The 105368-nt window shown below is 65.9% G+C and carries 118 protein-coding genes and 2 pseudogenes; 36 read left to right on the top strand and 84 right to left on the bottom strand.

The window, feature by feature from the left end:
- From EF834_RS05220 to EF834_RS05205, 4 genes are all read right to left on the bottom strand, one after another.
- Nucleotides 1-1111: YVTN family beta-propeller repeat protein (locus tag EF834_RS05220; RefSeq protein ID WP_127946686.1), on the bottom strand; the 1111-nt coding region annotated here is incomplete at its 3' end.
- Between the two features lie 105 nt (nt 1112-1216).
- Complete coding sequence (locus EF834_RS05215; RefSeq protein WP_127946185.1) at nt 1217-3421, bottom strand: heavy metal translocating P-type ATPase; 2205 nt, start codon at nt 3419-3421, stop codon at nt 1217-1219.
- Nucleotides 3422-3467: 46 nt separating this feature from the next.
- Nucleotides 3468-5024 carry a DNA polymerase Y family protein gene (locus EF834_RS05210; protein ID WP_127946184.1) on the bottom strand — a complete coding sequence of 519 codons (1557 nt, stop codon included), beginning with the start codon at nt 5022-5024 and terminating at the stop codon, nt 3468-3470.
- A complete protein-coding gene (locus tag EF834_RS05205) occupies nt 5021-5845 on the bottom strand; it encodes a hypothetical protein (protein ID WP_235871010.1) in 825 nt (274 codons plus the stop codon). The genes EF834_RS05210 and EF834_RS05205 overlap by 4 nt, the downstream gene beginning before the upstream one ends.
- Nucleotides 5846-6128: 283 nt before the next feature.
- Here EF834_RS05205 and EF834_RS05200 point away from each other — a divergent pair, with 283 nt between their 5' ends.
- On the top strand, nt 6129-7292 hold the full coding sequence (locus EF834_RS05200) for a serine/threonine-protein kinase (protein ID WP_164874088.1): 1164 nt from the start codon (nt 6129-6131) through the stop codon (nt 7290-7292).
- A 95-nt stretch (nt 7293-7387) separates the two neighbouring features.
- Here the strand turns inward: EF834_RS05200 and EF834_RS05195 are convergent, their stop codons facing one another.
- Nucleotides 7388-8062 carry a LuxR C-terminal-related transcriptional regulator gene (locus EF834_RS05195; protein WP_127946182.1) on the bottom strand — a complete coding sequence of 225 codons (675 nt, stop codon included), beginning with the start codon at nt 8060-8062 and terminating at the stop codon, nt 7388-7390.
- Nucleotides 8063-8071: 9 nt separating this feature from the next.
- Nucleotides 8072-9379 (bottom strand): ATP-binding protein, encoded by a 1308-nt coding sequence (locus EF834_RS05190; RefSeq protein ID WP_235871045.1) that lies wholly within the window; start codon nt 9377-9379, stop codon nt 8072-8074.
- 243 nt (nt 9380-9622) lie between these two features.
- Between EF834_RS05190 and EF834_RS05185 the strand changes: the two genes are divergently transcribed.
- The gene (locus tag EF834_RS05185; protein ID WP_127946180.1) at nt 9623-10945 is read left to right on the top strand and encodes a PspC domain-containing protein; all 1323 of its coding nucleotides are present in this window, start codon (nt 9623-9625) and stop codon (nt 10943-10945) included.
- Nucleotides 10938-11189, top strand: a complete 252-nt coding sequence (locus EF834_RS05180; RefSeq protein WP_127946179.1) for a hypothetical protein — start codon at nt 10938-10940, stop codon at nt 11187-11189. The genes EF834_RS05185 and EF834_RS05180 overlap by 8 nt, the downstream gene beginning before the upstream one ends.
- Before the next feature lie 64 nt (nt 11190-11253).
- Here EF834_RS05180 and guaA read toward each other — a convergent pair whose 3' ends face one another.
- The 4 genes and pseudogenes from guaA to guaB form a co-directional block, all read right to left on the bottom strand.
- A complete protein-coding gene (guaA, locus tag EF834_RS05175) occupies nt 11254-12825 on the bottom strand; it encodes a glutamine-hydrolyzing GMP synthase (RefSeq protein WP_127946178.1) in 1572 nt (523 codons plus the stop codon).
- Nucleotides 12826-13038: 213 nt separating this feature from the next.
- Nucleotides 13039-14748: pseudogene (locus EF834_RS05170) on the bottom strand (GMC family oxidoreductase N-terminal domain-containing protein); the annotation flags it as partial.
- A 184-nt stretch (nt 14749-14932) separates the two neighbouring features.
- Entirely contained in the window at nt 14933-16072 is a 1140-nt protein-coding gene (locus tag EF834_RS05165) for a GuaB3 family IMP dehydrogenase-related protein (protein ID WP_127946176.1), read from the bottom strand.
- 66 nt (nt 16073-16138) lie between these two features.
- Nucleotides 16139-17662, bottom strand: a complete 1524-nt coding sequence (gene guaB / locus EF834_RS05160; protein ID WP_127946175.1) for an IMP dehydrogenase — start codon at nt 17660-17662, stop codon at nt 16139-16141.
- 201 nt (nt 17663-17863) lie between these two features.
- Here guaB and EF834_RS05155 point away from each other — a divergent pair, with 201 nt between their 5' ends.
- Complete coding sequence (locus EF834_RS05155; RefSeq protein ID WP_127946174.1) at nt 17864-18268, top strand: DUF5319 domain-containing protein; 405 nt, start codon at nt 17864-17866, stop codon at nt 18266-18268.
- A 103-nt stretch (nt 18269-18371) separates the two neighbouring features.
- Here EF834_RS05155 and EF834_RS05150 read toward each other — a convergent pair whose 3' ends face one another.
- From EF834_RS05150 to EF834_RS05140, 3 genes are all read right to left on the bottom strand, one after another.
- A complete protein-coding gene (locus EF834_RS05150) occupies nt 18372-19370 on the bottom strand; it encodes an anti-sigma-D factor RsdA (RefSeq protein ID WP_127946173.1) in 999 nt (332 codons plus the stop codon).
- Nucleotides 19363-19941: a sigma-70 family RNA polymerase sigma factor gene (locus EF834_RS05145; protein ID WP_127946172.1), complete on the bottom strand. Its 579-nt coding sequence runs from the start codon at nt 19939-19941 to the stop codon at nt 19363-19365. Before EF834_RS05145 ends, EF834_RS05150 begins: the two co-directional genes overlap by 8 nt.
- Nucleotides 19942-20070: 129 nt before the next feature.
- The gene (locus EF834_RS05140; RefSeq protein WP_127946171.1) at nt 20071-20874 is read right to left on the bottom strand and encodes a hypothetical protein; all 804 of its coding nucleotides are present in this window, start codon (nt 20872-20874) and stop codon (nt 20071-20073) included.
- A 480-nt stretch (nt 20875-21354) separates the two neighbouring features.
- Here EF834_RS05140 and EF834_RS05135 point away from each other — a divergent pair, with 480 nt between their 5' ends.
- The 4 genes from EF834_RS05135 (at nt 21355) to EF834_RS05120 (ending at nt 23932) form a co-directional block, all read left to right on the top strand.
- Complete coding sequence (locus EF834_RS05135; RefSeq protein ID WP_127946170.1) at nt 21355-21645, top strand: WhiB family transcriptional regulator; 291 nt, start codon at nt 21355-21357, stop codon at nt 21643-21645.
- Nucleotides 21646-21822: 177 nt separating this feature from the next.
- Nucleotides 21823-22473: a fasciclin domain-containing protein gene (locus EF834_RS05130; RefSeq protein ID WP_127946169.1), complete on the top strand. Its 651-nt coding sequence runs from the start codon at nt 21823-21825 to the stop codon at nt 22471-22473.
- Nucleotides 22474-22602: 129 nt separating this feature from the next.
- Nucleotides 22603-23226 (top strand): sigma-70 family RNA polymerase sigma factor, encoded by a 624-nt coding sequence (locus tag EF834_RS05125; protein WP_408014472.1) that lies wholly within the window; start codon nt 22603-22605, stop codon nt 23224-23226.
- Between the two features lies 1 nt (nt 23227).
- The gene (locus tag EF834_RS05120; RefSeq protein WP_127946167.1) at nt 23228-23932 is read left to right on the top strand and encodes an anti-sigma factor; all 705 of its coding nucleotides are present in this window, start codon (nt 23228-23230) and stop codon (nt 23930-23932) included.
- Between the two features lie 64 nt (nt 23933-23996).
- Here EF834_RS05120 and groL read toward each other — a convergent pair whose 3' ends face one another.
- Together groL and groES are read right to left on the bottom strand one after the other, a co-directional pair.
- The gene (gene groL / locus EF834_RS05115) at nt 23997-25610 is read right to left on the bottom strand and encodes a chaperonin GroEL (RefSeq protein WP_127946166.1); all 1614 of its coding nucleotides are present in this window, start codon (nt 25608-25610) and stop codon (nt 23997-23999) included.
- A 117-nt stretch (nt 25611-25727) separates the two neighbouring features.
- Nucleotides 25728-26030 carry a co-chaperone GroES gene (gene groES, locus EF834_RS05110; RefSeq protein ID WP_127946165.1) on the bottom strand — a complete coding sequence of 101 codons (303 nt, stop codon included), beginning with the start codon at nt 26028-26030 and terminating at the stop codon, nt 25728-25730.
- Between the two features lie 318 nt (nt 26031-26348).
- Between groES and EF834_RS05105 the strand changes: the two genes are divergently transcribed.
- From EF834_RS05105 to EF834_RS05095, 3 genes are all read left to right on the top strand, one after another.
- Nucleotides 26349-26654: a hypothetical protein gene (locus tag EF834_RS05105; protein WP_127946164.1), complete on the top strand. Its 306-nt coding sequence runs from the start codon at nt 26349-26351 to the stop codon at nt 26652-26654.
- A 601-nt stretch (nt 26655-27255) separates the two neighbouring features.
- On the top strand, nt 27256-28248 hold the full coding sequence (locus EF834_RS05100) for an endonuclease/exonuclease/phosphatase family protein (protein ID WP_127946163.1): 993 nt from the start codon (nt 27256-27258) through the stop codon (nt 28246-28248).
- 281 nt (nt 28249-28529) lie between these two features.
- Complete coding sequence (locus EF834_RS05095; protein ID WP_127946162.1) at nt 28530-30263, top strand: TIGR03767 family metallophosphoesterase; 1734 nt, start codon at nt 28530-28532, stop codon at nt 30261-30263.
- 69 nt (nt 30264-30332) lie between these two features.
- On the opposite strand, the gene EF834_RS05090 is transcribed toward EF834_RS05095, so the two are convergent.
- Nucleotides 30333-30884 carry a potassium channel family protein gene (locus tag EF834_RS05090; protein ID WP_127946161.1) on the bottom strand — a complete coding sequence of 184 codons (552 nt, stop codon included), beginning with the start codon at nt 30882-30884 and terminating at the stop codon, nt 30333-30335.
- Nucleotides 30885-31111: 227 nt separating this feature from the next.
- Here EF834_RS05090 and EF834_RS05085 point away from each other — a divergent pair, with 227 nt between their 5' ends.
- The gene (locus tag EF834_RS05085; RefSeq protein WP_127946160.1) at nt 31112-32365 is read left to right on the top strand and encodes an exopolyphosphatase; all 1254 of its coding nucleotides are present in this window, start codon (nt 31112-31114) and stop codon (nt 32363-32365) included.
- Here EF834_RS05085 and tsaD read toward each other — a convergent pair.
- From tsaD to tsaB, 3 genes are read right to left on the bottom strand one after another with little or no spacing between them, the layout of a single operon-like run.
- Entirely contained in the window at nt 32310-33350 is a 1041-nt protein-coding gene (gene tsaD, locus EF834_RS05080; protein ID WP_127946159.1) for a tRNA (adenosine(37)-N6)-threonylcarbamoyltransferase complex transferase subunit TsaD, read from the bottom strand. The two genes, EF834_RS05085 and tsaD, sit on opposite strands and share 56 nt — an antisense overlap.
- A 5-nt stretch (nt 33351-33355) precedes the next feature.
- The gene (gene rimI, locus EF834_RS05075; RefSeq protein ID WP_127946158.1) at nt 33356-33826 is read right to left on the bottom strand and encodes a ribosomal protein S18-alanine N-acetyltransferase; all 471 of its coding nucleotides are present in this window, start codon (nt 33824-33826) and stop codon (nt 33356-33358) included.
- Entirely contained in the window at nt 33823-34479 is a 657-nt protein-coding gene (tsaB, locus tag EF834_RS05070) for a tRNA (adenosine(37)-N6)-threonylcarbamoyltransferase complex dimerization subunit type 1 TsaB (RefSeq protein ID WP_127946157.1), read from the bottom strand. Before tsaB ends, rimI begins: the two co-directional genes overlap by 4 nt.
- Before the next feature lie 166 nt (nt 34480-34645).
- On the opposite strand from tsaB, the gene EF834_RS05065 reads away from it, so the two are divergent.
- Nucleotides 34646-35350: a hypothetical protein gene (locus EF834_RS05065; RefSeq protein ID WP_127946156.1), complete on the top strand. Its 705-nt coding sequence runs from the start codon at nt 34646-34648 to the stop codon at nt 35348-35350.
- 29 nt (nt 35351-35379) lie between these two features.
- Here EF834_RS05065 and tsaE read toward each other — a convergent pair whose 3' ends face one another.
- The 5 genes from tsaE to EF834_RS05040 form a co-directional block, all read right to left on the bottom strand.
- Nucleotides 35380-35889, bottom strand: coding sequence for a tRNA (adenosine(37)-N6)-threonylcarbamoyltransferase complex ATPase subunit type 1 TsaE (gene tsaE, locus EF834_RS05060; RefSeq protein ID WP_127946155.1), 510 nt, complete (start codon nt 35887-35889; stop codon nt 35380-35382).
- Complete coding sequence (locus tag EF834_RS05055; protein ID WP_127946154.1) at nt 35879-36973, bottom strand: alpha/beta fold hydrolase; 1095 nt, start codon at nt 36971-36973, stop codon at nt 35879-35881. The genes tsaE and EF834_RS05055 overlap by 11 nt, the downstream gene beginning before the upstream one ends.
- The gene (alr, locus tag EF834_RS05050; RefSeq protein WP_235871043.1) at nt 36970-38088 is read right to left on the bottom strand and encodes an alanine racemase; all 1119 of its coding nucleotides are present in this window, start codon (nt 38086-38088) and stop codon (nt 36970-36972) included. The genes EF834_RS05055 and alr overlap by 4 nt, the downstream gene beginning before the upstream one ends.
- Before the next feature lie 159 nt (nt 38089-38247).
- Nucleotides 38248-39714 carry an NAD(P)H-hydrate dehydratase gene (locus EF834_RS05045; protein ID WP_127946152.1) on the bottom strand — a complete coding sequence of 489 codons (1467 nt, stop codon included), beginning with the start codon at nt 39712-39714 and terminating at the stop codon, nt 38248-38250.
- A gap of 2 nt (nt 39715-39716) precedes the next feature.
- On the bottom strand, nt 39717-39914 hold the full coding sequence (locus EF834_RS05040; protein WP_127946151.1) for a hypothetical protein: 198 nt from the start codon (nt 39912-39914) through the stop codon (nt 39717-39719).
- Nucleotides 39915-39938: 24 nt separating this feature from the next.
- Here EF834_RS05040 and EF834_RS05035 point away from each other — a divergent pair, with 24 nt between their 5' ends.
- The gene (locus tag EF834_RS05035; RefSeq protein WP_127946150.1) at nt 39939-40298 is read left to right on the top strand and encodes a cupredoxin domain-containing protein; all 360 of its coding nucleotides are present in this window, start codon (nt 39939-39941) and stop codon (nt 40296-40298) included.
- A gap of 35 nt (nt 40299-40333) precedes the next feature.
- Here the strand turns inward: EF834_RS05035 and glmS are convergent, their stop codons facing one another.
- Entirely contained in the window at nt 40334-42199 is a 1866-nt protein-coding gene (gene glmS / locus EF834_RS05030; RefSeq protein WP_127946149.1) for a glutamine--fructose-6-phosphate transaminase (isomerizing), read from the bottom strand.
- Between the two features lie 67 nt (nt 42200-42266).
- On the opposite strand from glmS, the gene EF834_RS05025 reads away from it, so the two are divergent.
- A complete protein-coding gene (locus EF834_RS05025) occupies nt 42267-43142 on the top strand; it encodes a dienelactone hydrolase family protein (RefSeq protein ID WP_127946148.1) in 876 nt (291 codons plus the stop codon).
- Between the two features lie 172 nt (nt 43143-43314).
- On the opposite strand, the gene EF834_RS05020 is transcribed toward EF834_RS05025, so the two are convergent.
- From EF834_RS05020 to EF834_RS04995, 6 genes are all read right to left on the bottom strand, one after another.
- Nucleotides 43315-43626 carry an N-acyl-D-amino-acid deacylase gene (locus EF834_RS05020; protein WP_127946147.1) on the bottom strand — a complete coding sequence of 104 codons (312 nt, stop codon included), beginning with the start codon at nt 43624-43626 and terminating at the stop codon, nt 43315-43317.
- Between the two features lie 78 nt (nt 43627-43704).
- Nucleotides 43705-45066, bottom strand: a complete 1362-nt coding sequence (glmM, locus tag EF834_RS05015; protein ID WP_127946146.1) for a phosphoglucosamine mutase — start codon at nt 45064-45066, stop codon at nt 43705-43707.
- A 155-nt stretch (nt 45067-45221) separates the two neighbouring features.
- Entirely contained in the window at nt 45222-45728 is a 507-nt protein-coding gene (gene rpsI, locus EF834_RS05010) for a 30S ribosomal protein S9 (protein ID WP_127946145.1), read from the bottom strand.
- Entirely contained in the window at nt 45725-46168 is a 444-nt protein-coding gene (gene rplM, locus EF834_RS05005; protein WP_127946144.1) for a 50S ribosomal protein L13, read from the bottom strand. The genes rpsI and rplM overlap by 4 nt, the downstream gene beginning before the upstream one ends.
- 171 nt (nt 46169-46339) lie before the next feature.
- On the bottom strand, nt 46340-47581 hold the full coding sequence (rocD, locus tag EF834_RS05000) for an ornithine--oxo-acid transaminase (RefSeq protein WP_127946143.1): 1242 nt from the start codon (nt 47579-47581) through the stop codon (nt 46340-46342).
- Between the two features lie 1459 nt (nt 47582-49040).
- Nucleotides 49041-49559, bottom strand: coding sequence for a hypothetical protein (locus EF834_RS04995; protein ID WP_127946142.1), 519 nt, complete (start codon nt 49557-49559; stop codon nt 49041-49043).
- A 500-nt stretch (nt 49560-50059) separates the two neighbouring features.
- On the opposite strand from EF834_RS04995, the gene EF834_RS04990 reads away from it, so the two are divergent.
- From EF834_RS04990 to EF834_RS04980, 3 genes are all read left to right on the top strand, one after another.
- Nucleotides 50060-51031, top strand: a complete 972-nt coding sequence (locus EF834_RS04990; RefSeq protein WP_164874073.1) for a helicase associated domain-containing protein — start codon at nt 50060-50062, stop codon at nt 51029-51031.
- A gap of 246 nt (nt 51032-51277) precedes the next feature.
- Nucleotides 51278-51790: a hypothetical protein gene (locus EF834_RS04985; protein WP_127946140.1), complete on the top strand. Its 513-nt coding sequence runs from the start codon at nt 51278-51280 to the stop codon at nt 51788-51790.
- Nucleotides 51726-52028 (top strand): hypothetical protein, encoded by a 303-nt coding sequence (locus EF834_RS04980; protein WP_127946139.1) that lies wholly within the window; start codon nt 51726-51728, stop codon nt 52026-52028. Before EF834_RS04985 ends, EF834_RS04980 begins: the two co-directional genes overlap by 65 nt.
- Before the next feature lie 691 nt (nt 52029-52719).
- On the opposite strand, the gene EF834_RS04975 is transcribed toward EF834_RS04980, so the two are convergent.
- The 10 genes from EF834_RS04975 to EF834_RS04930 form a co-directional block, all read right to left on the bottom strand.
- Nucleotides 52720-52914 (bottom strand): hypothetical protein, encoded by a 195-nt coding sequence (locus tag EF834_RS04975; protein ID WP_127946138.1) that lies wholly within the window; start codon nt 52912-52914, stop codon nt 52720-52722.
- A gap of 67 nt (nt 52915-52981) precedes the next feature.
- Entirely contained in the window at nt 52982-53170 is a 189-nt protein-coding gene (locus EF834_RS04970; RefSeq protein WP_127946137.1) for a hypothetical protein, read from the bottom strand.
- Between the two features lie 10 nt (nt 53171-53180).
- A complete protein-coding gene (locus tag EF834_RS04965) occupies nt 53181-53720 on the bottom strand; it encodes an RNA polymerase sigma factor (protein WP_127946136.1) in 540 nt (179 codons plus the stop codon).
- Between the two features lie 128 nt (nt 53721-53848).
- Nucleotides 53849-54247 carry a hypothetical protein gene (locus EF834_RS04960; RefSeq protein WP_127946135.1) on the bottom strand — a complete coding sequence of 133 codons (399 nt, stop codon included), beginning with the start codon at nt 54245-54247 and terminating at the stop codon, nt 53849-53851.
- 95 nt (nt 54248-54342) lie between these two features.
- Entirely contained in the window at nt 54343-55200 is an 858-nt protein-coding gene (locus EF834_RS04955) for a C39 family peptidase (RefSeq protein WP_127946134.1), read from the bottom strand.
- Nucleotides 55201-55323: 123 nt separating this feature from the next.
- Nucleotides 55324-56547 (bottom strand): hypothetical protein, encoded by a 1224-nt coding sequence (locus EF834_RS18160; protein ID WP_164874072.1) that lies wholly within the window; start codon nt 56545-56547, stop codon nt 55324-55326.
- Between the two features lie 228 nt (nt 56548-56775).
- Nucleotides 56776-58716, bottom strand: a complete 1941-nt coding sequence (locus EF834_RS04945) for an Hsp70 family protein (protein WP_127946133.1) — start codon at nt 58714-58716, stop codon at nt 56776-56778.
- Between the two features lie 165 nt (nt 58717-58881).
- Nucleotides 58882-59178 carry a hypothetical protein gene (locus EF834_RS04940; RefSeq protein WP_127946132.1) on the bottom strand — a complete coding sequence of 99 codons (297 nt, stop codon included), beginning with the start codon at nt 59176-59178 and terminating at the stop codon, nt 58882-58884.
- Nucleotides 59179-59207: 29 nt separating this feature from the next.
- On the bottom strand, nt 59208-60626 hold the full coding sequence (locus EF834_RS04935) for a GTPase (protein WP_127946131.1): 1419 nt from the start codon (nt 60624-60626) through the stop codon (nt 59208-59210).
- Nucleotides 60623-62485: a dynamin family protein gene (locus tag EF834_RS04930; RefSeq protein WP_235871009.1), complete on the bottom strand. Its 1863-nt coding sequence runs from the start codon at nt 62483-62485 to the stop codon at nt 60623-60625. The genes EF834_RS04935 and EF834_RS04930 overlap by 4 nt, the downstream gene beginning before the upstream one ends.
- Before the next feature lie 282 nt (nt 62486-62767).
- Between EF834_RS04930 and EF834_RS04925 the strand changes: the two genes are divergently transcribed.
- Nucleotides 62768-64033, top strand: a complete 1266-nt coding sequence (locus tag EF834_RS04925) for a DUF7373 family lipoprotein (protein ID WP_235871008.1) — start codon at nt 62768-62770, stop codon at nt 64031-64033.
- A gap of 139 nt (nt 64034-64172) precedes the next feature.
- Here EF834_RS04925 and EF834_RS04920 read toward each other — a convergent pair whose 3' ends face one another.
- Nucleotides 64173-64601 carry an abortive infection family protein gene (locus EF834_RS04920; RefSeq protein ID WP_127946129.1) on the bottom strand — a complete coding sequence of 143 codons (429 nt, stop codon included), beginning with the start codon at nt 64599-64601 and terminating at the stop codon, nt 64173-64175.
- 8 nt (nt 64602-64609) lie between these two features.
- On the opposite strand from EF834_RS04920, the gene EF834_RS04915 reads away from it, so the two are divergent.
- Nucleotides 64610-64930: a hypothetical protein gene (locus tag EF834_RS04915; RefSeq protein ID WP_127946128.1), complete on the top strand. Its 321-nt coding sequence runs from the start codon at nt 64610-64612 to the stop codon at nt 64928-64930.
- 35 nt (nt 64931-64965) lie between these two features.
- On the opposite strand, the gene EF834_RS04910 is transcribed toward EF834_RS04915, so the two are convergent.
- Nucleotides 64966-65706, bottom strand: coding sequence for a hypothetical protein (locus tag EF834_RS04910; protein WP_127946127.1), 741 nt, complete (start codon nt 65704-65706; stop codon nt 64966-64968).
- Between the two features lie 742 nt (nt 65707-66448).
- Between EF834_RS04910 and EF834_RS04905 the strand changes: the two genes are divergently transcribed.
- Nucleotides 66449-68065, top strand: a complete 1617-nt coding sequence (locus EF834_RS04905; RefSeq protein ID WP_127946126.1) for a hypothetical protein — start codon at nt 66449-66451, stop codon at nt 68063-68065.
- A gap of 269 nt (nt 68066-68334) precedes the next feature.
- On the top strand, nt 68335-68526 hold the full coding sequence (locus EF834_RS04900) for a transposase (protein WP_328590543.1): 192 nt from the start codon (nt 68335-68337) through the stop codon (nt 68524-68526).
- Here the strand turns inward: EF834_RS04900 and EF834_RS04895 are convergent.
- Nucleotides 68520-68708: a hypothetical protein gene (locus EF834_RS04895; protein ID WP_127946125.1), complete on the bottom strand. Its 189-nt coding sequence runs from the start codon at nt 68706-68708 to the stop codon at nt 68520-68522. The genes EF834_RS04900 and EF834_RS04895 overlap by 7 nt on opposite strands.
- Nucleotides 68709-68921: 213 nt before the next feature.
- Here EF834_RS04895 and EF834_RS04890 point away from each other — a divergent pair, with 213 nt between their 5' ends.
- On the top strand, nt 68922-69191 hold the full coding sequence (locus tag EF834_RS04890; protein WP_127946124.1) for a hypothetical protein: 270 nt from the start codon (nt 68922-68924) through the stop codon (nt 69189-69191).
- A 126-nt stretch (nt 69192-69317) separates the two neighbouring features.
- Here the strand turns inward: EF834_RS04890 and EF834_RS04885 are convergent, their stop codons facing one another.
- Nucleotides 69318-70043, bottom strand: a complete 726-nt coding sequence (locus EF834_RS04885) for a DUF732 domain-containing protein (RefSeq protein WP_164874071.1) — start codon at nt 70041-70043, stop codon at nt 69318-69320.
- Between the two features lie 557 nt (nt 70044-70600).
- Here EF834_RS04885 and EF834_RS04880 point away from each other — a divergent pair.
- The 3 genes from EF834_RS04880 to EF834_RS18455 all read left to right on the top strand — a co-directional run bounded on the left by EF834_RS04880 (nt 70601) and on the right by EF834_RS18455 (nt 72180).
- Nucleotides 70601-71491: a hypothetical protein gene (locus EF834_RS04880; protein WP_127946122.1), complete on the top strand. Its 891-nt coding sequence runs from the start codon at nt 70601-70603 to the stop codon at nt 71489-71491.
- A gap of 153 nt (nt 71492-71644) precedes the next feature.
- Entirely contained in the window at nt 71645-71830 is a 186-nt protein-coding gene (locus EF834_RS04875; protein WP_127946121.1) for an antitoxin VbhA family protein, read from the top strand.
- Complete coding sequence (locus EF834_RS18455; protein ID WP_235871007.1) at nt 71830-72180, top strand: hypothetical protein; 351 nt, start codon at nt 71830-71832, stop codon at nt 72178-72180. Before EF834_RS04875 ends, EF834_RS18455 begins: the two co-directional genes overlap by 1 nt.
- 43 nt (nt 72181-72223) lie before the next feature.
- On the opposite strand, the pseudogene EF834_RS18720 reads toward EF834_RS18455, so the two are convergent.
- Nucleotides 72224-72727: pseudogene (locus tag EF834_RS18720) on the bottom strand (zeta toxin family protein); the annotation flags it as partial.
- A 212-nt stretch (nt 72728-72939) separates the two neighbouring features.
- Nucleotides 72940-73416: a hypothetical protein gene (locus EF834_RS04865; protein ID WP_127946119.1), complete on the bottom strand. Its 477-nt coding sequence runs from the start codon at nt 73414-73416 to the stop codon at nt 72940-72942.
- A gap of 408 nt (nt 73417-73824) precedes the next feature.
- Between EF834_RS04865 and EF834_RS04860 the strand changes: the two genes are divergently transcribed.
- The 3 genes from EF834_RS04860 to EF834_RS04850 all read left to right on the top strand — a co-directional run bounded on the left by EF834_RS04860 (nt 73825) and on the right by EF834_RS04850 (nt 76770).
- The gene (locus tag EF834_RS04860; protein WP_235871006.1) at nt 73825-74829 is read left to right on the top strand and encodes a beta-propeller fold lactonase family protein; all 1005 of its coding nucleotides are present in this window, start codon (nt 73825-73827) and stop codon (nt 74827-74829) included.
- Between the two features lie 166 nt (nt 74830-74995).
- Complete coding sequence (locus EF834_RS04855; protein ID WP_235871005.1) at nt 74996-75787, top strand: hypothetical protein; 792 nt, start codon at nt 74996-74998, stop codon at nt 75785-75787.
- An 86-nt stretch (nt 75788-75873) separates the two neighbouring features.
- Nucleotides 75874-76770: a PH domain-containing protein gene (locus tag EF834_RS04850; RefSeq protein WP_127946117.1), complete on the top strand. Its 897-nt coding sequence runs from the start codon at nt 75874-75876 to the stop codon at nt 76768-76770.
- A gap of 167 nt (nt 76771-76937) precedes the next feature.
- On the opposite strand, the gene EF834_RS18615 is transcribed toward EF834_RS04850, so the two are convergent.
- Nucleotides 76938-77069: a hypothetical protein gene (locus EF834_RS18615; protein ID WP_268960921.1), complete on the bottom strand. Its 132-nt coding sequence runs from the start codon at nt 77067-77069 to the stop codon at nt 76938-76940.
- 401 nt (nt 77070-77470) lie between these two features.
- Between EF834_RS18615 and EF834_RS18715 the strand changes: the two genes are divergently transcribed.
- The gene (locus tag EF834_RS18715) at nt 77471-77947 is read left to right on the top strand and encodes an excalibur calcium-binding domain-containing protein (RefSeq protein ID WP_235871004.1); all 477 of its coding nucleotides are present in this window, start codon (nt 77471-77473) and stop codon (nt 77945-77947) included.
- Nucleotides 77948-78268: 321 nt separating this feature from the next.
- Here EF834_RS18715 and EF834_RS04840 read toward each other — a convergent pair whose 3' ends face one another.
- Entirely contained in the window at nt 78269-78823 is a 555-nt protein-coding gene (locus EF834_RS04840; RefSeq protein ID WP_127946115.1) for an NADPH-dependent FMN reductase, read from the bottom strand.
- A gap of 45 nt (nt 78824-78868) precedes the next feature.
- Nucleotides 78869-79438, bottom strand: coding sequence for a TetR/AcrR family transcriptional regulator (locus tag EF834_RS04835; RefSeq protein WP_127946114.1), 570 nt, complete (start codon nt 79436-79438; stop codon nt 78869-78871).
- Nucleotides 79439-79519: 81 nt separating this feature from the next.
- On the opposite strand from EF834_RS04835, the gene EF834_RS04830 reads away from it, so the two are divergent.
- Nucleotides 79520-80662 (top strand): acyl-CoA dehydrogenase family protein, encoded by a 1143-nt coding sequence (locus tag EF834_RS04830; protein ID WP_127946113.1) that lies wholly within the window; start codon nt 79520-79522, stop codon nt 80660-80662.
- A 25-nt stretch (nt 80663-80687) separates the two neighbouring features.
- On the opposite strand, the gene EF834_RS04825 is transcribed toward EF834_RS04830, so the two are convergent.
- The 9 genes from EF834_RS04825 to infA form a co-directional block, all read right to left on the bottom strand.
- Complete coding sequence (locus EF834_RS04825; RefSeq protein WP_127946112.1) at nt 80688-81128, bottom strand: hypothetical protein; 441 nt, start codon at nt 81126-81128, stop codon at nt 80688-80690.
- A gap of 93 nt (nt 81129-81221) precedes the next feature.
- A complete protein-coding gene (truA, locus tag EF834_RS04820; protein ID WP_127946111.1) occupies nt 81222-82112 on the bottom strand; it encodes a tRNA pseudouridine(38-40) synthase TruA in 891 nt (296 codons plus the stop codon).
- A gap of 5 nt (nt 82113-82117) precedes the next feature.
- The gene (rplQ, locus tag EF834_RS04815; protein WP_127946110.1) at nt 82118-82660 is read right to left on the bottom strand and encodes a 50S ribosomal protein L17; all 543 of its coding nucleotides are present in this window, start codon (nt 82658-82660) and stop codon (nt 82118-82120) included.
- Nucleotides 82661-82715: 55 nt separating this feature from the next.
- Complete coding sequence (locus EF834_RS04810; protein WP_127946109.1) at nt 82716-83780, bottom strand: DNA-directed RNA polymerase subunit alpha; 1065 nt, start codon at nt 83778-83780, stop codon at nt 82716-82718.
- Nucleotides 83781-83897: 117 nt separating this feature from the next.
- Nucleotides 83898-84503 (bottom strand): 30S ribosomal protein S4, encoded by a 606-nt coding sequence (rpsD, locus tag EF834_RS04805; RefSeq protein WP_127946108.1) that lies wholly within the window; start codon nt 84501-84503, stop codon nt 83898-83900.
- A 21-nt stretch (nt 84504-84524) separates the two neighbouring features.
- On the bottom strand, nt 84525-84929 hold the full coding sequence (gene rpsK / locus EF834_RS04800; RefSeq protein ID WP_127946107.1) for a 30S ribosomal protein S11: 405 nt from the start codon (nt 84927-84929) through the stop codon (nt 84525-84527).
- Nucleotides 84929-85297 carry a 30S ribosomal protein S13 gene (gene rpsM / locus EF834_RS04795; RefSeq protein ID WP_127946106.1) on the bottom strand — a complete coding sequence of 123 codons (369 nt, stop codon included), beginning with the start codon at nt 85295-85297 and terminating at the stop codon, nt 84929-84931. The genes rpsK and rpsM overlap by 1 nt, the downstream gene beginning before the upstream one ends.
- Before the next feature lie 218 nt (nt 85298-85515).
- On the bottom strand, nt 85516-85629 hold the full coding sequence (gene rpmJ, locus EF834_RS04790) for a 50S ribosomal protein L36 (protein WP_025347279.1): 114 nt from the start codon (nt 85627-85629) through the stop codon (nt 85516-85518).
- 77 nt (nt 85630-85706) lie between these two features.
- Entirely contained in the window at nt 85707-85928 is a 222-nt protein-coding gene (infA, locus tag EF834_RS04785) for a translation initiation factor IF-1 (protein WP_003418601.1), read from the bottom strand.
- A gap of 333 nt (nt 85929-86261) precedes the next feature.
- On the opposite strand from infA, the gene dtd reads away from it, so the two are divergent.
- The gene (gene dtd / locus EF834_RS04780) at nt 86262-86699 is read left to right on the top strand and encodes a D-aminoacyl-tRNA deacylase (RefSeq protein ID WP_127946105.1); all 438 of its coding nucleotides are present in this window, start codon (nt 86262-86264) and stop codon (nt 86697-86699) included.
- Nucleotides 86700-86728: 29 nt separating this feature from the next.
- Here the strand turns inward: dtd and map are convergent, their stop codons facing one another.
- From map to rpsJ, 24 genes are all read right to left on the bottom strand, one after another.
- Nucleotides 86729-87532 (bottom strand): type I methionyl aminopeptidase, encoded by an 804-nt coding sequence (gene map, locus EF834_RS04775; protein ID WP_127946104.1) that lies wholly within the window; start codon nt 87530-87532, stop codon nt 86729-86731.
- Nucleotides 87532-88077: an adenylate kinase gene (locus EF834_RS04770; protein ID WP_127946103.1), complete on the bottom strand. Its 546-nt coding sequence runs from the start codon at nt 88075-88077 to the stop codon at nt 87532-87534. Before EF834_RS04770 ends, map begins: the two co-directional genes overlap by 1 nt.
- Nucleotides 88074-89396 carry a preprotein translocase subunit SecY gene (gene secY / locus EF834_RS04765; protein ID WP_127946102.1) on the bottom strand — a complete coding sequence of 441 codons (1323 nt, stop codon included), beginning with the start codon at nt 89394-89396 and terminating at the stop codon, nt 88074-88076. Before secY ends, EF834_RS04770 begins: the two co-directional genes overlap by 4 nt.
- 219 nt (nt 89397-89615) lie before the next feature.
- Nucleotides 89616-90056 carry a 50S ribosomal protein L15 gene (gene rplO, locus EF834_RS04760; protein ID WP_127946101.1) on the bottom strand — a complete coding sequence of 147 codons (441 nt, stop codon included), beginning with the start codon at nt 90054-90056 and terminating at the stop codon, nt 89616-89618.
- On the bottom strand, nt 90053-90238 hold the full coding sequence (gene rpmD / locus EF834_RS04755; protein WP_127946100.1) for a 50S ribosomal protein L30: 186 nt from the start codon (nt 90236-90238) through the stop codon (nt 90053-90055). The genes rplO and rpmD overlap by 4 nt, the downstream gene beginning before the upstream one ends.
- Nucleotides 90238-90882 (bottom strand): 30S ribosomal protein S5, encoded by a 645-nt coding sequence (rpsE, locus tag EF834_RS04750; protein WP_127946099.1) that lies wholly within the window; start codon nt 90880-90882, stop codon nt 90238-90240. The genes rpmD and rpsE overlap by 1 nt, the downstream gene beginning before the upstream one ends.
- A 31-nt stretch (nt 90883-90913) precedes the next feature.
- Nucleotides 90914-91321, bottom strand: coding sequence for a 50S ribosomal protein L18 (gene rplR, locus EF834_RS04745; RefSeq protein ID WP_127946098.1), 408 nt, complete (start codon nt 91319-91321; stop codon nt 90914-90916).
- 1 nt (nt 91322) lies between these two features.
- Entirely contained in the window at nt 91323-91862 is a 540-nt protein-coding gene (gene rplF, locus EF834_RS04740; RefSeq protein WP_127946097.1) for a 50S ribosomal protein L6, read from the bottom strand.
- 14 nt (nt 91863-91876) lie between these two features.
- Nucleotides 91877-92275, bottom strand: coding sequence for a 30S ribosomal protein S8 (gene rpsH, locus EF834_RS04735; RefSeq protein ID WP_127946096.1), 399 nt, complete (start codon nt 92273-92275; stop codon nt 91877-91879).
- Between the two features lie 165 nt (nt 92276-92440).
- Entirely contained in the window at nt 92441-92626 is a 186-nt protein-coding gene (locus EF834_RS04730) for a type Z 30S ribosomal protein S14 (protein WP_127946095.1), read from the bottom strand.
- 4 nt (nt 92627-92630) lie between these two features.
- On the bottom strand, nt 92631-93197 hold the full coding sequence (gene rplE, locus EF834_RS04725; RefSeq protein ID WP_127946094.1) for a 50S ribosomal protein L5: 567 nt from the start codon (nt 93195-93197) through the stop codon (nt 92631-92633).
- A gap of 1 nt (nt 93198) precedes the next feature.
- A complete protein-coding gene (gene rplX, locus EF834_RS04720; protein ID WP_127946093.1) occupies nt 93199-93516 on the bottom strand; it encodes a 50S ribosomal protein L24 in 318 nt (105 codons plus the stop codon).
- Nucleotides 93516-93884, bottom strand: coding sequence for a 50S ribosomal protein L14 (rplN, locus tag EF834_RS04715; protein WP_127946092.1), 369 nt, complete (start codon nt 93882-93884; stop codon nt 93516-93518). The genes rplX and rplN overlap by 1 nt, the downstream gene beginning before the upstream one ends.
- A gap of 173 nt (nt 93885-94057) precedes the next feature.
- Nucleotides 94058-94348 (bottom strand): 30S ribosomal protein S17, encoded by a 291-nt coding sequence (gene rpsQ, locus EF834_RS04710; protein ID WP_127946091.1) that lies wholly within the window; start codon nt 94346-94348, stop codon nt 94058-94060.
- A complete protein-coding gene (gene rpmC, locus EF834_RS04705) occupies nt 94345-94581 on the bottom strand; it encodes a 50S ribosomal protein L29 (RefSeq protein ID WP_127946090.1) in 237 nt (78 codons plus the stop codon). The genes rpsQ and rpmC overlap by 4 nt, the downstream gene beginning before the upstream one ends.
- Nucleotides 94581-94997: a 50S ribosomal protein L16 gene (rplP, locus tag EF834_RS04700; protein WP_127946089.1), complete on the bottom strand. Its 417-nt coding sequence runs from the start codon at nt 94995-94997 to the stop codon at nt 94581-94583. Before rplP ends, rpmC begins: the two co-directional genes overlap by 1 nt.
- 3 nt (nt 94998-95000) lie before the next feature.
- The gene (gene rpsC / locus EF834_RS04695) at nt 95001-95798 is read right to left on the bottom strand and encodes a 30S ribosomal protein S3 (protein ID WP_127946088.1); all 798 of its coding nucleotides are present in this window, start codon (nt 95796-95798) and stop codon (nt 95001-95003) included.
- Nucleotides 95798-96202, bottom strand: coding sequence for a 50S ribosomal protein L22 (gene rplV / locus EF834_RS04690; RefSeq protein WP_127946087.1), 405 nt, complete (start codon nt 96200-96202; stop codon nt 95798-95800). The genes rpsC and rplV overlap by 1 nt, the downstream gene beginning before the upstream one ends.
- Entirely contained in the window at nt 96199-96480 is a 282-nt protein-coding gene (gene rpsS, locus EF834_RS04685; protein ID WP_127946086.1) for a 30S ribosomal protein S19, read from the bottom strand. Before rpsS ends, rplV begins: the two co-directional genes overlap by 4 nt.
- 18 nt (nt 96481-96498) lie before the next feature.
- Nucleotides 96499-97332, bottom strand: a complete 834-nt coding sequence (rplB, locus tag EF834_RS04680) for a 50S ribosomal protein L2 (RefSeq protein WP_127946085.1) — start codon at nt 97330-97332, stop codon at nt 96499-96501.
- Nucleotides 97333-97372: 40 nt separating this feature from the next.
- Nucleotides 97373-97678, bottom strand: coding sequence for a 50S ribosomal protein L23 (rplW, locus tag EF834_RS04675; protein WP_127946084.1), 306 nt, complete (start codon nt 97676-97678; stop codon nt 97373-97375).
- Nucleotides 97675-98340 carry a 50S ribosomal protein L4 gene (rplD, locus tag EF834_RS04670; RefSeq protein WP_127946083.1) on the bottom strand — a complete coding sequence of 222 codons (666 nt, stop codon included), beginning with the start codon at nt 98338-98340 and terminating at the stop codon, nt 97675-97677. The genes rplW and rplD overlap by 4 nt, the downstream gene beginning before the upstream one ends.
- A complete protein-coding gene (gene rplC, locus EF834_RS04665; protein WP_127946082.1) occupies nt 98337-98990 on the bottom strand; it encodes a 50S ribosomal protein L3 in 654 nt (217 codons plus the stop codon). The genes rplD and rplC overlap by 4 nt, the downstream gene beginning before the upstream one ends.
- 28 nt (nt 98991-99018) lie before the next feature.
- The gene (gene rpsJ / locus EF834_RS04660) at nt 99019-99324 is read right to left on the bottom strand and encodes a 30S ribosomal protein S10 (RefSeq protein WP_003938093.1); all 306 of its coding nucleotides are present in this window, start codon (nt 99322-99324) and stop codon (nt 99019-99021) included.
- A gap of 719 nt (nt 99325-100043) precedes the next feature.
- Between rpsJ and EF834_RS04655 the strand changes: the two genes are divergently transcribed.
- The 4 genes from EF834_RS04655 to EF834_RS04640 all read left to right on the top strand — a co-directional run bounded on the left by EF834_RS04655 (nt 100044) and on the right by EF834_RS04640 (nt 103652).
- Nucleotides 100044-100745, top strand: a complete 702-nt coding sequence (locus tag EF834_RS04655) for a GntR family transcriptional regulator (RefSeq protein WP_127946081.1) — start codon at nt 100044-100046, stop codon at nt 100743-100745.
- A gap of 191 nt (nt 100746-100936) precedes the next feature.
- Entirely contained in the window at nt 100937-101908 is a 972-nt protein-coding gene (locus tag EF834_RS04650) for an ATP-binding cassette domain-containing protein (RefSeq protein ID WP_127946080.1), read from the top strand.
- Entirely contained in the window at nt 101905-102768 is an 864-nt protein-coding gene (locus EF834_RS04645) for an ABC transporter permease (RefSeq protein ID WP_127946079.1), read from the top strand. The genes EF834_RS04650 and EF834_RS04645 overlap by 4 nt, the downstream gene beginning before the upstream one ends.
- The gene (locus EF834_RS04640; protein WP_127946078.1) at nt 102765-103652 is read left to right on the top strand and encodes an ABC transporter permease; all 888 of its coding nucleotides are present in this window, start codon (nt 102765-102767) and stop codon (nt 103650-103652) included. The genes EF834_RS04645 and EF834_RS04640 overlap by 4 nt, the downstream gene beginning before the upstream one ends.
- Nucleotides 103653-103817: 165 nt before the next feature.
- Here the strand turns inward: EF834_RS04640 and EF834_RS04635 are convergent.
- A partial coding sequence (locus tag EF834_RS04635; RefSeq protein ID WP_164874070.1) for a thioesterase domain-containing protein occupies nt 103818-105368 on the bottom strand: 1551 nt, incomplete at its 5' end.

Below are 105368 nucleotides of genomic sequence, written 5' to 3'. Positions count from 1 at the left end.
CAGCGGTCACCACCACCGTCGGTGCCGGAGTTCCGGACACCGTGAACGTGTGCTCATAGGGCTGATCGACCACCCCACCGGCCGGCGCTCCGGCGAGCGCGGGCGGTGTCGTGCCGATCGCGATCACTGACACCGTGTCGGAGCGCTGGCTGGTGACGTAGGCGTGGGTGCCGTCCGGGGTGATCGCCACCCCGAACGGCGTTGAGCTGACCGGGACGGTGGCGGTGAGGGTGTTGGTGGCGGTGTCGATCACCGACACCGTGTCGGAGGCCTGGTTGGTGACGAATGCGTGGGTGCCGTCCGGGGTGATCGCCACTGTGGTCGGTCCCTCGCCGACCGGGACGGTCGCGGTGACCGCATTGGTGGCGGTATCGATCACCGACACCGACGTGGCATTGAGGTTGGTGACGTATGCGTGGGTGCCGTCCGGGGTTATCGCCACTCCGGATGGATTCAGGCCGACCGGGACGTTGGCGGTGACCGCATTGGTGGAGGTATCGATCACCGACACCGAGTTGCTGTACAGGTTTGTGACGTAGGCGTGGCCGCCGTCCGGGGTTATCGCTGCCCTGTGCGGAGAGTCACCGGTCCAGACGGAGGCGGTGACCGCATTGGTGGCGGTGTCGATCACCGACACTGTTTGACGGCCATAGTTGGTGATGTAACCGTGGGTGCCGTCCGGGGTGATCGCGACCCCGGATGGATTCCCGCGGACCGGGAAGTTGGCGGTCACCGCATTGGTGGCGGTGTCGATGACCGACACCGAGTCACCGAACTGGTTCGTGACATAAGCGCGGGTGCCGTCCGGGGTGATCGCCACAGCTGTCGGACCGTCGCCGACCGGGACGGTGACGGTGACGGTGTCGCTCGTCGTGTCGATCACCGATACCGCGTCGCTATCCCGGTTGGTGACGTAGACGCGGGTGCCGTCCGGGGTGATCGCCACCCCGTTGGGCGCCTCGCCGACCGGGACGGTGGCGGCAACGGTGTCGGCAGCGGCGGCCCCGACGGCAGCAGTGAAAATCGTGGCTAAGGCTAGAACGGTGCCTCCGAGTGCTGCCGACACCCACGACAATCCGTTGTGGGAGCGCGGCCGATCTGTGTTGGCCATGAATTGTGTGTGCCCTTCCGGTCGATCCCGCACCCCTGGGGGCGGTGTGGCCACGGGAGGTGGCCACACCCTAAGAACCTACATACCGGGCGTTCGTCACAATCATCATCGGGCGTAGTCGTGCTCCCGCTCGCGGACCGGGCTGGTCAGTCGCTGAGGCGCGAGATCCAACCGGCGCAGCAACTGTGCGTTAGCGGCGACCACGACCGTCGAAGCTGACATGAGGATCGCGCCCACCTCCATCGGGAGGACGAACCCGACGGAAGCCAGCACACCCGCCGCGAGCGGCACCGAGATCACGTTGTAGCCCGCCGCCCAGACGAGGTTTTGCACCATCTTCCGGTACGTCGCGTGCGACAACTCGATCACCGACACCACCGCGCGTGGATCGTCACCGACGAGGACCACGCCGGCCGAGGCGATCGCCACGTCGGTACCTGCGCCGATCGCGATCCCGACATCGGCCTGGGCGAGGGCGGGCGCGTCGTTGACGCCGTCACCCACCATCGCGACCCGGCGTCCCGCAGCCTGCAGTTCCTTGACCTTCGCACCCTTGTCCTGAGGTAGCACACCGGCGATCACGTCGTCGATGCCGAGATCGTCGCCTACGGCCCGCGCGACGGCATGGGCGTCACCGGTCAGCATCACCACCTGCACGCCGCGGGCGTGCAGCGCCGCGATCGCATCCCGCGATTCGGGGCGGATCTCGTCGGCCAGTGCGAGCGCACCGATTACCTGCCCATCTCGCAGGACGTGCAGAACGGTCGACCCCTGCGCCGCCCACTCCTCCGAAACCGGAAGCGCGGACGCACCGTGACTGTCCAGCATCCCCGGACCACCAACGCTCACCTGTGCGCCGTCGACGATCGCGGTTACGCCGACCCCGTTGCGGGCCTGGAACTCGCTCACCTCCGGGATCCGCAGTTCCCGCTGTTCGGCCGCCGCGACGATCGCGCGCCCGAGTGGGTGTTCACTCGCGCGTTCGACGGCTGCGGCCAGCGCGACAAGGGTGTTCTCGTCCTCCCCGGGCACGGCATGGGCCGCGATGAGCGCCGGTTCGCCCTTGGTGAGGGTTCCGGTCTTGTCGAACAGCACCGTGTCGACGGTGCGCATCGCTTCGAGCGCGCGCCGGTCGGTGATGAGCACACCGGCCCGAGCGGCCCGCTCGGTGGCGATCGACACCACGAGCGGGATCGCCAGCCCGAGCGCGTGGGGGCACGCGATGACCAGGACCGTGATGGTGCGGGTGATCGCGTCGTCCGGGGTCCCGAAGATCGACCACACCACCAAGGTGATCACGGCGGCACCGAGCGCGAACCAGAACAGCAACGCCGCGGCCTTGTCGGCCAGGACCTGGGCGCGAGACGACGAGTTCTGAGCCTCCGCGACGAGCCGCTGAATGCCGGCGAGTGCGGTGTCGTCGCCGACGGCGGTGATCTCGACACGCAGCGCCGAGTCGGTCGAGACCGTTCCCGCCACGACCGAGTCGCCCAGTTCGCGGCGCACCGTGCGCGACTCTCCGGTAATCATCGATTCGTCGAGGTCACCGGCGCCCTCGACGATCCTGCCGTCTGCGGGGATGCGCCCACCCGGGCGAACCATGACGATGTCACCGGTGACCAGTTCCGCGGTCGAGACCGTGGTGATGGTGCCGTCGTCGGCGATGCGCTCGGCCTCGTCGGGCAGCAGGGCTGCGAGCGAGTCCAGCGCGCTCGATGCCTGCCCGAGTGACCTCATCTCGATCCAGTGCCCGAGCAGCATGATCACGACAAGAAGGGCCAACTCCCACCAGAAGTCGAGCTTGTCGCTGAGCACCCCGAGGCTCGATCCCCACGAGGACACGAACGCAACGGTGATCGCCAGTGAGATGAGCAGCATCATGCCCGGTTGCCGCGTCCGGATCTCGCTGACCGCTCCGGTAAGGAATGGACGCCCACCCCACACGAACACGACCGTGCCGAGTAGCGGCGAAATCCACTCCACGGCGGGGTTGTCCGGCAGCGTGTACCCGACGAGATTGGCGAACATCGTGTTCGCTCCGACCACGGGGATCGACAGGACCAGCATGATCCAGAAGAGGCTGCGGAACTGGGCTACGTGGTCGCCGTGCCCCTGGTGCCCGCCGTGTCCCTGGTGGCCAGCGTGTTCCTGATGCCCTGGATGCTCCTGGTGACTGTTGGCGACGTGGTCGCCGTGCCCCGCATGCCCCTGATGGCCGGAATGATCAGAATGGCCGACCGAATGCTCATCGTGGCGATCGAGAGCATCCGTCACGTGGTGATCGTGACCTGCTTCTCCGTGTGGGTTCATGCTTCCCAACATATACCCCCCGGGGGTAATCGCAAAATGTCTGCCGCTACTCGTAGATTCCCTCCACGCCCCACCTTCCTCCCATGCAGATCAGAAGCAATGCCCGCGACTCGGCAAGCAGCACCTGCACTCGCGCGGCATGCCGCGCTGCCGCGGTGTCCCACCACCGTTCGTCCACCGGCCACGGCCCCGCCCAGCCCTGCACGCCCCACACCCGACTCCCCCACCGCAATCTTGCGGGCACCGCAGTGAACTCCCCCCGCTCGGTGACGTCCACCGCGACACCCGTGCCGTCTTCGAGCGACACCACGGGAAGGTTCGGCAGGACGGTCGACGGCGCCGGTTCGGGTAGCCGGCCCGGCCACGGCGCCGCCGGATCTGCGGTCGGAACCAGCTCGTCACCCAACGGCACCAGGGTGATTCGCTCGATCGGCCCCCGCCCCCCGCTGAGCACCCCCACCCGGACCGCATCGCCGCCGAGCAATCCCTGAACACGAGTCAGGGCCCGCCTGGCCCTCTCGTCCTCCTCTCCGACGCCACCCCACAGCCCCAACTGCAGAGCCCCGGCGGCCACCACTTCCACAGGCTCGAGGCGCAGCACGGTGATCCCGGCCGTGGGCTGGGGCTCTCTACGCCCGGTGAGCCAGCCGTCCAACTGCCACCGCACCCGGTCCGCGGTGCCCTCGGGCGTCAGCGGCTCGGCGCACCGCCAGACCCGGGTCAGCTGTTCCCCGTTCCCGGTACTCGACGACACCTGCAGCCGGGTGCACGCCACTCCCGCATCCGACAATTTCGCGTGCAGTTGCTCGGCCGACCCCCGTCCCGCGAAGGCAGCCGCATCGACCCGCTCGATCGGCGGATCGAACTGCTGCTCCACTTCCAGGTCCGGGGGCAACGCCTGGGCCGACGGCGGACGTTCAGGCTCGGCGCGGGCGACCCGGTGCGCGAGGATCGCGTCGGCACCGAACCGCGATGCCACGTCCACCGCCGACAGCGCCGCGAAGTCCCCGATGGTGCGCAGCCCGAGTCGGCGCAGCAGGTCGGCCAGGTCTCCGCGGTCCGGCGCAGCGAGACTGGGCTCGGCAGCGATCTCGGCAATCGGGATCGGCGCAAGGAACCGCGCCCCCTCGCCGGCGGGAACCAGTTCGCCGTGGCGGGCCGCGATCACTGCGGTCGACAGTTCGTCGGCAGCTCCGATCTGACACTCCGCACCGGCGGCGGCCACCACATCGACGAGCCGCTCGGCTGCAGCCTCCTCCGATCCGAAGTACCGGCTCGCACCACGTGCCGCCAGTACCAGGAGCCCGGGACGCAGGATCTCCACACCGGGAACCGCCTCGTCGACGGCGGTGACCACGGACTCGAACAGCCGCGCATCGCGCTCCGGATCGGACTGTGTCACATACAGCTCCGGACATCGCGCCTGCGCCTCCCGGCGCCGCAGCCCACGGCGCACACCCGCGGCCCGCGCCTGCGTCGAGCACGCGACCACGCGGTTGGCGTGCAGCACCGCTACCGGTCGCGTGGCCGGTAAGTCCGCCGCCACGGCTGCGGCCACGGCCGGCCAGTCCGGGCACCACACCGCCAGCACCCGCGCGTTCATCGGGCCACCGCATCCGGGGTCAGTGCGTCCGGGGTCAGCGCGTCCGGGGTCAGCGTGACGACCTCGGGCACCCACTCGACACCACCGTGGGTCGATCGCACATCCAGACACGCAGCCCGCGGCTGGAACGAGCGCCCCTGCGCCCGCACCGCCAACCGGACCGAACACAACCGGCCGCGTCCACCTGCCGCATCGCCGCCCACTCCGTCGTACCCACGCACCTGCGCGTCCAACCGCACCTCGGCTCCACCCCAGTGCCCGCCGGTCACCACCAGCGTCGACTGCTTACTACGAGCCCGCGCGACCACGGCCCGAGCCCGCGACGGCGGCACCGAGATCCCATCCAACCCGAGCACCACGAGATCCATGCCGTCGAGCAGGACCGCCGCGACCTCCACGGGGTCCGATCCCGGGTCCGGGACGAACGCCAGCCTCCGCAACTGAGCGCCCATCTCGGTGGCCGCGAGCACCCCGAGCCTCGGATGCCCGATCACCGCCGCATGCCCGCCCGCTGCCGTCACCGTGGCCAACAACCCCAGCAGCAGCGACGTCGCACCGGAGACGGAGACCACCGATCCCCGAACCAGCCCACCGCTCGGCAGGAGCGCGGCCAACGGATCCGGGACGGGAAGCACCCGCGCGGCGCCGGTCTCGTCCCCCGGTTCACGTCGGACGACCGCCTCACCTCGCCCCGGCACCGCCGCGATCCGTCGGCGCAGGTACTCCAGACGCTGCTGCCGAGTCAGCCCGGACAGATTCAGTCCGGACGGCGGAGATGGTTGAAGGGCCTGCGCTGTGGGCAGCCGGGCTGGGTCGGTCATATCTGCTCCCCGGAACGCACGTGCTGGTTTTCGAGATGTTTGGGTGCGCGGGGAAGACGCGGCACACGGTGTCCGAACGACGTTCTGTGAAGCCTGTTCTGTGAAGCCTACGGAGAAGACCACGGACCATGTTCGAACATACTTTCGAACACATTAAGTTAAGCCTGTCTCGACCAGTACGTCAAGCAAACCTCGCCGATCCACTAATCTCGGACACGTGACTGAGCAGGAGCGCACCCGCCCGGACCGACAAAGCCGAGCGGCCATCGGCCCCGACTACCTGATGGCGGGCCGGTATCGGCTGGCTTCCAAGCTCGGCGGCGGCGGTATGGGCGCTGTATGGCTCGCCCAGGACACGCTCCTCGACCGCAAGGTCGCCGTGAAGCAGGTGACCTCGACTGTCGGCATGGACGACGCCGAGGCCAACGAGCTCCGACAACAGGTCCTGCGCGAAGGACGCAACGCCGCTCAGCTGTCCCACGACCACGCAATTGCGATGTACGACGTCGCCGTCGAGTCGGGTGAGCCCTGGCTCGTGATGGAGTACCTGCCGTCCCGGAGCCTCGCCGAGGCCTTGGGCCAAGTCCACACCCTGGCTCCCATCGAGGTCGCACAGATCGGCGCACAGATCGCAGCCGCCCTCACGGAGGCACACGCGGCCGGAATCCTGCACCGCGACATCAAACCGGGCAACATCCTCGTCGCCGATCGTGGCGATGCCCTCGGCATCGTCAAGATCAGCGACTTCGGCATCGCACGCGCGAAGGGTGACGACGCCGGCAGCAACGCCAGCGTGATCACCGGAACGCCCGCCTACTTCGCACCCGAGGTGGCTCGCGGCAACGACCCCACCGAGGCCAGCGACGTCTTCTCGCTCGGCGCCGCGCTCTACACGGTGGTCGAGGGCCAACCTCCGTTCGGTATCGACAACGACGCCATCGCGCTGCTGCACCGAGTGGCGAAGGCGGAGATCTATCGGCCGAGCCGCAGCGGTGCGCTGACCGACACGCTGCTGCACATGCTCGAACCCGACCCCAAGAGGCGTCCCACGATGGCGCAGGCACGTGACGAACTCGCCGCTGTCGCCCTCGGCTCCGACACCGAAGGAAAGCTTGGCCTCCTTATCGGCGAACCTGTCATGAACGCCGACGGCAACATCCCCAAGTGGGCTTACCGCTCGGCATCGGCAGGAATTCCCCGACGTCGCATCGCCTCCACGACGGCAACGAACCTCCCTGCGGTACAGCCGAAGACGCCGCTGGGTGCGGTCCCCCGTCCAGCTGGCCGGGCGTGGCTGCGCCAGCGCACCGAGGGAGTGGCCCGCCCGCAGGCTCCGACGAATCTACGCGACAGGATCGTCGCGGCGGCACCGCTGGCGATGGCCGTCATGGTCGGCGTCATCGTGCTGGCATTCGTCGCCGTGCTGATCGTCGCGCTGGTTGCCTGAGCGGAGCGAAAAGGACTGCGCCGAGCGGAGCGAGAGGATTGCGCCGAGCGGAGCGAAAAGGACTGCGCCGAGCGAAAGGTCTGCACCTGGCAGAGTTATTCGATGCGCCGTCGATGCGCCCACCGCGTGAGCGCATTCCGGTTGGATTGCTGCGTCTTTCGCAGCACGTTCGACGCATGTGTCTCCACGGTCTTGACCGAGATCACCAATTCCTCGGCGATCTCCCGATAGGTGTAACCCCGGGCGAGCAGTCGCAGTACTTCGCGTTCCCGAGGGGTCAGCGAGTCCAGCTCCGGATCCAGCTGCGGCTCGGGCACGTTCGAGCGCCCGGTGAACGAATCCAGGACGAATCCCGCGAGGCGTGGACTGAACACCGCATCGCCGCCGGCCACCCGGCGCACGCCGTCCGCGAGTTCCGTACCGGAGATCGTCTTCGTCACGTACCCGCGCGCGCCGGCTCGGATGACTGCGATGACGTCCTCGGCAGCGTCGGACACACTCAGCGCCAGACAAACAGGGCCCGAGTCGATTCCGTTGAGCACCGCGACACCACCGCCGTCGGGCATGTGGACGTCGAGCAGCACCACCTGCGGACGCAGCGCATTGATCCCGGCAATGGCTTCGGCTACGCCACCGGCCTCGCCGATGACCTCCATATCGAGCTCCCGGCCGAGTTCGGCCCGCACACCGGCCCGGAACACCGCATGATCGTCCACGAGGAAGACACGGAACTTGTCGGATGTGGGTTGAGCTGAGGCCGTCGAAGTCACGGCCCCACCCTAAGACATCTGTTCGGCCTCGTTCCCGATGTCAGCCTCGCTGCCGATGTCAGCCTCGTTACCGATGTGGTCGTCGCCATCCTCCGACACCGGTCGCGGCATATGGATCCGCACCTCGGTGCCCTTCCCCGGCGTCGACCGGATCTCGACCCGCCCGCCGCGACGTTCGATCCGGGCGCGGATCGACTTGGCCAGGCCCTGCCGATCCTCCGGCACCGATTCGGGGTCGAACCCGACCCCGCGATCCCGCACGAAGGTGCTCACCTGATCGCGTTCGGTCTCCGCGTACAGGTCGATGTTCGAGACACCGGAGTGCTTGGCGGCGTTGACGAGAGATTCACGGGTGGCGCCGAGTAGTGCGGTGAAGCACTCCCGCGAGAGCCCCGAGCCGGCCTTTTCCTCGGTCGCGAGCTCGATGTCCCCGACGGTGACCGGTCGGACCGTGACCCCGTATTGGTCCTCGACCTCACCCGCGATGGTCTGCAGGGCCTCGGACAGACTCGAGTGTGCCGTCTCCCCGCCGCCGAACAGCCAACGCCGTAGTTCGCGCTCCTGCCCGCGTGCCAGGCGAGTCACATCCTGCGGCGAATCCGCTTGTTTCTGGATCAGCGCGAGGGTCTGCAAGACCGAGTCGTGCAGGTGCGACGCGATCTCCTCGCGTTCCTCGTTCCGAATTCGCGCGGCCCGTTCCTCACCGAGAGCCCTCCACAGTCTGAGCCACAGCGGCACCGTGAGCAGCCCGGCACCGACGAGTGTCACGACGACGGCCAACAGGGACGAGCGCAGCGCGTCGATGTCGACCTGCGCGAGGATCACCACACCGAGGCCGGAGACGATCAGGGTGAGGCCGCCGAGGACCCGCGCCCAGGTGAGCACCGTCGGGTGTTGCGGCAGCCCGAGGACCGAGCGGGACCCGTCTGTGTCGAACTCGCGCCATACCAAAGCGGCGCCGACCGCGACGACGACGAACGGCGCGGCAACCGATGCCGCGGTGCCGTCGATCAACCAACCCAGGGCTGAGGCGACCGCGAGACCAAGCACTGCCAGTCCGAAAGCACGACGGCGTTCGGAGGCGCTAGGTCGCTCGGTGTCGCTGCCGACCGGGGTGAAGACCCACAACAACCCGTAGGCCACGATGCCCACGCCCGCCAGTGACGCCAGCAGAGTGAAGGCCACCCGCACCTTGAACACCTCGACACCGAGGTGATCGGCGATGCCGCCGGCGACTCCACCGACGATCCGACCCCCTGCCCGGCGACGGAGCTTCGGGTAGAGGGTCTCGTCCACGGGGGCCGGGGCCGGCGGCATCGCCAGGCCCACGGCCGGGCTCACCGCCTGGTTCGGGTCGACCACAGGTTGCACAGTGTCGATCCTGACACGGCCACGCGCGTTCGACATCAGGGCCGGACCCTGAGATTCGACGCCGCGCCGTTATCCAGGGAAAGAGTTGATCCAGGGAAGGGTCAGGGACTCAGCGAAAGATCAGACTCGGGGAAAGATCAGGGTAGTTCCCGATGGTCCGGGCGGCATCGCGGACGCCAGGATGTACCCATGAGCACCGAAGCGTCTACCGGGAGCTTCTCGGACCAACTCCACGACCTGTGGCGAACCCGTCCGGTACGGCTACCGAAGCAGGGACCCATCGCCGGCGTCGCGGCAGGCATCGGCCACAGGTATCAGGTCGACCCGGTTCTCGTACGGATCGCGTTCGTGATCTCGTCCGTGTTCGGGGGCGCCGGCATCATGCTCTACCTTGCGGGATGGCTGCTGCTCAGCAAGCCCGGCGACCAGGTCTCGCCTGCCGAGTCGCTCCTCGGGCGGGGCCGAACCTCGCAGTCCCGCACCAAGACCGTGGTCCTCGTCGTCGCTCTCGTGATCGCGCTGAGCACCGGCGATCTTGTGTATCAGGGCCCGTTCGGAGTCGGCATGGGCGGTTCGGTCTTCATCAGCTTCGCCCTCATGCTGGGTGGACTGTGGCTGCTCTACCAGCGCCAACCGGTTCCGCCGCCGCTTCCGGCGAGCGTCACGCAGACCATCGCCGGCTACCCGGTGGCACCGCTGCATACCGCCCAGGCCGGCGCGTACCCACCTCCGGCCTACGGTCCTTACACCACACTGCCCGACCACTACGAGCCATCTACTGCCCCTGGCAGCGCGGACAACGCCGGAAGATCGCACCACAACCAGGCCGACCCGGCACCGCCCGCGTGGGACCCACTGGGTGTCGCACCCTTCGCCTGGGATCTGCCTGAACCGGCAGCACCCCCGGAACCTCCTGTCGAACGGCCACGTCACCGCGTCCGGTTCACGTCGGTGATCCTTGGCAATGCGGTGCTCGCGGCGGCAGCGGCGGCGGCCATCTCGGCCGCGGTTGGCTCGGATTACTTGACGCCCGCCCGGATCGGTGCGATCTCCCTGGCCGTGATCGGCGTCGGCCTGGTGCTCGGCGCCTTCCTGCGACGCGGGTACGGGTTGCTCGTGGTCACCTTCCCGCTGCTGGGATTCGTCGTGCTTGCCTCGATCGCGGGACCGGTGAACTGGGACGAGTCGAAGTTCGGCGAACACGTGTGGGCCCCGGCATCGATGTCCGGGCTCGCGGACGTCTACGAGGGCACTGCCGGTGACTTCACGCTCGACCTCAGGCGACTGGATCTCACCGAGAACCGCGAGGTCCGAATCGACGGCAAGTTCGGCAAATACAGTGTGATCGTTCCCGAGAACATGAACGTCCGTTCCGACTGCTCCGTTTCGGTCGGAGAGTCGAATTGCATCGGCGCCGGCCACGTCGACGGCGGCGCTGATGGTACCGACGGGCCCATTCTGACGGTGATGGTCGACAACAAATTTGGGGAAGTGAGCGTCGAACGTGGCTGAATACGTTGATAACTCGGAAAGCGGTGCCTCTGAGACCGCCGATCAGTCCACCCCGAAGACGCGCCGGCGTCCGTCGGTGGGCCTGCTCCTCGCCGGTGTGGCCGCGCTGCTCGTCAGCGTGTGGGCGCTGGTCGGGCCGTTCTCCCTCGAACCGCTCGCGAACGTCGAGTTCCGCTGGCTGTTCGTGGCCTTGGCCGTGGTGATCGGCGCGATTCTGGTGCTGTCCCCCGGACGGCGACGCTGAACTCACGAGCGAGGGCTCCGACCTCGTGTGGCGGTCGAGGCCCTCGTGCGCGGTCAGGCGGGCATCACTCCCACTCGATCGTTCCCGGCGGCTTGCTGGTGACGTCGAGCACGACGCGGTTGACGTCCGCGACCTCGTTGGTGATGCGGGTGGAAATCCGCTCGAGCACGTCGTACGGCAGACGCGTCCAGTCGGCGGTCATAGCGTCCTCGCTGGAGACCGGGCGCAGCACGATCGGGTGACCGTACGTGCGGCCGTCACCCTGTACGCCGACGCTGCGGACGTCAGCTAGCAGCACGACCGGGCACTGCCAGATCTGACTGTCGAGGCGTGCGGCGGTGAGTTCTTCGCGCGCAATCGAATCCGCGTGGCGCAAGACCTCGAGGCGCTCCTGAGTGACCTCACCGATGATGCGAATGCCCAATCCCGGGCCGGGGAACGGCTGCCGCCCGACGATCTCCTCGGGCAGCCCCAGCTCGCGACCGACGGCACGCACCTCGTCCTTGAACAGCAAGCGAAGCGGCTCGACCAGCTTGAACTGAAGATCCTCGGGAAGACCACCCACATTGTGGTGGCTCTTGATGTTCGCGGTACCCGTGCCGCCGCCGGACTCGACGACGTCTGGGTACAGCGTGCCCTGCACGAGGAAATCGATGGTTTCGCCATGCGAGGCGCTCTCCCCGAGCACCTCGGACACCGCACCCTCGAAGCTACGGATGAACTCGCGGCCGATGATCTTGCGCTTGGTCTCCGGGTCGGACACCCCGGCCAGCTCGCGCAGGAACGTCTCGGACGCGTCGACGGTGACCAGACGAGCGCCGGTTGCGGCGACGAAGTCCTTCTCGACCTGCCGGCGCTCGCCGGCACGCATCAGGCCGTGGTCGACGAACACACACGTGAGACGGTCACCGATCGCACGCTGCACGAGCGCCGCGGCGACCGCCGAGTCGACGCCACCGGACAGGCCGCAGATCGCCTTGCCGTCGCCGACCTGCTCACGCACCTGCTCGATGAGCGACTCGGCGATGTTCGCGGCCGTCCACGCACCCGGGATCTCGGCGATCTCGTGCAGGAAGCGGCTGAGCACCTGCTGCCCGTGCGGGGAGTGCATTACCTCGGGGTGGTACTGGACCCCGGCGAGTTTGCGAGCGCGGTCCTCGAATGCGGCGACCGGAGCGCCGGCGCTCGATGCCGTCACAGTGAACCCGTCCGGGGCGACCGTGACACCGTCACCGTGGCTCATCCACACGGGTTGAGTCGTCGGCAAGCCGTCGTGCAGGATGCCGCCCTTGACCGTCATCTCGGTGCGGCCGTACTCACGGGCACCGGTGTGCGCGACGGTACCGCCGAGCGCTCCGGCCATCGCCTGAAAGCCGTAGCAGATTCCGAAGACCGGGATACCAAGGTCGAACAGCGCGGCGTCGAGCTGCGGCGCCTCCTCCTCGTAAACACTGGACGGACCACCGGACAAGACGACCGCGAGCGGCTTCCTCGCCGCGATCTCCTCGACGGTCGTGGTGTGCGGCACCACCTCCGAGTAGACCTTCGCCTCACGGACGCGGCGAGCGATCAGCTGCGCGTACTGGGCACCGAAGTCGACGACGAGAACCGGCCTGTCCTGCTGGGTATCTGACACCCGGACAGTCTAGTATGCGCAGCTCGGACCCCTGTTCCGGGACTAGGCGACGCCGGACCCCGTCTCCGTGTCCTCCGCGGGCTGGTTGACAGAGCTCTCGGAGCCGTTCGCTGCGCCCTTCTCCGAGCCCTTTGCGGAGCGCTTTGTGGGGCCCTTTCCGGAGCTGTTCGCCGAGCCCCTTTCGGAGCCCTTTGCGGAGCCTTTCTCGCGGCCACTGATCACCTCGACGATCGGTAGCGTCAACGCGGCCGGCGCGCCCGCCGGAACCACCGGCTTGTTCGGTGCGACGGCGGCAATCCGCTGGTACTCCGAACCCTGCTCGGGGCGGGCGTCCTGCTCGCCCTTGTTCGGCCACAGCGATGCGGCCCGCTCGGCCTGCGCGCAGATCGTCAGTGACGGGTTGACGCCCAAGTTGGCCGACACCGAGGCTCCGTCGACGACACTGAGCGTGGGGTACCCGTAGACGCGGTGGTAGGGGTCGATCACGCCGTGGTCGGCGTCCGCACCGATCGTGCAGCCACCGAGGAAGTGAGCGGTGAGCGGAATGTTGAACACCTCACCCCACGTGCTGCCCGCGATGCCGTCGATCTTGTCCGCGACGCGACGGGTCGCATCGTTGCCGACCGGAATCCACGTGGGGTTCGGCTCGCCGTGGCCCTGCTTGCTGGTGACCTTGCGACGACCGAGGATGCCACGCTTGGTGTACGTGGTGATCGAGTTGTCGAGATTCTGCATGACAAGCGTGATGATCGTCCGCTCGCTCCAGTTCTTCACCGACAGCATCCGCAGCATCTTGCCGGGATTCGCGGCGATCACCTTCAGCAGCTTCAGCGGACGCGGCGTGGTGCCGCCGCCGTCGGTCATGAGGGTCTGCAGCAGCCCCATCGAGTTGGATCCCTTGCCGTAGCGGACCGGTTCGATGTGGGTGTCGGAAGTCGGATGGAACGACGACGTGATCGCCACACCCTTCGTGAGGTCCACCGACGGATCGACCTTCGGCTTCGCCGCGCCGAGGATCGCCTCGGAGTTGGTGCGAGTGAGTTCACCGAGCCGGTCCGACAACTTGGGCAGAGCACCCGTGTCCTTCATCTTGTGAAGCAGATGCTGGGTACCCCATGTGCCTGCCGCAAGAACGACGTGTTTCGCGGTGTAGATCTTGCGGTTCTTACGAACCTTCGCGCCGGTGCGGCGGGTCACGACGTCCCACGTGCCGTCCGAGGCCCGGTGCAGCGCCTCAACGGTCGTCATCGGCACGATCTCGGCACCGAACTTCTCGGCAAGCCCGAGGTAGTTCTTCATAAGGGTGTTCTTGGCGCCGTGACGACAACCCGTCATGCACTCGCCGCACTCGGTGCAACCGGTCCGAGCAGGACCGACGCCACCGAAGTACGGGTCCTCGACAGTCTTTCCGGGCTCCCCGAAGAACACACCGACGGGGGTCTGGATGAACGTGTCACCGACTCCCATGTCTTCGGCGACAGACTTCATCACGTCGTCTGCCGGGGTCATGTGGGGGTTCTGCACCACACCGAGCATCTTGCGAGCCTGCTCGTAGTGGGGCGTCAGTTCCGCGTCCCAGTCGGTGATGTCGCGCCACTGGGGGTCCTGGAAGAAGGGAGCCGGCGGCTTGTAGAGGGTGTTCGCGTAGTTGAGCGAGCCGCCACCGACGCCAGCACCGGCGAGGATCATCACATCGCGAAGCATGTGGACGCGTTGGATGCCGTAGAAGCCCAGGGCCGGCGCCCACAGGAACCGCTTGAGATCCCAACTGGTCTTGGCAAAGTCCGGGTCCTCGAACCGGCGGCCCGCCTCGAGCACACCGACCTTGTACCCCTTCTCGACCAACCGGAGTGCGGTGACACTGCCACCGAATCCAGAGCCGACAATGAGCACGTCGTAGTCGGTTGCGCGCTGCTTACCCATGGGAAACCTCCACCCAAGAACCGGATTTGCTACTCGCCAGTATGCACCGTCGATCGGCGATCAGAGTACCCTAACTGTAACCGCAAGTCTCACAAACGGCTTGAATCCCTCAAACTGCTCGTAGCCGAACATCACGGCGGCTCAGTCCGACCGAACGGACGTTTTACCAACGGGCACGAGTGGGTCAAGCGCGAACGCTCAGGCCGACCTTCTGGAACTCCTTGAGATCGGAGTAACCCGACTTTGCCATCGAGCGTCGCAAACCGCCTACGAAGTTGAGCGAGCCGTACGGGTCGTCGGACGGCCCGCTGAGCACCTGAGACAGGCTCGGACGCTCACCGTACGAGACTGGCAGCACCGAGCCGCGCGGCATCGACGGGTGCGCGGCGACCGACGGCCAGAACCAGCCTCCACCGGGAGCCTCCTGTGCGACCGCGAGCGGCGCACCGAGCACGGCCGCATCGGCACCGCACGCGATGGACTTCGCGAAATCGCCTGACGTCGTGATGTCACCGTCAGCAATGACGTGCACGTAGCGGCCACCGGTCTCGTCGAGGTAATCACGCCGGGCCGCCGCTGCGTCGGCGATCGCTGTCGCCATCGGAACGCCGATGCCTAGGACCTCACGAGTGGTGGTGGCACCCTCGGTGGAGCCGTAGCCGACGATCACACCGGCCGCGCCGGTCCGCATCAGGTGCAAGGCGGTGCGGTGGTCACTCACGCCGCCCGCGATGACCGGGACGTCGAGCTCGGAGATGAAGGTCTTGAGATTCAGCGGCTCGCTCTTACCCTGCGCAACGTGCTCGGCCGAGATGATCGTGCCGTGGATGACCAGTAGATCTATACCGGCCTTGACCAGCTCCGGAGTGAGTGCACGAGCGTTCTGCGGGCTGACGCGGACAGCGGCCGTGACACCGGCGTCACGAACCTGCGCGACGGCGGCCGCCAACAGATCGGGCTGCAACGGCGCCGCATGCAACTCCTGCAGGCGCGCGACCGCGGCGTCCGGGTCGACCTCCTTCTCAGCCAGCTCCGCCAACTCGGCGAGCTTGTCCTCGACGTCGGCGTGCCGACCCCACAGCCCCTCACCGTTGATCACACCGAGACCGCCGGCCTTGCCCAGCTCGATCGCGAACGACGGTGAAACCAGAGCGTCGGTCGGATGGGCCAGCACCGGGATGTCGAAGCGGTACGCATCGATCTGCCAGGCCGTCGACACCTCTTTCGAGGACCGGGTTCTGCGAGAGGGAACGATGTTGATGTCGTCCAACTCGTAGGTTCGTCGGGCGGTCCGGCCCATACCGATTTCGACGAGGTCGCGCACGCGCGCCCCTTTCTCGATTGTGTTGTGTGCTCTAGCTGTGTCGTGTGCTCTAGCTGTGTCGTGTGCTCAGCGGGCAGCGTAGTTGGGTGCTTCGACCGTCATGGTGATGTCGTGCGGATGGCTCTCCTTGAGGCCGGCCGCAGTGATCCGAACGAACTGGGCATGCTGCAGCTGCTCGATGGAGGCCGAGCCGGTGTAGCCCATGGCCGCGCGCAGGCCGCCGGTGAGCTGGTGGATGACCTGCGACAGCGGACCACGGAACGGGACCCGGCCCTCGATGCCCTCCGGAACGAGCTTGTCTTCGGCGAGGACATCGTCCTGGAAATAGCGGTCCTTGGAGTACGACTTGCCCTGACCGCGGCCCTGCATCGCGCCGAGCGAACCCATGCCGCGGTAGCTCTTGAACTGCTTGCCGTTCACCAGGATCAGCTCGCCCGGAGACTCGGCAGTACCCGCGAGGAGCGAGCCGAGCATCGCGGTAGAGGCACCCGCGGCGAGCGCCTTGGCGACGTCACCGGAGAACTGGAGGCCACCGTCGGCAATGACGGGAACACCGTGGGCGGAGGCGACCGCAGTCGCTTCCAGGATCGCCGTGATCTGCGGGGCCCCGACACCGGCGATGACGCGCGTGGTGCAGATCGAGCCGGGGCCGACACCGACCTTGACGGCATCCGCTCCGGCCTCGATGAGTGCGAGCGCCCCGGAGCGCGTCGCGACGTTGCCGCCGATGAGTTGGACTCGATCACTGACCTCGCCCTTGAGCTTGGTGATCATCTCGAGCACGCCGTTCGAGTGTCCGTGTGCGCTGTCCACGACGAGGACGTCGACGCCGGCGTCGGCCAGCGTCATTGCGCGGGTCCAGGCCTCGTCGCCGACGCCGACGGCGGCGCCGACCAGCAGGCGGCCGTCGCGATCCTTGGTGGCATTCGGGTGCTGCTCGGTCTTGACGAAGTCCTTGACGGTGATGAGACCGGTCAGCTTGCCCTGGCCGTCGACGATCGGCAGTTTCTCGATCTTGTGGCGACGCAGGAGCCCGAGTGCGACCTCTGCGGTGACACCCTCACGGGCGGTGACCAGCGGGGCCTTGGTCATCACCTCGGCGACCTGGCGGTTCTGGTCGACCTCGAATCGCATGTCACGGTTGGTGATGATGCCGACAAGTTGGCCGCCGTCGTCGGTGACGGGCAGGCCCGAAATTCGGAAGCGGGCACACATCGTGTCGACTTCGGCGAGGGTATTCGTCGGCTTGCAGGTGACCGGGTCGGTCACCATGCCGGCTTCGGACCGCTTGACGGTCTCGACCTGTGCCGCTTGCACCTCGACGGCCGAGTTGCGGTGGAGCACACCCATGCCGCCCGCGCGGGCCATGGCGATGGCCATACGTGACTCGGTCACGGTGTCCATCGCGGAACTCACCAACGGAACGTTCAGACGGATCTCGCGGGTCAGCTGACTCGAGGTGTCCACCTGATTGGGGACGACGTCGGAGGCCGCCGGAAGCAGCAGCACGTCGTCGAAGGTGAGACCCAGCATCGCAACCTTGTTCGGGTCGTCTCCCCCGGTGTGCACGTGCCCTCCGGTACTACTCATGCGGCTCGGGCCCTCCATGAAGCGTCAATCGAAAAGAGAAGAAGGAACTGCCAGCAAAATCCCTTGTGTGAGAGTTCTCGCGTACAGACCTTCGGAGACCATGGTATCGGCTCACTCAGGAGCACACACGCGCGCTCTCCCCGCGACTCACCGGGCGCTATCAGCTAGCGCAGACGGGGCTGACCTGCGTACCGTGGTGTCGTGCGCGATCAATTGCCTCCCGGTCTCCCGCCGGACCCCTTCGCCGGCGACCCCGCCGATCCGTCCGCTGCGCTCGACGCAATCGAGCCGGGCCAGCCGCTGGATCCTCATGAGCGCCTTGCCGTGGAGGAGGATCTCGCGGACTTGGCCGTGTACGAGGGCCTACTGAGTCACCGCGGAATCCGCGGTCTGGTCGTGTGCTGTGAGGACTGCCAGCAAGATCACTACCACGACTGGGACATGCTGCGCGCGAATCTGCTCCAGCTACTGGTCGACGGCACGGTCCGCCCCCACGAACCGGCATATGACCCGTCGCCTGACGCCTACGTCACGTGGGACTACTGCCGCGGATACGCGGACGCCTCGGTGAACGACGCAGTGCAACGCGACGGTCTCGAGCGCTGAGGCCAGTCACCGCAGAGCAAACGGCGCTGAACAAGCAGGCGACAGAACAAGCAACGACAACGGCCCGGCAGGATCTCCTGCCGGGCCGTTGTGCAAGTTCCGATCAGCCGGTCGGCGTGGGAGCGTCACCCAGCGAACCGGTGGAAACCCCCGTGTCCGGCGTCTCGTCCGAGGTCCCCGTCGACACTGTCGTCGACATTGCCGTTGACGTCGGCGTGTCCGGGGTCGGAGACGGGGTGCTGGGCACGGCCGTGTCCGATGACGGAGTGGGCGACGGCGTTTGCGTCACCGAGGGCTCGGGTACGCCCGAACTCGGCGTCACCGGCGGTGGCGGGTTCGGCGTGCTCTGCGGACTGCTCGTGCCCGACGGACCGGTCGGTGTCGGGGCCGTGCTCGACGACTGGTCGACCGGCGACGGCGACGGCGACGGGGTCCCGCTGGGCGCCGCCGGCGTGGTCGTGGCCCTCTGCAACTCGGTGAGGAGCCGTTCGCGCCATCCGTTCAGCTCGCTCCGTGTTCCAGCCTCGTGCACCCCGTTCGCCCGTTCCGCGGCCGAGTCGAGCTTGGCCTTGGCGCCATCGGTGTCGCCGGTCTTGATGAGTTGCTCGGCCTCCTCCAGATTGGAGGTGGTGTCGATCTTGGCGACGGTCGATTCGGCCCGTTCGGTGAAGACGACCTGTTTGACACCCCACAACGGATCGCCCGGCTCGGCGTTGTACGAGAAGATCGTCATGCCACCCATGGCGATGGCAACGACCGCCGCCGCTGCCGCTATCGGACGGAGCAGCCGAAGGTGACGGCGGCCCGAGCGGGTACGGGTCGCAAGCGATTCCCGGGCCTCGAGTTCATGGTTGACACGCTCGACGATCTCGTCGAGATCCGGCTCGGCCGGCAGGGGCTGCGCGACGATCTCGGTGCGCCAGTTCGCAAGCAACGCGGCGACCTGGTGCTCCTCGGGACTCTCGGTCGCGGCGGGATTCCCGTTCGCGATCGCGTCGATCAGAGCGTCGTCGTGGCGCACAGCCGACACGTCGACGGGACCGTTGTTCCCGGCGAGATCAGCGTGGGGATCGCCAGGCTCGCCATTGTGTCCCCTAGCCATGTCTCTCACCCGCTCTCGTCACTTCCTTCTTCAACTTGGTGATGGCTCGGTGCTGAGCCACCCTCACCGCACCAGCGGTGCTTCCCACCGCTGCTGCCGTCTCCTCCGCCGACAGCCCGACGACGAGCCGGAGGACGAGGATCTCGCGGTGCTTCTCCGGAAGCTTTTCCAGCAACGCGTTCACCTGTCGGCCCGTCTCCGAACTCAGTGCCCGGGCTTCGGGACCATCCTCGGAGGAAACGACATCTGGTACTTCTGAAACGGGATCGGATTTGTTACGCGCCGAGTTGCGGTGTGCGTCCGCAACCTTGTGCGCGGCGATCCCGTACACGAAAGCCATGAACGGGCGGCCTTGATCCTTGTAGCGCGGAAGCGAGGTCATCACAGCCAGGAGCACCTCCTGTGCCACGTCGTCCGCGGACAAGCTCCCCCGTTCCGAGGCACCTACCCTCGCTCGGCAATACCGCACGACCATAGGTCGAATACTCTGTAGGACCTGGGCCAGAGCATTCCGGTCACCCTGCGCGGCGGCAGGGACGATGGAGTTCAACTCCTCACCCGTGTTAGACATCGTCAGAGCGAATCCTGGCGTTACAGTGGCACGTCCCCCCAACCGGGTGTGCTTCCGCCGCGTGGCGGAACGTCTGTAAGACTAACGACACAATCCGGCGAGACGACGCCCCGTCCGAAAATTCAGCGGTCATGTCGCGAACCTCCCACCCCGACGAGCCAACACGGCTGCACAGTCGTCTCGTACGGCCCGCGCGGCGGCGTTCGGCCGTACACCGTTCAAGAGCATCGCTGCCGCCCACCGCAGCGGCACCAGTCCGTACGTACCGCTGTCGGCGAGCACCTGCTCGGCCGCCTGCAGAGCGCGATCGGATTCCGGCGATCCGGTAGCGGCCGCCGCGAACAGCAGGGCCGACTTGATGCGGTGACGAACCGACGGGGAGTCCGCGGAACGCGCGACGGCGGCCGCCGAGTGTGTCGTCGCGGTCTCGAAGTCACCCGCCGCGAGCGCGATCTCCGCCGTCACCCAGTCCAGGCGCACGTGCTGGCGCCAGAGAGTGTCCGGATCCTCGACCTCGTCCAGATAGTCCCGGCAACGCGCCAGCAATCGCCGCCCCAGGGCGAGTCGACCGCAGCCGAGAGCATCTGCCGCGAGCCCGGTCAGCGCGTCGCATCGTGCCTCGTCGAGCAGGGGCACATCCCGGGGATCACGCGAGCGACTCACCCCGACCAGGGCGAGAGCCTCACCGTCGTACTTGGAGGCACGCGCATGGGATCCCAGTTGCCTGAGAAGCGACGCCCGAGTGCTCGCCGCCAGCGACAAGACCGCCGGCTGAGCCGTCGAGCGCCGCACGATCTCGAGATCGGCGCGAGCCTGGGCGTAGCGGCCCTGCCCGCCGAGCGCCACGCCGCGGAGCCAACGTCCGCAGGCGTCGCCGGGCACCGGCAGCGGGTATCGGCCCGGATCCGGGCCGAACGCAACGTCGCGAAGCATCCGACGAGTATCCCATTACGGACTGCCCGACCCGACCCGATGCCGGATCACACCCAACAAATCGGACACCGCGGCCCCGACCGGCGCTGCCGAACACGCATCCGACCCACGAATGCGCCACCACCCTTCGGCCCACTCTCGAGTTTAAGAATTTGTGCCAGCGGGGTTAACGGGAATAACCAAACCGCACTCTTCGGCAGGCCGGGCGACGAAATCACTCCAGTGGATCGCTCAGCTACTTGCCTGCTCTACCTGCACGGACTCAAGCGATCCGGCGCCTTGGGGTAAATGACATAAATGAACATCCCGTTAACTCTTCGCTCCGAAATTATCGGAATCGCCACTGGCAGAGGGTGTTGACGCGATTTCGTACCGCCCATTACGGTTACGTGTGCGTGGCCATTTTCATTGGTCCCGTCATCCCGGGGGGTGACGGGCTGCTTGCAGCATCATCGCGAGCCTGCTGACAGAGGAGTCCTGATGCCTGTTCCGAATCGTCTTCCCGGCCCGAATGCCGACGTCTGGGACTGGCAGATGCGCGGGCTGTGTCGCGGTATGGATTCCTCGATCTTCTTCCATCCGGACGGCGAACGTGGCCGCGCCCGAGCACAGCGGGAAAGCCGGGCCAAGGAGACGTGCCGGCGCTGCCCCGTTCTCAACCAGTGCCGAAGCCACGCCCTGTCGGTGTGCGAGCCGTACGGGATCTGGGGTGGGTTGTCAGAGTCGGAGCGAGGGACGCTCGCCCGGCAGATCCGCCGCCGAATCGCCTGAATCCCTCCGCCGCCCACCGGTTGTCGTCGCGCGCGGGGCCATCAACCGCCAGGACGCGTTCGGATCGCTTGCGAACTTTTCACACAACGCCACCCATCCGGGCTGCCGCTCGCTCCGAAGTCCCTATCGACAGTTTCAATCGATACTGCTCGGAGCAACTGCCGGGAGGGCAGACCCATGATCACGAAGACCCGCACTTTCGCCGTCGCCGCCACAGCCTCGGCCGCGCTGCTCGTTCTGAGTGCTTGCGCGACCGACGACGACTCGGATGGGACGACGACAGCCCCGAGTCCGACGACGACGATGGAGAGCCCAATGAACGGCACGGCCGCACCGGCCGCGAATCTGGTTGGGCCGGGTTGTGCCGATTACGCCGAGATGGTTCCCGAGGGCCCCGGCTCCGTGGCCGGCATGGCTCAGGATCCCGTCGCGGTCGCAGCCTCGAACAATCCGATGCTTACGACTCTGACTGCCGCTGTTTCCGGGGAGCTCAATCCGGACGTGAATCTGGTCGACACGCTCAACGGAGACCAGTTCACGGTCTTCGCACCGACCGACGAAGCGTTCGCGAAGGTCGATCCCGCGACTATCGAGCAGTTGAAGACCGATGATGCCCTGCTGACCGACATCCTCACGTACCACGTGGTCCCCGGACAGCTTGCACCGGACCAGGTCGACGGGACGCACACCACCGTCGAGGGCTCGGACGTGACGGTCACCGGGTCGGGAGACAACCTGAAGGTGGACGAGGCCGGTGTCGTGTGCGGTGGCGTGCAGACAGCGAACGCCACTGTGTACCTCATCGATTCGGTCCTGATGCCGAGCTAGGATGCCGAGCTGGATTCGAGGCTTGGACCGGTGCACTCGAACGCCGGGGCGACCCGAAGGACGCACCAATCCCGGAAGATCCGGCCCGCGGACGCTACGGTGATCCTCGATGCCTTCGAACGAGGACACGTGAACGCGGCCGGATCCGCCGGCGGCGATGATGCCTGCCCGGCAGACAATCGCCGCCTCGTCGATGTGCGCGCCGACGAGGCGGCGGATCTGAGGATGTTGCTGCAGCGCATCGCTTCCGCCGATACCGAAGCGTTCGCCGACTTCTACGACCGCACCGGTTCCCGCGTCTACGGCTTGATCCTGCGGATCCTTCGCGATCCGGGATACACCGAGGAGACGGCGCAGGAGGTCTACATCCAGGTGTGGAAGTCCGCCGCCACGTTCGATCCGCGACGCGGTTCGCCGCTGTCATGGCTGATGATGCTCGCGCACCGACGGGCCGTGGACCGGGTCCGGTCGGAGCAGTCGCACACCGATCGCGAGTTCGTCTACGAGACCACCAACCGGACCGACGAGTTCGACGAGGTCACGGAAGAAGTCTCGCGGCGGGCGGAGCGCGAGGCCGTTCTCGACTGCATGCAGACGCTGACCGACATCCAGAGGCAGTCGGTGACCCTCGCGTACTACGGCGGTCGCACGTACCGCGAGGTAGCAGCGGAACTCGGAGTCGCAGTACCGACCGTGAAGTCCCGGATCAGGGACGGATTGGTAAGACTCCGAGGATGTCTGGGGGTGAGGTGAGATGGACGACGACCTGATCGAGTGGGCGCACCTCCTGGCCCTCCATGCCCTCGATGACGATGACCGGAGCAAGCTGGAGGCACGCCTCGCCGGTGCCGACGAGACCACCCGAGCCGAGTTCGACACCGCGGTGCGGTTGGCTCACGAGACGATGGCGGCCGCCAGTTCACTCGTCGCTGCCACGCCACCGGCATCGCTGCGCCACGACCTGCTACGTCGGGTGTCCGGCGACGAGGTCTCGAAACGCCGAGCCAACAAACGGCGTTGGCGGATGGCGATTGCCTCGGCGGCGGCTGCCGCAGCGCTGCTTGTGGGGGGCATCGTGATCGGAAGCGAGTTCACGCAGACACCGCCGACGATGCCGGTCGCCGCGCAAATCCTCGATGCCCCCGACATGCAGTCGTCGTCCGCGGAGATCCCGGGCGGTGGCACCGCGACCGCGATGTATTCCAGGGAAGCGAACGCCGCGATGCTCGTGATGAACGGCGTCACTCCGCCCAGGCCGGACACGGTGTATCAAATGTGGCTGGTGCGCGGAGACCAGCAGACCCCGGCGGGAACGATGAGTCCCGGACAGGTCGCGCCCACTACGACCGCAGTGCTCGAGAACATCGACGGTGCGACGCAGCTCGGCTTCACCGTGGAGCCGTCCGGGGGGTCGACGCAGCCGACGGGCGACATGTTCGCGTCTCTTCCCCTCATCTGACCCGAAAGTTGAAGACCCCCGGACGAATTCGTCCGGGGGTCTTTCAACTCAGCTGTTGCCGAGGTCAGTGAGCGTGGCCGTGGCCGGTATCTTCATCTTCCTCGACCGGCTTGTCGACGACGGCGCTCTCGGTGGTGAGCACCATGCGGGCGACGGAGGCTGCATTGACGACCGCGGAGCGGGTCACCTTGACCGGATCGACGACACCGTCGGCGAGGAGGTCGCTGTAGGTGAGGGTCGCGGCGTTGAAACCGTGGCCCTTGGCGGCCTCAGTGACCTTGCTGACCACTACGGAGCCGTCGAGGCCTGCGTTGTTCGCGATCCAGTACAACGGCGACTCGAGCGCGGTGCGCACCACCTCGACACCGGTGGCCTCATCACCCGAGAGCGACGCGGCAAGATCGGTGAGGACCTGACCGGTCTGGACGATGGCCGAGCCACCACCGGGGACGATGCCCTCCTCGACCGCAGCCTTGGCAGCGTTGACCGCGTCCTCGACACGGAACTTGCGTTCCTTGAGGTCGGTCTCGGTGGCGGCGCCGACCTTGATGACCGCCACGCCGCCGGCCAGCTTCGCGAGGCGCTCCTCGAGCTTCTCGCGGTCCCAGTCGGAGTCGGTGGTCTCGATCTCGCGCTTCAGCTGCGCGACGCGGGTGGCGATGTCTGCCTCCGTGCCTGCGCCGTCGACGATCGTGGTCTCGTCCTTGGTGACGACGACACGACGGGCGGTACCCAGCAGTTCCAGGCCGGCTTCCTTGAGCGAGATGCCCATGTCGGCGGTGATGACGGTGCCTGCGGTGACGACGGCCAGGTCCTCGAGGAACGCCTTGCGACGGTCACCGAAGAACGGCGCCTTGACCGCAACGACCTTGAGCGTCTTACGGATCGAGTTCACGACGAGGGTCGACAGAACCTCACCCTCGACGTCCTCAGCAATGATCAGGACCGGCTTGCCTGACTCGGCGATCTTCTCGAGCAGCGGGAGGAATTCGGGCAGCGAGCTGATCTTCTCGCGGTAGAGCAAGATCAGCGCGTCCTCGAGGACGGCCTGCTGCGTGTCCACGTCGGTGATGAAGTACGGCGACAAGAAACCCTTGTCGAACTGGACGCCCTCGGTGATGACGAGCTCGGTGTGCAGAGTCGAGGACTCCTCGACCGTGACCACACCGTCGACGCCGACACGAGTCATTGCCTCGCCGACGAAGTCGCCGATCTCCTCGTCGCGCGACGAGACGGTGGCGACCTGGGCGATCGACTCCCTGCCCTCGACCGGGGTCGCGGCGGCGAGCAGCGCCTCGGACACGGCATCGGCCGCCTTGCCGATCCCGACGCCGAGCGCGATGGGATTCGCCCCTGCCGCAACGTTCTTCATGCCGGCCTTGACCAGCGCCTGAGCGATCACGGTGGCGGTGGTGGTGCCGTCGCCCGCAACATCGTTGGTCTTGGTGGCGACGCTCTTGACGAGCTGCGCTCCGAGATTCTCGAACGGGTCCTCGAGCTCGATCTCGCGGGCGATGCTCACACCGTCGTTGGTGACCGTGGGGCCACCGAAAGCCTTGGCGAGCACGACGTGCCGACCACGTGGGCCGATGGTGACCTTGACGGCGTCAGCGAGCTGGTCGACGCCACGCTCGAGGGCGCGTCGAGCCGTCTCATTGAACTCAATTTGCTTGGACATTGATTCAGCTTCTCCTGGGCTCAGGGTTTTCGTCCCGAAGCGGGTTTCAGGGTTTCGGCCGGAGAACGCACTCCGCCCCGGGTCCGATGCGGAACTCCGGGGCGGGAGGCGTGAGGCTTACTTGGCGACGACAGCCAGCACGTCGCGAGCCGACAGGATCAAGTACTCCTCGCCGGCGTACTTGATCTCGGTTCCGCCGTACTTGCTGTAGATGACGGTGTCGCCTTCCTGGACGTCCAGCGGAATGCGCTTCTCGCCGTCCTCGTCCCAGCGGCCGGGGCCAACGGCGACGACGGTGCCCTCCTGGGGCTTCTCCTTCGCCGTGTCGGGGATGACCAGGCCGGAGGCAGTCGTCGTCTCGGCCTCGTTGGCCTGGACGAGGATCTTGTCCTCGAGCGGCTTGATGTTCACGCTCGCCACGATGGGCCCTCCACTTTCAGGGGTTCGTTGGGTCCGAGGCGGTTCCTCGGACCACGATCAGTTCAGTCACCACGGTGACTCCTCACGAGCCCCGTCGTCGCGGGTGCCGGGGCTCGCTCAGCGTCGACTAGCACTCTATACACGAGAGTGCCAGCACTCAAGGGCGGCGCCGCCCGACCGAGCCCACGGCACTCGGACCGCAGGCAGTGCACTCGGTCTGTTGACATTCCTCCCGAACCAACCGACAGCGCGGTATCCTGCTGCCGCGAAAAGCTGTTCCCTGCAATACAGATGATGGCACTTCAGCACGGGAAGTAGATGATGTTCACCTCCAGCTTGAACCCGAAGCACTACCAGACGTTCCACAACGTATTCATGGGAATGTGCGGTGTAGCCGCTTTTGCCGGTACAGCACTCCTTGTCAGCGCCTTGTTCGGATACGACAAGGGTGTGGATGGGGCTGTTGTCATGTTTGCCGGATCCGTTGGAATTGTAAGCTCCGGAATAATGGAGAAGACTTCGCGTAAGACTCGCGACACAGGCGTGCCAGCCGCCGTTCTGATCGCGAATTTTGTTCTGACGGCAGTGGGTGTATGGCTGTTAACGGGGCTGATCCCGCGGTGAACGACTCGAGCCATATTCGGGATCTGGCTATTCCCTGAACTGTCGCGAGCTAGCTCGCACAAGCATCAGTGCATCTTTGAGTCCTAGGTTTGGGAACTTCTCTCGGACGGCCTTCACGGCCGCTACCTCGCTGTTCGTGGTAGCTACAGCAGTTTCTATCGCGGAAGCGGGTATGGCCGTCCCATCCGGTTGTTCATTTGAATCTCCCCCTCGGCGCGATCGCGAGCGGTCGCTTCGGTAGATTGTTAAGAGGACGATTCCCGAGACAGTAAGTAATCCCGCGGTCCACCAATCATGCTCCGCCAAATCGCCGATGATCACGAATGCGAAGGCCGCGGTCACGAGCGCAACTAGCCAAGATTCAAGCCGATCGGCGGTGGTCTTCCTCATTCTTTCCCCTGCATTGTCGAGTCGGGTCCAATAATCAGGGTCCAATAATCAAAACAGAACCGGCCGGGTAGGGGCGAGGGCAAAGGCTAACAGTTCTCGGTGACTGTGGTGGTTCCCGGGGGGATTTCGGCAGGAAACGCGAGGCCGGGCTCCGAGACCGGGCGGGACGGATAGGCTGCAACGTCTGATCGCCGACGTGTGGGGGGTTCCGATGGCAGGCTCGATCGCGGTTCGCCGGGCAGCGGTAGTCGCCGGTGGTACCGGGATCGCGTCGGGAATGGTCGCGCTCGCCGTGTTCCGTTCGGCCGCCTCGAACAACGTGATCATCGCGGCGGCCTCGTTCGCTCCCCTGCTCTTGGTAGTGACCATAGTCGGTGCATTCGTCACTGCCGCGGCCCGGCAGTGGACACTGCTAGGGATTTCGAGCCTTATCCTCGCGCTGGGCGCGTGGGCATTCGGCCCGTTGTGGGTCGCAGGAGCAGCAGGGGGCGATACCGACCCGCAGGGTCCGTCGATCCGCGTGATGCAGTCGAACATCATGGTGGGATCTGCCGACCCGGTGGCTCTGGTGCAGTCGGTGCGTGATCGGCACGTCGACGTGCTCACCATCCAGGAGTTGACCGAGCCTTCGGTGGACGCACTGCGAGCGGCCGGACTCGAAGACGTTCTGCCGCACACGTTCCTGGAACCTGATGTGACGGGAGCAGGCGGAGCCGGAATCTACAGCAGGTTGCCGCTGGAGAACGGGCGGAGGGTCGACGGGATGGCGCTGACGAATCTGGTCGTAGACGTTGATGCCGGGCTCGAAGAGCCCGTCGTGCTGTACAACGTGCATCCCATGCCCGCATTCATTGCACCGGCGGCCGACTGGACCGCGGACTTCGAGCGATTGCGGGACGAGATGGATTCGACTGCAGTGCACGAGAACGTGATCGTCAGTGGCGACTTCAATGCCACGTACGCGCACCGCAAGTTCCGCGAACTGCGGCGCAGCGGGTACGTCGATGCAGCGGATCAGACGGGCGCCGGCGTCCTGCCCACGTATCCGGCCGACAGGCGCTATCCGGCGGTTGTGGGGATCGACCACGTCCTCACAAAGGGTGCTCGGGCCATCTCACTCGAGCGCGTACACGTCGTCGGTTCCGACCACTACGGGCTGGTCGCGGGTGTGCGCCTCGATTCGGGTGAGAACGGGCGCGGTTAGACCGAGCTGTCCCACCGGGGTGGTAGCGGGGAATTACACGCAGAGAATTCCGGACGCCCAAAAGAAAAGACTGAACGTTCGGACGACAGCACAGCTCTGGGCCAAAAGCGTGAACCGTCCGGTCTGCCCTATTTTTCCTATATGCCAGGCTTCGAGCTATCGACGAGGAATTTCGTAGTGAAACGAGCGCACGAATCGGCCGATGGGGCAGCTTTTGATGAATTTTTCACCTACACTGACCCGCCGTAGGTAAACCTCGGATGAACGGTCGGCATCAAAAGATGAACGATATGAATCGACGCAAGTTTCTCGGCGCTGCTGGAGTCGGAGCACTGGGGGTCGCGGGTCTCCCTCTCCTGGGCAACGGGTCGTGGAATCCGCTCATCGGCCGTGCGCTCGCCGCGCCGCTACCGTCATCGATCGCCGGCACCACACTCGAGTCCGTCGCCGTACCCCTCGGCTCGAGTGGCTACCGTCGACTCACCGCCGGACAAGGCTGGCCGCTCGTGGTCCGAAACGACCTCGCCGACCCCGAAGCGGGCCGTGAGGACCGTCGCACCGCGCTCGCGTCGCTGGTCCAGCTCACCGACGTCCACGTGCTCGACGCCCAGTCGCCAGTTCGGTTCGAATACGTTCACCCGTTCCAACCCTCCGCATACCGGCCGCAGGAGACCATGACCGCGCAGGGCCTGATTTCCCTGGTCAACCGGGTCAACTCCCTTCGGATGGGACCGCACACCCAGCGCGAATTCGATGCGGTCGTCACTACCGGCGACAACACCGACAACAAGGAGTTCATCGAACTCGACTGGTTCCTCGCTGCCCTCAACGGCGGCGATATCACTCCCAACAGCGGCGATCCGGCGCAGTACGAGGGAGTGCAGAACTCCGGCGCCGACCTGTACTGGAATCCTGAGTCGTCGATCCAGGACATCTACAAGCAGGCCGGCTTCCCGGAGATTCCCGGCCTGCTGGGCGCGGCGCTCCAGCCGGTCGTCAGCCCGGGTCTTAACACCAAGTGGTATTGCGTCTTCGGTAACCACGACGACGCCGTCCAGGGGACCCTTCCGAACGGAATTTCGTTCTTCGAGAACATGTACACGGGTAGCAAGAAGTTCGAGGTGCCCGACTCTGCCAACCAGTCGGCACAAATGTCGAGTGCCATGAGCTCCGACCCGACCGATCTGCTCAACTTGCTGTCGGCAATCACCACCCGCCCGCGCACGGTCACTCCCGACGAGCGCCGCACGCCGTTCACCCCCCGCGAGTTCATCGCCGCCCACCTCGATCCCGCCAACACCGGGCCCGGCCCAGTCGGACACGGTTTCGCACCCGACGCGGCCGAGTCCGGGATCGGGTACTACACCTTCGAGATCGCGCCCGGCGTAATCGGAATCAGCATGGACTCGACCAACCGTGCCGGCTTCGTCGACGGCTCTCTCGGCGAAGAACAGTTCGAGTGGATCGAGCAGACGCTGCTCGCGGGCAGCAGCAAGTACTACGAGACCGACGGCTCCCTGGTCACACAGGATCGCACTGACACCTACTTCGTGCTGTTCAGCCATCACACCAGCACGTCGATGGCGAACACTCGCCCCGATCCCGAGCGCCCGCAGGAACCCCGGATCAAGGGCGCTCAGTTGGTGGACCTGCTGCACCGCTTCCCGAATGTCCTCGCGTGGGTCAACGGCCACACTCACGAGAACCGGATCACGCCGCAGGTCGGACAGACGCCGGAGCAGAGCTTCTGGGAGATCAACACGGCTTCGCACATCGACTTCCCACAGCAGGGCCGCATCATCGAGATCGTCGACAACGAGGACGGAACCGTGTCGTTGCTGACGACGCTGTTCGAGGCCGACAGCCCGTACCAAGTCGACTACGACGACTTCAGTCCCACCGGCTTGGCGTCGCTGTACCGGGAGTTCTCGTTCAACGACATCCACGCCGACCCGGCTCTACTCGGCGGGTCACCGGATCACAACGTCGAACTGGTCCTGCGGACAATGCGCTGATCGGCGGCTGATTGGCGCCATTCGGCACCGTGCTGGATGGCGCCATTCAGCACGCGCCGACGGGCGCCGCTAGTCGGACTCGTCGCTCTCGCGGCGTGCCTTGCCCCACTTCGCCGCCTGCATCAGGAGTTTGACTCCCACCGCAAGCATCACGAGGTTTCCGACGATCATCACGGTGACAACGGCGCGGGCAGCCTGGTGGACCGCTGCGATGTCGCCGAACCCGACCGTTGCGAACACGGTCAGGGTGAAGTAGAGCGCGTCGATGCGGGTCAGCGATTCGGTGAACGCCGTTGGGTCCATCTGTGCCAGCAGAAAGATCGTCGTGGCAGAACCCAACAGGTACACCGGAACGGTGACTACCAGGGCCTCTATTGACCTGAGTGCCGGTGTCGGCGAGTGCACGATCCGCCAGACCTGCCAGGTGCACAGCGCGATGACGAAGACCAGTCCACCGCCGAGGAGCAGCACTGCCCCGGCGCTCGACAGCCGACCCATCGGTAACACGAAGTACGCGAGGGTGAGGAGCAGGACGGTGGTGAGCGGGCGTAACACCGCCAGCCACAGCAGGCGCCGCCGCTGGCGGTGGTCCAGATCATGAAGTTGCCGGCCGTCGGACATTTGCCCTCGCTTCCGCAGTGCCGCTGCCGCAAGCAATCGTTAGGCCCGTTCTACCGCGGGTGCCTGCCGTGACCTGCACCGACACACCGTAGCGAGCATCACGAACGGATAGTCTGTAACGTTCATGTAACGATGCCGATACGATGGGTATGGGCAACGCGCGATTCCGTGTGGGACGCGACCGACGAGCGGAAGACATTCCGGGAACCGAGGACGGGAGGTGGACAATGCGCAGTGCAGTCGGGATCTCCGCAGGAGCGGCCGGTGTTTGTGGCGCACTCTTCACCACCGACGACACCGGCAGCGAGTCGGTCGAGTACCGGACGATTCCCGCGGATCTGGGTACCCACACCGATCTCGGAGATCTTGCGCTGTCGGCGATCGGGTTGATGACAACACAGGTCCCCAACCAGCGGATCGAACCCGATGCGATCGCCGTCGCGTACCGCACCGAATACCAGGCTGCTGCGCTCCGGTCCGCCGCCAAGAACCAGAGACGCCCGATACGCCTCGTGCCTGAGATCGTCGCGACGCTCACCTACCTCCAAAGCACCGGACTCGTCGAGCAGTACGGTTCCGTCGTCCTCGCCGATCTCGGGGCATCCGGTCTGACCGTCACCGTCCTCGACCCTGCCAGTAGCACCGTCGAGGTCCGTGACCGAACGTCCGCCGTGAACGGTGGCGTCACAGCCAGTGAGCCCGCCGACTGGATTGGTTCCAGGGTCGCCGACTTCGTCGTCGCCGCGGCCGGGCGCGCCCGGAACAAACCCGAAGCAGTCGTCCTCGTCGGTGGCGGAGGAAATGTCCCCGAGGTGGGTGCTGCGCTCGAGGCCCGGTTCGACGGCGTGACCATCGTCATCGACGAACCCCAGGCCGCGACCGCCAAGGGTGCAGCACTGCTGGCAGGCTCCGACTCACGACAGGAGTTCCCAGTCATCGCCGGGTCCGGTAGACGAGCGTCTGCAGTGGTCCTCGGAGCGTTCGTGGTGGGCAGTCTGCTACTCGGCTACGGCGTCACTCAGGTGATCCCGAACAGCACGAGCGACTACTCACCCGCCGGCAACCTCGTCGAGACGACGAACCCGACCACGGAGCAGCCAGCAGCGGGCCCCGTGGAGGGCACGCCGTCGGCCGGGCCGGCGTCCGCACCGACGCTCCCGGTCCCCGTGATCCAGGTGCCGACATACACGTACCCGACGCAGTCCCCCACGACGACGGAACCGACTCCGACGACGACACCTGAGCCGACTCCACCGACGACACCCGAGCCGGCTCCGCCGACGACAACGACGCTGCCTTGGATTCCGCCTCAGTGGCCGGAACTGCCCGCTTGGCTTCCCAGTCTCGTCCCGGACACGAGACTGGCGAACGACGACCAGCAAGCCCAGCAGACGGAGCTCGCGCCGCCGGCCGTCGGTTCTGCCGTCAGTCTCGAACCTGGCTCACCGAAACCGGAAGTCCCGGATCCGTTGCCGAGGTGAGCCGCGACGGCTGGGCACCACCGGCGATCAGGTGCGCCCCGAGCGCGGCGATCATCACCCCGTTGTCGGTGCACAGCCGTGGGCTCGGCACGCGCAGGGTGAGGCCTGCAGCTCCGCATCGCTCTTCCGCGAGGGAACGGATCCGCGAGTTGGCGGTCGCGCCGCCACCTAGAACGAGGGTGTCGACACCGACGTCCTGAGCCGCACGTACGGCCTTCATCGTCAGCACGTCCGCGACCGACTCCTGAAACCCTGCCGCGATGTCGGCGACCGGAATCTGTTCTCCCGCAGCCTGCTTCGCCTCGACGAAGCGGGCCACCGCGGTCTTGAGACCCGAGAACGAGAAATCGTGGCGGGCATCCCGCGGACCGGTCATACCGCGTGGGAACACGATTGCGTCGCGGTCACCTCGCTGCGCAAGACGATCGAGTGCGGGCCCACCGGGGAACCCGAGATCGAGCAGCCGGGCCACCTTGTCGAACGCTTCGCCGGCAGCGTCGTCCACCGTGGTGCCCAACTCCACGATCGGCCTGCGACCCAACTCCTCGACGTGAAGCAGGTGTGTATGTCCACCTGAGACGAGCAGGGCAACGCACGGCGGCATCGGGCCGTGCTCGATGGTGTCCACAGCAACGTGGCCGCCGAGGTGGTTGATCGCGTAAAAGGGCACGCCCCAGGCGGCCGCGTACGCCTTGGCTGCAGCAACCCCGACGAGCAGGGCTCCGGCGAGGCCGGGGCCGATGGTCACTGCGACGGCGTCGGGCTTTTCGATTCCCGCGGCCGCGAGCGCCCGCGTCATCGTCGGGACCATGGCCTCGAGATGCGCCCGCGACGCGATCTCCGGCACGACGCCGCCGTAGCGCGCGTGCTGGTCGACGCTGGAGGCCACCTCGTCGGCGAGCAACTCGCACCGACCGTCACCGAGCCACCGGACGAGTCCGACACCGGTCTCGTCGCACGAGCTCTCGATACCCATCACGATCATGGCCGTCACTCCTTGCCCTGAGGGGGACGGCGCATCGTGAAGGCGTCCGCGCCGCTCGGCTGGTAGTACCGATTCCTGGTGCCTACGATTTCGAAACCCTCGCCCTTGTACAGCGCGATCGCAGGCTCGTTGTCGGTGCGGACCTCGAGGAACACCGGGCCACCCCACTTGTCCGCGACCCGCAGCAGTTCCGACAGCAGCGCAACGCCGATGCCACCTCGCTGCACCTTCGGATCCACACCGATCGTGTGGACCTCGGCCTCGGGCATCACGCTCGTGCCCAGCAGAGCCACCCCGGCGTACCCGATCAGCACGTCGGCCTCGTCACGTGCCGCGAAGTAGTGATTGTGGCGGCCCGCCAGCTCCGACCGGAACGCCTGCGCGCTCCACGGGTCGTCGCCGGGGAACAGTACCTGCTCCAACTCCGCGCAACGGTCGACGTCGGCGTCGGTCATCGGCACGATGCGGAAGTTCATCTGCGACGGTCCGCCAACTCCACCGCGTCCGGCCGACGCAGATACAACGGAACCAACGGCTCCGGCTCCACCCCGACGCGCAACGCCTGCGCCGCGACCGCTACCAGACCGGTCGGTGACGGCGTCTCCACCGGCGCGACAGCGAGGTCGAACATGTCCACATGCGATGCCGATCCGGCGATCGCCTCGGATGGCGCCGCGGCGAGCTCGGACGGCTTGATCACCTCGGGGCCCTCGACCCGTCGCCCACCCGAGTAGCGCGCCCAATACACCTCGCGGCGACGAGCATCTGTCACCACCAACAAGTCCCGATCGTCACCGACATCAGCGGCAATCGCGTCGAGGCTGCACACCCCGTGCACGGGAAGGCCGAGCGCATCACCGAAAGCTGCCGCGGTCACCATGCCGACGCGCAGTCCCGTGAACGGACCGGGGCCTACCCCGACGACAACGGCATCGAGATCCGAAGGGCTGTATCCGGATTCGGTGAAGCATTCGAGGATCTGTGGGGTGAGGACCTCCGCGTGCGCTCGGGCATCGACCGTCAGTCGTATCGCCAACGCCCGCGCAACACCGGCGTCGGACTCAGGGTCGAATTGCACGACGCCCGCGGTAACCGCCGGAGTTGAGGTGTCGATGGCAAGCACAAGCACGATGTACCAGGCTACCCTCGACGCACACGGCCTCCGGGACCGGTTGACCCCTGCTTTCCGTCGCTACCGAAGCCGAAGTCTCACGCGCGACCACCGAGTAAGAGCGCTCGTACCGCCTTCCACGGCATATACGCGGCATCCATCGAGATGGGCGACAATCGTCGACGTGCCTGAACCGGATGAATCGCCCCCGCGTCTGGGAACCCAGCGCTCCGATCGCGACGCTGCTCCAGTCGACTTCTGGTCGAATGAGCGAACCGAGCTGGCCCGACTGCTCGTCGGGCATCTGGCATTGTGGACCTCCGTTCTGATCGCCTTCGTGTTGCGGGCCTACTCGGCCGGCAACCTCGGGTGGACCGGCGTCTACACCCAAATCCTGGTCATATCGGTCGGGCTGGCGTTCGCCGTGTCGGTGGCTGCCCGCAGTCGCTTGAGGGCGGGGATCGGTGCTGCACTCGCTCTGTCGGTGCCGGTAGTCAGAGCACTTGTCATGGGCGTACTCGGCGTCTTCGCGGATGAGGTCGGCTATTACGGGTACAGAGCGATCCTGATCACACTTGCTGTCACAGGCGTCACGGCCGCGACCGCCGGGTGGCTGGTCGCTCAGCGGTCGCGACGGGCGTGCCTGCGGGCACTTCCACTGGCTGCCGTTCTCACCTTGGCCATGTATCTACTCATCGTGTTCATCGAGTCCGGCGCATTCGGCTACACCGTCTTCCACATCTTCAACCCGATCTTCTCGAACTGGTTGGGCCACACGGTCTTCGTGATACCAGCAGTGATCACCGCATGGGTCGCAGTCGCACACGACCGCCGGTTCAGCAAGGCGGACCCTGCGGCGGCGCCCTCAAGTCCACCGAACCGGGCCTGAAGTCACGTTCTCGGCCGCCTACCGCAGGGTCAGCGTGCCCTGGGGCTGGTCACCCACTCCCACGTCGCGGTGCGAACGTCCGACCCCGGCTCACGCCGGAGCCGCACGCGTAGATGCCGCTCTGCGAGGTGCTCAACGATGCCCTCTCCCCACTCGACAACGACCACCGCGCCGGCGAGATCGGTGTCGAGATCGAGCGCGTCGAGTTGGTCGTGCATGTCGACCGCACCGCCTCCACCGGCCTCACCCAGCCGGTAGGCATCGACATGGACCAGGGCGACCGGGGCGCCGCCGTCGGGTCGGACACCCGGACGGTGCTCGCGGGCGATGATGAAGGTCGGTGACGTCACGCGCCCCTCCACACCGAGCCCCGCCGCGATCCCTCGGGTCAACGCGGTCTTCCCCGCCCCGAGCGGCCCGTCGAGCACGACGAGATCCCCGGCGGCGAGGTCGCGGGCCAACCTTCGCCCCAGCGCCTCGGTGTCCTCAGTGGTGGGTAGCGTCGCACTGCCACTCCCGGTACCTGGGTCAGACGGCATCCGACCGCTCCAATTCACCTGCCGGCGTGGAATTTTCTCGATCCTGACGGCGCGACATGGCCCGCCGGACCAGCCGATCGATCTCGTCGGAGGTTGCCTGGGGGAACTCGAGCTCGACGAGATGGCCCGCGCCGCGCACCCGCACCAACTCGGCCCGCGGCAGCTTCGCCGCGAGCGACCTCGAACTGCGGAACGGGATGACCATGTCGGCGCCGCCGCACAACACCAGTGCGGGGGTGTCCGCGAGCACGGGTAGCGCCTCGGACTCGTCGTGCAGTTCCAGCGATTCGAGGAAATTGACGATCGTCACCACGGATACCGTGTTGAGCATGCTCTCCGAGAACGCGACGAGCCGCGGGCTCACCTCGGTGCCGTACGATGCGGCGCGCAGGATCGGCGAGATGATCGCGCGCGCGGCGCCGCGGGCCCGGTGCACAACTTCCGGCGCGGTACGCACGGCAAGCCGGAATGCGTCGATCACGGGGTTGTCGAGATTGCGCCCGAGCCCGGACTGGTTCAGACCGGCCGCCGTCGTCGCGAGCAGACCGATGCCGATCACCTTGTCGTCGAACAACTCCGGGAACTGACGCGCCATCGCCAGAATGGCCATGCCGCCCATGGAGTGTCCCACGAGTACCACCGGACCCGTCGGGGCGACGGCGCCGATCACCGCCGCGAGGTCACGCCCCAGCTGTGCAATTGTGCAACTCTCGGCGGCCGGCATCCCCGACCCGCCGTGCCCACGCTGGTCGTAGAACACCATCCGTACCGAGTCGCCCCACATCCGTTCGAGTTGCTTACGCTGGAAGTGCCACGACTCCATCCGCAGGCAGTACCCGTGCACGAAGATCACGGTCAGCGGGGCGTCCGCGAGACCGACCTCACGAACCAGCAGCGGCACATCGTCCTCGGTCGTGACGACCCGACTGCGGTCGCCGCTCATGAGTTCGAAGTTCTCGGATCCGTAGATCTCCGGTCCCTGGCGCCTCGTCACGGACTTCACAACCTCGAACCCCGCGAGTGTGCCTATCGCGGCGACGCCCACCACGCCCCCGAACAGGCCGAGCCTGTTCACGAGGTTCATGACGGACCGTCCGGTCCTCCGACGAAGGTGCGGACCGTCCGCCCGCGCACCGATGTCACCACCTCGTAGTGGATGGTGTCGAGCGCCTCGGCCCACTCCTGCGCGTGCGGCACACCCTGCTCGCCGTTCCCGAAGAACACCGCGATGTCACCCTCCCTGACGCCCGCCCCGTCCGGACCGAGGTCGACAACGACCTGGTCCATCGAGACCCGGCCGATGCCCGGACGGCGGTCGTCCCCGAGCCACACCTCGAACTTCCCACTCAGCGCGCGCGGGATGCCGTCCGCATAGCCGACCGGCAGCAATGCCACGGTCGTGTCGTGCGGCGCGATCCACGTGTGCCCGTAGGACACACCCTCCCCTGCTGCAACCTTCTTCACCAGAGCCACCCTCGATCGGAACGTCATGACCGGTCTCAAGTCGAAGGTGCCCATCCTCGGCACCGGCGACAGCCCGTATATCGCGATTCCCGGCCGAACCATCTCAAACCGCAGGTCAGTACGGGTGAGTGTGGCCGCCGAGTTCGCCAGGTGCGAGGCTTCCACTACGAGACCGGCGCGCTTGGCGTCGTCGAGTGCCCTGGTGAACCGCTCGCATTGATCGTCGATCACCGGGTGGTGCGGTTCGTCGGCGTGCGCGAGATGCGAGAACATGCCCTTGACGTGGATCGCGCGCTCCGCCTCCGCGCGAGCGAGATCCACCAGGAAGTCGTCCCATTCCTCGAGTGACACACCGTTGCGATTGAGGCCGGTTTCGATCTTGATCGTCACCGTCGCGGTCTCACCCACACGGCGTGCCGCGGCGACAACCGCAGCGAGGTGCCGCGGCGACGACAGCCCCAATTCCACCCCCGCGGCGATGGCGGGCGCGTAGTCGGCGTCCGCGGTGTGCAGCCACGAGAGGACAGGCGCGGAGATACCGGCGTTCTTGAGTTCGAGGCCTTCTTCGAGTGTCGCCACACCAAGTTCGTGCGCGCCGGCGGCAAGGGCCGCCCGGGCCACCGGAACGGCACCATGGCTGTACGCGTCAGCCTTGACCACTGCCATGACGGACGCATCGCCGGCATGGTCGTGCAGGATGCGAATGTTGTGCGCCACCGCATCGAGGTCGATCACCGCTTCCGCCTGGGGCGCTGCCGCGGACGACGGGGCGTCTGGGGCGGAGGCGGCGCGCGTGGTCTCCGGTTCGGTGTCAGGCTCCTGCGCGGTAATGGTCACGGCGTTCGATCCTGCCACTCATCACGACGAACGGGACCCTCGGGTACACCCGAACATTCAGGACACAGTTGCATGTGCGCGAAGTATCTGGATCGCGGACCTCAGATGGGACAACAACACCGACGCGGAGATCGGCGCGGGGCCGCCGTCTCCGGCTTCTGCGTCTCCGGCTTCTACGGAGCCTCCCCACGCACCCAGATTGGCCGCAAGCGAATGGGCCCGCGCTCCCGCTGCCGCGGCGATGGCCGGTGTCAGGCCCGTCGCCATCAGCGCTCCGACGATGCCGGACAGGACGTCTCCAGACCCGGCGGTCGCCGCCCATGAACCGCCCGCCTCGTTGACGTGAACCCGACCGTGCGGGTCCGCGATCACGGTGGCCCGACCCTTGAGGAGGACCGTGACGCCCCACTGCTCGGCGAGTGTCCGTGTCGCCGCGACTCGGTCGGGTGCGGGCGCGACCCCGGTGAGTCGTTCGAACTCGCCCGCGTGGGGTGTCAGCAGGGTCGGCGCGCTCCGGCCCCGTACCAGTTCGGTGCGGGCGGCGACGAGGTTGAGCCCGTCGGCATCGACCAGCACAGGCAGATCCGACGCGAGAACAGTGCGCAACTCGTCGAGGGCATCGTCGTCCGTGCCGATCCCGGGGCCGACGACCCAGGCCTGCACCCGTCCGGCCTCACGGGGCGAGGGCGCCGCGACGACCTCCGGCCAATGATTGAGTACCTCAGCCGCAGCCCGGCCGGCGTAACGGACCATGCCGGCGGTGGCTGTGACCGCCGCACCCGACGACAACACCGCGGCTCCGGGATAGCTTCGACTGCCTGCGACGACTCCGACGACTCCTTGGGTGTACTTGTCGTCCTCGGCACCGGGGACGGGCCACAGTCGGCCCACGTCCGCCGCGTCGAACGCGAGCAGGTCAGGCTCCGGCAGATCCAGGCCGATCGGCACCAGTTCGACCCGTCCACAACGTGCGGCCGCGAGGACGTGGACCGGTTTCAGCGCTCCGAACGCGGCCGTGACCGATGCAGTCACAGCAGGACCGTCGACGGCGCCGGTGTCGGGATCGACGCCGCTGGGCAGGTCCACCGCCACGATCGGCGCGCCGAGTTGCTCGACGATCGCGGCGGCCGCCGGACGTAGCGGTCCCTTACCTGAGATGCCGACGATGCCGTCGAGCACCAGGTCCGGGTTTCCGGGATCCTGTGACACTCGCCCGCCCGCGGCCAATAGCGCAGCCAGGCCCGCGGAGTGGGCGCGCGCCGGATTCATCAGCACCGCGATGACTGACGCACCGCGACGTCGCAGCATGGTCCCGGCCCACAGCGCGTCGCCTCCGTTGTCGCCCGAACCCACCAGAAGCGTCACCCGGCGTCCGACGATCCCCCCGGTGCGTGACAGCAACTCGTCGGCCGCGATCCGTGCGAGGCCGTAGGCGGCACGGCGCATCAGCGTGCCCTCGGGCAAGCTCGCCAGCAGCGGCGCCTCGGCCGCCTTGACGTGTGCTGTCGAGTAGTAGGGCCGCATGTCTAACCGTTCGCCGTCCGGACGGGCTTCGGCCTCTCGGCGACGCGGCTCCCCACGAAACCATCGCTGCCGAACCTGCCTGTCGAGTAACGGGATTCGTACACGTCGCCCAGCGTCGTGAGCACAGCCATATCGACGTCGGAAGTCTGCGAATCGATCCAGCGCGGGGCGCCGTCGTGTGCGGACTCACGGGCGGACATGGCGTTCAGACTACGCTCAATCCCATGAAGACATCCGCCGGCGCGCTTATTGCCGGAATCGCTTTGATCGCAACTATTTCCGGGTGCACGACTGCCGCGACGGTCGACCAGCCGACCGACTCGGACAAAGCACTCACGGTCGAGGTCACGAACATGTCGTACTCGCCGTCGTCCATCACCATCACGGCCGGTCAGACCGTGACGTGGGTCTTCGATGACCGCGGCGCCCCACACGACGTCGTCGGAGTCGGCGACGCCGAATCCGTCCTGCGCAGCCCACTACGCACCTCGGGCACGTGGCAGTTCACGTTCACCGAACCCGGCACCTACGACTACACGTGCTCGCTGCACCCGGACATGCATGGAGTCGTCGTGGTGCAGTGACGCCGATGCAGGAGCGAGCGGCCGGGACCGCTCGCCTACTCGACGGTGACGGACTTCGCGAGATTGCGCGGCTTGTCCACATCCAGTCCGCGAGCCTGCGCGACCTCGGCCGCGAAAACCTGTAGCGGCACCGTCGACAACAACGGCTGCAGCAGCGTCGGCGCCGCCGGGAGCTCGATGAGGTGATCGGCGTGTGCGCGCACCGCTTCGTCACCCTCCTCGGCAATCACGATCGTCGTCGCACCACGCGCCTTGATTTCCTGGATGTTCGAGACCAACTTCGAGTGCAGAACCGCCCGTCCCTTGGGCGACGGCATGATCACGATGACCGGCAACCCATCCTGGATCAGAGCAATCGGACCATGCTTCAGCTCGCCCGCGGCGAAGCCCTCAGCGTGCATGTAGGCAAGCTCCTTGAGCTTGAGTGCACCCTCGAGCGCCACCGGGTAGGCCACGTGACGGCCCAGGAACAACACCGCCGGTGACTGCGCGAACTTGCGCGCGAGTTCCCTCACCGATTCCACCGTCTCGAGCACTCGGGACACCAACTCCGGCATCGCGGCCAGATCGGCGTACTCTCGGGCGACCTCGTCGGGGTATTTCGTGCCCCGCGCCTGCGCCAAGGCCAGTCCCACAAGGTAGTTCGCGGTCACCTGAGCGAGAAAGGCTTTCGTGGAAGCGACGGCAATCTCCGGCCCCGCCCGTGTGTACAGGACCGCGTCGGCCTCACGCGGGATCTGGGCACCGTTGGTGTTGCAGATCGCGAGCACACGGGCTTTCTGATCCTTGGCATGCTTGACGGCCTCGAGTGTGTCGGCGGTCTCACCCGACTGCGAGATAGCGACAACGAGAGTGGACCGGTCCAACACCGGGTCGCGGTAACGGAACTCGCTCGCAAGTTCGACCTCGACCGGCAGCCTGGTCCAGTGCTCGATCGCGTACTTCGCGAGCAGCCCGGAATGGTAAGCACTGCCGCAGGCGACGACGAAGACCTTGTCGACATCGCGTAGCTCCTGGTCGGACAAACGCTGCTCGTCGAGGACAATGTTCTGGTCGACGAGGTGACCGCGCAGAGTGTCGGCGACTGCGGCCGGCTGCTCCTCGATCTCTTTGAGCATGAAGTAATCGTGGCCGCCCTTCTCGGCGGCCTGCAGGTCCCAGTCGATCCTGAAGGGCCGGGTCGGGACGCCCGGATTCCCGAAGAAGTCGGTGACCGAATAGCCGTCGGCTGTGATGGCGACAACCTGGTCCTGGCCCAGTTCGATCGCGTCCCGGGTGTGTTCGATGAAGGCCGCGACGTCCGAACCGACGAACATCTCACGCTCACCGACGCCGACGACCAGCGGCGTCGACCGGCGCGCCGCGATGATCATGTCGGGGTCGTCTGCGTGAGCGAACACGAGCGTGAACGCACCCTCGAGACGGCGCAGCACCGACAACGTGCTCTGCAGGAAGTTGCCCTTCGTGGGTCCGTCCTCGTACGCGCGGGCCACAAGGTGAACCGCGACCTCCGAGTCAGTGTCGCTGCGCAGGTCGACACCGGACGACTCGAGCTCGCCGCGCAGCGTCGCGAAGTTCTCGATGATGCCGTTGTGCACCACCGCGAACTTGTCCGTGGTGTCGCGATGCGGATGCGCGTTGCGGTCGGTCGGCTTGCCGTGAGTCGCCCACCGAGTGTGCCCCATGCCGGCGGTACCGACGAACGTGTCCCGTCCGGCCTCGTCGAGTTCGGCCTGCAGGTTGGCCAGGCGTCCAGCCTTGCGCTCGGTCTTCAAGGTGCCTTCACCGTCGAGGATCGCGATGCCGGCGGAGTCGTAGCCGCGGTACTCCATTCGCTTCAACGCCTCGTCCACGACACCCAGAGCCTGGCGGTGGCCGACGTAACCCACGATTCCGCACATGGTTAATCAGCGTACTTGGACGGCCGTGCGGAGCGAACTCGGTTGTCGATCAGATACCGTCACACCCGTGGCGCAGACACCTAAGTCCTTGGTATCCAAGCTGTCCAAGCGCGGCCCGCACCGGGTGCTGCGTGGCGACTTGGCTCTAGCAGGTCAACCCGGCGTGGTCTACACCCCGGCAGAGGGCTTCAACCTGCCCGCGGTCGCCTTCGCCCACGACTGGATGACCACCGCCGCGAACTATGCCGGCACGCTCGAGCACCTCGCCTCGTGGGGCATCGTCGCCGCGGCCCCGAGCACCGAAAGAGGACCGGTACCGTCGCACCTCGGCCTGGCCGCTGATCTGCGCACCACACTCGACATCTGTACCGGGGTCCGACTCGGCCCCGGTCGCATCAGCGTCCACCCCGACCGACTCGCGTACGCCGGGCACGGTATGGGCGCGGGTATCGCCGTCCTCGCTGCCTCGCAGGACGATCGCGCGAAGGCGATCGCCGCCCTGTTCCCCGCCCCGACCGCCCCGTCCGCAGTGGCCGCCGCGGCCGGCATCGACGTTCCCGGCCTGATCCTCGCCGGCGCCAAGGACGTGGACTCGCTGAGCAGCGATGCCCTGGCGCTCGACGACGAGTGGCGGGGGGAAAGCCTGCTGCGGGTGATCGACAAGGGTTCGAGCAATGGGCTCGTCGAGGGAAGGCGGATCCTCGGGTTCCTCGGAGTGGGCGGGGCCGAGCGTCACACTCAGCACGTGACACGTGCGCTACTCACGGGATTTCTGCTGCGACACCTCACCGACGACCGGACCTACGCGGTGTTCTCGGATGCCGACGCCCACTTCCCCGGCACTCATCCCGCGACGAGGGACGAAACCGACAACAACCTGGACCCGCGTGACGCGGCAGCTCACCGCATGAGCGGAAAGATCGGCCACCTCCTCGGGCGCTAGCCCAAGGTCACATCGGTCCGGCCTCGACGCTGCGTCTTTCGGAGCAGGGAGCCCGAAGATCACGGTAACGAGGGAACTGGTCACACCCGAACCGGGCGACCACAGCGGCTCCTCGCGACAGACATAGCGCAAATAGGGGAGGCCCGTACACCGGCGTCGAGGGTCGTCTGCACTACCGTCTGCTGCAGGCCACAACGTCGCTTATGGCCGCCGAATTCTGCCGCGGGTAGACGTCGGCAGTGTCACCGCATTCTTGTCCAGCGACATCCGACGCGGGCACCCAGGCGCCGATTGCGAGGGCCAACCGCAGATAGCCCTCGCGAATTCCCTGCTCATGCGCGGGGTCGACCACGGCGAACGTCGACGCCCCGAACTCACATCGGGTGACATTCTCGGCGGCTCGGTCGAGGGGTTCGACGCTCGCACCTAACGCGCTCACCGCCGCCCGTGCTTTCCCGACATCGATCGAGACCACCTCTGCCATTGCTCCACCCTCCGCGCTGTCGATTCTGAGTCTTCGTTTTTTCGACGCACGTGGTTCCCCCGGGCGGTTCGGCGAAGACTAGGTGGACGCTACCTTCTCCGCTAACGCCTCGGCGATACGAAGGGCCGTTTCGGGGTTGGCGGCCTCGACCATGACCCGCACGAGCTGCTCGGTTCCAGATGGGCGCAGCAGCACCCGTCCGGTGTCCCCGAGTTCCGACTCGGCGGCGACGATCGCATCTTGCACGTGCGCAGCGGCCGCGACGGCGGCCTTGTCCGCGACTCGGACATTGATCAGGATCTGCGGCAGCGAGGTCATCGCGCCCGCCAGCTCGGCCAGCGACTTGCCGGTCGCCGCCATACGGGCCATCAGGCGCAGGCCGGTCAGGACACCGTCACCGGTCGTACCGTGGCCCGGGAGCACGACATGCCCGGATTGCTCGCCACCGAGGCTGAAACCGCCCGCGCGGAGTTCCTCGAGCACGTAGCGGTCACCGACGGCGGTCGTACGCACCTTGATACCGGCTTCCCGCATCGCGATGTGAAGACCGAGGTTGCTCATGACGGTCGCGACGAGCGTGTCGTCGGCGAGTTCACCGGATTCGCGCATACCGATCGCGAGGACGGTCATGATTGCGTCCCCGTCGACGACGGCGCCGGTCGCGTCCACCGCTAGGCAGCGATCGGCGTCGCCGTCGTGGGCGAGGCCGAGATCGGCTCCGTGCTCGACGACGGCACGCTGCAGCGCCTCGAGGTGCGTGGACCCGCACCCGTCGTTGATGTTGAGGCCGTTCGGGTCGGCATTGATCGCGATGACGGTGGCGCCGGCCGCCCGGTAGGCGTCGGGCGCCACGGTCGACGCGGCGCCGTGCGCGCAGTCGACCGCGACGGTGAGCCCGTCGAGTCCGATGTCCACCGCACCCGCGAGGTGGGCGAGATACCGGCTGGTGGCGTCCGATGCGACCTCGACCCGACCGATGCCGGCACCGGTCGGTCGACGTGTGGGACCGGTCTCGATCGCGGACTCGATCCGCTCCTCCACCTCGTCTTCGAGCTTGTGCCCATCTGCGGCGAAGATCTTGATGCCGTTGTCAGGCATCGGGTTGTGCGAGGCGGAGATCATCACGCCGAGCGCGGCGCCGTACGAACCGGTAAGGAAGGCGACCGCGGGCGTCGGGACGACTCCGACCAGGATCACGTCGACGCCGGCCGCGGTCAGTCCGGCTGTGACGGCAGCTTCGAGCATCTCACCGCTCGCGCGGGGGTCACGTCCGACGACCGCAGTGGGCCGCGCAGCCGCAGAGTCGACAGCGGTGGGTCTCTGCCGGTCCGGCGGCGCAAGTACCTCGGCCGCCGCGGCGGCCACCCGCAACGCCAGTTCCGCAGTCAACTCCGCGTTCGCCAAACCACGCACGCCGTCCGTGCCGAACATACGACCCATATGAATCCGATCCCTCGTAATCCGGGTTGCCGATCCGGATAAGTATCCCGGTAATGCACGAGAGCAGGCGTCCGGTAGCGAAGAACTCTACGAACGCCTGCTCTCGGGGAAGAACAGGTGCCGGAATCGGTACAGGTACCGATTCCGGCGACACATCAGCGCTTGGAGTACTGAGATGCCTTGCGGGCCTTCTTTAGGCCGTACTTCTTGCGCTCGACGGCGCGAGCGTCACGGGTCAGGAAGCCGGCACGCTTGAGGGCCGGTCGATCCTCGGCGGTGACCTCGATCAGAGCGCGGGCAATGGCGAGGCGCAGGGCGCCGGCCTGGCCCGACGGTCCGCCACCGGTCAGGATGGCGGTGATGTCGAACGACTCGGTGCGCTCGACCGTGACCAGCGGAGCCTTGATCAGCTGCTGGTGCACCTTGTTCGGGAAGTAGGCCTCGAGGGTGCGGCCGTTGAGCTTGAACTCACCGGTGCCCGGCGTCAGGCGGACGCGGACGACCGCCTCCTTGCGACGGCCGACGGTCTGGATCGGACGGTCGATGACGATCGGCGCCTGCGGAGCAGCCTCGTGCACCTCGGCGACCTCGGTCTCGGTGGAGTATTCCGAGATCTCGCCTTCCGCGATCTCGACGGCCTCGTTGAAGTCTTCGTTGCTCACTGGGCGACCTGCTTGATCTCGAACGGAACCGGCTGCTGGGCGGCGTGGGGATGGGTCGGGCCTGCGTAGACCTTCAGCTTGCCCGCGATGGCGCGGCCCAGCTTGTTCTTGGGGAGCATGCCGACGACGGCCTTCTCCACGAGGCGAGCGGGGTTCTTCTCGAGAACCTCGCCGACCGAACGAGCCTTCAGGCCACCCGGATGTCCGGAGTGGTGGTACAGGAACTTGTTCTCACGCTTGTTGCCGCTGATGGCGACCTTGTCGGCGTTGATGATGACGACGAAGTCGCCGCCGTCAACGTGCGGTGCAAAGGTGGGCTTGTGCTTGCCTCGGAGCAGGTTGGCTGCCTGCACGGCAAGGCGACCGAGCACCACGTCTGTGGCGTCGATGACGTGCCAGGTACGGGTCACGTCTCCGGCCTTCGGGGAATACGTAGGCACAGAACTTCCTCGTCTGTTCGTTTCTGCTGCTGGCCGGGCGTGCAGCACACACGGTTCCCGGCGGCCAGTTGAGACCCGGGAGCCACCTCCCACCGCACAAGAGGGCCAGGTGGGGACGGCACGCCGACGTAGAACGATACCGGCTGGGGTCGACGAGGGTCAAAGCGCCCGCTACCCGGCCAACGCATCGGCGAGGCGTTCGACGGCCCAGGTCAGGTCGTCCCGGCTGATCACGAGTGGCGGAGCAATCCGGATCGTGCCCTCGTGCGCATCCTTCGCGAGAACCCGCCGGGCCAGCAGCCGCTCGCAGATCACCCGTGCCGAAGGCTGCCCGGGCGCCAACTCGACCCCAGCCCAGAGGCCCCGACCGCGAACCTCGGCGACGCGGTCGGGCGGCAGTTGCCCGAGCAGCTCGTGCAGGTACACCCCGAGTTCGCGACTGCGCCGCTGGTACTCGCCGGTCTCGAGGAGCCGCACAACAGCGCTGCCGACCGCGCACGCGAGTGGGTTGCCGCCGAATGTGCTGCCGTGCTGGCCGGGGTGGATGACATCCATCACGTCGCGGTCCGCGACCACCGCCGACACCGGGAGGATCCCGCCGCCGAGCGCCTTGCCCAGGATGTAGATGTCCGGCACGACATCCTCGTGCTCACACGCGAACGTGTCACCGGTCCGGCCCAGGCCGCTCTGGATCTCGTCGGCGACCATCAGGATGTGGTGCTCGTCGCACAGTCTGCGCACGCCCGCGAGATAACCGTCCGGGGGCACAAGGACGCCCGCCTCCCCCTGGATCGGTTCGACGAGGACTGCGACCGTGTTCTCGGTGATCGCAGCCGCCAGCGCGTCGAGGTTGCCGTACTCGACCGACGGGAATCCCGGCGGGAAGGGACCGAAACCGCCCCGGGCGTCCGGATCCGTCGAGAATCCGACAATCCCGATCGTGCGGCCGTGGAAGTTGCCTGCACACGTGACGATCTCTGCCCGGCCGTCGGGCACACCCTTGACGTCATATCCCCACTTGCGCGCCAGCTTGAGCGCGGTCTCCACGGCCTCGGCGCCAGTGTTCATCGGCAATATCGCGTCCTTGGCGCAGAGCCGCGCAACGTCTGCGCAGAACTCGGCGTACCGGTCATGTTGGAATGCGCGGCCGGTAAGAGTGAGCCGGCCGATCTGCTCGCGGGCGGTCGCGACCAGTTCCGGGTGCGCGTGTCCGAAGTTGAGTGCCGAATAGCCGGCGAGGACGTCGAGGTAGTCGACACCGTCGATCGCTCGGACCCACGCGCCGGATCCCGACATGATGACGACCGGGAGCGGATCGTAGTTGTGTGCACTGTGCTCTTCGGCCCGAGCGAGTTCGGCCACCGTGTGCGCCGTCACCGGCACCAGCGAGTCGGGCTGCTGTCCTACCGTCACGATCCGCCTCCCGGTCGGGCGCCTGCGCGCCACCGTATTCGGATCCCGCCAGTATCCGCCCCCGAGCAGTCGGCGGCAATCGCTTCCGCGCCGTCGTGACCCGATCGGTTGCGACGCCAGCCCGGATACCCGGGTGCCCCGACGGCTCTCCTCCATCGGGGCACCCGTTCGGGCGTACCGGACCTACGCCCAGCTGTTGGGGCGGCGTTCGCCTACTGCATGCACGCGTGCCCTGAACGAAACGCCGTTGGTCTATTTCACGAGGTACCTGTAGTCGCCGCACAACGCCCCGATTGCCGAACCCACGAAGAAAAGCGCGTCACATCGCGTGTACCCAGATTCCTGTTCGATCTGCACGGCTCCCAGCAGCGCGACGGAGGGAGTCGCAGCGTTGTCGATGTACTCGCAGGTGAAGCGTCTTGCCGCGATTGCCTTCTCCTTGCCCCTCCGTACCCGACCCCCTCGAAATCGAGATTATCGATGAACACCAAATCCTCGATCTCAGCTAGATCAATGACGGGTTGCTCGGCTGGCGCCGGGGCGGTGGAATGCGTCTGGGGGCTCCATCAGTGCCACGGCGCTTCCCACTCGACTCCAATCGGGAACGGATGCCGCGAGGCGTGCCGCAGAAATCCTCTGGGGTTGCGGCTTCCGTCACCTCACCAGCCTGCGATGATGCTTCGATAGGGTGCCCCGGCGTCCGGGGGTGGACTTTGCCGGGGAACCGCACGGGTTCCTGAGGGAACATCCCGCCCACCACGCCGAAGAGTCCGAGGGGGACAATCCGACGCCCTAGCTGAGCTATCAGCAGTGGCGGGTGCAGCCGTGCTGACCAGCCGCACGTAAATCGGTGCGAGTCAAAGCCGGTCGTTTCAACAAGGTGTGGCCGAGTCGCGCCGATTCCCGACTCCTCGATGTCAGTGACGGGCCTTCGGTCCTAGCCATCGCACTCGCGGGGTGGTGGATACAGACGAGTACGCGGGAATGTCCGCGGAACTAGAGACCGTCCACCCGATCAACGCGACGCAGAAGCCGATCAGCAGCACACTCAGCGCCGCCCACACGAGAAGAGAGATCATGCCCAGCCGTTGGGCTCGCCTCGTGGCACGCTGAGCACCGGCGTGTCACCGGCCGCCCGCAACGGGTAGACGTTCACCCCTTGGGTAAACGCCGAGAACGCCAGGCCAGAAGAAGATCACTGAAGCCACGGCCCCAAGGTTCGACTTCGGCAGCATCGGTTGAGCGGGCCCGGCGTGCTGGACCGTCGACGCGGCGGAAGCGGAGTCGTAGGTGGGTTACAGTTCGAATTCCTTTTTCGTGCAGTCATTGTCATCAAATATTGTGCCTCCGCCGGTCCGAAAGGTTCCCGAGAACGTGCCGCCGGATGCGCGGCAGCAAGAAGGCCCGACGTCCTGCGCGTCGGGCCTTCCAGATTCAGTGGTGATACCTCACCGCGTGTCTACATCGTGTTGTCCCCACCGGCGTCGTGGATCTCGACGTGGTCGTGTCCGAAGCTGATGTCGAATCCGTGGTCGGCGGCGAACCCGCCGGCGACGTCGAGGCCGATCTCCGGGATTCCTCCTTCCAGCGGACCCACGTTGAGATCGAAATCGAATCCGCCGCTGGCCTGCACTCCCCCGGACACCGCAGCATCGGTCGACTCAATAGACACATCACTCGTGCCGGTCTGAGCGTCGGTGCTCAGGTCGATGTCGTCGTAGCTGCCGTATGCTTCGAACTGGCCCTCCGTGGCGAACTGCCCCTCTGCATCGATGCTGACCTGTGGAACACCGTCCTCAGTGCTCACCGACACCTCCACGCCACCACCGACCACGACACCCCCGCCGAGCGAGATCCCGGCGTCGAACGAGTGGACGGAAACCTCGCCTGAACCCAGGTCGTCGAGCATGTCGCTGAGGTCGACAGCGAGTGCGGGGTCGGTCGGGATGCCGGGGTTCTGGGGGGCTGGGGTGGTCATGATTCGCTTATTCCTTTCGAGATTCGCCAGAGCGGTTCTGTGGCCGCGTCACTGAGTCAGATGCCGCGACTCTCCAAAAGGTTCCCGGCTCATGAACCGAGCGGTGCTTGCGCAGGTCATCGTGCCGAGGTACAGCGGTTCCTTCCGTCGCGCGCGGGCCGGACACCTTCCGCGTTACCTGCTTGGCCTCGGGTGTGCCGCCGGGCGTCGAGCAGTGCGATACGGGATGTACGGTGCTGCGAATGGCAGTGACTCGGCGGGAATGCTGCACTCCTCGGCGGCAGGGACGACGATTCGGATCCGGCCTGGTACTCGACGTCGACGGCCCCTGCGTCACACACATATATGACACCTGGCCTCGTTACCCCACGCGAAATGGTCCTCGAACCCCTCGCGGTAACAACGCTGGCGTCAGCGAATACGGTCATCGTCCGGTCTGGACACGCGAGCTGACACTGTGTAGGGAAGACGAGATGCACGAGAGACAACCAATACACGGGGTGGCTGCGCGGTCACGGGCCGCATTGTGGGCGAATGCGATCGCGCACCTCGAGGAGTTCATCGCCGAACGCGGTCATGCTCGTGTGCCGTCCGGATACGTGTGCAGCGACGGGATGCGCCTCGGTGGCTGGGTGATGGAACGTCGTGCTGATCGCCGTCGCGGCACGCCCGCGCTGACCGCCGACCGGATCCAGCAGCTCGATGCACTTGGATTCGAGTGGGCATCCTCGCGGCGAAGACCGACCGGCGGGGACCCTCAGCGGTGGGCGGACGGGATCGCGCACCTCGAGGAGTTCATCGCCGAGCACGGACACACGCGGGTGCCCGACGGATGGGTATGCGAGGACGGGTTCAGCCTCGGGGGCTGGGCGCACACCCGACGCAGCGAGCGACGCCGCAACGCGCCAACCCTGACTGCCGAGCGGGTCGCGCAACTCGACGCGCTCGGCTTCGACTGGTCGCCAAGACAACCCGCCGCCTGGGCCGCGGGCGTCGACCATCTTACCGACTACGTCGCCGAGCACGGACACGCACGGGTCCCTGCAGGCTGGACCAGCCCGGACGGCTTCAATCTCGGAAAGTGGGTGGAGAACCGGCGCACCGACCGACGAATTGGCCGGGCCTCCATGACCGTCGAACGGGTCACAGAGCTCGACGCACTCGGCTTCTACTGGGGCATCGCAGAACAGCAAGAGATAGGACCGCGAACCGAGCCCCGCCGGCCCGCTCTTCATCGTTCGCGCTGGGACAATGCAATCGCACACCTCGAGGAGTACATCGCCGAGCACGGACACGCACGAGTTCCCCAGAAATGGGTATCACCAGACGGATTCAAGCTCGGAATCTGGGTCAACGGGCGGCGAACCAACCGTCGCGCAGGTACACCGACCCTCACCCCGGAGCGGATCGCGCAACTCGATGCCCTCGGATTTGAGTGGGAGGCCCCACTCGGGCCACGAATAGTCCGCTGAGAAGAGAAGAACCCACAGTCCGGTCCCGAACGAGCGGGCGGGATTGTCCAACTTGCGGGCGAGCACGCGGTGTCGTCGAGGTGTCGGGTTCTCCCGCGTATCTTCCCGATTGGCGGCGCGCGCGAGGGACGGGTACACCACCGGGGAGAATCGAATCAGGTGTCCGTTGGGAACTTTTCGACTCGTCGCCGCATCTGACTGTGCAGATGGAGGGAACTGGCCCTCCCCACTGCAAGGAGAAGTCAAATGAGCAGCCCTGAGAACAACAACAGCACGCCAACATTGGAGGATGTCGAGAAGAAGATCGATGACTTGTTCTATGGCACGGGCGAGTCGACTCCGACCGGCAACTCGCTGGCACCGCAGGATGCGGCGGAGCCGGAGGCGCCGGGTGTCGACTCTGGTACGAATCCGATGGTTGCCGGCGACGCGGGGTCGGCACGATTCGTCGAGCCCAACCCGCCGGCTGGAAACCACGTGTCCGAGCTTGACACCGACGGTGACGGGATCATCGACCTCGCCAGGGTCGACCTCGACGGCGACGGGATCACCGACATGACGACGATCGACCTCGACGGCGACGGCGACGGCGACGGCGACGGCGACGGGATCGTGGACCACGATCAACCACGACACCAACGCCGACGGGATCGCCGACGTCACCGAATACGCAACCGGGGGAGGCCAGTTCGGTTTGATCGACCGGGACCTCGACGGCGACGGCGTCGTCGACCGGACCGAGATGGACTTCGACGGTGACGGCCGCATCGACACGGTCGCGTTCGACCACGACGACGACGGCAAACTCGACGAGATTGACAGGGATGCCAACGGCGACGGCGTCATCGAGACCGTGGCACTCGACACCAACGACGACGGCATCCTGGACTACATGGGCATCGACACCGATGGAGACGGCTTCGCGGACCAAATCCTCACCGACGCCACCCAGAACGGCAACTGGGATCAGGCCCCTGACACCTTCGACGTCGTCTGACCACCGTGGAAAAGGACGTCGGCACCGAACGGGGCGGATGGGCCCACGCAGCGTGTGCTGCAGACCCGCAAGACGATGTTTGCTCTCAGACGCACCCTGAGCACACTCACCATCGCTGATGACGACCTCGCTGAACGACCAAGTCGGCGAGGCGGGCACGCCCGTCCCCTCCTAGGTCATGGACAGTCTCTGATGCCCTGGACGATGCCCTCGACCGGCTCGCCGAACATCCCGCACCGGAATCCGGCCCCGGTAGCCTTCGGCGGCGCCTCCTGTCCGGCGTAGAGGGATAGATCGCCGTTTTCCCGAGACGCGCCTCCACAGCCTTGCGGAGTCGCTGGCCCTTCTCGGAACCGCGAGCCGACGTTCCGCCGAGCATCTAGCTCAGGTTCCCCGGATACCCTTGCAACGCGGCCGGAGTCGACCTTAGTCGACCCCATGGAGGAACTGTGGCGGTGGCTCTGCGCCGTCAGGCCCCCCCGCGCCTACCTCGGGTGTGGTGGCATTGGTTCCCCGAGCCAGCCGCGGGCGCGGTCGACCGACGTATCCTGTCGGCCTCATACGCCGGCGCCCACTCCCCTACACCTTGAACACCGGTTCGCCCGAGACCACGAGCAAGTCGAACGTGGTGTTCGCCGACTGCCTCGCTCCTGCACGTCGACCGACTGTGTGCGGGCGGGCGGTGTTTGCGCTACCGGCCGGCACCTCCGCGTTCCGTAAGACTGTCGACTGCGAGATCGACCTCGATGCCCAGACGGTACAACTCGGAGTCCCCGACGTCGTCGGCACTTGTGTTCGACTCTTCTTGCAGGTTCGTCAGGGCGTTGTAGTACTTGTGGGCTAGATGGATGACGCGTTGGCGGTCGACACCGGTGAAGGGTTCCAAGTTGATAATGCCGTCAACGGTGAGGTCGACGGCTTGAGAGAGCCCTTCTGACTGGCCACTGTTGCCTTCATTCGGCTTCTTGAACAGCGTTGTCGGCGTGCACGCGGGCTTGGTTGTATTCGTCGAGCACGCGGTCGACGGTTTCCGTCGGCAGCCGGTGGTCAGGCCCAAGTGAGTCCTGGAGTAGGCCTCGGAGTTGGGCGAGCATCTCGAGTTCGCGCCGTAGCTGTTCCTGAGTGTGTTGATCGGCTGCCACCGTGGGTGTCCTATGCGGTGTGTGCGGGTGCGAGCAGGGCGGCGAGTTGTTTGCGGGCTCGGTGGATGCGGGTCTTGACGGTCGCGACGCTGACCTGTTGGTGTTCGGCGATGTCAGCGTAGGGCAGGTCGCCGAACTCGGCCAGGACGATCGCGACGCGGAAGTCCTCGGGTAGCTGGTTGAGTGCGTGGTGGACGACGTCGACGGTGGCGATGCGGTCGTCGAACCCGGCCCGGTCGTCGGTGAGGTCGATTCCGGTTTCGTCGTCGTCGAGGTTGTCGGTGGGTTTCCGGCGGCGGACGACGGCGAGGGCGGCGTTGGCGGCGATGCGGTGCAGCCAGGTGTTGAAGCGGGCGTCACCGCGGAACCGGACCAGGTTCTGCCAAGCCGCGGTGAGGGTGTCTTGCAGGGCGTCCTCGGCGTCGTGGAGGTTCCCGGTGATGTGTAGGCACACATGCCAGGCGTGGGTGCGGTAGCGGCCGACAAGTTCGGCAAATGCGTGTTGGTCACCGCTGCGGCACGCGGCGATCAGGTTCGCATCGTCCTTCATTGTCCCCCCTGCACTTCTCGTGTTCTCTCGATACAGCCCCGGTGTATCGGGTGGAATGCTACCTTTGCCCGCTTCCCGCTCAGTGTGGCGCATGTTCGTGCCGGGCAAGTACGGGGCCGTCGGCCGGGTCAGTGCAGCTCGATGCCCGGATCTGTGGTGCCTCCGGTGTCGACGTCGTCGATGGCCGGGTCGAACATGTCCGGCTCGTACCCGATGTCGGGGATGGAGTCGGTCTGGTCGAAGACGGGCCCGTCGTCGCGATCATCGGTGTCGTGACCGGTCGGGTCGACGACGTGGTCTGTGCTGACCGGATGGTCGTCGGGGTCGATGTCAACGTCGTCGTGGAGGATGATCTCGTCGTCGTCAACGTTCGGGACGTCGTCGATCTCGGGCACCAGGTCGGCGTCGACGGTGGGCGTGTTCGGGTCGAGTGCGATCGACAGGGCACGTTCCCACAGCTCGTCGGGTATCGGCGGCACCGCGGCCGCAAGCTCCGCTTCGGTGAAGAGGGGCTCGTCGTGGTCCATCGCTTACCTCTGAGGTCTGTCGTGTGACGGCTGCTGGTCGTGGGGTTCCGAGACGCCGGCTGCTGCGGTGTCCATTGTGCCTGCTCCTCGGACGGTCACAGTCGGATGATCGCGGACCGGTCGCTCGGCGCGACCGAGGACAAGGCAGGGCCGGTGATCAGTCCGTCGTCCGGGGCGTCCGTGATGAGCATGAGGTGGTCGCCGTCGGCCCAGGCGTCCTCGAACTGGGCGATTGGCACCTCAAGCTGGTTCCCCGTGGGGATACCGGGGTCGGAGAGGATGACCACGCCGCGGTTGTCGTCGATGCCGGCGACGACGAGGACGTGATCGGGGAGGTCGTCTTCGCTGTCGGGGTCCGTCTGCCAGATCTCACCGGAATCGACCATCGCGATCACTCCGTACCCGGCGTCGAGCCGGTCGCGTAGATCGTCGAGGGAGCTGGTGGTGATGGTGGCCGGCACGCCCTGGTCCTCGAGCAGGGTTTCGATGTCGGCCAACGTCATGCCCAGGGAGGGGTCGTCCATCAGGCCGAGGTCGATTGCGCGGTCGACCAGCTGCTGCGGGTCGGTGATCTCGGCGCCGGTGTACTGGCTGACGACCTGTGCGACCGCGGACGGCCCGCAGTAGCCGTCGAACTGCTGGAAGAACCAGCCGAGCGTCCAGGCGGCGGGGTTGCCGTAGACACCGTCGTCGGGCACGGTCAGGTCGATCTCGTCGATCTCGTCGACCTGCTCCGGAACCTGTTGTGGGGTCGGATCGGTCAGCTCCGGGGTGTCCTCGACCGGCGCGGGGGCCTCGGTGTACGGGGGTGTGGTGGCGGTGTCGATCTCGGGGGGAAGGTCGAGACCGGCCGGGATCGGGTCGAAGTCGGTGGGTTCGTCGATCACCACTGCGGGGTCGGCGACGGCGCCGGACCAGGCCGCCGCGACCGAATCCTGGTCGAAGTCGTCCATCGTCGGATCCTCCTGGTTTGGTGGGTGATTCGTGTTCGTGCTCGGATGCGGATCGGAGACCGGGCGCGGCGCACACCTTCCACGCTGGGGTGGTGTGCGCCGCGGCGGGTGCGGGCGGCCGGATCAGGCGAGGTCGCTGGGGACTTCCTCGGCAACCGGAGGGTAGGAGTAGTCCTCGGTCTGCGCCTGGGCGTGGTACATGTCGTCGGCGGGGATCATCTCCTCGAAGGTCTCGATGCTCCCGAGGACGTCGGGGCCGGTCATGTTGGCGGTGGTGAACGTGTCGGGGGCGCCGTCGTTGTCGGTGTCGTCCGTCTTCAGATCGAAATCGCCGTCGCCGTCGGTGTCGACGAAGGTGCTGTTGACGATGCCGTCGGCGTCGGTGTCGACGATGGCGGTGTCGAACCGGCCGTCTCCGTCGGTGTCGACGAGGTGGACCTCTTGGATTCCGTTGCCGTCGTAGTCGAGCTGGGTGTCGGTGATCTGGCCGTCGACGAGGTGGTCCGTGCGGACCGCCGCCCCGCTGGTCTGGTCGTAGAAGGCGGCCTGGTCGGGGGCGCCGTCGTCGTCGAGGTCCGAGACGATTCGCAACGTCCCGTCCTCGCGGGCCGCGGCGGCAGTCTCGTAGGTGCCGTTGTCGTCGAGGTCCTGCTCGACGAGGGTGATGCTGCCGTCGTCGCCGTAGTGGGTGATCGTGTCGATGCCGTCGACCCGCGAGTGGGCCAGATCGATGTTCCCGTCACCGTCGACATCACGCGGCGAGAAGTAGTCGATGTCGCCTTCGACGCCGGTCGCGGCATTGAGGTCCGGCCCTGTCGTACCGGTCATGTTCTCCGGTTCGGTGCCGCCAGCGGCAGGGGTGGCCGTCGGCTCGGAGGTGTCGCCAGCCGCGGCCGGGGTGACCGTCGGCTCGGTGGAGGACTCGGTGGGGTAACCGTAGGTGGCGGTCTCCGGGTCGCCGGTCACGTCCGCCGTGGGTGCCCGGTCCGGCTCGGCGGTCACATCCGCCGTGTCGGCCGGTGCCGCCGTGTCGGCGGGAGATTTGTCCTTCTGGGACCACTCGTACAGGTCGTCGATCTCCTTCTCGACGTCCTCCAGTGTCGGTGCGCTCGCGTCGTTGTCCACCGGGGTGGCGGTGTCCGCGCCGCTGCTGGACGTGTCGAAGTCGTCCTCGAGGTCGAGGTCAAGGTCGGGGAGGTCGTTGAAACGCAAGTCCGCCTGCTCACGAAGAGCCTCGCCGACCTCCTCGATCACATCCCCAAAGTCCTTGTTCGGGTCGTTGACGATGTCTTCGATCTTGTCCTCGAACTCTTCGGGGGTCAGCGGGTTCTGGTTCTGGTCAGCCATCGTCTTGTCCTCACTCGGTAGGCGGTGTGCCGGTCTGCGGCGGGTGTTGACAGTTGGATGCGGCCGGGTGCCGAGAAGGTTCCCGCTTCGCGCGAAAATCTTTTTCCCATCGCCACCGGGCAGGTGGGCATCACCGCCGAACGCAGTGAGGGGCCGGCCGAACCGCGATGGTTCGACCGGCCCCTCACCGGGAGAGTGCCTGGATATGGATACTCGGCGCGCTCGAGGTCAGTTGATCAGTCCGGCCCGGTTCAGGAAGGTCTTGGCCGCGTCTTCGCTCACGGCCCGGGTGAAGAACACCATCACACCAGTGGCCGAGTTGGCGTAGGAGAACGAGTAGGAGTCGCTGACACCTGGTCCGGTGATGTGGGCGGCCGCGGTGCGGGCGGTGTCCTCGACGATCTCGTTGATCTCGTTGGCCGGCTCGGACCGGTAACCCTGGCGGATCGCGATCAGATCCTTCTTCGCCTGCTTGACGTCCACCGACACGATGATTGTTAGGTAGGAGTCATCGGTGAGACCTTCTGGCAGCGCGCTGTACTCCTTGAACGGGCATTGCAGCCGCAGGCCACCGTTTTCGGTTTCCCCGATGGTCTTGCAGTTCTCGACCTCGCTGCGCAGCGCCGATGGCAGCGCGGCGACCACCGCCTCCTTCGTCGACGGGACAGTACCGTCGTCGCCGTCGCCGTCGCCGGAGCTGGCGGGCACAGCGGCCGCGCCGCCGCCGTCGCTGGCTACCGGTGCGGCGGTGGTGTCGACCGGGTCCTCTCCCCCGCCCAGCGCGAACACGCCGATACCGGCTCCGATGGCGACCACCACCGCCGCCGCCGCGGCGATCAGTATCGACTTCTTCGGGCCTCGTCCCGGCTCGGCTGCGGCCGCAGGCTCGGGTCCGGGCCGGGACGGTGGGGGTGTTCCCGGTGCCGGCGGTGCGCCGTATCCGCCGACCGGGCCTGCCGCGGCAGGTGGTGCCGCCGGAGCGCCGTATCCGCCCGCCGGACCCGCGGCTGGCGGTGCCGCCGGGGCGGAGGGCGGTATGAACGCCGGCGCCGGACCTGCCGCAGGGGCTGCAAGGCCCCGCACGATCGGTGCCGCCGCAGCGAGCGCCCCCTGCGCGACCACCGTTTTCGGGTCATCGAGGGTGGCGATCGGGCCCAAATCCTTGAGATGTTCGTGCACGAGCGGGATCCGGGAGGATCCACCGGTCAGATACAGGGCCTCGAGCTGGCTCGGATCGGTGACGTGGGCATCGGCCAGCGTCGCCTGGGTCAGGGTCACCGCCTTGTCCAACGCCGGGGTGATCAGTTCCTCGAACTCCTCGCGGGTGATCTGGAACTTCTCACTGCGCCCGTCACCGCCGGTGACGGTGATCGTCGCCGACGGCGCCTCCGACAGAAGCTCTTTCGCACGGCGGATCGAGTCGTCGAGGGCGTAGCGGACCTCCATCGGCGCCTGGGAGCGCAGATAGTCGAGCAGGTCGGGGTCACGGACCTCGAGCTGCTGGTCGACCCAGCGCCGCAGGAAGGCGTCGAAGTTCTTGCCACCGAGACCGTTGTCTCCGCGGGCGGCGACCACATCGAAGGTGCCGTGCTCGTTGGCCTCGAGGACGGCGATGTCGAGGGTGCCGCCACCGAAGTCGAACACCGCGATCTTCGTGCCCGGCGCGAGGGTATTCGTGCGCGAGTAGTAGTGCGCGGCAGCCCGCGGCTCGGAGACGGTCTTGATCGTCGAGGTGTCGAGGCCGAGTTTGGTGGCCGCGTCGAGCAGGATCTGGATCTCACGCGGCGACCACGCCTCCGGGTGGGTCAGAACCAGCTCCGACGGCGCGGTTCCGTCGTGGGCCCCGGTGGCACGTGCCATCACCGACTCCAGGACGGCCGCGACCGGCACCGAGGTGGGAATGTCGTAGCCGTTGACGTTGACCACACCCTGCGAGACCGCCCGCTTGGGGGCCGGCAGGAACCCGGCCGGGTTCGCCTCGGCGCGATCGGCGGCCACATCCCCGACCGCGATCCGGTCCGGGGACTCGACGAACACCGACGAGGACATGGTGGTGCGGTTGTGGCTGAGCTGGAGCGCCTCGACCGAACCCGAGACCGGGCCGGTATGCGCGGCCGCGGTGTTCGAGGTGCCGAAGTCGATACCCAGCACCCATTCACGTGCGGACATCAGCAGGTTCCCTTCCGGATACAGCGGCGCGCGAGGTGGCGGCTCATGGTGTGCGGTCCCTCCTACGGGTGTCGTCAACGATTTGCGGGTTCGACGTCATCGACCTATTGGATGCGCCGCGGCCGCCGAAGGTTCCCGCCTGCGACAAAGAACACACAGCGAATCTCAGGCTGCGGCGCGAGCGGTGACCCGGCCAGGGCCGAACCCGGCCTCGAGCGCGGCGTCGAGGATCTCGAAGACCTCCAGGACCGGCCACTCGGTCGGGTAGATCAGCTCGAGCGAGTCGGGGCCGGTGACCACCCCGGTCAGGTGCCCGTGCGCGATCGCAGCCGCCGCCAAAGCCAACGGAACCAGGGACTGCGGCGACCTCCTGTAGGCGGCCTGTCCGGGCTCTCCGAGATTGAGGACGTGCCTGCGCCCGGCGGCGTCGAACAGCGTGACCGTCGCTGCGCCCTGGGTCATCTCGATTCTCAGGACCACCGCCGCGCCCATCACGCCCCCCGGGTGAGCAGACCGTAGGTGTGGATGAGTGTGACCAGGGCGGCGTCTTCGGCGGCGGTCATCGTCGACAACGCCTGCCCCTGCGCCCAGGCCCGCTTCTGTGCGGCCTGGCCGCGGACCTCGTCGGCGGTGGCGGTCGGTAGTAGCCCGAGTTTTTCTGCCGGGCTGGGGTGTTCGATCAACCGGCGCAGCTCCGCGGTGACCGGCGAGGTGGGGTCGGCCTCGAGCATCGCCTCGAGGTGCTCGAACAACACCACCGTGTGCATGGCGGGATCCGACCGCAAACCGTCGGTGATCGCACGGATCTGGTCACGGGCAGGGTGGGTGTAGGCGAGCTGGTCGAGCTCGGCCATGATGCGGCCCGCCCGCCGCACCGCCGCGAACGCCCCCAGATAGTGCGAGAGAACGCCGCGTAGCTGGGGCACACCGGAGTTGGCGACGAGCCACTCGTTGAGTGCGGCACCGCCACGGGCCGCGACCGCGCGGCCGTGGATCATCCCGAACTCGCCGAGCAGGTCGAGCAGCCGGCCGCGCACCTGCGGCGGCACGGCGCCGGGATCCTCGGAGTCGAGCAGGTCGATCAGATCGAGCGGGGCGATGCCGTCGAGGGCCGCCAGGGCGCGGGCATCGGTCTCGGTCAGCGCCCCAGTGTGAGAGGTTTCGGCGAGCAGCCCGGCGATCGGCAGCACCGCCATCACCGTCTCACGCAGCTCGGCGGCGAGTTTGCTTGCGTGCTCGGCGGCGTGGGCGAGGGGGTCGCGGGCGCCGAGAGCGCCCTCCCCGAATCCGTCTGCCCGCGAGAGCACCCCGAGGGTGGTCAACGGTGTGAACCCAAGCTGCCGCAAAAATGCGATCTCATCCGCACGAGGCGTGCTGTCGAACAAAAACACCGCGGCATCGGCGTCGACCGAGGCGGTACGGGTCTGCGCATACCCGTCGATCAGCACCCGCCGGGTGCGGGCCTCGTTCTCACTGGTGAGCGTGGCCAGGCCGGGAGTGTCGACGAGGGTGTAGTCGCGGATCGCCGCCGACGGCAGCCACCGATGCAGGTAGCTGATCTCATCTGCCGGCACCGGCAGCTCGGAGACCTGACCGCGGGCGGTGTCGATCGGGCGGCGGGTGCCATCACCGAGCACCGCCTCGACGCGCGCTGGTGCCCCGTCCTGGTAGACCGACACCACGCTGGTGGCCTCGAGGGCGGCGGTCTCGGCGACCGGCGCCCCGACCAGCGCGTTGACCAGGGTGGACTTGCCCGCCTTGAGGCGGCCGACGATCACGATCCGCGGCGGCGACCACAAGATCGCCCCGATCCGGTTGGCGTGCTCGGCCGGCTCCGGTCCGAGCGCCGCGAGAGCATGAAGAGCCCGATCCAGACTCGCGCGAACCGGATCGAGCTGCCGCGCGGTCACCGCGCACCCCCAGCAGCGGCGGACCCGGTGAGCTCGGCGATCAGCTGCTCAGCGCGGGTGATGTTGTTCACGACAACCTTCCGGTTGTTCTCCAGTCGTTTGAGCTTCTTCTCCCGGGCGGCCGCATCGGTGCGGGCGATCTCCTTGGCCTCGGTGATCTGTTTCTGCAGGTGCTCGATGGAGGTCTTGAGGTGATCGCGGTAGCGGATGACGATCTCCGGGCGCGCCAGGGCCAGTGTCGATTCGAGCATCCTCGCGGTGGTGGTCTTTGCGGAGCCGGTCGTCTCCCGCATCCACGACAGCAGGTTCGTCTTACCTGAGCGCATCGCACGGAACCCGAGATTGAGGCCGACCCAGGCGACCCCGACCACGGCCCCGACACCGATGACGGTGGTCACCCCGATCAGGCCACCGATCATCGACGACCCCATCACGCCCATGGTGAGCATCGACGGATCGAGCAACCCCTGTTGTTTGCTGGCGACCTGGTGGGTTTCGAGTGTCCGGTTCGACAACGAGGCGGTGACCTGCTCGTGGATCTCGTTCCACACCAGCTCGGAGTCGAATCGCGGCGCGACGATCTGCGAGTGGAGCTGGTCGAGGAACACGGTGATCGACGCCGCCATCGCGCCCTGGAAATCGCGTTCCATCTGCGCGACGAAGAACTGCGGATTCTTCCGCAGCACCGCCATCCCGTTCTTGTTGATCCGCGTCGTCCACTCCTCCCGGATCGCATCGAGACGGCGGTCGAGCTCGTCGGTGGCGTTCTGCCGGATCAGCGTCAGATCCCGCTGCAAGTATTGCTCCCACTGCTGGGAGTGGTCCTTGAGGTTCTGTAGCTCGTCGAGTTGCGCGGTCAGGTCCTCGGTGATCTGGGCGTTGTCGGTGATCGCGTCGATCTGCGTGGACATGTCCGCAGCGAGGGTACGCAGCCCGTCGACCGCGGTCCGTAGCCCGTTCGCGGCCGGAAGATCCTCCGCGGATACGAGTTTCGTCTGGATCAGGGCGCGCAGCGCGGTGATTCCCGAGCGTTCCTCCGCGCGGTCGCGGTCCGGGCCGGGCGGCATCTCGGCGGCGAGGGTCGCCCGCAGGCTCGACACACCCAGCACCGGGACCTCCCGGCCGAGGTGTTTGCGCAGCAGTGCGGTGTTCTCTTCGACGATCGGTTTCCAGCGGCGTACGTTCTTGTCCGTCTTGGTCACCGCGACGATCAGTGCCTCGACAGCGGACCCGGTCTCCTTGATGAACTCCATCTCCGGGGCTGTGATCGGGGTCGTCGCATCGCAGACGACGACCAGCACGCACGCCTGGGACGCCGACGCAGACGCCAGCGCCGCATACGCCGGATCGAGACCTCCGACACCGGGGGTGTCGACCACTGTCACATCGCCGAGACGACTGCCGGCGACCGGGACGATCGCCCTGGTCGGTAGTTCGTCTGTCCGCGGGTTGGTGACGTGGGCGCCCTCGCAGGACACCCAGTCGGCGAGCTCGCCGTGCCCGATCACCTCGGAGCGGCCGGGGAACAGCAGCTCCGCTGTGCCGTCGGGCCGCTCCTGCGATGCCTCACCGACCGCGATCGTCGTCGACGTTGTCACGTCCACTCCGACCGGGGAGGCATCGCGCCGCCCGACGAGCGCATTGATCAGGGAACTCTTGCCGCGCTTGACCTCACCGACCACGACCACCGACCGGATCTGGCTTTCCGCGGAGGCGCGCTGCTCGGCGAGATCGCTGAGCTCGTCTTGTCCGAACGGCCGCAGGATCTTCCCCGTGATCGACGCCAGCAGGGCATCGGCACGCTCGCGTGCCGGTGGTGTGGCAGCCGCAGGGCTCGGCGATCCCTTCTTCTCCTCCACGGTCCCCCTCCCCGGCATGCTGCCTCGCTGTCGATGCCACCGGCCCGACACCGATGCTGACAGACACTAACCCGCCCCGTGCACCCGAGCGCACCCAGGCCGTCAACCGGCGCCCCGTACCGCCGGTTGCACGCCCGCAGCGGGTGTGACCCCGGACACGTTCACCCCGGGTGGGAACCTCCCGGTGGGGCCGGTGCATCCAACCCTGTGACGACCTCCCGCTACGGGTCGAGACCTCGAGATCGGGGCGGGGACAAGATGAAAGGACCACACAGAGTGCGTATGACGAGATGGATGCCGCGGGCCGCTGCGGTGCTGTTCGCGGGAGCGCTGCTCGCCGGCTGCGCCAGCAGCGACGGTGACGACCCGAAGGCCCGATCCGGCGGCGACGATGCACCCGCCGTCGACACGACCGCCCTCGACACCGGTAGCTACCCGACTACGCCGATGCCGGAGTTCGAGCGCGCCACCACCCTGAACATCACCGAAGTCGAAGGGCAGCGGCTGGCCGAGTTCACCGTCGTCCCGTTCGAGATCGACCCCGCGCTCACGACCTTCAAGATGCCGACGATGGTCATGCGTACCGGATACAACCTCGGAGCCTTCCTCAACGAAGCGGCCGGTGACATCGCTGTCAACCAGAACATGCTCTACGGGTATGTGACCAGCGCCTCCACCAACACCCCCATGGCCACCGACGAGTCGAAGGGGGTCGTGCACGCCGTGATGCGGTTCCCGAGGGCCGAATTCGCGGAAGCTGCCGCCCGTGAGATCCACACCAACCTGACCACCGTCGAGGACGAGTACACCGGTGGGATCGAGACGGCCGAGACGATCGACATCCTGCCCAACACGCTCGTTTCGACGTCCGAGAACCCAAACGCGCCGGCCGGACCCGAGGCCGTGGCCAACGCGCTCACCGCACACGGCGACTACCTGATCTACACGTATGCGCGGGCCCCCATCGCGGAGAAGGACTGGACGGCCAAGGCGATCGCGAAAGCCCTCGATCTGCAAGGCCCGCTGGTCGACCAGTTCCCGGCCCAGCCCACCAAGGAACAAAACGGTGGAGTCTCCGCCGAGTACCCGATGGTCGACCAGGACAAGATCCTGATCTACGCCATCCCTGAGGAAGACGCCCAGGCACAACTCGGCGACGACATGGCCGTCTACGGCCCGCGTGGCATGGCGCACAAGAGCACGAACCCGCCGATGACCTACCGGGTCCTCACCGAAACCGGTGCCGACCACACTGCCGTCGCCCGCACCACTGTCTACCGTGCCAAGGACGATGCCGGCGCCGAGACGATCATGGATGAGTTCGGCAGCGATCTCACCTCCCAGGGCTACTCCACCGCACCGTCGCCGCAGGGTCTGCCCAACGCCGCCTGCTACACCAAGGACACCATCCAGGGAACGATGGACTACTGCTACGTCGCCAACGGCCGCTACGTCGGTGAGGCAGGAGCCCTCGACGGCAAGCAGGACGTCGACCAGCGGATCTCCGCGCAGTACCTGATCCTCGAAAAGGCCGACCAAAACGTCTGACCCACAACCGCACTGACGTGACTGTGGCCCCGCTAGAGCGGGGCCACAGCCATTTGGGTGCACTGATCCTGATGCGCCCAGGCCAGCCATGGAGTCAGAGGGCAAGCCAGCGCGCAGCGGTGGCGCGGCAGCCCATTTCTCACGGATTGATCTTTTCCCATTCCGCGAACAGGTACTCGGTGACCGTCACGGCAGCATTGAGTGCGAGCCGAGCATGACGTCGCGTAACAGGAGAGGTGGACGCTCGCCCGTGCCCTGTCCCGGCGGCGTTTCGCAGTGCGCCAAGGTTCTGCATGGTCTGATCGAGTCCACGAATGACGCCAGTGACCGCTTCGCTTGCCTTCGGATCACCGGGCACCGCATTGGTCCTCAACCGAAGGGCGTCGACGACCTTCTTGAACTTCTTGCCGAGATCGTCCCTCGAAGAAACGGGTACACCCCGAGCGTCGAGGATCTGTGCAATCACGGACTCGACAAGATCCTTGCAGGAGCCGATCGTATCCCCCGGATCATCCTTCTCGATCTTGGCTTCGATCCGGCGAGCAGCGGCTGGGGCGATTGCTGCCATAGGCCGGAGTGCCTGACCAGCTTCGAGGCGTCACTGCGTGCGTATGTAGAGGCTGCCGCGCTGGTGCGCTCGACGCGGCCCTTCTCGACGAGCTCATCGTTGATCTGGACGCCGTCAAGGCGTTCATGGAAGAGGGCAACGAAGTGCTGATCTCGTTCGACAAGTTCGTGCCGTTCTTCGATCTGGTGATCGCACATACGCCGCAGCTTGCGGCAGAGTATGGCATTGACCTGCGTGAACTAGACGAGGACGACTTTGAGGGCGGTGGAATTGTGTCATTACGCCGTCACCTCGAGGCTCAGAAGACGATCCTGGCCGAGGCGTCATAGGCTGGGGTGCCGCTGCTGCGGGGGCCACGAGAGATTCATTCTCGAAATTCTTCGACTGCCTGGACGACGAACTCGCCGATCGTCGTAATCGCGTCAACGGTCATCACGGTCTGGTCGTAATTGTTCTGCCGAATCACCAACGATGCCGCCCAACCGTCGACGAGTGTTTCGAAATCCCACTCGCCTTCCTCGTTTCGGACAGACACCTTAGTACCGTTGATCGTCCAGAATTCTGCGTCGCGCATTGACGAGTGCGGTAGGTGGGTGCGCGTCATTTCTACTTGGTCTTGAAAGTGTAATCCTGTGAGGATCCACAATTCGTATACGATTGCGGTGGAGCTGCGGATGGTGCACCGTCCGCTAGTTCCTATCTCGCGTGCCGAATCGGTTGGAATCGTGCTCTTGACTTGCAGTTCTTCGGTGCTCCCGAGTCCGTGGACGACGAAGTTCTCAAGGTAGCCGCACAGCTCGTCCACCGTTCGAGTGGAAGACTCTCGGTGAGGTTGGTGGTGCATCTGATCGGCGAGGGATGTGCACGCGACAACGGAGGACGCGGACAGTATTGCGATCAGTGATGTGATAATCAGCCGAGGGCCGAAGCGGCGACTCATCCGGTTTCCTTTCTGTTCGGCGAAGAGTTCACGCTTCCATTCCCTGCTGCGATGGGGTTCGACGTTCCCGATGTGCTCTGGCGACGACGATTCGTCACGAGCAGGTTTTTGGTCGCCGTCTGTCAATGGCTGCCGCGCCAGCTGCGCTGCCTTGCCATATGTCAATCTCTGGTCGCTGCTGCCGGGTGGTCCAGAAGACCTGGGAGCTTCTGAGTGTAAGCATCTCCGCGGCAACGTGATGCGCGTCGCCAACCCCCTGAATCTATCGGCCTGTAGCATCAGCTTCGGCAGCGAGGGGGCTGCCACCGACTCGACATGACCTGGGACTCAACGAGCCTCAAGTCCCATTCCGAGGACGAGGTCTTCGGGGTGGTCGGGGTCGGTAGCAGTCCTCCCGTAAGTCGCACGATCCCGGCGTTGCAGAGCCTGGCCATCCGAACCCGGATCCAGCGCGGGTGCCGTCGGGGGTGATCGCCAGCCCGGACGAGACGGCGGCCGGGGACGCCGTGAAGCCGTGACGCTCCGGAGAAAAGCTGACTCGGCTAGTCCAGCGGTACGGGTGGATACTCCCCGTAGATTCCGCGGTTCTCGCCGGCCAGGTACTGCTGATTCTGCGTGTCAGCGCGAGCTGCGAGGGCGGCTTGGCGTGCTGTCTCTCCGTTGCGGCGATCCAATTCCTGTTGTTTCCGTTGCTCCCGCCGCGGCATCTGGCGTGGCTGGTGTTCGGGTTGTTTCTGTTGCTCCCGCCGCGGCATCTGGCGTGGCTGGCGTTCGGGTTGTTTCTGTTGCTCCCGCCGCGGCATCTGGCGTGGCTGGCGTTGCGGTTCGCGCGTTTGGTCAGACCATTCCTTGCCGGTCCAATAGCGCTGGCGTTTAGCGCGGTACGGAGCGCTGCTACGTTCAGCCAGTGGAATACCGCGTAATTTACGAGGACGAGAACGAAATTTCAACGTTCCGGGGGATGCAACCACATGGATTCGCAGGGGTCCTGAAGCGCCGCGGGCGCGCTGAACGACCGATCGAGGATTCCGCGTGGGATGCCTGGAATCCAGTCCCCCCCAAGTCCCACTCCCTCAACGCGCTACCAGTACCGATTGATCTCACCGGAATTGATCTCAAGGGAGGCGAGAGGTTGCTGCGCCAGCGCTTCTACCAGCAGGAAGGGCCGAACCTGGAGGAAGCTGCCCAGAAACTGCCTCCGAACTGCTGGCCTTCAGACGCAGACCACCTCTACATCCAGCTTGCGGAACGGTTCCGCGGCTACACACCACTCATCTTCAGCAACCATGCCGCGAGACTATTCCCAGAGCTAGAAGAGATTTGCAGGCGGCTGGTGGCCGAAACCGGATACACCCCCGGACTGCAGGACGGAGACGCTCTCGCACCGAATACCGGCGCAATCGCGTTCGGGCGGATGCGTAACGTAATTCGCTGGCTACCCTTCAAGGACACGCGCTGTCCGCTATGCGATGAACCAACTGACCTCAACCGACTCAATCCGTCAGCAATCCTCAATTTCGGTCCACCTCGCTGGTGCTATGCATGCTCCACTTTCGACGCCCCCCCGCCAACTACCAAGGTCGCTATCCGCTTGCTCCAGCAGTACGTCGACGTCGCCGGGTTTGTCCCCAAGTCGTTCTCTGAAACCGAGGTCGTCCCGTATGACATACCCGCGACCAGACGTGACCAGATCATGGCAGCGCGGATGGGGCTGCCGAGTCCATTCGATCTGGCTGCCCTCGGACTGAATCCGTGGACAAATTTTCTCGATATGGCCGGGTTCGGCGACCAGATCAGGCGCACGAGTCGGGGTATCAACTGCCGTGCCGACGACGGCCACTGGTGCTTGTCCTTGTTCGAATGCGAGATCGACAACTTCCTCACCAGAAACGGTATCGCCCACGAACACGAACCACACTGGCCCAAACATCCCACCCTGAACAAGCGGGGGCGCCGCCGCGCTGATTGGAAACTGGCAGACGGCACGATGATCGAGGCCGCCGGCTTGATGTCGGTACCGACCTACCAGGCCAAAATGGCGGAAAAGCGCCTTCTTGCAGATGAATTCGGGATACGGCTGATAGTCATCGAACCGAGTGATCTTAGGTCCCTGCACGTTGTGTTCCGGGAATGGATCGGCGAATCTGCAATGGAGTCTTCGAAGAATCGAGCAGAAGTAGCGCCGGCAGCCGCCGAGCGGAGTTCAGTGAATACCGAAGCAAGCCTGCCGAAAGGCGATACCAACCGGCGAGCGCACTCGCCACAGGAGTCGGTCCCGACTCATGCAGTCGGACGCGGGGACGATGCGGTGGTGCCTCGAGGGTTGAAATTCGCGGCGAATGCCAAACGCCCCGGACATAGGGATACACCAATGAAAACCAAATCAGCCCGAAACCCTCCCATTCACCGTCGCGAAACGCCCACATCCCATGTCCGGAGAAAGATCGCCATCCAGGCGACCGCGAAACCGCCCGGGGTTACATCTCGACAGCCATCTGCGGCCGACCGTTCCGACGAGCCCTAGGGGTAGCGGCCATTGTGCGGACACCGAGAGGAACTGGGCAACCACGGCGATCAGCGCCGCCCTTGCACGCAACCGTCCGGGGACTCGACCTTGCAGTGAGAGGTCGGACAGAACCTCGAAACGGGTCTGAATGTCCCCTCCAATTTTGTCCTCGGGATAGTCCCCTCCGTGTCTTGAACCGCCGCGGCATGTCCGGAGACGTTGATGTGCCCCGGGTTGCACGGAGTCGGTTTGCTTGACTTTGGGTCACGCCATCCGTCGAAGGAGTCGTGTCCGTGCCGAAGCGTTATCCCGAAGAGTTCCGCCGTAAAGTCCTCGACCTGGTGGCTGCTGGCCGCCCTGTCGGGCAGATCGCAGCCGACCTCGGTGTCAGTGACCAAACGATCTACAGTTGGCGTCGCCAAGAGCTTGCGAATCTGTGGTGGGGCGGGACGTGCCCCGCCGCAGGCGCCCGTCAGTAGGTGAGAAGCGCGATCAGTTGCCAGATCACCCGGGCCGTCGCGGTCGTGTCCTGGTGGACGACAGGGTGATCGGTGACCATCTCCCAGGATTGGCCGCACTGCCTCATTGCTCGGACGTACTCGCCGAGCGGGGTGTGTACGACCGTGAACAGCGCAGGCCCTGGCCGCCGCCGAAGCACCACCGGAGGTCGCCGTCGTCGAGGGCAACGGTGTCGCCGAGATCCTCGACGTTGCCTCGACGAGGATCAGGTACTCGCGGCGGGCCAGATCGAGCAGCGCCCCGCGATGCAGCTCCCCCATCTGTCGATGCGTCACAACATCCTTGGGTACATAGGACGACTGGGCTGGACCGAGTTCGAGGTCCTGCTCCAGATTCAGCGATCCGGTACCCGGCCGTGCAGCACCTCGAACCCGACACCGCGACCGTCGAACCCGCCGAGCCGGTCACGGCAGCCGACGACGCGATCGTCGAGCCGACCGAACCGGTCAGCGAGCCGTCGATCGACGAGAGCATCGCCCGCGGCCTCGACGCCGGCATTAACCTGCTGCCGATGCGCGACTACACCTCTGGCAAATACCAACCCGGCTACGGGACCGGGGCTGCCGAGAATCGTCCTCCCGAAAGGGAGCTCGACCTCGGAGAGGAAGACGGTCGCGCGGTCTGACCGCCGCGTGTGTTCTCAAGGGGTGGCCCGCACCGTTCTCGGGTGCGGGCCACCCCTTGAGCCGGGCACTCCCGGGGTGGCGCGGGATTCCGCACAGCTCGACTGAAGTACCTGGACGCCGTTGGTCTAGTTCACGAGGTACCTGTATTCGCCGCAGAACGCCCCGATTGCCGAACCCACGAGGTACTCCGCGTCACGTCGCGTGTAGCCGGATTCCTGTGCCGCCTGCACGGCTTCCAGCAGCGCGAGGGAGGGCGCTGCAGCGTTGTCGATGTACTCGCAGGTGATGCGCCCTCCCGCGATTGCCGTCTCCTTGTCCCCTCCGTACTCGACGCCCCCGACATCGAGACTGATGATGAACGCCTCGCCCTCGATCTTGGCTAGGTCGATTGCAGGTTTTTCGGCCGGTACCTGTGGCGATACGAGTCGGGGAACATCAGATGACGGCGGCGCGGTCGCGCTACTCGCGGTTGAACTGCGGTCGATGTCTTGCAGATCCGTTGTTGCGGCGGCCGCCGCCCCCGTCTCTTCGCCATCCTGCTCGCGACGCCACTCATCCGACGACGGCCCTTCCCGCTCCACTCGTTGCTGCGCCCAGTACTCGCGCGCGGCCGATGTCATGGCCAGTCCAGTGAACTGGCCTATGAATCCGGCGACCACTAGGGCCCAGGTCAACGTAAGCCACCACGATCTGCGGAGGGGTGCGCGCCCTAGCATCGCTCTGATTGGCTGGACGATGCCGGAGATGGCGCACATAGCACTGAATGCAGCGAAAGCTAGTCCGGCGCCGATATTGCCCGTGCGCACAAAGACGACGGCGAAAAGAGCGAAGAGAGCCGAAGCCGTGACCATGCCGACTCGAACGCCGCGTTGTCGTGATCTTGTTGAAGGTGGTGTCGAATCGCCTCGGTCGCCGGACGAGTCGACGTATGCCGGATTCTTGCCCCATTGTTGAGTGCCATCGCCCCATATCCGCTCAGGCTGCGGACCTTCCCCACCATCGTGCGGATCACGGCTCATCTGTATCCCCCTCGTTCAGTGCCCTGCACTTCCGGCTACACAAAGATCAGATGCCACGGCGTTTCCTCCGCGCGGGCCATCTGATGCCCCGTAACCGTTCTCGTCGATCGATGGGGTCTCCGGCTGGAAAGTAGCCGCCTCCCCGTTTCCGACCCCGCTGATCGTTGCCGGCAAACAAGACACCCTAGTGGACGTTTGGCTCAGCCGACGCGGCGCGGTATCCAGGCTTCCGACTAACCCCCACCCGCTAAGACTCGGCGGAGAGTGCCAGAGACAATCCATCCATGAGTCAGATCAGGCACGTAGTCACCGGCTCCGGCCCGGACCGGAAGCTCATTTACTTCGATGAACACACACTGCCGGCGGAGACAAGGAACAAGCGTTCTCGTATGAGAGCAGCTGGCATCAAACCGCCAGCGCCCAGCCGCGACTATGAGACGCCGAAAGTAGAAGGCAAGAAGAAGAAACTCAAAGAGACCCGCGATGCGATCTGGGGGTCCATATTCTTCGCAGCCATTGTCGGGGTGTTCTATGACCCCACGGCAGGCGTGCTCGTAGGAACGATCGCGATCGTGATCTTTGTAATGGCGCTGTACTTCCAGTTGAAGCCAGAGATCCCGAACCGACTGAAATACAACCAAACTGACGCGGCGGCACACCGAAAGGCGTCCGTTGTCTTGGATCTGCCGATAACAGTGCCGCTGGATCTGATCGCAGAGGAACCGTTCGGGGAGAAGCGAGTGCGCATGCTGATTGCCGGCGTCCTCGACCTGACACGGTCTATCCCCAAGACAAAGTCATGGCACAGCCGCTACCTCGAGGCCCACCGCGTACAGCTCAATCTCCGCGAAGAGGCACGACAGGTGGTGCAGCACGCTATCGCGTTGCGGAGGACCATCGTGAAGCTGGGGCCGCAACCGACTGGAACGTCATCTGCGGCGACCGTCGCGATCCGCGCTTTCGATGTCGCCCGCGAACCGTTGGACATTGTCTGGGACCGGTTGTTCCAACGGGTGCGTGTCTTGGACGACTACTACAACCACCTGCTGGCGCTGGACAGAGAGCTCGAGCACGCCGAAGCAGCGAAACGCGCTCTCGCTGTCGACGACGAGATCGCCGAACTCCTCACCAACGCCGTGGGAGACGAACTCGCCGCGAAGCATCTCACACACCTGTCGGGCGAGGCGCACGCACTCGCGGGCGCGATCAATGAGCTGGTCGAGGCGCTCAACGGCGACTTGCAGACCCTGATGGCACTGGACCCAGTCTCTCGGCGGTAGCCATCTCTGGCATCGGTTGCGGTCGAATGTATCTGCATGTCGCACCCAGCTTCGTCGTTGCGATCGGTCGCGCGGTCTGACGCCATAGGATCGGCACATCGGTGGGGCGAGGCGCATTCTGTCTCGCCCCATCCGCAACCAGAAGGGGGAGTCATGAGCAGCAAGAAGATCAGCGAAGCCGAAGCCCGGGCGGCCTACGCGCGCCTGGCACCGATCGCCGCGATGGACGGGAAAACCGTCGATCCGCGCGACGAGGAGCTGACCGTGCGGCTCCTTCAGGGCACCATCACTCTCGAGGAGATGGTGGCCGAGATGCTGCGCGAGAAGGGCATCGGCTGATGGCCGACCCGCACCCAATCTTCTCGCAGGGATGGGTCGACTACTTCATTCCCGGGACCGTCTCGTACGACACGGATACCGGGATGCCGAACCTCGACAACGCCGTCATGCGAAACCTCATCGCCGTCGATCTGGGATTCGAGCACGGGTTGCCCGATCAGAACATCGTCGACCGTCTCGAGGTCGCGTCGTCGATCAAGCGACTGCATGAACTCGAGCAGAATCCGATCCCCGGCAACTACGACCTCGCACACATGCAGCGGATCCACCACTACTTGTTCCAGGACACCTATCCCTGGGCCGGTGAGATCCGCACAGGGGCAGATTGTCAGACTCGCGGGTCTCGGTGAACAGCCGGTCGACAGCGGACCTGGGGATCCAGCGACCACCCATCGGGATATCCTGTCCGGAGGTGGCCATCGCCTCGAGGTAACCCTTCCGCCACCGTGAGACGATGCGCTCGACGGCCACATCCTGTGGGGCTTCGACGTCGACGATCTGGATCCGGTAACCAGACTCGTTGAGACCGGAGACCAAGTCCACCGCCCACTCCTTCCACGCCAAGGTGCCATCAAGGATCAGGTTGTCCCCGTTGTCGATTGCCTCATAGAAGACCTGCTCGAACAGATCGGTCGACTCGTGGCGTACCAGGGCGCTGAGCTCGTTCGGATGGAACAACGGCTTCTCCGGCGGGACCGTTCTGTACTCCGGCGGCAGCATCTCCTGCCACGTCCCGGCCTCGACCTCAGCACTCAGCAAGGCGTCCTTGAACACGTCCGCGTCCAATAGCCTCCAATGGCTCGGATCACGGTCGGCGAAGATCGAGTTCCGAATGATGCTTGACTTGCCCGCCCCCGGCGGTCCAGCCAGCAAGACAGAGGACTGCTCGGTCCGCACGTTCGGATACTCAGCCCTCCACGCCGCCCTGATCTCGAGGTGCAGAGCGCGCCGCTCGGGCAGTGGGACCGCTGCGCCGCCGACCTTCTGGTCCTTCTGGTAGTAGCGCGGATTTCGGATCGTCGCATGCGGCGAATCCGCCTGTAGTGGACCTCCGGGTTCGGACAGTGCCGCGAGCAATTCTTGACGAGACTCGATCTCTTCCGGCGTCGTCACGCGCTGCGGCCCGCCAGGCCATCGAGCACGGCGTTGTACTCCTCGTCGGTGAGGAACTTGTCATCGAAGGCCCGGCCGACCTGGTTATTGAACCCACCCCGCCGGGGCGGCTTGTAGGTGTCAATGTCGGCCAACGGATTCGGTTCGGGCGGAGGCTCGTACTCCCATTCGACGAGCTCACGGATCATCGTCTCGCGGTCCAACTCCCCTGCCGCGTACCGGGCCGCGATCTCGTACGGGGTGCCGCCGTGCGTACCCGGGCGCACGTCCGGTGCGTTGAGCCGGGCCCGGCGCAGCATGTCGCTGATCGCTGGCTGGCTCACACCGACTCGTGCCGCCAGCACGGTTTGGGGTACGCCGGCCTCGGAAAGCTGGCGCAGGCTGCGCAGGAACCCGATGTGCGAGGCGGTCTCGCGTGCCTTCTCGTTGCCGAGCTCGGTGAAGAGCTTCTCCTTGTCGAGCATCGCTGTCATGGCACCTCCTCCGGTCTATAACCCAGCTTATACCTTCAGTTCGACGAGAAGGAGGCCAACGACCCGAGGAGCTGCTCAACGACCGGATCCAGCGCCGTCCAGCCATCACAGGATCAGGCGGGGCTGTGCTCCAGCGGGTCCGGCCGATCCGGATCGATGTCCGAAATGTCCCGTATAGTCCTCACCCGCGGGGGGACGGTTCGATTTCGACAGGCCCTTTCGGTGCCCTGCGTGCGCCGCACCCGAGAGATGCCGGTGGCCTATCTTGATCTCCTCATTGGTCGAAGGAGCCTAGTCACGATGTCGCACAACACCATTATTCCGTCTAGTCGCGGGGGTGACCTTGGCTTGAGGCTTCGCACCCGACGATGGCTCGGAGCCTGGTCAGCCGCTTCCCTGGCGATTGGGTTGATTCTCACAGTTGCCCCGGCCGCACACGCCGACCGCGTCACCGCCACCATCGAAGTCCGCGACGATCCGGTCGGGGTGGCGATCACCCCCGATGGCACCCGCGCCTACGTCACGGTTTGGGACAGCAGCGAGGTCGCGGTGATCAACCCCAGGACCAACAGGGTCATGACCACCATCGACGTCGGCTACATCCCGCGCGCGGTAGCCATCACCCCCGACGGCACCCGCGCCTACGTAACCAACAATGGCGAGTTCGACAATCCCAGCGACAGCGTGTCTGTGATCGACACCGCCACCAACAGGGTCACCAACACCATCGACATCGGGAGCAACCTAGGGGCGGAAGGGATTGCGATCACCCCTGACGGTGCCTACGCCTACGTCACCCTCTACGGGGGCGATCGGGTAGCGGTGGTCGACACCGCCACCAACACCGTCATCGACACTGTCGTCGGGTTCTACTCGCAGCCGATCGGTGTGGCGATCACCCCCGACGGCACCCGCGCCTACGTCACCAGCGCCAACCCCAGGTGGCCCAATAATGCCTTTGTGGTGTCGGTGCTCGACACCTCCACCAACACGATTATCAACGGCATCGACGTCGGTCGGGACCAACAGGCGATCGCACTCCTGCCCGACGGCACCCGCGCCTACGTCGTCAGTGAGACCACCGACAAGGTGTCGGTGCTCGACACCGCCACCAACACCGTCACCCAAACCATCGACGTCGGCGACTTGCCGCGCCAAGTGGCGATCACCCCGGACGGAACCCGCGCCTACGTCACCAACTACGGAGACGGCACGGTGTCGGTGATAGACACAGCCACCAACACCGCCACCAACACAATCGAAGTCCGCGACTATCCGACCGGGATCGCGATCACCCCGGACGGAACCCGCGCCTACGTCACTCACCCCGGCCGCGGCACGGTGTCAGTGATCACGCTCGGCGTCGAACCATGGACCGGATCCTTGGGATCGCTCGGGTCTTCGGGGTCGTAGGTCCTGAGACGACGACAGCGGCCCAGCCCGGGTTGGGGCGGGCCTTTGTCTCGTTCTCCGGCGACCGGACGTAGCTTCGCGAGCCGCCTACATCGCGTTCACTACGATGACACCGCCGGGACGGGGGCGTCATGGCATGGATGAATCGAATCGGCTCGGGGGAACTGTGTCTGCAAAGCCTGCGCGGCGGCGTCTTCTCATTGCACTGCTCAGGCTCGCCGCGACCGTTGCCGTCAGTTACGGCTTCATCCTGATGATTCCTCGTCTCGCCGCTATGGGACCGGACGCGCCCGACCCTGACGAGCTCGGTCCCGCACTCGCCCCGCCGACATGGTCCGCGCCGGCGTCGACGACGCCACCGCCACCGTTGCCGCCGGGTTTCCCGTCGATGCAGTTCCCGCCGCCGAAGATCGACGTCGAGCCTGGAGAGCCGCAGCCCATCGCCACGAAGTTCGGTCTCACCTACGACATTCCACCGGATTGGGACAACGAATGGAGTGCGGTGTTCGGATGGTCCGACGATGACGGTCTGATCGCCGGCTACGGAGCTCACGGACAGTACGGGTACGAATACTGCGACGCCGTCGACGGCGCAACCCTTGCCGTCACCGGAGCAACGGGCAGGCGCGGTATCGACATCGAGACCGCGGCACTCGACGAGGTGCGCTTAGCCGAGCGGATATTCGCAGACGACGACCGTATGCCGAAGGTGACGTACACAGAGGCGCAACGCTTCACGATCGCCGGCAACCCGGCTGTGCGATACACCGCCCTTGTCGACGACGTCCCGAAATCGAATGAATGCGATCCACCACGCGCCCGGTTCGACGTGGTCGCGACCCGTGGCTTCGCGACGGCTGAGGTGATGGTCCTCGTCGTCGAGGCCCACCAGGGACTGCCTGGCGCGATCGAAGCAGAAACGATAGACCAGATCATCGGCACACTCCGTCCGAGCTGAGCTGCTGAGCACGATGCAACATAGGAGAGGATTTGAACCCGGCACAACCCCCACCGCACGCTCTGCCATCCCAGCCGGTGAGCAGGATGGCCGTCCCTTTCCCCTGGGGCAAGCACCTGAAACGGACATCGGGTCTCCCGATCGGCGCCAGCGATGTGATCATGCTTGTCGTCGCGCTCATCCCGGCGGTCTTGCTGGCGGTCGCCGGTTCCTGGGCGGCCGCGCTCGGGGTCGGAATCTTCGGCATGACGGTGGCGCTGCCGGTGATGGCGGCACATGCCAACACGCGCACGAAGGTCCTGTCATCGCGTGTGCGTTCGGTCGACGTCGACCCGCGCACGGGTCGTGTCCGCGCCGCTGACCAGTCCGCTCCACCGGCTCCCGGAGCAGTACGGGGGGTCCTATTCCCGCACAGCTGGATTCGAGTCCTCACCTTGTTGTGCCTGGGAGCCTTCATGCTGCTGGTCCCATGGTTCGCCGCGGCGCGGTTCCGCGACCCTGCCACCGGTTCTTGGGGGATCGACGCATACGTGATCGCTGGAATCTGCGCTCTACCCGCGCTCGCAGCGATCGCCGTCGCTGTCGCGACCGTGCGGGGGTGGCGATATGGGATCACCGTCGTCGACGATGGGGTCCTTGTGTCCAACCCGCTCTTCGCGCGCATGATCCCGTGGCAGCAGATCGCCGGGGTCCGTCCGACCCGTAATCGCGAGGGTCGGATCCCGGTGGACATGATTTGCCTCGACCTCGTTCCGGGAACCAGGCCGGTGCGACTCCCGTCCGGGATGCTCGGCAGGTTGACGATGCTGTTCGTTCCACAGACCCGATCGAAGATCGAACTGCCGTTCCAGCACTTCGACGTCGACCCGGTGTTGTTGCTGAACCTGCTCTACGACTTGCACACCCAGCCGCCGCTGAGAGCCGAGATCGTCGACGGCCGGATCTTCGAGTACCTGCGATCGATGCTCGCCCAGCCCCGATAACGACGCCTGCACGGCGGCGTCTTCTCACTGCCTATATCACGTGCAACGGGGCCAAAGGACACCCGAGTCGCACGTGGCCAGACGGGCTGGATGTCGTTTCCGACGAACGGATGTGCGCCACGAGCTCTCTTCCGAGACCGCTTCGATTAGCGAGTATCGGTACGCGACTATGGGTGCCGCGACACGTAGATGCAGCGATAGGACTTGTTCGGCGGCAACCAGGTTGCGGCATCGGCATAGGTGTTCTTCGGCTCGAACGTGGTGTTGATTCCGTGCGCACCGATTCCGGCAACTTTCACATGCTGATCGGTTGACTACACGACTAGATGCGGTGAGTACTTGTCCGCGCTTCTCGAGTCTCCGGACGAACTCGCTCGTCGACGCCCTGTTTAGCCTCGCGGGTTTGATCGTATTCATCATCGGTGTGATCGCTCAAATACGCGGCCGCCCGGATCGGGCCCGGATTCCCGGTTGCCAGCTTGCTGTTGTGGTTACTGCCGGAGCGTTTGGTCTCATAGTCATCGGTGGCGTGCTTGCACCGGACGAGAACTCACCTGCTGCATCGGATGGAGTGGACGTTTCGAAATCGGCGGCACCTACCAGACAACGACTGGTCCTGCGACAACCGTAGCCGCCGCATCGCCGGCTGCCGACTACGAGCCGACAGAAGACGACACCGCTGCGTTCGTGGTGGCCTTCCGTGCGGTCGTCCCGACTTGTCGAATACTCAGCGGGACAACGTAATCGCGAACCTGTTGGGAACACATGCCAGGGGATCAGCCTCGGCAAGGCGCCCAGCATCATCGCCTCCAATGTCGACAAGCGCGCGGGTTACCAGGGCATCTCCCCCACCTCGGCTCAGTCCCAGGCGATCCTCGACTTGGCCGCCGGAGGCTGCCGGGCCCACCCGCACCGGAACCCGCGCACGAGTCTGCGCCCGCACCGGAACCCGCGCCCGCACCGGAGCCGGCGCCCGCACCGAGCCACGGTCTCGTTCAAGAACTGCGATGCGGTCAGGGCAGGCGGCGCTGCACCGCTGTATGAGGGGCAGCCGGGCTACAGCACGAAGCTCAACCGTGACAGGACGGTGTCACCTGCGAGTGAATGGGTCAGGACCGCTGTTGTGAGTCGCCTCACAACGTGTCCTAGATACGCGCTTAGGCGTTACAAGAGGTGAACCGTCCGGGGGAGGGTTCACACCTTCGGCCTGTTCTTGGGCGTGACCAGTGAATAAACCCTGCCAGCCAAGACCAGTACAGCCAGAGCAGCCAGCGTCCAGCCGGCCGCCGGGAAACTGATCACGACGGCGATGATCAGGCTGAGCTCGCTGCGATCGCGGCCTTCTACATCCGATTCGTCCGATGACCTCTCGGTGGCGTGATCCTCGGGTCCTAACGCACTGTGAGGGCGGGAACCACCAGCTGTAAGACCTTGGTCGCCACATACTCGGTGCGCCCGGTCGGCGCGAGCGTCCAACCGGGCGCTGCGCGCTGACCGGTCAACCCGGATACGGGGACTGCTCTCGCTGGGTTCGCAGCGCGTCGGCCCACCAGGCCAACTGCGTGAGCATCCGCTCGACGCCGTCGTTCGCCGCCCCGTCCTCCGGATCGAAGTGCCTGCGGGCCTGATGGAAACTGACGGCCTCGCGGATCGAGACCATGTGTAGTTCGGCTACCACCTGACGGAGTTGCTCGACCGCGCGGAGGCCGCCCGACATGCCGCCGTAGGCGACGAAGCCGACGGGCTTGGCCCGCCACTCGTACTTGACGGTGTCGAATGCGGTCTTGAGCGCCGCCGGGTAGCCGTGGTTGTACTCGCTGGTGACGACGACGAACGCGTCCGCCCTGCCGATCCGGTCGGTGAACGAATCGACCACTGGCGACGACGAAAGATCCTGCGGCAGAGGGATCTCTGCGAGGTCCAGTACGGCGGTGTCGAAGGTGTCGCGGACACGGGCCCGTTCGAGGAACCAGTCGAGGACGACGGGCGCGAACCGCTTGACGCGAACGCTGCCGACGATCACCTCGAGTCGTAGCGGTCGATCCAGCTCCATGAGCGCTCCCTTCCGATCCGATCGTAGAGTCAGAGGCCAGTAGATTCAGAGGCCCCGGGTCAGCAGGATCGCGAGTTCCTGGTACGCCGCGGCGTCGCCCAGGCCGGTCGACGCGGCCACCTGTCGCTGCTGGATGCGCACCATCGCCGCGGCGGCGATGTCGCCGACGAAGGCCGCATGTGCATCCCGTAGCTCGCCCGCTTCGACGCCCTCGGTGATGAGTTGCTGGACGCGGCGTGCCGCCCACCGTGTGTTGCGCTCGTAGACCTCCCCCGCCGCCGAGTCGCCGGCCAGGTCCTCCATGAACTGCGCCGAGGCGGGCCGTAGTTGCTCCCCGACTGCCTCGAGGTACGTGCGGATGCGATCACGGGCGCCGACGGCTCCGGACAGGCTCGCCTCGATCTGTTCGGTTGCAGCGCGGAAGAAGTGCACCGTCGCGGCCCGCACCAGCTGCTCCTTGCTGTCCGCGAGACGGTAGAGCGTGGATTTCGAGCAGTGCAGGCGCGCGGCGAGGTCGTCGAGAGTGAGATGGGCGAATCCTTCGTCAAGGATCAGTGCCACGAGCTCGTCGAACAGCGCCATGCGGCGAGCCGTAATCCTCACCGGGGTTGCCATACCCTAGACAGTACTGAAGTATCATTTTCAGTACTACTCATTCCTGACTTGATCATCTCGTCAGTCCAGCGAGGAGACGCCGTGCCCGTCGAACGCCTGCTGCCCACCCAGGAAGCCCGCGACTTGATCGACCTCACCCGCGACGTCGCCGACAGGGTGCTCGCACCGATCGTCGACGAGCACGAGAAAAACGAGACATTCCCCGAGGGCGTCTTCCCCGCACTCGGACGAGCGGGGCTGCTGAGCCTGCCGTATCCGGAGGAGTTCGGGGGCGGCAATCAGCCCTACGAGGTGTATCTACAAGTCCTCGAGGAGATCGCGGCACGCTGGGCAGCCGTCGCCGTCGCCACGAGCGTGCACAGCCTGTCCTGCTTCGCGCTCGCCACGCACGGCACCCACGAGCAGAAGGCCAAGTGGCTGCCCGACATGCTCGGCGGCGAGACCGTCGGCGCCTACAGCCTGTCCGAGGCGCAGGCCGGATCCGACGCCGCCGCGCTGATGTGCCGAGCGGCCGAGGTCGACGGCGGGTTCCGGATCAACGGCAGCAAGGCATGGATCACCAGCGGCGGCCGTGCCGACTTCTACACCCTGTTCGCCCGCACGAGCGACGACGGCTCCCGCGGCATCTCCTGTTTCCTGGTTCCCAAGGACACCGAGGGTCTGAGCTTCGGCAAGCCGGAGGAGAAGATGGGCCTGCGGGCTATACCGACGACGGCCGCGCACTACGACGACGCCTTCGTCCCGAGCGAGCGACTCATCGGCAAGCTGGGCCAGGGCCTGCCCATCGCGTTCAGCGCACTCGATTCCGGACGGCTTGGCGTCGCCGCCGTCGCGGTCGGATTGGCCCAGCGCGCCCTCGACGACGCCGTCGCGTATGCCAAGGAGCGCAAGGCGTTCGGCAAGCGGATCATCGATCATCAGGGCCTCGGCTTCGTCCTCGCGGATATGGCCGCGGCCGTCGACTCCGCCCGCGCCACCTACATCGACGCCGCCCGCCGCCGCGACGCCGGACTCCCCTACTCGCGCAACGCCTCCGTCGCGAAGCTCGTCGCGACCGACGCCGCCATGAAGGTCACCACCGACGCGGTACAGGTGTTCGGCGGGTACGGCTACACCCAGGACTTCCCCGTCGAGCGGTACATGCGCGAAGCGAAGATCACCCAGATCTTCGAGGGAACCAACCAGATTCAGCGACTCGTCATCGCCCGCCAACTCGCGGGCTGAGTCGGCAGGTCCCGACGGCGGTCGCTCAGATATGAACGGCCACGGTGGCAGCGGCCAGCCAGACCAGCACGATCACCTTCACGACCTCGAACGCGACGTACAGGTGGTGTGCGCGAGACCTCGGAAGCTCCTCGCCTGCCAGGATCCGGTTCGACCGGCGGCTCAGCGGCGGACGAATGCCTGCGACCTGGATTGCTAGAACGATCGTCAACGCAGCGAGCAGATTCCGCACCGCGGCAGTCGGGGTCGCCTCGGCGGCAATCGTCGCGACCCACAGCACCACCAGCACGGCGACTTCCGCAATGTTCAACGCACGGAACACCAGCCGACCGATGCCCAGCCCGATCGGGATCGTCACGCCGGGCGCGCGGAACTTGATCGGGGCTTCCAGGAACGAGATCGCGACGACCATCCCGAGCCAGAACGCGGGCGCGAGAACCTGAAGCGAGATCCACCACTGATTCATCGTCACGATCCTCACTTCGTCGGAGGGTACGTTGCCTTCGGACCCCGGATCCCACCGCAAGGCCCGCCGGTGACGGTGCCGAGCGTCAGGCTACTACCCGCCGCAGCAGCCCGTTCCGTTCGGATCGGGCACCGTGCGCATCTCCCGAGTGGCTTCGTTGCGGGCGGCCAAGTCCTCGTCGGCGGGGTAGTCGACGCGGACGAGCGAGAGCCCGTGCGCCGGTGCGACGGCGACCTCACTGGCGCGTTCGCGTTCGGCGAGCAGCCCCGCCATCCATTCGATCGTCCGGCGCCCCTCCCCGACGGCCAGTGCCGCGCCGACGAGGCTGCGCACCATCGACCAGCAGAACGCGTCGGCGGTGACGAACGCCGTCAGCTCGTGACCGGACTGCTCCCAGTCGAAGCGCTGGAGCTCACGGACCGTCGTCGCACCCTCACGCCGCTTGCAGAAGGCGGCGAAGTCGTGCAGGCCCAGCAGCCGCGACGACGCCTCCCGCATGGCGTCGACGTCGACCTCCCTGGGCCACGCGACCGTATCGCGCGCCCGCAGCGGCTCCGCACCGTACGGCGCCGTGGTCAGTCGGTATTCGTAGTGCCGGCGGATCGCGGAGAACCGGGCGTCGAAATGGGCGGGGGCGAACGAGACGTGCTCGATGCGAACGTCGCGGGGCAGGAACCGAGCAAATCGACGGACCCAGCGCTCCGGGTCGTCCGGCACCATGTCGGCGGGCACGTCCACGTGCGCCACCTGCCCACTCGCGTGCACACCGGCATCGGTGCGCCCGGCCACCGTGAGCAGTACCGGGGTGCGGACGACCGTGCTCAGCTTCTCCTCAATCTCACCGCACACCGTACGGTGGCCGGGTTGCCGAGCCCACCCGGAGAAGTCGGTGCCGTCGTAAGAGATGTCGAGGCGCAAGCGAACGAACCCGCCGTCCCCTGTGGGAACGACGGGTTCGTTCGATGCGGCATGTGCCGAAACCAAGTGGACTAGTCCTTCTTGGCCTCGTCGGCCTTCGCCTCGTCGGCCTCTGACTTGGCCTCGTCGGCGCTGTCGACCTCGGCCTCGGGAGCCTCGGTCTCGCCGGCCTCGGCCTCGGCCTGCTTCTCCTCGACAGCCGGAGCGGCCTGCGAAGCAGCGACGCGACGCGCGCGGTCCGCCTCCGAGGTGACCGTCTTCTCCTTGACGAGCTCGATGATCGCCATCGGAGCGTTGTCACCCTTGCGGGGGACGGTCTTGATGATGCGGGTGTATCCACCGTCGCGGTCGGCGTAGAACGGGCCGATCTCCGCGAACAGGTTGTGCACGACATCCTTGTTGCGGATGACCCGCAGAACCTCGCGACGGTCGGCCAGGGTTCCACCCTTGGCCTTGGTCACGATCTTCTCGGCGTACGGACGCAGGGCCTTGGCCTTGGCCTCCGTGGTGGTGATTCGGCCGTGCTCGAAGAGAGCAGTCGCCAGGTTGGCGAAGATCGCCTTCTGGTGCGACGCCGACCCGCCGAAGCGGGCACCCTTCTTGGGCTTGGGCATTGGAGCTCCTCTTGGGCTCGCCCAGCACATTTGCCCATGTGCCGGGTGATACGGGTTACAGCTGTTCGGTCTCGGCGTAGTCCTGATCGGTGCCTTCAGCCTCGCTGAGGGAACCGGTGTCGGCATCGCTCCACGTGCCGGTGGCGGCGTCGTAGCCGGCAACGGTCGTCGGGTCGAAGGACGCAGGGCTGTCCTTGAGGGTGAGGCCGAGCGAGTGCAGCTTGACCTTGACCTCGTCGATGGACTTCTGTCCGAAGTTGCGGATGTCGAGCAGGTCGGACTCCGTGCGTGCCACGAGCTCGCCGACGGTGTGAACACCCTCGCGCTTGAGGCAGTTGTAGGAGCGGACCGTCAGGTCCAGGTCCTCGATGGGCAGTCCGAAGGAAGCGATGTGATCGGCCTCGGCGGGCGAGGGTCCGATCTCGATGCCTTCTGCTTCGACGTTCAGCTCACGGGCCAGGCCGAAGAGCTCAACCAGGGTCTTACCCGCCGAAGCGAGTGCGTCCCGAGCAGTGATGGAGTTCTTGGTCTCCACGTCGAGAATCAGCCGATCGAAGTCGGTGCGTTGCTCGACGCGGGTCGCCTCCACCTTGTAGGTGACCTTGAGCACCGGCGAGTAGATCGAGTCGACCGGGATGCGGCCGATCTCGGCGCCGGACGCCTTGTTCTGGACGGCGGGGACATAGCCGCGACCGCGCTCGACGACGAGCTCGATCTCCAGCTTGCCCTTGTCGTTCAGGGTGGCGATGTGCAGATCCGGGTTGTTGACCGTGACGCCGGCCGGCGGAACGATGTCACCCGCAGTCACGGCCCCGGGGCCCTGCTTGCGGACGTACATGGTGACCGGCTCGTCCTCCTCGGAGCTCACTACCAGGCCCTTGAGGTTCAGGATGACGTCGGTGACGTCCTCCTTCACACCCGGGACCGTGGTGAACTCGTGGAGGACGCCGTCGATACGGATGCTGGTGACCGCGGCGCCGGGGATCGACGACAGCAGGGTGCGGCGCAGCGAGTTGCCGAGGGTGTACCCGAAGCCTGGCTCGAGGGGCTCGATGACGAACTTCGAGCGGTTGTCAGCGATGACCTCTTCGGTCAGCGTGGGTCGCTGAGAAATGAGCATTGAATTTCCTCCTGTACGGGCGTCCGCCATATGACGCCCACGATGGGAAAGGCCCGGACCCGGGGGTGGCCGGTGATGCCGGATGCGACGTTACCGGCCGCCCCCAGGGTTTGTGCCTTACTTCGAGTAGTACTCGACGATCAGCTGTTCCTGCAGTGGAACCTCGATCTGCGCACGCTCGGGGAGCTGGTGCACCAGGATGCGGAGACGGCCCCCGACGACCTGCAGCCAACCTGGGACCGGGCGATCGCCCTGGGTCTCGCGGGCGACCTGGAACGGCAGGGTAGACAGCGACTTCTCGCGGACATCGATGATGTCGTACTGCGAGACGCGGTAGCTGGGGATGTCGACCTTCTTGTTGTTCACGAGAAGGTGGCCGTGCGTGACCAGCTGACGCGCCTGACGGCGGGTGCGGGCCAGGCCTGCGCGGTACACGACGTTGTCGAGACGCGACTCCAGGATCTGTAGCAGGTTCTCACCGGTCTTGCCGGGGCGGTTGACCGCCTCCTGGTAGTAGCGGCGGAACTGCTTCTCCATGACGCCGTAGGTGAAGCGTGCCTTCTGCTTCTCCTGCAGCTGGAGCAGGTACTCGCTCTCCTTGATCCGCGCGCGGCCGTGCTGGCCCGGCGGGTAGGGGCGGCGCTCGAAGGCCTGGTCGCCTCCGACCAGGTCGACGCGGAGACGACGCGACTTACGGGTAACGGGTCCGGTGTAACGAGCCATTTCTTACCTTCCTTTCCCGTACTAGACGCGGCGCCGCTTGGGCGGACGGCAGCCGTTGTGCGGCTGGGGGGTGACATCGGAGATTGTGCCGACTTCGAGGCCTGCAGCCTGCAACGAGCGGATCGCGGTCTCGCGGCCCGAGCCCGGGCCCTTCACGAAGACGTCGACCTTCTTGACGCCGTGCTCCTGCGCCTTGCGAGCAGCGTTTTCGGCGGCGAGCTGAGCGGCGAACGGCGTCGACTTACGCGAGCCCTTGAAGCCCACGTGGCCCGACGACGCCCAGGAGATGACGTTGCCGGCCGGGTCGGTGATCGACACGATCGTGTTGTTGAAGGTGCTCTTGATGTGAGCGGCACCGTGCGGAACGTTCTTCTTGTCCCTGCGACGCGCCTTCTTCGGACCGGTGCTGCGTGACTTCGGAGGCATTACTTCTTCTTTCCTGCGACGGTGCGCTTCGGACCCTTGCGGGTGCGGGCGTTGGTCTTGGTGCGCTGACCACGCACGGGCAGACCACGACGGTGGCGCAGGCCCTGGTAGCAGCCGATCTCGATCTTGCGGCGAATGTCCGCCTGCACCTCACGACGCAGGTCACCCTCGACCTTCACCGACTCCTCGATGTACTCGCGGAGCTTGGCGAGGTCCTCGTCGGACAGGTCCTTGCTGCGCAGATCCGGGCTGACACCCGTAGCTGTCAGGATCTCCTTGGCGGTCGTACGGCCGATGCCGTAGATGTAGGTCAGTGCGATCTCCATGCGCTTTTCGCGGGGAAGATCGACACCTGCGAGACGTGCCATGTGGCATTCCTATCGGTGTGCGGAGGTCTGCTCCCAGTCCGTCCCCTGCGTCTGAAAAACTCTGCGGTTCACACTCACAGTGGGGCCCCGGCCTCCGTGCCGGGGGTGGACCGCTACCTGCCTTGGTTGTTGCCTCGGCCCGGGTTGCGGTTGGTGCTGAGAGGTCTTCTCTGTTGCTTGTTGCCAAGCAGATCTCGAAGAAGCGGTGGCCGTGAGGACTAGCCCTGACGCTGCTTGTGGCGTAGGTTGTCGCAGATCACCATGACCCGCCCGTTACGGCGAATCACCTTGCACTTCTCGCAGATCTTCTTGACGCTAGGCTGAACCTTCACGTGCGTCTGATCTCCTGTTGTGTGTCCACCCGAGGGCAGACATAGTTCTCCCCGGCCGGGTGCGGCCGGGGAAGCTCTTACTTGTAGCGGTAGACGATGCGCCCACGCGACAGGTCGTAGGGCGAAAGCTCCACCACGACGCGATCCTCGGGAAGAATGCGGATGTAGTGCTGACGCATCTTTCCGCTGATGTGCGCGAGGACCTTGTGGCCGTTCTCGAGCTCAATGCGAAACATCGCATTGGGCAGCGGTTCGACAACTCGTCCCTCGACCTCGATAGCCCCGTCTTTCTTAGCCATGTCCTCCGCGATCCGTTGAGTGGCGCAATGGGTTCATCGGCTACCGTCACCGGTATCCGCTACAGCGGTGGTCCTGAACACTGACGAGGTCCCGGAAGAGGATGAGCGTCCTCTTCGGACGCCAATCCGGGAACCTACGTACAGCATCTTTTCGCCGACCGAGTACGACAGTCCGACTGGCGTCGGACACGCAAACGACCGATACGCAGGGCGCACCGTTGTTCCACCTTACCGACAATTTCCAACCAGTCCAAATGCGGGCGGGGTTTCCCGCTGCTCCACCCGGGGCCACTCCACCCGGGGTTGCTTCACTCAGAAGGGAAGAACAACTCAATGCGCGCGCTCGTCCAACGAGTCACATCGGCAGCGGTCGCGGTAAACGGCGAGGAGGTGGCCCGCATCTCGCCCCCTGCGGACGGCCAGGGTCTACTCGTACTCCTCGGCGTAGGACTCGACGACGATCCGGTCGCCGCATCGAACGTCGCCCGTCGCGTGTGGCGACTGCGGATCCTCGACGACGAGAAATCCGCATCCGACGTCGGCGCCCCGATCCTGGTCGTCAGCCAGTTCACCCTGATGGCGGACACCCGTAGGAGCCGGCGTCCGTCGTGGTCGCCCGCCGCGCCGCGCGCGGTGGCCGAACCCCTCGTCGATGCCTTCGCTGACGCGCTGCGCGAACTCGGGGCGACAGTCGAGGTGGGACGGTTCGGAGCGCACATGCAGGTGAGTCTCGTCAACGACGGTCCGGTGACCGTCCTGCTCGACGGCTGAATCACCCATGCGGTTGCGTCGGGCGAATCTCAGTTGTCGCCGGATCGCAGTGTGAGGATCCGCGGCCCGTGTTCGGTGACGGCGACGGTGTGCTCCCAGTGCGCGGCACGGCTGCCGTCGGTGGTGACCACTGTCCAGTCGTCGCCGAGGACCCGGGTCTCATGCGTGCCCAGGGTGAGCATCGGCTCGATCGCCAGGACCGATCCGGCGACCAGGCGCGGCCCCTTCCCGGGGGCGCCCTCGTTCGGCAGGAACGGATCCATGTGCATCTCGCGACCGATCGCATGTCCGCCGTAGCCATCGACGATCCCGTACCAGCGGCCGTGCGATGACCCCGCGGCGCGGGCACCGAGTTCGATTGCGTGAGAGACATCCGTCAGTCGGTTGCCCTCGACCATCGCGGCGATACCCGCTTCCATGGACACCCGTGTCGCCTCGCTCAGCTGAGCGTCGGCCTCGCTCAGAGCACCGATTCCGAACGTCCACGCCGAGTCGCCGTGCCACCCGTCGAGAATGGCGCCGCAGTCGATCGAAACTAGGTCGCCCTCGACGAGGATCTCGTCGGCGGACGGGATGCCGTGGACCACCCGGTCGTTGACCGACGAACAGATCGATCCCGTGAACCCGTGGTATCCGAGGAACGACGGCACGGCGCCGGCGGCACGGATCACGGATTCGGCGATGTCGTTGAGCTCGAGCGTGCTGACGCCGGGCTTGGCCGCATCGCGCACCGCCACCAGAGCGTCCCCGACGATCGCCCCTGCGGCAGCCATCGCATCGAGCTCACCCGCCGTGCGGAACGGAACGACCTTGCGTTTGCGACCGAACGCCATTACTTGCCGAGCGCCGCGAGAGCGCGGGCGTTGACCTCTTCGACGGCCCCGACAGCGTCGACGGTGACGACCTGGCTCGCGTAGTAGTCCAGCAGCGGCGCCGTCTCCTCCCGGTAGACGCGCATGCGGTTGCGGATGACGTCCTCGGTGTCGTCGGCGCGACCGCGGGCGAGCATCCGCTCGACGACGACATCGTCGTCGACATCGAACGCGAGCACCGCGTCGAGCTTGGCATCGAGACCCGCCAGGATGTCCTCCAGCGCCTTGGCTTGATCGACCGTGCGCGGGAAGCCGTCGAGCAGGAATCCGTTGGCCGCATCGGGCTCCGCGACGCGGGCCTTCACCATCCTGTTCGTGATCTCGCTCGGGACCAGATCGCCCGCGTCGAGATACCTCTTGGCCTCGAGTCCGAGCGGGGTCTCCTGCCCGATGTTCGCCCGGAACAGATCCCCGGTGGAGATGTGCGGAACGCCCAGCTTCTCGGACAGAATCGCGGCCTGGGTGCCCTTACCGGCACCGGGAGGACCAAGGAGGACAAGTCTCACTTAAGGAACCCTTCATAGTTTCGCTGCATCAGCTGGCTCTCGATCTGCTTGACGGTATCGAGGCCGACACTGACCATAATGAGCACCGCCGTACCACCGAACGGCAGGTTTGCGACGCCGCCGGTGTTGCCGACCTCGAGGAAGAGATTCGGCAGCACCGCGATGGTGCCGAGGTAGATGGCACCCGGCAGGGTGATTCGGCTCAGCACGTAGCTCAGGTAGTCGGCGGTTGGTCGACCCGGACGGATACCCGGGATGAAGCCACCGAACTTCTTCATCTCGTCGGCGCGTTCCTCCGTGTTGAAGGTGATGGCGACGTAGAAGTACGTGAAGAAGACGATCATCCCGAAGTAGATCAGGATGTAGACCGGGTTGGCCGGGTTCACCAAGTATTCGTTGATCCAGCGCTGCCACCAACTCGGATTGGGATTGGTTGCCGCACCGGAGAGCTGCGCGATGAGGTTGGGCAGGTACAGCAGCGAGGACGCGAAGATCACCGGGATGACGCCGGCCTGGTTGACCTTGAGCGGCAAGTACGTCGACGAGCCGCCGTACATCTTGCGGCCCACCATCCGCTTGGCGTACTGCACCGGAATACGACGTTGGCCCTGCTCGACGAAGACGACGCCGATGATGATCAACAGTGCCGCGATGCACACGAGTGTGAACGTCACGCCGCCGCGGCCGTTGAGGATGTTGCTGCCCTCGGCCGGAATACGCGACGCGATGCCGGCGAAGATGAGCAAGGACATGCCGTTGCCGACGCCACGTTCGGTGATCAGCTCACCGAACCACATCACAAGAGCCGCACCAGCGGTCATCACGAGCACGATCATGACGAGCCCGAATACGCTGTCGTCGGCGAGGATCGGCTCCGCACAGCCCTGCAGCAGCTGCCCACGCGCCGCCAGCGCGACGATGCCCGTGGACTGCAGCACGGCGAGGGCGATCGACAGGTACCGCGTGTACTGCGTCATCTTCGCCTGGCCCGACTGGCCCTCCTTGCGAAGCTCCTCGAACCTCGGGATGACGACCGTCAGCAACTGGACGATGATGCTCGCCGTGATGTACGGCATGATGCCGATCGCGAACACCGACAGCTGCAGCAACGCACCGCCGGAGAACAGGTTGATCAGCGAGTAGATGCCGGCGGACTCGCCCTGTACAGCCTGTTCGAGACACGCTTGCACGTTGCCGTAGTCGACACCGGGCGAGGGCATCGTGGCACCCAGCCGATACAGAGCGACCAGACCGAGAGTGAAGAGGATCTTCCGCCTCAGGTCGGGTGTCCTAAAGGCCGAGACAAAGGCGGAAAGCAAAGATCCTCCTGGCACACGACACACGGCGAGTCGATCGATTGACCCGCCCTTGGATTGCAGAACTCTAGAACTCTAGCAGTGACACATCAAACTACAGCCCCCATCCAGGGGGCTGACCCTGACCAGTATGCCCGGTCCGAACACCCCGGAGCGGCGAATGGCCGCAACTTACCCCAGAGGGCACGTTGCGGCCATTCGACAGCTAGCTGAAAGGAAGGATCACACCTCGGTGGCAGTGCCACCGGCAGCGGCGATCTTCTCCTTCGCAGAGCCCGAGAACTTGTTCGCGGTGACCTGGACGGCGACCGGGAGCTCTCCCTCCCCGAGAACCTTCACGAGCTGGTTCTTGCGTACCGCGCCCGCGGCGACGAGCTCGGCGACGCCGATCTGTCCACCCTCGGGGAACAGACGAGCGATGTCACCGACGTTCACGACCTGGTACTCGGTGCGGAACGCATTCTTGAAGCCCTTGAGCTTGGGCAGACGCATGTGAATCGGCATCTGTCCACCCTCGAAGGCGGCCGGCACATTCTTGCGCGCCTTGGTGCCCTTGGTTCCGCGACCGGCGGTCTTACCCTTAGAGCCCTCACCGCGACCGACGCGGGTCTTGTCGGTCTTGGCACCGGGTGCGGGGCGCAGGTGATGCAACTTGATGGTCATGGTTGGACCTCCTCAACCGTGACGAGGTGACGCACCACGTTGATCAGACCGCGGTTCTGCGCGTTGTCCTCGCGGACGACGGACTGACGGATCTTCTTCAGTCCGAGGGTGCGCAGGCTGTCCCGCTGGTTCTGCTTAGTCCCGATGGTGCTCTTGACCTGAGTGACCTTGAGCTGTGCCATTACTTCACGCTCCCAGCCTGTGCGCGAGCGCGGAGCATACCGGCCGGGGCCACGTCCTCGAGGGGCAGGCCACGGCGGGCTGCAACCTCTTCGGGACGCTGCAAGCCCTTGAGGGCGGCAACCGTCGCGTGCACAACGTTGATCGCGTTGTCGCTGCCGAGCGACTTGGCGAGGATGTCGGAGATGCCCGCGCACTCGAGCACGGCACGCACCGCACCACCGGCGATCACACCGGTACCCGGGCTGGCCGGACGCAGCATGACGACACCGGCCGCTGCCTCGCCCTGAACCGGGTGGGTGATGGTGCTGCCGATGAGCGGCACTCGGAAGAAGCTCTTACGAGCCTCCTCGACACCCTTCTGGATGGCCGCGGGAACTTCCTTGGCCTTTCCGTAGCCGACGCCGACGAGTCCGTTGCCGTCGCCCACGATGACCAGAGCGGTGAAGCTGAAGCGACGACCGCCCTTGACGACCTTCGAAACGCGGTTGATGGAGACGACGCGCTCGATCTGGTTCGACTTCTCGGCCGCGCTGTCACGGCGGCTGTCGCGGCGATCGCGACCGCCGCCACGGCTGTCTCCCGTGCTCGGCCCATTCTGTCCGGCGGGTCCGCTTCCGCCGTCACGCCTTTGACGTCCCGGCATCAGGCATTCCTTCCGTTAGTAATGTTGGTCATCAGAACTTCAACCCGCCTTCGCGAGCGGCATCTGCCAGGGCCGCGATCCGGCCGCTGTAGGTGTGGCCGCCGCGGTCGAACACCACGGCCTCCACGCCGGCAGCCTTGGCACGCTCGGCGATCAGCTGGCCGACCTTGGCGCCGCGGGCCTTCTTGTCGCCGTCGACCGCGCGCACGTCTGGCTCGACGGTCGACGCGGCGGCGAGCGTCTTGCCGGCCAAGTCGTCCACCAGTTGCGCGTGGATGTGACGCGACGAGCGGTTCACCACGAGGCGGGGACGCTCGGGGGTGCCGGAGATCTTCTTGCGCAGACGGAAGTGACGACGCGCCTTCGACAGACGACGCGTGGTGGACACGTCCTTGCCCAACGGAATCCGCTTGGCCTTCTGGTTTGCAGTCTGGCTCATATCACTTACCCGTCTTTCCGACCTTGCGGCGGACCTGCTCGCCCTCGTAGCGGATGCCCTTGCCCTTGTACGGGTCGGACTTGCGCAGGCGGCGGATGTTGGCCGCGATCTGGCCGACCTTCTGCTTGTCGATGCCGGAGATCGAGAACTTGGTCGGCGACTCGACAGCGAAGCTGATGCCCTCAGAGGCCTCGACCAGGACCGGGTGGCTGTAACCGAGCGAGAACTCGAGGTTCTGCCCCTTCAGCGCCACACGGTAGCCGACGCCGTGGATCTCCATCTTGGTGGTGTAACCCGCGGTCACACCGATGATCATGTTCTGCACGAGGGTCCGTGACAGACCGTGCAGCGCGCGGTTGCGGCGCTCGTCGTCGGGGCGGTTGACCTGGAGGGCACCGTCCTCGCCCTTGACGACCGAGATCGGCTCGGAGACGACCAGCGAGAGCGAGCCCTTCGGGCCCTTGACCGCGACGTCCTGTCCGTCGATGGTCACGTCGACGCCCGCAGGGACAGCGACCGGGATCTTTCCAATACGCGACATTGTGGTGGCCTCCCTTACCAGACGTAGGCGAGGACTTCCCCGCCCACACCCTGATTGGCCGCCTGACGATCGGTGAGCAGGCCAGAGGACGTGGAGATGATCGCCACGCCCAGGCCGCCCAGGACCTTCGGCAGGTTGGTGGACTTCGCGTACACGCGCAGACCCGGCTTCGAGACACGGCGGACGCCGGCGAGGCTGCGCTCGCGGCTCGGGCCGTACTTGAGGTCGACGATCAGCGTCTTGCCGACCTCGGCATCCTCGGAGCGGTAGTCCGCGATGTAGCCCTCGCGCTTGAGGATCTCGGCGATGTTCGACTTGATCTTCGAATGAGGAAGTCGGACCTCGTCGTGGTACGCCGAATTGGCGTTGCGCAGACGCGTCAAGAAGTCTGCGATCGGATCAGTCATGGTCATGGGTTGACCTGTGCACCTTTCTCGTTGGGGTTCCCATGCAACGCCGACCCGGGTTCCGCTCCTCGACGAGTCGAGGCGCGGAACCGGCCCGGCCGTGGGCCTACAACGAAGTGGTTCTTACCTTCACCGTTCCGCGGGTGCGGAGCGGAAGTCTGTTGTGGCTGGTTACCAGGAGCTCTTGTGAACGCCCGGCAACTCGCCGGCGTGCGCCATCTCGCGTACGCAGATGCGGCACAGACCGAACTTGCGGAACACCGCGTGCGGACGGCCACACTTCTGGCAACGGGTGTAGGCGCGCACCTTGAACTTGGGCTTCTTGTTGGCCTTGTTGACCAGTGCCTTCTTAGCCATGGGCTCAGTTCTCCTTGAACGGGAAGCCGAGGTGCTTGAGCAGCGCACGGCCTTCTTCGTTGTTGGTGGCGGTGGTCACAACGGTGATGTCCATACCGCGCGGACGATCGATCTTGTCCACGTCGATCTCGTGGAACATCGACTGCTCGTTGAGGCCGAACGTGTAGTTGCCGTTGCCGTCGAACTGCTTGGGCGACAGGCCGCGGAAGTCGCGGATACGGGGCAGCGCGATGGACACCAGGCGGTCGAGGAACTCCCACATCCGGTCGCCGCGCAGCGTCACACGCGCACCGATCGGCATACCCTCACGCAGCTTGAACTGCGCGATGGACTTGCGGGCACGCCTGATCTCGGGCTTCTGACCGGTGATCAGGGCGAGGTCGGAAACCGCACCGTTGATCAGCTTGGCGTCCCGAGCGGCGTCACCGACACCCATGTTGACGACGACCTTGACGACACCGGGGATCTGCATGACGTTCGCGTAGTCGAACTCCGCGTTCAGTGCGTCGCGGATCTCCTCGCGGTACCGGCTCTTCAGTCGCGGCTGGATCTTGTTCTCGGTGGAGGTCATGTCAGATGTCCTTCCCGTTCTTCCGGGAAATGCGCACGCGCTTGCCGGTCTCCTCGTCGGTGCGGTAGCCCACACGCGTCGGGTTGCCGTCGGAATCGACGACCATGACGTTGGAGACGTGGACGGGAGCCTCCTGCGTCACGATGCCGCCGGAAGAGGCGCCGCGCTGATTCGACGAAACGGCGGTGTGCTTCTTGATGCGGTTCACGCCCTCGACGAGGACCTTGTTGGTCGCGGGGTAGGCCTGAATGACCTTGCCCTTCGCGCCCTTGTCCTTGCCGGAGACGACCAGCACGGTGTCACCCTTGTGCACCTTCATCACAGCACCTCCGGGGCGAGCGAGACGATCTTCATGAAGCGCTTCTCACGAAGCTCGCGGCCGACGGGTCCGAAGATGCGAGTGCCACGCGGATCGTTGTCCGCCTTGATGATGACGGCGGCATTCTCGTCGAACTTGATGTACGAGCCGTCCGGACGACGGCGCTCCTTGGCGGTGCGGACGATGACGGCCTTGACGACCTCACCCTTCTTCACGCCACCGCCCGGGACGGCGTCCTTGACAGTGGCGACGATGGTGTCGCCGATCCCGGCGTAGCGACGGGACGAGCCACCGAGAACGCGGATGCAGAGAATCTCCTTGGCACCCGTGTTGTCGGCGACGCGCAGCCGCGACTCCTGCTGAATCACTTACTTCTCCTTGACCTGGCTTGTTTCGACCAGTACGAACCACAGTGGCTCGCGCTGATCGTGCGCGGCGGATTTCCGACCCGACGCGCGCGGTCCGTACCCACCGATGGTGGGGCCACCGCTGCTTCCGCAGGGCAACCCCACCATCGTACTGGATACACTTTCAGGCTCTTCTACTTGGCCTTCTCGAGGACCTCGACCAGACGCCAGCGCTTGGTTGCCGACAGCGGCCGGGTCTCCATGAGCTGGACGCGGTCGCCGATGCCGGCGATGCCGTTCTCGTCGTGCGCCTTGACCTTCGAGGTCCGTCGGATGATCTTGCCGTAGAGCGGGTGCTTCACCCGGTCCTCGAGCTCGACCACGATGGTCTTCTCCATCTTGTCCGAGACCACGTAGCCGATGCGGACCTTGCGGCTGCCGCGCTCTTCGGTGCTGTTGGTGCTCACAGTCTTTTCCTCACTCATGCTGCGTCACCTGCATCTGGACCGGAGGCCAGGCCGAGCTCACGCTCGCGCAGGACGGTGTAGATGCGCGCAATTTCGCGACGGACCGTGCGCAGCCGGCGGTTGTTGTCCAGCTGACCGGTGGCCATCTGGAAACGAAGGTTGAACAGTTCTTCCTTCGACTCGCGGAGCTTGGTGACCAACTCTTCGTCGTTCAACTCGCGGAGCTCTGCAGCGGGGCTTGTGGTTGCCATCAGAACTGCTCCTCCCTCGTCACGATCCGGCACTTGCACGGGAGCTTGTGCATCGCGCGACGCAGCGCCTCGCGGGCGACCTCTTCGTTCGGGTAGCTCATCTCGAACATCACCCGTCCGGGCTTGACGTTCGCGACCCACCACTCGGGCGAACCCTTACCGGAACCCATTCGGGTCTCGGCCGGCTTCTTGGTGAGCGGACGATCCGGGAAGATGTTGATCCAGATCTTGCCGCCTCGGCGAATGTGGCGGGTCATGGCGATACGAGCGGACTCGATCTGCCGGTTGGTGATGTAGGCCGGCTCGAGAGCCTGGATACCGTACTCACCGAAGGCCACCTGGGTTCCGCCCTTGGCGGCACCCGAACGGCTCGGGTGGTGCTGCTTGCGGTGCTTGACCCGACGTGGGATCAACATGCGTCAGCCCTCCTTCTGCTCGGTCGAAGAGGGTGCATCGGCGGTCGCAGTCGCGGCACGACCGACCTCGGTGCTGGTCGCGGTGGTACCGGTGGCACCGGAGCGACGCGGACGGCTCGGACGCTCGCGACGCGGGCGCTCGGCCGGCGCAGCAGCAGCCAGCTCACGCTTGCCGCCGACGATGTCGCCCTTGTAGATCCACACCTTCACGCCGATACGACCGAAGGTGGTCTTGGCCTCGTACAGGCCGTAGTCGATGTCGGCACGCAGCGTGTGCAGCGGGACACGACCCTCGCGGTAGAACTCCGAACGGCTCATCTCGGCGCCGCCCAGGCGGCCCGAGCACTGCACTCGGATGCCCTTGACGTTCGGCTGACGCATGGCCGACTGGATGGCCTTGCGCATGGCGCGACGGAACGCGACACGGTTCGACAGCTGCTCGGCGACACCCTGTGCCACGAGCTGTGCCTCGGCCTCGGCGTTCTTCACCTCGAGGATGTTCAGCTGGACCTGCTTGCCGGTCAGCTTCTCGAGCTCGGCGCGAATGCGATCGGCCTCGGTGCCGCGGCGGCCGATCACGATGCCCGGACGTGCGGTGTGGATGTCCACCCGCACACGGTCACGGGTGCGCTCGATCTCGACCTTCGCGATGCCCGCGCGCTCCATGCCGGTGGCGAGGAGCTTGCGGATCGCGACGTCTTCCTTGACGTATTCCGCGTACTGCTTGTCTGCGTACCAGCGCGACTTCCAATCGGTCGTGATGCCGAGACGGAAGCCGTGCGGGTTGATCTTCTGGCCCACTACTGACCACTTCCCTTCCGGCGGTTACGGCCCGACGCGTTGGACCGGCTCGCAACACTTTCCACGATGACGGTGATGTGGCTCGAACGCTTGCGGATCCGGAAGGCCCGGCCCTGTGCCCGCGGCTGGAACCGCTTGAGGGTCGCGCCCTCGTCCACGTACGCCGTCGCGACGACGAGCGTGGAAGGATCGAGGTTCAGGTTGTTCTGCGCGTTGGCGGCGGCGCTGGCGATCACCTTGGCCACCGGCTCGGCCGCGGACTGCGGCGCGAACTTCAGGATCGCCAGAGCTTCGTCGACCGACTTGCCACGGACGATGTCCACGACACGACGCGCCTTCATGGGGGTCACGCGCACGTGGCGCGCGACCGCCTTTGCGGTGGGGTTCTGGGTTTCAGTACTCATCGACGCTTGCTCTTCCGGTCGTCCTTGATGTGGCCCTTGAACGTCCTGGTCGGTGCGAACTCTCCGAGCTTGTGGCCAACCATCGACTCCGAAACGAACACCGGGACGTGCTTGCGTCCGTCGTGGACGGCAAACGTGTGACCGATGAAGTCCGGGATGATCGTGGAACGACGGCTCCAGGTCTTGATTACCTGCTTGGTGCCCTTCTCGTTCTGCACGTCCACCTTCGCAAGGAGGTGGTCATCGACGAACGGGCCCTTCTTCAGACTGCGTGGCATCCTTCACTCCCTCCTTGACTAGCGCTTCTTGCCGGTACGGCGACGACGAACGATGAGCTTGTCGCTCGCCTTGTTCTTGCGGGTACGGCCCTCGGGCTTGCCCCACGGGCTGACCGGGTGGCGACCACCGGAGGTCTTACCCTCACCACCACCGTGCGGGTGGTCGACGGGGTTCATGACCACACCACGGACGGTCGGGCGGACGCCCTTCCAACGCATGCGGCCGGCCTTGCCCCAGTTGATGTTCGACTGCTCGGCGTTGCCCACCTCGCCGACGGTGGCGCGGCAGCGCACGTCGACGCGACGGATCTCACCGGACGGCATACGCAGGGTCGCGTAGGTGCCTTCCTTGCCCAGCAGCTGGATGCTGGCGCCGGCGGAGCGGGCCATCTTGGCGCCGCCACCCGGACGCAGCTCCACTGCGTGGATGGTGGTACCGGTAGGGATGTTGCGCAGCGGCAGGTTGTTGCCGGGCTTGATGTCGGCCGTCGGGCCGGACTCGACCGGGCTGCCCTGCACCAGGCCCTTGGGGGCGATGATGTAGCGCTTCTCTCCGTCTGCGTAGTGCAGCAGCGCGATTCGGGCGGTGCGGTTGGGGTCGTACTCGATATGAGCGACCTTGGCCGGCACGCCGTCCTTGTCGTTGCGACGGAAGTCGATCAACCGGTAGGCGCGCTTGTGTCCGCCACCCTTGTGACGGGTGGTGATGCGACCGTGGGCGTTACGACCACCGCGACCATGCAGCGGGCGAATCAGCGACTTCTCGGGCGTCGACCGCGTGATCTCGGCGAAGTCCGAGACGCTCGACCCGCGACGGCCCGGGGTAGTCGGCTTGTACTTACGGATTGCCATGAGTCTTCTCGTCCTCTATATCTCGTCAAGTCCCGAGCGCTTACGCGACCGGGCCTCCGAAGATCTCGATGGGCTTGCTGTCGGCCGAGAGGGTCACGAGCGCACGCTTGGTGTCCTTGCGCTTGCCGTAACCGAAGCGGGTCCGCTTGCGCTTGCCCTGTCGGTTGGCGGTGTTGACGCTGGTCACCTTCACGCCGAAGATCTTCTCCACAGCGATCTTGATCTGCGTCTTGTTCGAGTCCGGGTGCACCAGGAAGGTGTAGGTGCCTTCCTCGATGAGCCCGTAGGACTTCTCGGAGATGACCGGGGCCAGCAAGATGTCGCGGGGGTCGGCGATGGTGCTCACTTGCTCTCCTCCTCATTCTTGGCCGGGCCTGCGACGAAGGCGTTCAAGGCCTCGAGGCTGAACACGATGTCGTCGCTGTTGAGCACGTCGTAGGTGTTGAGCTGGTCGGGCGCGATCGGGTGCACACCGTCCAGGTTCTGCACGCTCTTCCATGCCGCGATGTCTTCGCGGCCGACGACCAGCAGGAACTTCTTGCGATCGGACAGCTCGGCGAGGAACGTCTTGGCCGTCTTGGTGGACGGGACCTGCCCGGCGACCAACTCGGTGACGACGTGGATCCGCTCGTTGCGGGCCCGATCGGAGAGGGCGCCACGGAGAGCGGCTGCCTTCATCTTCTTGGGGGTGCGCTGCGAGTAGTCACGCGGCTGCGGGCCGTGGACGGTGCCACCACCGGCGAACTGCGGCGCGCGGGTTGAGCCCTGACGCGCGCGGCCGGTGCCCTTCTGGCGGTACGGCTTCCTGCCACCGCCGCGGACCTCACCACGGGTCTTGGTGGCGTGGGTGCCCTGGCGTGCCGCGGCGAGCTGAGCGACAACGACCTGGTGCATCAGAGCGATGTTCGCGGTCGCGTCGAAGATCTCGGCGGGGAGATCGACGGTGCCGTTGGTCTTGCCACCGGCAGCCTTGACGTCCAGGGTCAGCTTGGTTGCGGTCTCGGTCATGCCGAAGCACCACCCTTCACTGCGGTCTTGACGATCACGAGGCCGCCCTTGCGGCCGGGGATCGCGCCCTTGATCAGCAGCAGACCGTTCTCCGCGTCCACCTTGTAGACCGAGAGGTTCTGCGTCGTGATGCGGTCGTTACCCATGCGGCCCGACATGCGCATGCCCTTGAACACGCGGCCGGGGGTGGCGCAACCACCGATGGAACCCGGGCGACGGTGAACAGCCTGCGCACCGTGCGAAGCACCCTGACCGGAGAAGCCGTGCCTCTTCATCGTGCCGGCAAAGCCCTTGCCCTTGCTGGTGCCGGTGACGTCGACGTATGTGCCGTCCTCGAAGACCTCTGCAGTGAGTTCCTGGCCGACCTCGTACTCGGAGGTGTCGGCGACGCGGAGCTCGACGACGTGACGGCGCGGGGTGACGCCGGCCTTGGAGAACTGGCCTGCGGTCGGCTTGTTCACCTTGCGCGGGTCGATGGCGCCGAACGCCAACTGCACTGCGCTATAGCCGTCGCGTTCTTCGGTACGGATCTGGGTGACGACATTCGGCCCGGCCTTGACGACGGTGACCGGGACGACCCGGTTGTTCTCGTCGAAGACCTGGGTCATGCCGAGCTTGGTGCCCAGGATTCCCTTGATCTGATTAGTCATTTGTTATCTCCGCTGCGTCTTCCCAAGCTCACTGAATGTTCACGTCGACGCTGGCCGGAAGGTCGATGCGCATGAGCGCATCCACCGTCTTCGGCGTCGGGTCGAGAATGTCGATCAGCCGCTTGTGGGTACGCATCTCGAAGTGCTCGCGCGAGTCCTTGTACTTGTGCGGCGAGCGGATGACGCAGTACACGTTCTTCTCGGTAGGCAACGGCACCGGGCCGACCACGCGGGCCCCAGTCCGGGTCACCGTCTCGACGATCTTGCGCGCTGACGCGTCGATCGCCTCATGGTCGTAGGCCTTGAGCCTGATGCGGATCTTCTGTCCCGCCACGCTTAGTGTCCTTTTCTTGCCGCGTTTCGTAGAACCCGAACGAGTCGGGGACTACCTCGTCTGCGCAGTCCCTACTGAACACGACACGAACAACTATTGCGCTCGAGACATCACTCGATCCGCTGCCGCTGTTCATCTGTCATGGTTCTCCGGTCCACGCGGTCGGGCGTGTCGCCCATCCGCTTCATTTTCGGGTCCCGCAAATCCCCTGCAGGGGCCCGAAACGCGCACCGGATGCACCCCGAAGGGGTGCAACGTTGGGTTCTGCTTCCGTCTTGCATCGCCGTGACCAGGCTTCTCGGCCCGATGCTCGACGCTCATCCAGCCCGACTCAGGTCGCGACGAACCGCACCCCAGTCAAGGCAACCCGATCAGTATGCCGGAGCGAACCCGAGAGTTCAAATCGCTACGACTGGGGCATCCGAGGGGGACTTCCGAGGTCAACGGCCGTGTTCGGATCATCGGCCGCGGCGATCTTACTTCCGAGTAAGTTATAGACTTGTCCATGTCCTCGTCGGCGACGCAGCCGCTGGTCACTGCAGCCGTCGACGGTTGCCCGCAACTACTTCACCTCCCTAAAAGTGGTGGGGTGTTTCCGTGTGCGTCTCTAGATATATTCGAACCAGTTGCCGTACACCTCACACCGATCGTTCCGAAACCGGTTGTCCGAAGACCGCTACAAACCAAGGCGGGCGCCCGCGTCCACCGAAGGAGTACCCATGGTTCGGTCCGCCGCCAGCCCGGCGTCCCCCAACTCGACCGGCTCACTGCGCCGCCGTACCCAGCTGTCCGAGGACGTCGCCGTGCACGTTCGGAACCTGATCATGTCGGGCCAGACACGACCCGGCGAGTTCATACGACTGGACGAAACGGCAGCCGAACTCGGTGTGAGCGTCACACCGGTACGAGAAGCGCTCCTGACGCTACGAGGCGAGGGCCTGGTCGAATTGGTCCCCCACCGCGGTTACGTCGTCGCTCCCCTGAGCCGGAACGACGTCAACGACCTGTTCTGGCTACAGGGCCAGATTGCGGTCGAGCTGGCCATCCGCGCCGCCGATCACATCGATGACGGAGTCGTCTCCGAACTCGAGGAGATCAACGACGAACTGCAGCGCGCGGTCGATCTCGGTGATACCAAACGGGTCGAGGAGCTCGAGTTCGACTTCCACCGAGTCCTCAACCGGCTGGCCGGAGCACGCAAGCTCTCGTGGTTCCTACTGGGTGCCACCCGCTACACGCCGGCCAACTTCTACTCGTCGGATCGAGCGTGGGGCGACAACGCAGTGGCGAATCACACACGCCTCATCAAAGCCCTGGCCGCGGGCGACTCCGCCGCGATCGCGGCCGAGACCCGTGCCCATTTCGACGACGGCGCTAAGCGGCTGGTTCAGCACCTGGAATCAATCGGGATCTGGAGCTGACTGGGGAATCGACAAGCGGCCGCTGCGCGTCCCGGGGCGCACAGCCGGTACCCGTCATCGAACCTCACGGGGCCTGCGGCACGTGACGGCCGGGTAACATTTGCCGGAACCGGAGGGAATACACGTCGACATCGACGCGTGGACCCTGAGTGGCGGTCATCATGCAACCCAGGTGAAGTAGCGGAGAGTCGATGCCGATATCCCAGGACACAGCTGTGTTGGTCGACGACGTCCATAAGTCCTTTGGCGACGTCACGGCTCTGCAAGGCGTCAGTTTCGAGGCCAAGCGCGGCACCGTTCTGGGCATCCTCGGCCCCAACGGTGCAGGCAAGACGACCACGGTCAAGGTGCTGTCGACGCTGCTACGTCCCGATCGTGGACGTGCGACGGTCGCCGGGCACGACGTGGTCACGCATGCCGCGAACGTTCGCCGGTCGATCATGATGACGGGTCAGTACGCCGCGCTCGACGAGACACTCTCGGGTCGAGAGAACATTGAGTTGTTCGGCCGGCTGATGGGTCTCGATCGAGGTTCAGCGAAGAAGCGCGCGGAGGCTTTGCTCACGGAATTCGATCTTCTCGAGGCGGGTAAGCGCGCCGTGCGCAACTACTCGGGCGGGATGAGGCGGCGCATCGACATCGCGTGTGGACTCGTCGTGCGTCCCGAGGTCGTCTTTCTGGACGAGCCGACGACCGGTCTCGATCCGCGCAGCCGGCAGGGGGTGTGGTCGCTCGTCGGTGCGCTCAAGGAGCAGGGCATCACCGTGCTGCTGACCACGCAGTATCTGGAGGAAGCTGACCTACTCAGCGACAACATCATTGTCATCGACCGTGGCGCCGTCATCGCGGAGGGGACCGCGGACCAGCTCAAGGCCCGTACTGGTGCGAGCTTCTGCGAAGTGGTTCCGCTCGATGCCCAGCAGCTCCCGCTGGCTGTGCAAGCGCTCGGCAACCTCGTTCCGCCGGAAGCAGGCGCGGAGATCGCCGAAGCGAGCGACCGCCTCTCCATTCCGGCGCCCGACGGTGCCGCGACACTGTCCGAGGCTTTGCGCCGACTGGACGCCGCGGGCATCGAACTGGCCGATATCGCTTTGCGGCGGCCCTCTCTCGACGACGTCTTCCTGTCACTGACCGGTCATGCCGCGCCGGAGAGCGAACGATGACGCCACCCGCAGAGGGTGCCGCGCACCGGCTGACCGCGTCCCCGGCGTCCGAGCACTCAACGCTCACCACGCCTGCGGAACAACTCGATCCAGATCGTCGTCCCAACCCGAACGCCTTCCAGCAATGGCTCGCGCTGACGGGACGCACGCTCAAAACGATGGTGAAGTCAGGCGAACTCGCGATCGCGCTCATCGCGCCGCTGATCTTCACGATCGGGTTCTACCTACCGCTGAAGTTCGTGATGGGGCTGCAGGGTATCGACTACGCGCAGTTCCTGATGCCGATCATCGTGCTGCAGGCGATGGCCTTCACCGCGATCTCGGCATCCCAGTTGGCCTCGCGCGAGGCGCAGACCGGTCTGACCACCAGACTCAAGACGATGCCGGTCCTCGGTCCGGTTCCGCTGATTTCGCGGATGACCAGTGGTCTGGTGCGTTCGACCTTGTCGTTGGCTGCCGCCCTGGGCTACGGCTACGTCATCGGTTTCCGGTTCAGTGCCGGCCTGGCTCAGGCCGCACTGTTTTGTGCCCTGGCTCTGGCGATCAGCCTCACCTTTTCGATCGGCGCCGATGCCATCGGAACACTGTCGAAGTCTCCCGAGGCGACGGCCCAGGCGCTGACCCTTCCCCAGTTGATCCTCGGCATGTTGTCTACCGGATTCATTCCCGAAACCGGGTTCCCGGAATGGATCCGGCCGTTCGTACGGAACCAGCCGATCTCTCAGTTCTCCTACGCGATGCGGGACATGGCCGAGGGCGGGGTGACCGCATCGACACTGTTCCCGGCGCTTGCCTGGTGCGTCGGACTGATTGCGGTGTTCGCTCCACTGGGAGTGTGGGCAAGCATGAGGCGCCGATGAGCAACGCACCCGAAGCGACCGCAAACGAGACGACAGTGACATCGACCGCGACCGCCGCGTCTGCGCGCACCACATTCGATTTCCCGCGGCCCACTCAGCCCTGGCCAGAGTCCTCTCCCCGGTCACTGTGGGTTCACAGCCTCGTCCAGTGCAAGCGACTGTTGATGCGCTGGTCCCGCGATCCGTCCACCATGATCCAGGCCCTGCTGTACCCGGCGCTCACCCTCGTGATGTTCCGGGTCGTCATCGGGAACACGGTTACCGCGGCGACGGGGCAACCCGCCATCTATGGCCAGGTCCCGATGATCATCCTGGTGGGCGCGATGTTCGGGTCGATCGTCAGCGCTATCGGCCTGCGGGTCGAACGCAAGGCCGGACTGCTGTCGAGGTTCTGGACGCTACCGATCCACCGGGCGGCGGGTCTCGTCGGCCGGATGATGGCCGAGGCAGTGCGTGTGTTCGCCACCAGCGTCGTCATCCTCGGGGTTGGGTTCGCGCTGGGATTCCGGATGACGCAGGGCATCCTGCCGAGCATTCTCCTACTGGTAATTCCCATCATCTTCGGTATGGGCTTCGCGATGATGGTGACCGCTTTGGCCACAGTGTCCGGTGACGCGCCCCTCGTCGAGATGGTTTCGATCGCCTGCACCCTCTTGATGTTCTTCAACTCGGGGTTCGTGCCCGTCATGGCGTACCCGACGTGGCTGCAACCGGTGGTCGCGGCGCAGCCGATGTCGGTCGCGGTGGACGCCATGCGGGGCCTCGCCGTCGGTGGACCGATTCTGGAACCGGTTCTGCAGACGCTCGCGTGGTCGTTTGGGTTGATGGCGGTCTTCGTGTACCCCGCTGTCAGGGGCTACCGATACGCCGCTGCCACCGGCTGAAAAGCGTCCAAGACTGCGACTCGAAAGCGACGCCGATCGCGTCCATCCGTTGCGTAACAAGTCGCAGCGGCTCATCTAGCTCGGAAGCAAAGGGAGGGCCGCTCCTCGGCTGAGGAGCGGGCCTCCCTTCCTCTTATCCGGATACGTCCTATCCGGACGCGGCTATCAGGACTTCAGCCGCCGGTCGAGCACAGGTCCGATCACCCGCAACGCCTCGGGTGAGGTCATCTCCCAGTGAGTCACCGCGACCGGGACCACCTCGACGTCACCCTCGACCACGCCACGCCAGGCGTCGGCACCGTGCGATCCGTCGAGGTCTGCACTGAAGTACAGCACGTCGCCCTTGAACCGATCTGTCGGACGGTAGGCGCTGGCCACGACCGAAGAGTGGACAAAGCCGGCCACGACTCGATCGATCTGCTCGGCATCGAATCTCCCGACAGGAAGCAACATTTCCTGCAGCGCTTCGACGGCGGTCTCCCGGTCCAACTCATCCAAAGAAGGTGTGTCGCCCAGTTGGACACCGAGGCCGCCAAGCATATCGGCGAGCGTCGGCGCAGTCCCCCTGTGCTCAGTGGCTCCCTCCGTTACGGCGTGACTGTCCTTTTCGATGTGGCTGTCGCTTGCGAGGTGGCTGTCGAGCATCGCAAGCAACGCGACCTCGTCACCCCCGTCAGTCAGCTGGATCGCCATCGCGTGCGCGATTTCGCCACCCATCGACCACCCGAGCAGGTGATAAGGACCGCTCGGTTGCACTCGACGAATCTCGTCGACGTACAGCGACGCCCACTCCTCGATCGAGCTGGGGAGTTCCCGTTCTCCGCTCAGCGCAGGCGATTGCAACCCATACACCGGTCGGTTCGGCTCGATACTTCCGACCAAGCCGGCGAAACTCCACGACAGTCCGGTAACCGGGTGGATGCAGAAGAGCGGAGAAGCCGTACCCCCCGACCGCAGGGGAAGCAGGACATCGAATCCTCTGGAGTCAGTGCCCGGGACCGTTTCGGAGGACGAGATCCGATCCGCGAGCACAGCCACGGTAGGACTGTCGAAGAACCACGGGAGATGGACTTCGACACCGAGCTTCTTCCGGAGCATGGACGCGGTCTTCACCGCGACCAGTGAGTTGCCGCCCAGGGCGAAGAAGTCGTCGTCGAGGCCGACACGCTCGACCCCGAGAACCTCCGCGAACACACCCGCCACGATCTCCTCGACCGGGGTCGTCGGGGCCCGGAACTCACGCGCCTGAACCGTCGGCGCCGGCAACGCCTTCCGATCCAACTTGCCCGAAGCATTCAACGGAAGCCGATCGAGTTCGACGAACACCGACGGCACCATGTACGACGGCAACACCGTCGCCAGGCCCGCCCGCACCGCGGCCTCGTCCACCCCGGCAGCCTCGTCGTCGACCGGCCCGTGGGTGGGCACGAGGTAGGCCACGAGCTGCTCGTCGTGGACGAGGACGACCGCCCGCGCGATCTCCTCGCGTTCGAGCAGCGCCGCCTCGATCTCACCGAGCTCGATCCGCAGACCCCGTAACTTCACCTGGAAATCGGTGCGCCCCAAATACTCCAACACACCGTCCGCGGTCCACCGCACCAAATCCCCGGTCCGATACATGCGCCCACCCGCGGCACCGATACCGTCGGCGCCGGCATACGGGTCGGCGACGAACCGCTCCGCCGACAGATCCGCCCGACCCGTATACCCGCGCGC

It is taken from the genome of Rhodococcus spongiicola (genome assembly GCF_004011835.1).
GTDB lineage: Bacteria > Actinomycetota > Actinomycetes > Mycobacteriales > Mycobacteriaceae > Prescottella > Prescottella spongiicola.
This window is presented reverse-complemented; position numbering and strand designations above follow the sequence as displayed.

Bases quoted from the DNA above. Each gene is read 5' to 3' on its own strand.
- EF834_RS05215 (WP_127946185.1), bottom strand. From the start codon at position 3,421: ATGAACCCACACGGAGAAGCAGGTCACGATCACCACGTGACGGATGCT.
- EF834_RS05210 (WP_127946184.1), bottom strand. From the start codon at position 5,024: ATGAACGCGCGGGTGCTGGCGGTGTGGTGCCCGGACTGGCCGGCCGTG.
- EF834_RS05205 (WP_235871010.1), bottom strand. From the start codon at position 5,845: ATGACCGACCCAGCCCGGCTGCCCACAGCGCAGGCCCTTCAACCATCT.
- EF834_RS05200 (WP_164874088.1), top strand. From the start codon at position 6,129: ATGGCGGGCCGGTATCGGCTGGCTTCCAAGCTCGGCGGCGGCGGTATG.
- EF834_RS05190 (WP_235871045.1), bottom strand. From the start codon at position 9,379: ATGCCGCCGGCCCCGGCCCCCGTGGACGAGACCCTCTACCCGAAGCTC.
- EF834_RS05185 (WP_127946180.1), top strand. From the start codon at position 9,623: ATGAGCACCGAAGCGTCTACCGGGAGCTTCTCGGACCAACTCCACGAC.
- guaB (WP_127946175.1), bottom strand. From the start codon at position 17,662: ATGAGTAGTACCGGAGGGCACGTGCACACCGGGGGAGACGACCCGAAC.
- EF834_RS05150 (WP_127946173.1), bottom strand. From the start codon at position 19,370: ATGGCTAGGGGACACAATGGCGAGCCTGGCGATCCCCACGCTGATCTC.
- EF834_RS05145 (WP_127946172.1), bottom strand. From the start codon at position 19,941: ATGTCTAACACGGGTGAGGAGTTGAACTCCATCGTCCCTGCCGCCGCG.
- EF834_RS05140 (WP_127946171.1), bottom strand. From the start codon at position 20,874: ATGCTTCGCGACGTTGCGTTCGGCCCGGATCCGGGCCGATACCCGCTG.
- EF834_RS05135 (WP_127946170.1), top strand. From the start codon at position 21,355: ATGCCTGTTCCGAATCGTCTTCCCGGCCCGAATGCCGACGTCTGGGAC.
- EF834_RS05130 (WP_127946169.1), top strand. From the start codon at position 21,823: ATGATCACGAAGACCCGCACTTTCGCCGTCGCCGCCACAGCCTCGGCC.
- EF834_RS05120 (WP_127946167.1), top strand. From the start codon at position 23,228: ATGGACGACGACCTGATCGAGTGGGCGCACCTCCTGGCCCTCCATGCC.
- groL (WP_127946166.1), bottom strand. From the start codon at position 25,610: ATGTCCAAGCAAATTGAGTTCAATGAGACGGCTCGACGCGCCCTCGAG.
- EF834_RS05105 (WP_127946164.1), top strand. From the start codon at position 26,349: ATGATGTTCACCTCCAGCTTGAACCCGAAGCACTACCAGACGTTCCAC.
- EF834_RS05100 (WP_127946163.1), top strand. From the start codon at position 27,256: ATGGCAGGCTCGATCGCGGTTCGCCGGGCAGCGGTAGTCGCCGGTGGT.
- EF834_RS05095 (WP_127946162.1), top strand. From the start codon at position 28,530: ATGAACGATATGAATCGACGCAAGTTTCTCGGCGCTGCTGGAGTCGGA.
- EF834_RS05090 (WP_127946161.1), bottom strand. From the start codon at position 30,884: ATGTCCGACGGCCGGCAACTTCATGATCTGGACCACCGCCAGCGGCGG.
- EF834_RS05085 (WP_127946160.1), top strand. From the start codon at position 31,112: ATGCGCAGTGCAGTCGGGATCTCCGCAGGAGCGGCCGGTGTTTGTGGC.
- tsaD (WP_127946159.1), bottom strand. From the start codon at position 33,350: ATGATCGTGATGGGTATCGAGAGCTCGTGCGACGAGACCGGTGTCGGA.
- rimI (WP_127946158.1), bottom strand. From the start codon at position 33,826: ATGAACTTCCGCATCGTGCCGATGACCGACGCCGACGTCGACCGTTGC.
- tsaE (WP_127946155.1), bottom strand. From the start codon at position 35,889: ATGCCGTCTGACCCAGGTACCGGGAGTGGCAGTGCGACGCTACCCACC.
- EF834_RS05055 (WP_127946154.1), bottom strand. From the start codon at position 36,973: ATGAACCTCGTGAACAGGCTCGGCCTGTTCGGGGGCGTGGTGGGCGTC.
- EF834_RS05045 (WP_127946152.1), bottom strand. From the start codon at position 39,714: ATGCGGCCCTACTACTCGACAGCACACGTCAAGGCGGCCGAGGCGCCG.
- EF834_RS05040 (WP_127946151.1), bottom strand. From the start codon at position 39,914: ATGTCCGCCCGTGAGTCCGCACACGACGGCGCCCCGCGCTGGATCGAT.
- EF834_RS05035 (WP_127946150.1), top strand. From the start codon at position 39,939: ATGAAGACATCCGCCGGCGCGCTTATTGCCGGAATCGCTTTGATCGCA.
- glmS (WP_127946149.1), bottom strand. From the start codon at position 42,199: ATGTGCGGAATCGTGGGTTACGTCGGCCACCGCCAGGCTCTGGGTGTC.
- EF834_RS05020 (WP_127946147.1), bottom strand. From the start codon at position 43,626: ATGGCAGAGGTGGTCTCGATCGATGTCGGGAAAGCACGGGCGGCGGTG.
- glmM (WP_127946146.1), bottom strand. From the start codon at position 45,066: ATGGGTCGTATGTTCGGCACGGACGGCGTGCGTGGTTTGGCGAACGCG.
- EF834_RS04995 (WP_127946142.1), bottom strand. From the start codon at position 49,559: ATGACCACCCCAGCCCCCCAGAACCCCGGCATCCCGACCGACCCCGCA.
- EF834_RS04985 (WP_127946140.1), top strand. From the start codon at position 51,278: ATGAGCAGCCCTGAGAACAACAACAGCACGCCAACATTGGAGGATGTC.
- EF834_RS04965 (WP_127946136.1), bottom strand. From the start codon at position 53,720: ATGAAGGACGATGCGAACCTGATCGCCGCGTGCCGCAGCGGTGACCAA.
- EF834_RS04960 (WP_127946135.1), bottom strand. From the start codon at position 54,247: ATGGACCACGACGAGCCCCTCTTCACCGAAGCGGAGCTTGCGGCCGCG.
- EF834_RS04955 (WP_127946134.1), bottom strand. From the start codon at position 55,200: ATGGACGACTTCGACCAGGATTCGGTCGCGGCGGCCTGGTCCGGCGCC.
- EF834_RS18160 (WP_164874072.1), bottom strand. From the start codon at position 56,547: ATGGCTGACCAGAACCAGAACCCGCTGACCCCCGAAGAGTTCGAGGAC.
- EF834_RS04945 (WP_127946133.1), bottom strand. From the start codon at position 58,716: ATGTCCGCACGTGAATGGGTGCTGGGTATCGACTTCGGCACCTCGAAC.
- EF834_RS04940 (WP_127946132.1), bottom strand. From the start codon at position 59,178: ATGACCCAGGGCGCAGCGACGGTCACGCTGTTCGACGCCGCCGGGCGC.
- EF834_RS04925 (WP_235871008.1), top strand. From the start codon at position 62,768: ATGACGAGATGGATGCCGCGGGCCGCTGCGGTGCTGTTCGCGGGAGCG.
- EF834_RS04920 (WP_127946129.1), bottom strand. From the start codon at position 64,601: ATGGCAGCAATCGCCCCAGCCGCTGCTCGCCGGATCGAAGCCAAGATC.
- EF834_RS04885 (WP_164874071.1), bottom strand. From the start codon at position 70,043: ATGGTCACGGCTTCGGCTCTCTTCGCTCTTTTCGCCGTCGTCTTTGTG.
- EF834_RS04880 (WP_127946122.1), top strand. From the start codon at position 70,601: ATGAGAGCAGCTGGCATCAAACCGCCAGCGCCCAGCCGCGACTATGAG.
- EF834_RS04875 (WP_127946121.1), top strand. From the start codon at position 71,645: ATGAGCAGCAAGAAGATCAGCGAAGCCGAAGCCCGGGCGGCCTACGCG.
- EF834_RS18455 (WP_235871007.1), top strand. From the start codon at position 71,830: ATGGCCGACCCGCACCCAATCTTCTCGCAGGGATGGGTCGACTACTTC.
- EF834_RS04865 (WP_127946119.1), bottom strand. From the start codon at position 73,416: ATGACAGCGATGCTCGACAAGGAGAAGCTCTTCACCGAGCTCGGCAAC.
- EF834_RS04850 (WP_127946117.1), top strand. From the start codon at position 75,874: ATGGCCGTCCCTTTCCCCTGGGGCAAGCACCTGAAACGGACATCGGGT.
- EF834_RS04840 (WP_127946115.1), bottom strand. From the start codon at position 78,823: ATGGAGCTGGATCGACCGCTACGACTCGAGGTGATCGTCGGCAGCGTT.
- EF834_RS04835 (WP_127946114.1), bottom strand. From the start codon at position 79,438: ATGGCAACCCCGGTGAGGATTACGGCTCGCCGCATGGCGCTGTTCGAC.
- EF834_RS04825 (WP_127946112.1), bottom strand. From the start codon at position 81,128: ATGAATCAGTGGTGGATCTCGCTTCAGGTTCTCGCGCCCGCGTTCTGG.
- rplQ (WP_127946110.1), bottom strand. From the start codon at position 82,660: ATGCCCAAGCCCAAGAAGGGTGCCCGCTTCGGCGGGTCGGCGTCGCAC.
- EF834_RS04810 (WP_127946109.1), bottom strand. From the start codon at position 83,780: ATGCTCATTTCTCAGCGACCCACGCTGACCGAAGAGGTCATCGCTGAC.
- rpsD (WP_127946108.1), bottom strand. From the start codon at position 84,503: ATGGCTCGTTACACCGGACCCGTTACCCGTAAGTCGCGTCGTCTCCGC.
- rpsK (WP_127946107.1), bottom strand. From the start codon at position 84,929: ATGCCTCCGAAGTCACGCAGCACCGGTCCGAAGAAGGCGCGTCGCAGG.
- rpsM (WP_127946106.1), bottom strand. From the start codon at position 85,297: ATGGCACGTCTCGCAGGTGTCGATCTTCCCCGCGAAAAGCGCATGGAG.
- infA (WP_003418601.1), bottom strand. From the start codon at position 85,928: ATGGCTAAGAAAGACGGGGCTATCGAGGTCGAGGGACGAGTTGTCGAA.
- dtd (WP_127946105.1), top strand. From the start codon at position 86,262: ATGCGCGCGCTCGTCCAACGAGTCACATCGGCAGCGGTCGCGGTAAAC.
- map (WP_127946104.1), bottom strand. From the start codon at position 87,532: ATGGCGTTCGGTCGCAAACGCAAGGTCGTTCCGTTCCGCACGGCGGGT.
- rplO (WP_127946101.1), bottom strand. From the start codon at position 90,056: ATGACCATCAAGTTGCATCACCTGCGCCCCGCACCCGGTGCCAAGACC.
- rpmD (WP_127946100.1), bottom strand. From the start codon at position 90,238: ATGGCACAGCTCAAGGTCACTCAGGTCAAGAGCACCATCGGGACTAAG.
- rpsE (WP_127946099.1), bottom strand. From the start codon at position 90,882: ATGCCGGGACGTCAAAGGCGTGACGGCGGAAGCGGACCCGCCGGACAG.
- rplR (WP_127946098.1), bottom strand. From the start codon at position 91,321: ATGAGCCAGACTGCAAACCAGAAGGCCAAGCGGATTCCGTTGGGCAAG.
- rplF (WP_127946097.1), bottom strand. From the start codon at position 91,862: ATGTCGCGTATTGGAAAGATCCCGGTCGCTGTCCCTGCGGGCGTCGAC.
- rpsH (WP_127946096.1), bottom strand. From the start codon at position 92,275: ATGACCATGACTGATCCGATCGCAGACTTCTTGACGCGTCTGCGCAAC.
- EF834_RS04730 (WP_127946095.1), bottom strand. From the start codon at position 92,626: ATGGCTAAGAAGGCACTGGTCAACAAGGCCAACAAGAAGCCCAAGTTC.
- rplE (WP_127946094.1), bottom strand. From the start codon at position 93,197: ATGACCTCCACCGAGAACAAGATCCAGCCGCGACTGAAGAGCCGGTAC.
- rplX (WP_127946093.1), bottom strand. From the start codon at position 93,516: ATGAAGGTGCACAAGGGTGACACCGTGCTGGTCGTCTCCGGCAAGGAC.
- rpsQ (WP_127946091.1), bottom strand. From the start codon at position 94,348: ATGAGTGAGGAAAAGACTGTGAGCACCAACAGCACCGAAGAGCGCGGC.
- rpmC (WP_127946090.1), bottom strand. From the start codon at position 94,581: ATGGCAACCACAAGCCCCGCTGCAGAGCTCCGCGAGTTGAACGACGAA.
- rplP (WP_127946089.1), bottom strand. From the start codon at position 94,997: ATGTTGATCCCACGTCGGGTCAAGCACCGCAAGCAGCACCACCCGAGC.
- rplV (WP_127946087.1), bottom strand. From the start codon at position 96,202: ATGAGTACTGAAACCCAGAACCCCACCGCAAAGGCGGTCGCGCGCCAC.
- rpsS (WP_127946086.1), bottom strand. From the start codon at position 96,480: ATGCCACGCAGTCTGAAGAAGGGCCCGTTCGTCGATGACCACCTCCTT.
- rplB (WP_127946085.1), bottom strand. From the start codon at position 97,332: ATGGCAATCCGTAAGTACAAGCCGACTACCCCGGGCCGTCGCGGGTCG.
- rplD (WP_127946083.1), bottom strand. From the start codon at position 98,340: ATGACCGAGACCGCAACCAAGCTGACCCTGGACGTCAAGGCTGCCGGT.
- rplC (WP_127946082.1), bottom strand. From the start codon at position 98,990: ATGACTAATCAGATCAAGGGAATCCTGGGCACCAAGCTCGGCATGACC.
- EF834_RS04655 (WP_127946081.1), top strand. From the start codon at position 100,044: ATGGTTCGGTCCGCCGCCAGCCCGGCGTCCCCCAACTCGACCGGCTCA.
- EF834_RS04650 (WP_127946080.1), top strand. From the start codon at position 100,937: ATGCCGATATCCCAGGACACAGCTGTGTTGGTCGACGACGTCCATAAG.
- EF834_RS04645 (WP_127946079.1), top strand. From the start codon at position 101,905: ATGACGCCACCCGCAGAGGGTGCCGCGCACCGGCTGACCGCGTCCCCG.
- EF834_RS04640 (WP_127946078.1), top strand. From the start codon at position 102,765: ATGAGCAACGCACCCGAAGCGACCGCAAACGAGACGACAGTGACATCG.